The sequence below is a fragment of the Candidatus Rhabdochlamydia oedothoracis genome, assembly GCF_019453995.1.
GTDB classification, from domain to species: Bacteria; Chlamydiota; Chlamydiia; order Chlamydiales; family Rhabdochlamydiaceae; genus Rhabdochlamydia; species Rhabdochlamydia oedothoracis.
In genome coordinates, this window is the sequence record NZ_CP075587.1 from 1 (window position 1) to 115,343 (window position 115,343).

A 115,343-nucleotide genomic window follows, 5' to 3' on the forward strand; every position below is an offset into this window, starting at 1 on the left:
TTATCAGCACATCTATGCATCATGTCGTAAAGATTATTTATTAGATCTGATAGGTGCAAAGGAAATTCTTCATGCGTAAGCCCTGAGGAAAATAAGGAGACTTCGAGTGTGTTCTTTTATATCTTGTTCTTTATACTATTGTAATCGTATTTATATCGGTATTTTTAGAGCTATATGAAGATCAGAACTTTAGATGAACAAACCATTAATCAGATTGCTGCAGGGGAAGTAATAGAGAATCCGGCATCTGTAGTAAAAGAACTGGTGGAAAATGCTGTTGATGCAAGAGCATCTCAAATTAAAGTGGAAATCTTGAGTGGAGGATTTCAAAGCATTACTGTTAGTGATAATGGATCAGGTATGAGCCGAGATGACGCTCTGCTTTGTTTTACACATCATGCTACATCTAAAATCCAGAAAGTAGAAGATTTATCTTATTTATCTACAATGGGATTTAGAGGAGAGGCACTCTCTTCGATTGCTGCTATTTCTAAGGTTACATTAATTACTTCTTATGCATCGGTAGGGGTTAAGCTGGAAGTAGAAGCTGGTAGGGTTTTATCCATAGATCCTGCTCCTAGAGTGAAGGGAAGTAGTGTGGAGGTGCGTTCTTTATTTTATAACGTTCCTGCTCGCAAAAAGTTTCAAAAAAGTGTTTCAGCAAGTAGTGCAGAGATTACCAAATTAATGACTTTTTTGAGTTTAGCTTATCCAGAAACAGGGCTTTCTTTATGGCATCAGGATAAGAGAGTTTTTGATTTTTGTGCTTCTGAAAATAGGCAAGAAGAAATACTTATGCGTGCTAAGACTCTGCTTAGTAATGATTTTGTAGAGGATATTCATACAATTGCACATAAGCAAGAAAGTTTTGAGGTCATGGGATTTGTAGCCTCTCCTTTAAAAGTGCGCGTAAATCGTTCGGGGCAGTACCTATTTGTCAATCGTCGAGTTGTTGTTTGCCCTATTTTTAGTTATGCAGTGCGAGATGCTTTTTCTACGCGCATTGAAAAAGATCGTCATCCTTTATTTGTTCTACATTGTACAATTGCTCCGCATTTAATAGATGTGAATGTCCACCCACAAAAAAAAGAAATTCGTTTAAAGGAAGAAAAATATACCAAAAATTTGATTCAATTAGCTGTGGAAAAAGCGTTAGAAAAAAGAAGCGGAAATCAAACTGGACTCATGCCTATTTCATATGGGCATCAAGAAACCTCTTTTTGGATAAAAGAACCATCTGCACATATTTTATGTGAATCTTTACCTAAATTCAAACAAGAATCATTTATAGATGCAATAGAGATCATAGGGTTATTTTCTCATTATCTTTTTTTACATCCTCAATCTGCTTTATTGAAAATAATAGACACAAAAGAAACCATAGCCATGATAGGGATTGATTTATATGCAGCAGAATCAAAGATTTTATTCGATAAAATGAGGAAAAATCAAGAACCTAAGGGATCACAAGCCTTGTTATTACCCGATACTATAGTTTTTTCCAAAGCAGAAAGCGAGGGGATATTGTGCATATTAGATGAATTGCATCAGCTAGGTTTGAGAGTTTATCCCATTGGCAAGACTGCTTTTTTAGTAGAGGCTATACCTGCATTTATGAAACAAGATCAAGTAAGAGATCTCATGTTAGAGTGTTTACAAGGTAATAAAGAAGAGAGGAATAGAAGATATGCAGCCATTTTATGCAGATGGGTTCGTAAAAATAAACAGCCATTTTCACAAGATAGAGCCCTGAGGTTAGTAGAGCAATTGCTTTGTTTACCAGATCCTCTTTTTTGCCCTTTAGGCAAAAGGATTATAAGTTGTATTACAAAGGTACAAATAGATGATTGGTTTAAATGAAAAGGAAGTTTTTTTGAAAAGAATAGCTAGGTTATGGGAGCAGTTAGAGAGTTCTATAGAAGCATGTTTAATTGAAGATCCCATAGATCTCTATTACTTGACCGGTTTATCTCTATCTAAAGGATCTCTTTTGTTGACTCGAAAAAAGCAGCTTTTACTTGTAGATGATCGATATTTTCAATCAGCTATAGAAAAAGCAGTTGTAGCAGTTGAAAGAGATCAACAGGTTGCTTGGGAAGAATTTTTTGCACATAGCTTGTTTAAAAAAATAGCCTTTGATTCTGAAAAGGTCTCTTATGAGCGATATCTTGAGCTGCAGAAATATAACAAAGATTTCATTGCTCATTCTAGCTTACTTAAAAATGTAAGAGCGATTAAAGATGCGTTTGAGATTGGGAAGATTACCATGAGCGCTCAACTCTTAAGACGAGGTTTTTCTCATATTTGTTCTCTTTTAAAAGTGGGGATTACAGAAAAGGAATTGGCTAAAGAATTTGAGATTTTCTGTTTGCAGCAAGGGGCGGATAGCTTGGCTTTTGAACCCATTATTGCTTTTGGTAAAAATAGTGCAATGCCTCATTACCATAGCCAAAATGTGGCCTTACAATCAAAAGATATCGTTTTAATAGATATTGGAGTCGTTGTCGATCACTATCATTCCGATATGACACGAGTTGTTTTTTTTGAAGAACCGCACTTACAGCTTTCTTATTTATATCAGATTGTAAAGCAAGCTCAAAAAGCAGCTTTAGATCTTTGTATTCCAGGAACCATACTTGCAGAACTTGATTTAGCAGCACGAGAGGTGTTTAAAAAACATGATTTAGAGCCATTTTTTGTGCATAGTCTAGGTCATGGAATTGGTTTAAGAACGCATGAATTTCCTCGAATTTCTCACCAAGGGAAGGAAGCACAAGTGGTTTTGCAAAAAAATATGGTTGTAACAATTGAACCAGGATTATATCTACCAGATATTGGTGGAGTGCGGTATGAAGATATGATTCTTATTACAGAAGAAGGATATCGTTTCTTTTACCCCATTGACCCACACGAATAATCATAAAAAAAAGCTATAAATCATTATGAAAAACAAGCTTGGATTTCGTCAAAAAATCATACTCAGCCATATTTTTTTATTTGTGGTTTTCATTGCTTTTGCTTTTCCGTTTATTACTAAATCGGTGCAAAGAATCCTATTTAATAGTTTACATGTAAGTACTTCTTACCTTGTGAATTTATTAGAGAAAGCACGAAATGAACAGCAAATTTTAACTCTTCTGCAAGATGCAGATGACTATATCTTTTTTCATGTCTCTCTTTTTAATGATAAAGGCGAAGCATTATATGATTCTTCTTTAAAACAAGTGACTAAAAGAGAAGAGATAAATCCTTTAACACACTCAGAGGTTGTAGATGCTTTAGGGCACAAAATTGTGTATTTTATAGGTTATAATAAACAAGAAGCAGAAAAGCTGGCGTATATTACGCTTCCCTTTCATGTAAATAACCAAACATACATTTTGCGAACAGCTATTCCCTTTTCTCAAATGCATGAATTTACTCGTGAATTTGAAATGTGGTTTTTGGCTTTCTGCTTTCTGGCCATGCTATTTTTTGCTGCAATTACTTGGTTGATTTTTCATCGGATTAATTATCCTATTCAACAAATTATTCGTGCGATCAAACCCTATCAGTTAGGAGTAGAAACCGTCATTAATCCGATTGTGTTGAGCGATTCTATCGATGAAAAAGATCAGTTTTATCAATTAGCACAAACATTAAATTCTCTTTCAGAGCATTTACGTCTTCACATTAAACAAATTGTTGATGAGAGAAATGAAAAAGAAGCTATTTTAGATTCCCTAGGAGAAGGAGTTATCGCGGTAGATGCAGAGATGCATATTCGCTATATCAATTTTATGGCTAGTAAAATGCTAAGGTTATCTAAAAAAGAAGTATTAGGAAATAGGTTTACTTTTATTTTGGAAGAAACACCTGATGCCAAGTTACTCAATAAATGTAGACAATTGCTAGAAAGCTGCCAAAAAAAACGTGCTTTACTAACCGATTCTATGATCGTTATCAATGGAAAGAAGAAATATATCGATCTTATTGCAGCCCCTAAAAACCATCGAAGTGGAGCTATTGTGGTTCTGCAGGATAATACCAGTCATTACAAAGTACTGGAGATGGGGAAAGATTTTGTAGCAAATGCTTCTCATGAATTGCGCACTCCCATTACCATTATTACAGGTTTTGCGGAGACTCTGCAGGATTTGCCAGACCTGCCGCGCGATGTTGTTATAGAAATCACGGAGAAAATCGTTCGTAATTGTCAGCGTATGGATAGCTTGGTCAAAAATCTATTGACTCTAGCTGATTTAGAAAATCTTCCTCCCTCTCGATTTACAGAATGTGATGTGGTAGCTGTTGTAGAAACCTGTCGCCAAGTCGTATTGTCCATTTATGAAAAGGCTAAGATTCACATTGAGAAAAGTGAGGAATCAATTCTTGTAGCAGCTGATCCAGATATCTTAGAATTAGCAGTTATTAACCTATTGGATAATGCTGCCAAATACTCTCCTCCTCCGGCTGAAATTTTGGTGCAAATTACACAACTATCAGAAGAGGTCTCTATTACCATCCAAGACAAGGGGATAGGCATCCCAACAGCAGATCTTGAGCATATTTTTGAGAGATTTTACACCGTAGATAAAGCGCATTCAAGACGTTTAGGAGGAGCCGGCTTGGGTCTTTCCATTGTAAAGACCATTATCGAAAACCACCACGGGGTTATTTCGGTAAAATCTGAAATAGGCGTAGGGACTACCTTTACTATTTTGTTGCCTAAGTTAAAACGGATACTACCTGTTTAATCCTCTTTTCTAAAGCTGAGTCCATTTTGGGTTTTTTTAGAAACTGTCTTTTTTTGATGTAATTGTGCTCGGCAATATTTTTTGATGGTTTCATACAAAGCTGTTTCTGTTGGGTATTGTTTAATCAAAGATTCTAGTTCTTGTTTATTGAATAGTTTTGTTTTCCCGCTTTCCCACTTCTTCTTTTCACCTGCAATAATTTTATGAGTGAACTCCTCTCCAAACATTGCTTGTAAAACAAAAAAATGAGCGGAGCATAAATAACAACAAGCTCTGTTTTTATGAATCATGAAAAAATCGGCAAGCGGTGGGATTCCTTTTTTTTGTTGAATATCGTATTGGTTAGTCCCTTGAATGATTTTATAATAGCTCTCTTGTAGAAGAGGGTCTTCTGGCATAAGTTCGCTCAAAATAGGTTCGTTTAGTATTTTTGCTTTAGCAAGCAAAGCATTTAACAAAGTGCAAGCTGCTTGGTTATCGGGTAATATAGTTGGGTAGATCAGACATAAAAGCCTAGCTGTAATAGCATAAAAAGGATGGTTTTGAGGTTCTTGTTCTTGAATTAAAGGATACAGATTCAATTGCGACCCTTTGAGTGCTTGTGAAAGACGAGGAGATTTGTATTCTGTCCTGCGTTTTACCGGAGCTTTAGGCGTATTTCCTTGTTTTTGTGTTGTAAGTGACTTATAGCTAAGACCTGCTACGCCATTAAAGTGTTTTTGTTTCGACTGGTAAAAATCTTCTATCTTATGTATTAATACTCCTGTCTCTTTTATATCCTTTAATAAGGAGTTGGATAGGAAAGTAAAAATCGCAAAAATTGCAAGAATAAAGGGGATTACATTCATGATTTTACAATATAGATAATAGGATTTTTTGGTTCTGTAACAAATAACACCAGATCATAGGTATCCTGATCTATTTTTAAGTGTAGGCAAATCATTTCAGGAAGTTGTGTTTTTGTTTTTAGCCATTTAGATTCCCAAATAGCTTTTGTTGGGTCAAATACCTCAAAGGTAAAAGCTTGAATATTTTCTAATAAGACCTCATCCCTTTTACTATTTTGTTTAGAAAAAGTGCTTAAAACAAGCTGCTTATGTTCATTTACATAAAGCATAGAATGAATCGTTCCACAAAAATTTATATCTTTATCTTTATTCTTATAGTAAAAAGACAATGCGGGATGATCTTCATAGGAATCTACATAGATACCAGATTCGTTTTTAGCCAGAGAATTTATGATTTGATTCATTCTCAAACGCATCATTTCACGAGGAAAAATGGTTTGTTTTAGTTGAGTGATTTCCTGCTTTTTCTCTAACGTTTGCCTAAGCAAAGAAAATAGAAAACTCAATATGATCCCTGCTAGAATCAAGCCAATCAAAACTTCTAATAAGGTAATGGAGTGCTTTTTCTTAGGCATTTTTAAGTCATCCTTAAAGCTGATAAATCCTACATTCCTAGACCTACAGCGCGATTTTTTTGAATTAATCCATACATTCGAGTAGCTGTTTCCCCAAATAATAAAATGATTTTTCTCCGAATCTCGTTGAGATTAGTGATCACTTCTCGAATAGTGTATGAAAGCAATTCATCGTAAAAATAGACCACACCTATTCCTTCCATAACTTGGAACATCCACCTTAAAGTGTTTGCCACTTCCTTGACTCAGCTGATTTAAGTAAAGTACTTTTTTGTGCTTTCAGTTGCTCTCTTAACCTATATTGGCCAATATTATAAATCATTAAACATAAAGTCATTATCATCATCAGAGCTTCTATTCTTCTGGGTAATTTAAGAAAAATAGAGTCGACCATAAACCAAGGATCTTTTAAAAAACGAAATCCTCCCTCCACATTCTGCTGTTCTTTATATTCCTCTAGTATTTGTTTATCTTTATAGCCTTCTGAATCCAATTCGTTAGTAGCCAAAATAAATCTTCCCTTCTTATTCAAGATATTGTTAATTTTTTCTTGATTTCTTCTAAACGATGTTTCCATTTTATAGTCAACTATGACCTTTTCAGCCCCATTTTTTGGTTTGCCTCGACCTAGATACTTACTAACAGACATGCCATAATTGTACACAAAAAAGGGGTTTCTCCTTAAACGGAGTAGGTTAAACTCTCCAATATAAACGAGATTTTTTCAAATCTCAAAACTGCTCGTTAAAGAGCAAAAAAAATGAGAAGCAACCCATGAAGCATTATATTGGATTAGATGTATCAATGAAAAGAACTTTTATCTGTGTATTAAATGAACAAGGTAAGACCGATAAAAATGATGTACGAGGGATTGCAGAAGCCCTTCAATCAGAAGAAAAAAGCATTTTATATCTTTTGTGGAATTTTGTACATTTTAAAAAGTGGTTGCCAGTGGCGTATGTTACCCATAGATTATCCTAAATGGGAAGTCTTTTCAAGTTTGAAGTGCACAGAAGAATTAAAAAAAGAATAGGCAGGCGATGAAAGAATCTCTATTGTGATTTTTAACAATCAAACACAAGGAGAGACCTTGCCTAAAGGCTACCATCACCTAACCTATGACCAAAGATGTCAGATTTATATTTTAAAAGCTAGAGGAGATACATCTAGCTCAATAGCAAACATTCTAAAAGTTCATCATAGCACTATTAGTAGGGAACTTAAGAGAAATAAAGGGCAACGAGGATACCGTCATCAGCAAGCTCAAGAAAAAGCATTTCTTAGAAAAAATTCTCAGCCCAATAAAAAAATGACTCCTCAAATAGTTACCCGTATTGAAGAAAAAATCAAGTTGCAATGGAGCCCTATACAAATATCCGGATGGCTTAAAAGACATGGTAAAGAACATGTTAGTCATGAGACCATCTATAATCATATCTGGAAAGATAAACGACAGGGAGGACAGCTTTATAGAGAGCTCCGTCATCGAGGGAAAAAATATAACAAGCAGAGAAAGGGAGCTTCTGGAAGAGGGAACATGCCTGGTCGTATAGATATTAAGCAACGGCCTTGTATTGTAGAAAAAAAGACTCGTTTAGGAGACTGGGAACTAGATACAGTCATAGGGGCAGGACATAAAGGCGTAATTGTATCAATGGTAGAAAGAACTTCCAAGCTAACTAAGCTCGCCAAAGTTTCTCATAAAACTGCAGAGGAAGTAAGTCAAGCGTTAATTGAACAACTTAAACCTATCAAAGATTTTGTACACACATTAACAGCAGACAACGGAAAAGAATTTGCCTATCACCAAATGGTTAGTTTCGAGCTAGAGACAGACTTCTACTTTGCAACGCCCTACCATTCTTGGGAAAGAGGCTTAAATGAGCATACAAACGGACTAGTTAGGCAATATTTTCCTAAAACACAAAGCTTTTTAGATACGACTTCCAAGGATATAGAAAGGGTGGAAACTTTACTAAATAACAGACCTAGAAAGGCTCTCAACTTCGAAACTCCACTAGAAGTGTTTACGAGATTATCTACAAACATGCTATGCTCGGGTGCACAATAGATGTTTTTTCAAGTATTTATATGTTCTTTTTTGTGCACTTCAAGGTTGAAAGGGCCGGAATTATGTTATTATTATTTCCATCTTTGGAATAAAAAAGATGATAAAAATTCTAAGATCCTGCTAGTATATAGTGGTTCCGATTCAATCGCATAGAAAAATATAGGATAACGACAAGTTTCAAGTCGTTGACTTGAACCCCATTAAGCTAGCCGTTTGAATTGGCACTACTATATATCAAGAGGTTTTGTCTCTTCTATAGAAACAAATGGCACCAAGCCCTACTGCAAGAAGGAGGAAAACGCTTAAACTAATTGCATTAGAAAAAAAAGGATGCTCTATTGCAGGGATAATACCAAGTACCGTTAACAGTGCGATGATCACACCTGTGCAAGCATCTCCTGCTACAAGGCCAGAAGCAGCTAATATCCCTTTTTCAGAAGCCATGGTCATGTGCGTTGTTTTTTCTCTTTTTTTCACAAAAAAGGAAACAATTCCTCCTAGCATCATAGCAGTGCTCAAAGAAAGGGGTAAGTACAATCCTAGAGCAAAAGGCAAAACAGGTAAACGAAGTAGTTCCATGGATAAACCTAAAAGCACGCCTACCAAAATTAAGGTAACAGGAATATTGCCTTGAATTACTCCTTTTGCAATTAAAGCCATCATGGTACCTTGCGGAGCTGGTAGCTCCGCAGAGCCTAATCCATAGGCTTGATCTAGTAAATATAGAGTGGTTCCAATGGCAAGGGCTGGTAGAAAAATACCGATAATCTCTGCAATCTGCTGCCATCTAGGAGTTGCACCGAGTAAAAAACCTGTCTTTAGATCTTGAGAGGTAGTGCCTGCTAAAGCAATAGCAATATTGACAACCACACTCATCGTTAATGCAGCAATCAGATAGATGCGCTCTGTCCAACCAATAGCGACAAAAATTAAACATGTCAGAAGAAGAGTTGTTAAAGTCATACCAGAAACAGGATTAGAAGTGCTTCCAACTATACCAACTGTTAGGGATGTAACCGCTACAAAGAAAAATCCTAGCACAGCCAGTAGTACGATAGTCGTTAAATTCATGGCAGATCCAGGGAGAAGCCAAAGAGTGATAATAATGGCTAAAGACCCAACAATGAGCCAACGAAGAGAAATATCTCGATCCGTTCTTGGTATATTTTTTCTAGGAGTTCTTTGGAATAGTTCCGTTAAACCAACAGAGAAGGTTTTACGGATAATGGGTGTAATTTTTATTAAGCTAATCAACCCTCCAATAGCTACTGCACCAGCGCCGATGTAACGAATATAGTTTGCCCAAATCTCTTCCGCTGACATTTGTGCAACAGGTATGGTTGCTGGGAAAATAACGGTCTGGTTAGAGCCAAATAATTGGATTAAAGGAATGAGAATCCACCATCCTAAAGCCCCTCCCCATAATAGCAAGCTAGTAATACGAGAGCCCACGATGAAACCCACACCAAGTAATGCAGCAGTGCAATCCATACTAAATTCTGTTTTTTGAAAAAAAGGCAGAACCCATTTAGGAGTTTCTTTTAGCAGTTGAAAAGCTCCAGAAAAGCATTTATGAATAGCTCCTACGATAATCCCTAAAAAGGCAAAAAAAGCCATTTTCTGAGAAGAGGTTCCGGCTTGTAGAATTTGAGCACATGCGGTCCCCTCTGGAAAGGGAAACCTCTTATGTTCATGTACAATGATATAACGGCGCATGGGAATCATAAACAGCACACCCAAAATTCCACCTAATGCAGCTAATACAAAAATGCGCCAAGCAGATAAACGCTCTCCTAAAAAAAAGAGCGCAGGAACGGTAAAAATTACCCCAGCAGCTAATCCTTCTCCTACAGAGGCAATGGTTTGTACTAGGTTGTTTTCTAAAATCGATACCTTTTTACAAAAAGTGCGTAAGATAGCCATGGATAACACAGCAGCTGGAATAGAAGCAGAGACAGTTGTACCGATTTTCAAACCTAAATACGCGTTACCAACTGCAAAGACTAATCCAAGGATCATCCCTAGCAAGATGGCGCGTAGAGTGAATTCTCTAGGTGCTTTTTCCGTAATATTTTTCATAATAAAGAAGAGTTCTTTATTTTTGAAAATGCCGCGGAAAGAGATTTTTTACTATTCTTTTTTTAATTCTTCTGTGCACTTCAAACTTGAAAAGATAACCTAAAACCAATACCATGAATTTCATAGTCAAATTAAGGATAATTATTTACAGAAATAAGCCATGTAAAAAATCTATGAAGGCGCTTGTAATTCGATGGTATTTTTGCCTTACTGTATAAAATAGTGGAAAGATCTAATAAATTTACTGTCCTTAACTACAAATAATCCTATTAATACATTAGACTTCTTTCGAAATTAAATTTTTGAGAGTAGATTTCTTGCATAACCCCTTATTTTAAAGCTTTCATTTATAGATTCCTAATCTTAACAAAAGCATTTCCAGCTATATCGCTCAAACAATCATATCTCCTGGATTAAAATACTTTAAAATTTTAGATTGCTTATTGGTTATGCAAGAGATCTATTGACTAATACGGTTAGTCTAGACTTCTTCCAATCAAAATGTTCTGCTAAAATATTTTTCAGTTCGCAATTATGTTTCATAATACCTCTTAAGATTGCTTTCTAGAAGTATTATGCCAGATATCTGGTCATATTTGCGGGCTATTCTTTTTATCTGCTCCTAAAAAATTGTCTTGTACAGAGAAAAATTACTTTAAAATACTAGTTGACTTATTCTTTCAAATTATTGACACTGATTTTTCTTAAAAACGAAAAGTAGCGTGATTTGAGGTTTTTGTTAGCCATAACATCTATGATATGCAAACTTAACCCTCTTTTAATGTTCTTTAAATATTTAAGATAATGAAAGAGAAAATCTATCGTCTAGCATTCTGTTAGAAACCTGGGATTAAAATCCTAAAGTAATATTAATGAATGAACGTATATTTTCTAAGAGCCTGTTTAAAATCTTTTCAAAAGTAGAGCAATAAAAGCAAGAACCACCATATTCAGGCTTGTATGTAGTTTTCTTTCGCAATTTTTCCATAGCCTGCGACATTTTTCTATCCACGCAAAAGAACGCTCTACAACCCATCTTTTGGGAATAACTGTAAAAGTATGAAGTGTATTTCTTTTAGCTATTTCTACTATACATCCTAATATCTCCTGCACACTCTTTGCAAATTTTTCTCCAGAATATCCTCCGTCTGCTAAAACATTTTTTACACCGAACAAATTGTTTTTATGTAGTGAAAATGCTTCTATAGTGGTTCCGATTCAATCGTATAGAAAAATATTTTGTTTTGTGTTAAGCTATTGAGTATGAAAAAACTGACCCCTAGCCAGAGAGCTGACTTAGAACACAAGTTAAAGCATCCAAAAGACTATTCTGAACGGAATAGGCTTTGTGTAATTTTGGGCTATGATGAGGGTATCTCAACAAAAAATCTTGCTAAAACACTCCGGATAAGCCCTATCACTGTTCAGAAATACCTCAGAGAATATGATTCCGAAAATAAAACTGGAAGTAGCCCTCGAGGCGGTAGCAAATCAAAACTTTCACAAGACCAAACAGAGTCTCTACTAAAACACCTACATGAAAAGACCTATCTTAAAGTCAAAGGGATCATAGCTTATGTGCATGAGCAATATGGGATAAAATATTCCCGAAGTGGCATGACAGATTGGCTCATACAGCACGGATTTGTTTATAAACGTCCTAAAAAGATTCCTGGGAAATTAGCTCCTGAAAAACAACGAATTTTCATAGAACAATATAGGGCTTTAAAGGAGACCTTAAACCCTGATGAAGAGATCTATTTCATAGATGCTGTGCATCCTGAACATCAGTCCCAAGCCGTATGTGGATGGATCAAAAAAGGCGTTCAAAAGACTTTGCAGACATCCGGGAAACAATTGCGATTGCATTTTGCTGGAGCTCTTTGCCTGACAGGAATGAAGATTTTTACAGAGGAATATAAGACAGTTGATGCCGATGCAATGCTCGATTTTTTCAAGAAGCTAGAAAAACAGACAGAGGCTCGAATTATTCATGTAATTTTGGATAATGCAAGATCAAACAAAAATAAGAAACTAGAAGAGTTTCTGATGTCTTCTAGGATTAAAGTGCACTATCTCCCTCCTTATTCGCCGAATTTGAATCCTATTGAACGCTTGTGGAAGATCTTAAAGGAAAAGAAGGTATACAATCGATATTACGAAACGTCGGTGACTTTTTTTCAGGCAATTAGAGGATTCTTCTTAGAAGAGATACCGAAAATAACAGATATTTTGAAATGTAGGATAAACGACAAGTTTCAAGTCGTTGACTTAAATCCCATTAAGCTAGCCGTTTGAATCGGCACTAGTATATAGTGGTTCCGATTCAATCGTATAGAAAAATATTTTGTTTTGTGTTAAGCTATTGAGTATGAAAAAACTGATCCCTAGCCAGAGAGCTGACTTAGAACACAAGTTAAAGCATCCAAAAGACTATTCTGAACGGAATAGGCTTTGTGTAATTTTGGGCTATGATGAGGGTATCTCAACAAAAAATCTTGCTAAAACACTCCGGATAAGCCCTATCACTGTTCAGAAATACCTCAGAGAATATGATTCCGAAAATAAAACTGGAAGTAGCCCTCGAGGCGGTAGCAAATCAAAACTTTCACAAGACCAAAAAGAGTCTCTACTAAAACACCTACAGGAAAAGACCTATCTTAAAGTCAAAGGGATCATAGCTTATGTGCATGAGCAATATGGGATAAAATATTCCCGAAGTGGCATGACAGATTGGCTCATACAGCACGGATTTGTTTATAAACGTCCTAAAAAGATTCCTGGGAAATTAGATCCTGAAAAACAACGAATTTTCATAGAACAATATAGGGCTTTAAAGGAGACCTTAAACCCTGATGAAGAGATCTATTTCATAGATGCTGTGCATCCTGAACATCAGTCCCAAGCCGTATGTGGATGGATCAAAAAAGGCGTTCAAAAGACTTTGCAGACATCCGGGAAACAATTGCGATTGCATTTTGCTGGAGCTCTTTGCCTGACAGGAATGAAGATTTTTACAGAGGAATATAAGACAGTTGATGCCGATGCAATGCTCGATTTTTTCAAGAAGCTAGAAAAACAGACAGAGGCTCGAATTATTCATGTAATTTTGGATAATGCAAGATCAAACAAAAATAAGAAACTAGAAGAGTTTCTGATGTCTTCTAGGATTAAAGTGCACTATCTCCCTCCTTATTCGCCGAATTTGAATCCTATTGAACGCTTGTGGAAGATCTTAAAGGAAAAGAAGGTATACAATCGATATTACGAAACGTCGGTGACTTTTTTTCAGGCAATTAGAGGATTCTTCTTAGAAGAGATACCGAAAATAATAGATATTTTGAAATGTAGGATAAACGACAAGTTTCAAGTCGTTGACTTAAATCCCATTAAGCTAGCCGTTTGAATCGGCACTAGTATATAGTGGTTCCGATTCAATCGTATAGAAAAATATTTTGTTTTGTGTTAAGCTATTGAGTATGAAAAAACTGATCCCTAGCCAGAGAGCTGACTTAGAACACAAGTTAAAGCATCCAAAAGACTATTCTGAACGGAATAGGCTTTGTGTAATTTTGGGCTATGATGAGGGTATCTCAACAAAAAATCTTGCTAAAACACTCCGGATAAGCCCTATCACTGTTCAGAAATACCTCAGAGAATATGATTCCGAAAATAAAACTGGAAGTAGCCCTCGAGGCGGTAGCAAATCAAAACTTTCACAAGACCAAAAAGAGTCTCTACTAAAACACCTACAGGAAAAGACCTATCTTAAAGTCAAAGGGATCATAGCTTATGTGCATGAGCAATATGGGATAAAATATTCCCGAAGTGGCATGACAGATTGGCTCATACAGCACGGATTTGTTTATAAACGTCCTAAAAAGATTCCTGGGAAATTAGATCCTGAAAAACAACGAATTTTCATAGAACAATATAGGGCTTTAAAGGAGACCTTAAACCCTGATGAAGAGATCTATTTCATAGATGCTGTGCATCCTGAACATCAGTCCCAAGCCGTATGTGGATGGATCAAAAAAGGCGTTCAAAAGACTTTGCAGACATCCGGGAAACAATTGCGATTGCATTTTGCTGGAGCTCTTTGCCTGACAGGAATGAAGATTTTTACAGAGGAATATAAGACAGTTGATGCCGATGCAATGCTCGATTTTTTCAAGAAGCTAGAAAAACAGACAGAGGCTCGAATTATTCATGTAATTTTGGATAATGCAAGATCAAACAAAAATAAGAAACTAGAAGAGTTTCTGATGTCTTCTAGGATTAAAGTGCACTATCTCCCTCCTTATTCGCCGAATTTGAATCCTATTGAACGCTTGTGGAAGATCTTAAAGGAAAAGAAGGTATACAATCGATATTACGAAACGTCGGTGACTTTTTTTCAGGCAATTAGAGGATTCTTCTTAGAAGAGATACCGAAAATAACAGATATTTTGAAATGTAGGATAAACGACAAGTTTCAAGTCGTTGACTTAAATCCCATTAAGCTAGCCGTTTGAATCGGCACTAGTATAGACAATTTTTTCGTTCAACCTGAAATCAGGTTAGATCAAACAAACTCGTTCCAAGAAAAATTTAAAGAAAAAGGAGCTCAGTCTATTGACCTTTCTATAAAAGGCAAATGCTCTTCCTTTTTACGCTCTTTGGTCAATATTAAAGTCACTAAAGAATCATGTGTTGCTGGTTTTTGCTTAGTTCCTAGTGTCAATCTAGGTTGGTTGAGAACAACTTCTCTAATGCGCCTTCATTACGCTTCTAAGTTTAGAGGGGGAACATTTTGTAAATCTGATTTTACAACTTCTAGCTTTCACCAAACAATCGATCAATTGCTCGTGGGTGCGCAATTTCTTGTCTCCCGCCAAGGAGACATCCAGTTATCTATAGGATATGAAGGGGTTTTTGGAAAAAAATCAACAGTGAATGAAATGAATATAAATGCGTGTTGGAGTTTTTAACTCTTGCTTTTGACCGTCTTATGTAGATGTTTAGTCCCAAAGTGTAATGGATTGGGTTAATTCTAAAACTTTTTGGTTTTTTTTGCCAACTTTTGATAACATGGTAGTACCGATTCAAACGGCTAGCTTAATGGGGTTCAAGTCAACGACTTGAACCTTGTCGTTAATCCTATATTCTTCTATACGATTGAATCGGAACCACTATATTTACCACTAAGTGTGAATTTAAGTCTTGTCTATTACACTTTAAGCGAATTGGTAATGTGCTCATGTTCTTTGATAGACATCCTCTAGACGAACAATATCATCTTCTCCCACATATTCGCCTACTTGAACCTCTATCAATTCTAGTAACACTTTACCAGGATTTTCTAGTCGATGAATCGCTCTTTTAGGCACAAAAATGCTTTCATTTTCAGATAGAATAGTTTCTTGTTGATCGATGGTAACTTTAGCCGTTCCTTTTACCACTACCCAATGCTCACTACGATGGTAATGCATTTGCAAACTCAGTTTCTGCTTAGGTTCAACTACGATTCTTTTTAATTTATAGCGCTCTGCCTCTTCTAATACGGTAAAATGACCCCAAGGACGATGCGATGTAGGATGCAAATAAGATTCCTTAGTCTCTCGCTTTTGCAACTCTTCTACTAAAGCCTTTACCCTTTGAGATTCTCTTCTTTTTCCAATAAATAACGCATCTGCGGTTTCTACAACGATTAAATCTTCTAATCCAATAGTAGAAATTAAACGTTTGTTGCCCATGATTAAACAATTTTTTGTATCTATATCTAAAACATTTCCCATTTTTGCATTATTATGCTGATCTTTTTCTAGAAAGTCATACACACTATCCCAAGATCCTACATCTGACCAATTAAGATCTAAACGCACAACTTTTGTATTAGTGGATTTTTCCATTAAGGCATAATCAATAGAAAGATTTGGTAGTTCAGAAAATCTAGCTACAAACTCTTTGAAATCTCCCGAAATTCCTATGCCAATTTCTGGACAGTGCTTTTGAAGTTCTTTAATAAACGTTTCAATTTGAAATAAAAAAATACCAGAGTTCCATAAGTGTTGGCCTGAAAGTAAATATTTCTGCGCCAGAGCAAAATCAGGCTTTTCTACAAAACTATCTACGTGATAGATATTTTCTTGTTCTTGCAAACCCAATTTAATATAACCGTAGCCTGTTTCTGGTTTATTAGGACGCACACCAAAAATTACATTTCTTGCTTTTTGTGCGATTTTTTCTGCTTCGACTAAAGCATGGATGAATATCTCTTGAGGGCAAATCAGATGATCTGAGGAGCAAATCAAAACACACTCTTGAGAAGAAATTTTTAAGAAAGAAGTTAGATAACAAATAGCAAGCGCAATAGCAGGTGCTGTATTTTTTTGCTCTGGCTCTATTAAAATCTGATTTTCTAACAGAAGAGAAATTTCCATGGCTTGTGTTTTTACCAAATGAAAATAATCTTGACTGGTTACAACCAAAATATCCTTTGGGTCAATAATAGGAATAAATCGTTCAATGGTTTTCTGTAATAAAGAGCGTTTTTCTCCAAAATGCAAAAATTGCTTAGGCATTTCTCTACGGGAATAAGGCCATAGCCTTGTTCCACTACCGCCTGCTAAAATGATGGCTTTCATATTTTTCCTCGGTTTTTTTATCAACAAGATTGCGAAACTCCGCATGAAATCTCTTTCTGCTAAACTTTTGCGCGTGTTGATAAATTTTATTTTGATCAAACTCTTTTTTTTCAAAACGAGCAATAGCATCTAATAAACTAGCCAATTGTTGTTTTTCAAAAAAAACTCCTGTCTGGTTTTCTATAACGGTTTCCAACGTCGCTCCTTTCCCAAAGGCAATGATAGGGACCCCTGCTGCTTGCGCTTCTAAAACGCAAATACCAAAATCTTCTTCAGCAGCAAAAATGAACCCCTTGGCTTTAGCTACATAAGAATGCATGATCTCATCGGGCTGATAGCCTAAGATTTCTACATTTTTTGTGGCTAATTGTTTAATTTTTTTCATTTCAGGCCCGCTACCAATTACAAGGAGTTTATGTTGAGGTAGGTAAGAAAAAGCTTTTACTATCAAATCCACTCTTTTATAAGGCACCAAACGAGAAACCGTGATGAAATAATCTTCTTTTTTATCTTGTATACAAAAACGCTCAACATCAACCGGAGGATAAATCACAGATGATTCTCTACCATAAAGTTTACGAATGCGGCGAGCGATATAATGAGAAATTGCTACAAAATGATCAACTCGGTTAAGTGATGCAATATCCCAATTGCGTAAATAATGAAGAGCAAATCGGGCAAACCCTCTTTGCCATATTCCTGCTCTTTCTAAATAACAATGCATTAAATCCCAGGCATAACGCATAGGAGTGAAGCAATAACACAAATGCAACTGATCTGGGTGAGTCAATACCCCTTTTGCTACTGCATGTGAAAGAGAAATCACCACATGATAATCCCTTACATCAAACTGCTCGATTGCTAAGGGGAAAAAGGGAAGATAGTAACGATAGCAGCTAGATCCAAAAGGCATTTTCTGGATAAAAGAAGTATGGATTTCTTTTGTTAAAAAGGCAGATTTAAATGTCTTTTGATTATGAACAAGAGTGTAGATAGGAGAGGGGTAAAGCTCATAAATAGCCTTTAGAGCTTTTTCTCCACCCGCTGATTCCACTAGCCAGTCATAAACAATTGCTGTTGTCATATTTCAATTAACTGATCGATCTTTTCCAAATGTTTTTGCGCAGATATTTCCCAGCTTAGGGTTTTTACAAGTTGTAATCCTCTGTTAATCAATTGTTGTCTTAAATCAACATCTATCATTACTTTTTCAATAAGCTCTGCTATATGTCGATAGTTATAGGGGTTGCAGTAAAGTGTTGCTGTCTTACAAACCTCTGGCAGAGATGCCGCGTAAGAACAGATGGTGGGGCAACCGCAAGCCATTGCCTCTAAAGGTGGGAGGCCAAAACCTTCATATAAAGAAGGAAATATCATTAACACAGCTGCTCTATAAAAGTCGACGAGCTCTTCATCCGAAACATTTCCCACAAAATGCAATCGGTGCTTTAAATGCTGCAAGCTTTGTTTAAAACATGAATCATCGAGGCGTTTCATGTCTTTAGAATTGCCAACACAAACAAAATCTATTTCGGAAAACCCTCGTTTATCTAACAAATCAAAGGCTAAAAGCAAGGCTTGTATGTTTTTATGAACTTTGAGATTTCCTACATACAACAAAAATTTTTTCTTAATATTAAACTTCTCTAATATTTGATGACTTCCCTTTTTCGGTGAGAATCTATCTAAATCAACCGCCAGAGGAATCACCTCTATTTTATTTGCTATAACGTTGGTATATTTGCACAATTCGCTTTTTGAAAAATGAGAATCTGTAATGATTTGATCAGACCGATAAGCTGCCTGTTTGATCAAAAACCCTGCATAAAAACGCTCTAATCGACTCAATAATTTAGGATAGGCTAAATGAAATAAATCATGAATAGTGGTTAGTCTTTTCTTAGAAGAAACAGGGAAAATAGGAACATTAAAATGAGGAGACCAAAAAAGATCGCAAGAGGGGATTTTCCTAGCAAAGTCTATTTGTTCTACTGGTGAATAAATAGGTGTAAAAATGGGGATCACTTCCATCCCATCAAAATAAGAGTTTTTTTGATGAGGATGAATTAAAACATACCAGTGTATGGGAGCTTGTTTTAAATGCTCCAATATATTTTTTAGATAAGTACCAATGCCAGATTGAACAAGCATTCTTGCATCCACACAAACCTTCTTCAAAAACAAACCTCGGTTTCTTTTCTAACGCTTTGCTGCACTAGTTTTAGATCACTATTAATCATGAGACTAACAAGCTCTTTTAAATTGGTATGAGACTTCCATCCTATTTTTTGTATAGCTTTGGTAGGATCTCCTATGAGTAGTTCTACTTCTGAAGGGCGAAAAAATTGTGGATTAACTTCTACTAGTACACGTCCTGTTCGACAATCAATCCCTTTTTCTTCTATTCCTTGCCCTATCCATTCAATAGTAGTACCCACTTCCTGAAAAGCTAGCTCTACAAAATTTCTGACGCTTGTCATCTCTCCTGTAGCTAATACAAAATCTTCTGCAGTAGCTTGCTGCAATATACGCCACATGCCTTCTACAAAATCTTTAGCATAACCCCAATCCCTTTTTGCATCTAGATTGCCAAGCTGTAGTCTTTCCTGTTGTTTGTGCATAATTCTAGCTACTGCTAGGGTAATTTTACGAGATACAAAATTTTCTCCTCGACGTGGGCTTTCATGATTGAATAGAATCCCATTACACGCAAATAGATCCCAGGCTTCTCTGTAATTAACAACAGCCCAATAAGCATAAAGCTTTGCTACTCCATAAGGAGATCTAGGATAAAAAGGAGTTTTTTCCGTTTGAGGAGTTTCCTGTACTTTGCCAAATAACTCTGAAGTAGAAGCTTGATAAAATCTCGATTTTGAACAGATCTTACGTATTGCTTCGAGTAAACGCATTGTTCCTAGAGCATCCACATCTGCTGTATGTATAGGCATTTTAAAAGAGGTGCCAACATGACTCATCGCTGCTAAATTATAGATTTCATCTGGTAAGACGGATTGAATTATGCTTTCTACATTGCTTGAATCGGTAAGATCTCCTTCATGTAAATGTAGATCTTTATGCAGATGAGAAATTCTTCCTAGATTACAATGAGAAGATCTCCGCACCATTCCATGCACCTCATAACCTTTTCCTAGCAAGAGCTCTGCCAAATAAGATCCATCTTGTCCTGTTATTCCTGTAATAAGCACTGTTTTCATAAGCTTTTCCTTTTCAATAAAATACTAGAATCATTTTTACATATTAACAATTATATATAAAGCTTTAGAGCCTGTTTAAAATCTTTTCAGTTAAGGCATTAATGATAGTTTTCATAAAACCTTTGGAGGTAATTATGACCCGCTCTTATCCAAGCGATATCTCTCGTAAGCAATTTAGCAAAATCCATCTAATACTTGAGTCTACTGGCGTATGTTACCCATAGATTATCCTAAATGGGAATTATGTGATTATTATTTCCCTCTTTGAAATAAAAAAGATGATAAAAATTCTAAGAGTACTCTTGAAATAGTTTTAAAAAAAATGGGTTGGCGAGGTCAGAAAAAGCAGTGGTCGGAAAGAGAAAACAAGCTTTGTAATTATTGATGCTCAAAGTGTTAAAAATACTGATGCAGCGGAAAAGATAAGGATATGATGCGGGGAAAAAAATATCAGGAATAAAAAGACATATAGCAGTCGATACCCAAGGGCTTCCTCATGCGATTCACAAATGGGTGTATAGAAGCATTTTCACTACATAAAACCATTTGTTCGGTGTAAAAAATGTTTTAGCAGAGGGAGGATCTTCTGGAGAAAGATTTGCAAAAAGTGTCCAGGAAATATTAGGATGTATGTTAGAAATAGCCAAAAGAAATACACTTCATACTTTTACAGTTATTCCCAAAAGATGGGTTATAGAGCGTTCTTTTGCGTGGATAGAAAAATGTCGCAGGCTATGGAAAAATTGCGAAAGAAAACTACATACAAGCCTGAATATGGTGGTTCTCGCTTTTATTGTTCTACTTTTGAAAAGATTTTAAACAGGCTCTTAAGAGCTTGTCTGAAAGAGATACCTGTTTTATGCTTAAGTGAAAAAATAGTTATTTCAAGGAGATCCTAATTATGCTAAGATTTGTCTTTTTAACCTTTTGTCTTTTGTGTGTAAAAATATCTTTTGGCTCTGAAGTTGGGCCTAAAATGCGTCAACCTCACTGGTCTTCTAAGATTATAGAAACCTATCCCAATTCAAATCCTAAAAAAGTGGTATTCTATGATCGGGAACCGAGTCAAGTTGTTAAGCAAATTTTACTCTATCCCAATGGACAGATTAAAACAGAAACAGATCTATCTGTAATCGAGGATGGGGAGGAATTAAAAGCTGTACCTCATGGTGTGTGTTTGTTTTTTACAGCCGAAGGGAAATTAGAGAAGAAAATGATCTATGATCGTGGAGTGTTACATGGAACCATGAAGCTTTTTTTCCCAGATGGAACGCTGCAAGGAACTTGTGGGTTTAAACAGGGACAAAGAGATGGATTAATGGTTTCCTATCACCCCAATGCAGAAAAAGCAGAAGAGGTGATTTATGAAAATGGGAAGATTATCGGTGAGGTGATCAGATATCACGAGAAGGGAAAACGCGCTGCTGTCATTCCTTATGAAGAGGGTGTTCCTCATGGGTGTGCAATGGAATGGTATCCAACTGGTAGGAAAAAAACCGTTCTTCAATATAAAAATGGATCTCTTCATTCCAATGGTAGAGATCCTGCGGTTATTGCCTATACGCCCGATGAGGTGATGCAAGAGGTTCAAGATTTTTGTGAAGGAAAGCTTGTAGGATTACATGTCAAATATCATGCTAATGGACAAGAGAGCTATAAAGTAGCTTATAAAGAAGGTTTAAAAGAGGGGAAAGAGCGCTTTTTCAGTACAGAAGGTAAATTACTAGGAGAAGGTAATTACATAAAAGGTCAGCCGATTGGTAAGCATTGGCGCAAAGCAGAGAATGGCGTACAGATTTTATCTGCGCATTTTGATGAGAAGGGCAATACCATAGAACCTATCATTGAATGCAATGACAAAGGACAACTCATTGCTCATTACTCTCTACTAGATGGTAAAAATCATCAAAAATATCTGCAGTGGCATGATAATGGAAACCTTAAAGTAGAGTATAACTACGATATGGGTAAACTCAATGGGGAACAGAAAGAGTATTATCCATCGGGACAGATCAAGTTAAAAGCTATGTATGTAGAGAATGAAAAAGAAGGGCTTTACGAAGAATGGTATGAGAATGGAAATCTCGCACAAAGAGCTGTTTTTAAAAATAAAGGTTTAGATGGTCTTTATGAACAATGGTATGAAAATGGACAACTTAAAACCCAGGAACATCATGTGATGGGTAAATTAGACCAAGAACAAAAACATTGGCATGAAAACGGGGTTTTGCAATTAAGCATTCAATTTGATTTAGGAAAAAAGCAGGGCTTGTATCAAGAATGGAATAATAAAAAAGAGCAGATTGTATGCGCTAACTACGATCAAGATAGGTTAATAGGTGTTGTAAAAGCATGGTGGAGTACAGATCTTCTTAGAGAGATCACACATTATGATGAGGAAGGAAAACTCAATGGTGTGCATGAAGAATATTATCCAAATGGTCAACAAAAAGCATTTGTGAACTACTCTAATGATTTATTAGAAGGAACCATGAAAACCTGGTATGAAGATGGCGGCCCTTGTGCAATTAAAACTTTTAAACAAGGTCTCCCTGTAGGAGAACACAAAGAGTATTATTCTGCTCAACAATTACAAGAAAAAAGTGTGGTTAACGCAGACAAAAAACTTTTACAAATTGCCCAACATGTATTTTTTGATGAGAAAGGAGAAATGCACGGTAAACAAAAAGTGTACCATCAAAATGGAGCTCTTTTCTCGTGCGTGCATTATGAACATGGCCAAATGCATGGAAGTAAAGCCATTTGGTCAGCTGATGGAGTGTTAGTAGAGGAGGCTAATTACAATCATGGAAAGCTCGATGGACGGTTTTTTGAAAAGTTGCCTGATGGCAGAGAAGTTGTGTATCACTATAAGGATAATCAAAGAAACGGTATTCACGAAGTGTATTACCCGCCGAATGAATATTTTGCAAAAACCAAAGCCTTTGAGTCTTTCTTCGTAAATGACCAATTGGAAAAAGAGGTTATAGAATATAACGAAGCAGGAGTAAAAGTAGGAGTTACCCCTTATGTAAATGGGAAAAAAGAGGGAATTGCTAAAATATTTTCACCAGAGGGACAATTATTAGTGGCTATACCTTTTCATCAGGATAGTAAAGAAGGGATATGCGTACAATATTACCCCAATCAGAAACCCTTTGTAGAAACACCTTATCAGCAAGATAAGAGAAAAGGAACTGAGAAAACCTACCATTTGAATGGAGAGCTGGCCAAAAGTGTAGAGTATGACAACGATCTTATGAATGGTCTTTATCAAGAGTGGAATCAAGCAGGGATTCTTGTGTTTGAAGCGGAATATCAAGAGGGTAAACGACATGGTAAATTTAATAAATTCTACGATGATGGCTCCCCCTATATCTCTCAGACCTTTCTCGAGGATGAGCTACATGGTGTGAAGAAGAAATACGATAAAGAGGGCAAAATGGTAGAATCTTTTTATGAAAGAGGAAAAGAGGTATGACCCGCTTTTTCTTAAATCTACTAAAGACCTCGTCTTTAGTAGGTGCTTTCTCTTTGATACTGCTGCAAAAGCGTATCACTAAATTTCCGCCCATTTACAAATGTAAATGATTTAAGCTCAAACTGCGTATGAGCGGTTTCTTCAATAAAGACAATTCCATTTGGTTTGATTAAACAAGAGTTATCAAATAATGCAAAGATCTCTTGCAAAATAGTTGTTTTAAGAGAGAGTTCATAAGGAGGATCGATATAAGCGATATCGAACTGGAGCTCTTTTTTGACCAACTGTTTTAAAGCTCGTTTATAGCTACATGGCAAAATAGAGCAGTGTTTTTCTAATTGTAGTAATTGAATATTTTCTTTTAGACAGCGTGTTGCTAACTGGTTTTTATCAACAAAGGTGACATGCGAAGCCCCTCGACTCAAAGCTTCTATACCCATTGCTCCAGATCCTGCAAATAAATCAAGGAAAAGAGCATCTTTAATCTTGTCATGGAGAATATCAAATACCGCTTTGCGGAGCACCGCTAGGGTAGGACGAGTTAGTAAAGTTTTGGGGGATTTAAGCAGACGACCGCGAAAATCGCCGCCTAGAATACGTAAGCTCATTCGAATGCTGCTTCAAAGCGGGATTTTAAGACTTTTTCTGCATCGCTAAGTAAATCTCTTTTCCCTTCTTTTAAAAAACGCGCATGTGCTTTTGTCATTTTCCATTGGTTTTCTAAATAGGGAGCAGCTTCTTCTGCATCAGCAAAGCAAATGTTTTTTTTGATAGCAATCCATTGGCGATGTTGTTTACCTTGGATGGATAGTTCAAATGTACAAGGGTCATCTATATAACCTGTAATTTTATAGGGAGTCCCTTGGTAGAGAACCGATTGAGAAGAGGGGCTTAAGTCCACAAAAGAGGTAACATCGGAGGGTTTAGCTGAAAGAGTAAGATGTGTCAGAAGTGGGTCTTTTAGATCTAATACCAACTTAGCCAGTTTACGTGGAAAAGAGGCATGTGTATCGGAGTAAACCAGAAAACCCCCACCGCTCGTACTCATAAGATTGAAAAATGTCAGGTCATTTTCTCTCCCCACAGCTGCGGTATGAAGCGTTATATGGCCTTGTTTATTTTCTAGCCATTTTTTAACCGTTTGTTGCTGCAGTGTGGAGTTAAACGTGTTTTTACCAGCGGTTAACAAAATGGCATTACAAACGATCTCTTGTTGCGATAGGTCTAAAAGCAAGCTTTCCAAGCTTTTATAAATATCGGAGGAAGAAGCTTTACTACCAAATGTTTGCGCTTCTAAAAATTCTTCTGCTTGCCGAATATTTTGCTTGGAAATTTTGAGCTTAGATGCGTTAAAACAGGTTACTTTTTTATCAATGATAAAAATGTTAAAGCTATCTTCTTCTTGCATACTTGCTAATGCTTTTAGAACCGCTCTTTTAAAAACAGCAAAGCGATGTCTAGGAACGGCTCTGGAACGATCTAGAATAAAGCAGATATGTTGTTTTAAGCGATAGTGGCTTAAGTCTCGTTTAGGGAAAAGCTCGACGGAGAATACATACCCTTTATCTTGAGGAGTATAGCTTACGTGTGTTTCGAAGAGGTGATTCCAATCATTAGCAATGGCAAAAGAAGGAAAGCAGTAATTTTTCAAACGAGAAATAGGAGAAATTTCAGGTAAAAAATGACGCTGAACTTCCAAATGTTCTATTTCTGAAAAAAGAGCAGGAGGACTTTTCATTTGAGCAGCTAGTTGATCTATTTGGTGAGGATCTATAATAGGAGAAATATTTTGAATGGATAAATTTATCGCAGGAGCTGCTAGGGGAAATTTCAGATTTTCTTTGTAGATAGTGGCTCTCCTATTTTCTTTAGGTAAGGACAGTTGCTCTTTATCATTAAATGTCTCTGATGCTTGTGGTAGTAGCTGAGGAGCTAATGTCGTTTGCATTACAGGATCAATTTCCGGTTTTTTATTAACAAAAGAATCCATTGAGGTAGTAGGAGGAGTTAAAAGAGGTTCGCTTTCTAATTTGGGCAAGCAAACAGAAATTAGAGAGTAAGATTCTTCTATAGAAAAAGATAGAGGATTTCTCTTTACAAGAGATAAAGAATCAACCAATTCTAGGTCAGGAGCTAACTCAAGTGAGCGATTAGATGAGAGTAAATCATACGGGGTTTGATGATTGGAAGGAACCACCACAATTTGTTCAAAAACCTCTTGCAAAGTATGTTGTTTGTTCTCTTCATCTATTTGTAAAAGATGAGGATTTGATGATGAAAACCAAAAAAGTGCAGAGAGATTGTGCTGTTTATGCAAAGAAAGAGAATAAAGGATACATATACAAGCTACATGCATAGCAAGAGAGAAAACAAGGCATGAGAGAAAAATGAAACGATTTTTTAAGGATGCTGTCATAAAATATCTTGTAGAGTCTCCTTGCTCAATTGTACTCTCATTTGTAATGAGTCATGTAGGCCTTTTGCTTCTAATTCATCGAGTCTGGCAAGAGCATTTTTTTTCAATTTCTGATAAATGTTTTTACGTTGATTTTTTTTAGCTAATTGAGCCTTTATAGAGATTATCTCTAAATCAATAAAGCTTAAATAATCTTGATACAATTGCATTTTATCTGGAAAAAGATCTTGTGTCGAGAGGTAGTATTGAACAGAGGGATCCTCTGTTAAAGAAAAAGCATCTCTCATCTGCAGAAGTAATTCTAATTTCCTTTCTAAAGGGCTAGAAGATATACAAGTTTTTACTTCGATGTATTCCAAGGCAGCTTCCAAATGAAGTGGTTCTGATAAAAGTTTTTTTCTAATCTGTACTTCTTTTAACGCATCGCAAATAGCTATAATGGTTTTAGAGCCCTCTTGCCTTTCTTGTTCAGAGAGTAGAGAAAATTGTAAACGCGCTTTTTCTAGAAGAGCAGCACTTCCGTAGTAAGATAATACATGTTTAGAAGAATCAATGAGATTGTCATATACTTTGATTGCTTCCTTATAACGCTTTTGCTCTTGATAGGAAAGGGCTAATTCAAAGAGCACTCTTCTTTGCCACTTCCATTCTATAGAGAAAAACTCTTTTTGCTGCTTTGCTAGCATTTCTAAGAGAGGCGTTTTTTTTGCTTTTTCTCTAAGAGAATCATATAAAGCGCAAAGTTTTAATACTTCTAATTCTAACCAAGATTCAACAGGCAAGCTACGGTGATCAAGAAGTTTTTCAAAAGAGATTTTGGCTCGCTTAGCATAAAAATTTTTGTTTTCTTTTTCTGCAATTTCAAATTGCTGATAGTAAAAGTGAGCCAGCCAATCGAGGTTATTTAACTCCACTGACTCATCTATATTGGCAAAAAGGCAGTTTGCTGCTTTTAAGAAAAGAGCCTCGCTTAAATTTTCGGGCATTTCTTGTGCAGCAGATAGATACAAGTTGTAAAGCTTACGATTGCAAATGCGTCCATGTGTGGATTTTGGATCAGCTAATGCCTTTTCGAAGTTCCCTGCTATTTGAAGAGCTTCTACGCCGAGGTGTTCTTGACACAGAGCTGTGAAAAGATACGTATCAGCTGAACATCCATATTGCTCTACATATTTTTCAGATGCATCTAGAGATTTTTGATACTGCTTTTGTTCAAATAGGGATTGAATGAGCAACCAGTGCATTTTTTGTTTTTCTTCCTCGGAAAAAAGCTCTGGTTGTTCCAAAGCTTTTGTTGTATGGGTGATGAATACAGCTTGTTTTTCAGAATATAGATCTAGAGGAGACTGTTTTAGATCCTGCATGCAACAATTTAAAAGATGGCGCCATGCTGGTTTTGCATAAGCAGAATGAGGAAAGTTTTCTAAAAATGCTAAAATCTTCTGAATGGCTTGCTCTAGATTTTGTTCATGAATAGAGCAAAGACCTTGTTCGTAAATCAAGGTTTCTTTTTTAGGATGATCGGGGGATAATTCTAATAGTTTTTGCGAGTATTCTGCCATTTTCCCCCAGTTTTTCTCCTGTTTACATAACTGGGTGTACATCAAAATCAGATCTAATGTTTGTGTATCTTGAGGGAAAGAATGTATTAAGTATTCAAGATTTTCTTCTAAAAGAGACCAATTTTTAGTCATTTTTGCACAAGAAATCAAAGTGATTATGGCGCTTTTTTCGTAAGAGGCGTCGTTGGGACTTTCGAGAAACTGCATGAGAAAAAAAATCGCTTGATCGGGATTATTGATTTGATACAGGCTTTTGCCTGTATAATAGGAAATCAAAGGATCTGAAACGATGAGATCGCTTAGTTTCTCGCGCATGATAAGGATTTTGCTATACTCTCTTTGCTGAAAAAGTATTTGCAATAATAGATGAGCTGCTTGAGATCCTTTTTCTTTTTTTAAAGAACAAACCTTTTCCAAGTTTTCTATAGCTTTATTCGGATCTATTTTCATTTGTAAATAACCTGCTTGGAACAAGTACTGCTCTTTATTTTCAGAGTCTTTTTCAGCTAGCGTGAGATAGAGATGAGCTGCTTGCATAGGGTTCTCTAAAAGGACATTGATATGAGCTAAAGAATAGAGGGAATCACAAGCATAGCGGGTGCTAAGCAGTCTTTTATACTCAGATTCAGCTTGTAAAAGCACCTCTTTTTTATGAGAGGAATCTTCGATCTTTAGTGCGGTTTGCATCAGAGCTTCTGCAAAAGAAAAACGTACTATGTCTAATTGTTCTTTAGTTGTGCTAGCGTGTTTCATTACATGTGGAGCTTGGGTAATTACCTCTTCCCATAGACCTAATTGATAGAGACAATAGACATTGTGAAATAAGCTGGTTTGCGATTTTTTTTCAAAAGGGATTTTTTGATAAAAATCTATAGCTGCTAGGTAATTTTTCTCTTTTACAAAAAGATCAGCTAGCATGGCATATAATTGTTCTTTAAAAACAGTCGTTGGGTAGGTTTCTAAGAATTGGTAGATGCGCTCTTTAGCTAAGGCGTACTCTTGTTCTTTCCAATAATCGGCAATTTGCCTGAGCTCAATACTTTCTCTAAAAACAGGATCATCTGGATCTGCGTGTAGATAACCTGAGGTCAGTAAAACGATCAATAGTAAAAAAGTATTTCTTTTCACGCGGTTTTCTCCCACTTGAATTTTTTTAAATTATATTCACGATACAATATTGTTCAAATGTTGAGCAAAAAAACATTTTTTCTTACGCTGATCCATCATATGGAGAAATATGGGAATACAATTGATGTTACTAGCCTCATTTTTTGTAGCTATTAGTAATTTTTGTATGCGTCGTAGCATTGACTCAGGAGGCTCTACAAGAGGATTTCTGATGATTATGCTAAGTGTAATTGCTCTCATTGCTGTTTTTCTCAATCCTATTCGCCTGGCAGATTTTTCTTGGAGCTACTCCATGGCTTTATTTGCTGTAGTTGCAGGGATCATTCTCTCTGTTATGCTTACATCCCTTGGCAAAACATTAGAATCAGGTCCTCCTGGGCTCACTTTTGCCGCTTTAAATGCTTCTACGGTCTTACCCATGTTAGCAATGGTGCTTTTATTTGGAAGTAAATTTGGTTATTTTTACACAATGTGGAATGCTTTTGGCTCTATTCTCATGGTAATTGGGCTGTTTTGGGCAGGTTGTAGCGCAATGAGATCCTTCCATTTTCAAAAATGGCTCCTTTTTATGACAGCCACTTTTTTCTTGCATATTTTATTTTTGCTATTTTTTCAATGGCGCGCTCTTTGCATTAATTTCCCTGAGGCAAGAGGACTTTTTTTCCCTTTTGAAAATAGTGAAGCATGCTGCCAGTGGTTTATGCCCATCATGTATGCTACAGCGGCTCTTCTTCAAACTTTTTTTTATTTTAAGACAAGAGTAAAAGCTCTCAATCCACTAGAATTACAATATGGCATTTATGGAGGACTTACCAATGGAGTGGGTACGTTTTTTATGCTTTTATCAACAGAGGCTTCTACTTCTTTAGAACACGCGGCTATTTTTCCTGTGTTTGCAATTACAGTGATTATTTTTTGTAATTTATGGGGTAGATGGTTTTATCGAGAAAAAATCAATTGGGCGGCTAACGGGCTATGTTTATTGGGTATTCTAATTGGCTCATTGGATTGGAAAACGCTATTAGCTACAAGCTAAAAGAGCCATATTGAGAGAGAAGTTCAGCAGCTGCTTGTTCGCTGATCTCTTTAAGATTTTCATAAAGCTGTAGTCCTTTAGCGCTTGCACCATTTTGAAAATAGAGAGTTCCCAAACGAAGAAGAATTTGCTCTTCTTTCTCTACAACAGCTAGTACTTTTTCATAGTGTTCAATCTCTTTTAAAGGTTCATCTAAACTGTGATAAATCCCTGCTAATTGCATATGCACCCAAGGATCTTTTGGGGAATAAGCATCGAGAATATGAAACTCTTCAATAGCGCAATAACAAGATTTAATGAACTTGGTTTGTAGCTCTTCAGAATCGTATTCAGGAGAGATCCAAGGTAATTTCTTTTCGTAAATTTTATCAGGATGACAATACAAGTTTGCTAGTTCAAAATAGGCTTTGCCAAGACCTGCATGCGCTTGTAGATCTGTTGGGTAGAGTTTTACGTATTCTATATGTTGTTGTATAATTGAGAGCAAGATCTTTTCTTTCATCAAATAGAGATCTTTCCAGTGCATCCACACACTAAATTTCTCAAGTAAAGAAGTAATAGCCTTTGATTGCAAGGGTAGAGAGTAATATTGAGATTCTTGGTAGGAAAAAGTATTTAAGAAAATATGCAAGGCTTGAGAGAGAAAGAGGTGGTACTCTGCTAAGCCATGAGAAGAAGAGATATGATGAATACAATCTTGGATGAATTGATTATGCATATCTTGCATTTGTTGTGGTTTCTTAGCTTGAAAATAAAAATGCAGCATGAAATAAGAAAAGGTAGTTAGAAAAATTCCCGCTAAGGTGAATGCAATGACAGCGGGTTTTGTAAGAAATGTAAAAAAGAGCACTAAAATAGACAACTCTATAAGAGCAATCAGAAAAAAAATAATATGAAAAAAAGCATATTGACAGGTTATGGTTTTAAAACTCTCTTGATACTCTGAGCACAGTTTTGCTATTTCTGTATGTAATTCGTAATCAGAATGTATATTTTGCGTAGTTGTCATACATGAACCTATCTTGAATTAAATTTACTGTTTTAAAGATACTTGCCGACTTAAGAAATTCATCCAATATCCCAGTAGTCCAAACATTAATAGTCCGTTCCAATATATTGCCTTTCTTTCCCAGCGCACTGTAAGACGACGGAAGCATGTCTTTAACCAAGAAATCGTTCTCTCAACGACCCAACGTTGCTTTTCAAGGTAGCAAATGCCTTTTATCTTATATCCCTTAGTGTTTCTTTTCCGAGCTATCAGAGGAAAAACCTCATGGGAAAGAACATCGATACGTGTTTGCTCTGAGTCATAACCTTTATCTGCTTCAAGTATGGGTACTTTTCCCTGATTCCATGCTTTTTTAATGAAGGGAATGACTTTCCTAAGCAGAGGGATCACTTGTTTTTTCTCATCCCCGGATGCTGATGTAAAAGTGATTGCAAGAGGCTTTCCTGATTTTTCTACCAGTAAATGCGATGTCACGCCTTTACCTTTGTAGCCATAATCAACTTGCTCTCCTCCTCCGCGTCCGCTGGAAAAAAAAACCATCTACAGAGAGTCTCTGGGCATCAATACACCCCAGCTGTTCGGCAAGCTTAAGCAGCTCTTCTAAAAATTGATCTAAAAATCCAGCAGATTGCATTCTTCCAAGCCATGCGTGTGCTGTTGAGGGATGAGAAAACTCCTTGTTTCTAGGTGCATCTTTCCAAGGAGCTCCTGTCCGAAGCACCCAGAAAATAGTATTCACTACAGGTCTCCATGGCGCTAATTTTCTTCCATAATGGTTACGATTTACCCATTTTTCCATTTGAGGTTCGAGTATTTTAAACTGTTCTTCATTTAATCCTTGCTTGCTCATGTCATCTGTCTTTAGTTAAAAAATAAAAAGATCTGGTATCATAGCGAAAATTTATATTCAATTCAAGATAGGTTCATATTTTAAAGTAAGTACATAGCAATATTTAAATGAATATATGGTTTTTCTCAAGGTTTTTCCTTTACGGACGACAAAAACTAACTTAGTAACTCACCTTAACATAGAAATGTTAGCACGAGAAAAATTCTAACAACAAATCGACTTTTTGAAGATTTGCTGTTAACTTTCTTGAGTAAAAGTTCTAACAACAAATCGCTAAAAGGCTTTTTATTGATTGATTTTATGTGTCTCTCAAGTTGTATAATACATGGAAAAATGAGGAGATAAGCAGTGGTACTTTCCAAATTTATAGGGAGAAAAACCGAGATGGCTAGGCTTAAAGGGCTGTTAGATGCTAGATGTGCAAGCCTGGTCGTTGTTATAGCCTGTTTAAAATCTTTTCAGTAAGGTATAATGATAGTTTTCATAAAACCTTTGGAGGTAGTTATGACCCGCTCTTATCCAAGCGATATTTCTCGTAAACAATTTAGCAAAATCCATCTAATACTTGAGTCTACACGCAAAAAAACACGTCCACGAAGAGTTGATCTATATGATATTTTTTGTGGAATTTTGTACATTTTAAAAAGTGGTTGCCAGTGGCGTATGTTACCCGTAGAATATCCTAAATGGGAATTATGTGATTATTATTTCCCTTTTTGGAATAAAAAAGATGATAAAAATTCTAAGAGTATTCTTGAAATAGTTTTAAAAAAAATTGGTTGGCGAGGTCAGAAAAAGCAGTGGTCGGAAAGAGAAAACAAGCTTTGTAATTATTGATGCTCAAAGTGTTAAAAATACTGATACAGCGGAGAAGAAAGGATATGATGCAGGGAAAAAAATATCAGGAATAAAAAGACATATAGCAGTCGATACCCAAGGGCTTCCTCATGCGATTCACATTACCACCGCTAATATCACTGACAGAAATGGGTGTATAGAAGCATTTTCACTACATAAAAACCATTTGTTCGGTGTAAAAAATGTTTTAGCAGATGGAGGATATTCTGGAGAAAAATTTGCAAAGAGTGTGCAGGAGATATTAGGATGTATAGTAGAAATAGCCAAAAGAAATACACTTCATACTTTTACAGTTATTCCCAAAAGATGGGTTGTAGAGCGTTCTTTTGCTTGGATAGAAAAATGTCGCAGGCTATGGAAAAATTGCGAAAGAAAACTACATACAAGCCTGAATATGGTGGTTCTTGCTTTTATTGCTCTACTTTTGAAAAGATTTTAAACAGGCTCTAAGGAGTATTTTGACAAAGTGATTGATTTTGGTTTGCTATTAGCATAAGACCACTATAGTATCATTTTTGATCCCTCTTCTTTTATATCCATAAGTGAGTATATAGTAGTGCCGATTCAAACGGCTAGCTTAATGGGGTTCAAGTCAACGAATTGAAACTTGTCGTTAATCCTATATTTTTCTATACGATTGAATCGGAACCACTATATTTATATCAGACTTGAATAGTCTTTAAGATTTTTCTAAAAAAGAGACTCTATGTTGAGTTATTCGGAAATGCTTTCTCTTCTTCTTGAAATTAAAAAAGGGATCTTAGGTAAAAACCTCGTAAGGTTTATGCAAATTAACCCTACAAGCTATGTATTTGTGTTTAGTAATATCCAGCTATTGCTCTGTGTGCAAAAATCATTTAGTCGCTTTCACATCACAAATAAAAAACATCAAGCGCATCCTTCTGTTTTTGCAGATCAAGTAAACAAAATCTTAAGAGAAAGAATATGTATGGAAATTTTTCTGTTCTCAGAGGATCGCATTCTTTGTTTAAGATTTGAAGAATACTATTTTATCGCAGAGCTCATGTACCATCATCCGATTCTAGCTGTTACAGATCCCCTATTCGCTATTATACTTAGCAATAAATCCACTTCTTCTCATTATAAAAAACCCCTTGTAAAACCTGCTACCCATCATTTTTCTACTTTTGTCACAAGTGAGGAAATAGAAGAGCGTTATCAGTTATTAGAGAAACAAGCTCTATTCGCATTACATTGCAAAAAAATATCTAATCAACTGCTTAAACTAGAAAAACAACGTAAAAAGTATGAAGAAGAATATAATCGAGCTAAAAACTGGCAGGTTTTACAAAACGAAACAGAATTATTAAAAAGCCATCTGCAACAAATAGCACCTGGGATGAAAAGCGTACGAGTCATGAATTGGGCGAGTCAATCTTTTCTAGAAATAGCTTTAGATCCAAAAGTTCCTATCCAAAAGCAATTACAGGCGCGTTTTAAAGAAGTGCGCAAAAGGAAAAAAAGGTTAGATCTCTATCCCGTATTTATGAAAGAGATCGATCAGAAAATGCATGCGCTTCAGAAAGAATTATCCAATCCAAGCATAGAACTACCTCATCAAAAACCTCCTCTAAAAAAAGAGCGTAATAAAGCGCGTGATTTTCACACTTTTATAGATAAGGAATACACCATTTTAGTCGGTAAAAATGCTAAAGGGAATGAGAAATTAACTTTTACGATAGCAAAGGGTAATGATACCTGGTTACATGTAACCCCCATGGCAGGCTCTCATGTGGTTGTTAAAGCCAAGCTAATCAATGAAGGTATTTTGCAAGATGCTATGCAACTAGCACTGTATTTTAGTCAAGCCCGCAAACAAAACCAAGCAGAGGTTCTGATCACAAAGGTTAAATATGTGAGTCGTACTAAAACAACAGGAAAAGTACTTGTCAGTAAGCATAGAACAAAAAAAGTACAATTAGATCTGAATAGAGTCAAAGAGTTGTTAAAAAAACAAACAGCAAAAAATCTCTAGAAAAGTATCTCTAAGAGCCTGTTTAAAATCTTTCTTTGTGTGCAATTATGGCATGTATATTTACTAAATAATGCGGCCTATTCATATCGATTTAGCATAGAGAAAAAAGGAATTTTACTACTATAGTTAAAAGATATGTATAAAAAACCCTCTTTAGTCATTTTAGGGATCGATCCAGGAATTAAGAAATCTGGTTATGGGATCATTAAAGTAGAGCATCCTCGTCTAGAACCTTTAGACTTTGGAGTGATTACTCCTCCCTTTCATACAGATAGCAACCATTGCTATTTAGTGTTATTCAATAGCTTTGAAAAGTTATTAAAAGCTTACAAACCTGATGCGGTTTCTATTGAGACACAATTTGTAGATAAGAATGTAAAAAGTGCATTCAAAGTTGCTATGGCACGTAGTATGGCTATCATTACAGCTGCTCGTCAGAACATCCCTGTATTTGAATACGCGCCAAAAAAAGCAAAATTAGCTGTTGTTGGGAATGGATCTGCAAGCAAGAACCAAGTGCAAAAAATGGTCCAACTCATTCTACAACTATCCTCTATTCCTGAACCAGAAGATGCCTCAGATGCTTTAGCACTTGCTATTTGCCATGCAAATACCCTACACTTTAATTTAAAAACTCATGTTTGATTATATTAAAGCCACTCTTATAGAATCGAGACCCTTAAAAGTTACTGTGGAAGTACACGGCATAGGATATCGAATTTGGGTCCCTATTCATATAAAGCTTCCTCAAGAAGGTTGTCTAATTACTCTCTATATTTCCCCTATTATTCGAGAAGATTCTCATCAGTTATTCGGTTTTTTAACACGCTTGGAGAGAGATTTTTTTGAGCTTCTCATCACTATTTCTGGAGTAGGACCTAAAATAGCACTTTGTTTAATGGGGCATCTTGAGCTACCAGATCTTCATGCAGCCATATTACAAGGAAACATCCAAGTTCTTTCCAAAACACCAGGTATTGGTAAAAAAACAGCTGAAAGATTAATTATCGAACTACGCGATAAGATAAAAACCTTAAACCTGCCCATCTCTTCTACACAAAACAACAACAATCAAATGCAAAATGATGCTCTAAGCGCACTGATCCATTTAGGCTACCCTTCTATCCAAGCTCAAAAAGCCATCAAAACAGTTCTCAATCAATCGGAAAAAGAGCCCGATCTTGGGCAGTTAATTACAGCAGCTCTCAAGCAAGTTTAATTTATCTATTAAGAACCTGTTTAAAATCTTTTCAAAAGTAGAGCAATAAAAGCAAGAACCACCATATTCAGGCTTGTATGTAGTTTTCTTTCGCAATTTTTCCATAGCCTGCGACATTTTTCTATCCATGCAAAAGAACGCTCTACAACCCATCTTTTGGGAATAACTGTAAAAGTATGAAGTGTATTTCTTTTGGCTATTTCTACTATACATCCTAATATCTCCTGCACACTCTTTGCAAATTTTTCTCCAGAAAATCCTCCATATCATTGCAAATTACATTAATAAATATGGAGCAATTGAAGTAGGTCATAAGTAATTACTTAATACCTATTAGTAATGCTATAGGCATTGCCAGTAGCACACGGGAGCAAGTGAATTCATTTGTCTAGAAAAAATTTAGGACACAGTATGAGATGTAACTCTCAGGCTTTTTTACGTATTAAAATCCCATTCTTTTTTTACTTTTTTACTGACGGATTTTTAGGTTTTTGCTTTATACGAGAATGTTTGTTCTCTTTTTGCACTTCTTTTTGTTCTGGAGACAGTGGAAATAGTAACCTGTCTCCCCATAGAGAGACATTAAATTCTAGTTCTGGATTCATAAGATATACATAATTTCTGTGATATAACGGAATAACTGGCATATCGTCGATCAGTACTTTTTCGGCTTGCTCTAGAGTTAATAAGCGCTTATCTCCTTCCTCATAGTTAGAGCGATCAAGTAACTCGATAAACTTTGGATGTTCCCAGCCGGTACGATTTTTTGTATAATTTTTATATTTAAACCTTTGAAGGACGTTCATGGGGTCGTCATAAAAAGCAAGCCAACTGCAAAGACACATAGAATAATCCATATTATTTAGCTTATCTAAAGCAATGCTAAAATCTAGCTTTTCTAGTTTAATAAAGATTCCAAATGCTTTTGCCCATTGCTGTTGAATAACTTGCACTATCTCATCTGCTGTATAAACCCGGGAGTAATAAAAGAAATTCAAATCTTTAAAAGCCTCTTTGGTAATACCTAGCTCAGCCATTCCTTCATTGAGCAAAATACTAGCTTGAATTACATTGTTATCTTTGAAAAACTCGGGGCATCGATTTCCTTTTAAGCAAGGCGCTACTAGATTTGTTGCAGACAAGCCGGCTTTGTAAGCAGGACTGATTGAATCCGTTTGAATGTTTTTTTTACAACCCTTTCCTAACATTCCAATCAATTCTTGGCGATTAATTGCCATGGCAAATGCTCTTCGAATCTTAACATTATTAAAAGGTTGTTTAGTTGTATTGAGGCAAATAAATACAGAATAAGGTTGTACTTCTGAGTTAAAGGTCCATTTTTTTTCTAGCTCAGCTATCTCCTCTAAAGGAATGTCTGTTAAAGAATCTCCAACCATATCAACTGTTCCTTGTTTAAACATTTCTAATGTTACGTGATCGTTTTCGACAATATTGAATGTAATTTTTGGTGGATGTTTATCTTTTATTTTTCGATAATATGGATTGCTAGTTAAAACGATTTGATCGCCTTGCTTAAAGCTTTCCAATATGAAAGGTCCATTGCACACAAATTGATTTCCTGTTTGGCATACCCAATCAAGGTTCTTTCGATCTTGTTCTATGTTTAAAGGATAAAAATAAGGTAAGCAAAGTAATTTAAGCAAATAAGGCGTAGGGTATTCTAGGATAATCTCAATTGTTTTTTCATCGAGAGCTTTGATACCCACCTGGTCTGGAGAAACGAGTCCTTCTTTAGCTTCTTTAGCGTTTTTAATAGGCTCAAATTGATGATACCCTATTGAGGGGAAATTTGGGTCTAGGCTATCTTTCCAAGACTGTTCAAAATCGTAAGCAGTAACAGGCTTGCCATTGGACCATAGGTTATCTCCTAAAGTAAATGTATAGGTGAGCTTATCATCTGATACTGTATACGACTTAGCTTGGGCAAGTTTAATGGATCCATCGGGATATCGTTTGACAAGACCTTCAAACAGTAAGAAAATCATTTGAGCAGAAAAAACATCGCCGGCTTTACGAGGATCAAATGTTTTAGGTTGTGTTTTCATATTTAAGTTAAGCATAGGTAAACCATTTTTTAACAGAGCTGAAGAGGTGCAAATAAATATACATGTAGTAACAAACACAACTACCATTGTTGGTTTTTGGATAAAAGGTTTCCTTAATTTTTTAATGATAAGTCTTTTCAAGTTTGAAGTGCACAGAAGAATTAAAAAAAGAATAGGCAGGCGATGAAAGAATCTCTATTGTGATTTTTAACAATCAAACACAAGGAGAGACCTTGCCTAAAGGCTACCATCACCTAACCTATGACCAAAGATGTCAGATTTATATTTTAAAAGCTAGAGGAGATACATCTAGCTCAATAGCAAACATTCTAAAAGTTCATCATAGCACTATTAGTAGGGAACTTAAGAGAAATAAAGGGCAACGAGGATACCGTCATCAGCAAGCTCAAGAAAAAGCATTTCTTAGAAAAAATTCTCAGCCCAATAAAAAAATGACTCCTCAAATAGTTACCCGTATTGAAGAAAAAATCAAGTTGCAATGGAGCCCTATACAAATATCCGGATGGCTTAAAAGACATGGTAAAGAACATGTTAGTCATGAGACCATCTATAATCATATCTGGAAAGATAAACGACAGGGAGGACAGCTTTATAGAGAGCTCCGTCATCGAGGGAAAAAATATAACAAGCAGAGAAAGGGAGCTTCTGGAAGAGGGAACATGCCTGGTCGTATAGATATTAAGCAACGGCCTTGTATTGTAGAAAAAAAGACTCGTTTAGGAGACTGGGAACTAGATACAGTCATAGGGGCAGGACATAAAGGCGTAATTGTATCAATGGTAGAAAGAACTTCCAAGCTAACTAAGCTCGCCAAAGTTTCTCATAAAACTGCAGAGGAAGTAAGTCAAGCGTTAATTGAACAACTTAAACCTATCAAAGATTTTGTACACACATTAACAGCAGACAACGGAAAAGAATTTGCCTATCACCAAATGGTTAGTTTCGAGCTAGAGACAGACTTCTACTTTGCAACGCCCTACCATTCTTGGGAAAGAGGCTTAAATGAGCATACAAACGGACTAGTTAGGCAATATTTTCCTAAAACACAAAGCTTTTTAGATACGACTTCCAAGGATATAGAAAGGGTGGAAACTTTACTAAATAACAGACCTAGAAAGGCTCTCAACTTCGAAACTCCACTAGAAGTGTTTACGAGATTATCTACAAACATGCTATGCTCGGGTGCACAATAGATGTTTTTTCAAGTATTTATATGTTCTTTTTTGTGCACTTCAAGGTTGAAAGGGCCATACAAGAGAAAAAAGCTAAAATTCCGATTAAATTCTTGCATATCATTGTAAAAAGACCTTAAAGAGCGATTATAAATTTTATAAAGATGCATTTTCTGATAAAACAGCATATTCTACAACAACAAAAGAAAAATTTATTTCACTTTATATTGCTAGAAGCTGTGATGTGAATGTTATTTTGATCTCCTCTTAGCTCTATAACAGTTAGAGGGATTTCCAGAACTATAAAGGTAATGGCTGAAACCCTAACAGTTGCTCATTGTTTATTCGACTAGCCATGTCCCATAATTTCCATGCTACAATTCCTCTTGGAAATACAATTCCATGAGGAACTGTTTTATTAGAGCTCTTGCATAACCTCAAATTTTAAAGCTCCCAATTATAGATCCCGGCTATACTAGTTTGATTTCAAATTAAGAATTGCATAGCTAGCTTTTTTTGAAAAAGCTGCTCTATCTTGAAAGAAGATGTTATCTTTTGCATAAAAATGTTTATATATACTAGTGCCGATTCAAACGGCTAGCTTAATGGGATTTAAGTCAACGACTTGAAACTTGTCGTTTATCCTACATTTCAAAATATCTGTTATTTTCGGTATCTCTTCTAAGAAGAATCCTCTAATTGCCTGAAAAAAAGTCACCGACGTTTCGTAATATCGATTGTATACCGTCTTTTCCTTTAAGATCTTCCACAAGCGTTCAATAGGATTCAAATTCGGCGAATAAGGAGGGAGATAGTGCACTTTAATCCTAGAAGACATCAGAAACTCTTCTAGTTTCTTATTTTTGTTTGATCTTGCATTATCCAAAATTACATGAATAATTCGAGCCTCTGTCTGTTTTTCTAGCTTCTTGAAAAAATCGAGGTTTTTCAGGATCTAATTTCCCAGGAATCTTTTTAGGACGTTTATAAACAAATCCGTGCTGTATGAGCCAATCTGTCATGCCACTTCGGGAATATTTTATCCCATATTGCTCATGCACATAAGCTATGATCCCTTTGACTTTAAGATAGGTCTTTTCCTGTAGGTGTTTTAGTAGAGACTCTTTTTGGTCTTGTGAAAGTTTTGATTTGCTACCGCCTCGAGGGCTACTTCCAGTTTTATTTTCGGAATCATATTCTCTGAGGTATTTCTGAACAGTGATAGGGCTTATCCGGAGTGTTTTAGCAAGATTTTTTGTTGAGATACCCTCATCATAGCCCAAAATTACACAAAGCCTATTCCGTTCAGAATAGTCTTTTGGATGCTTTAACTTGTGTTCTAAGTCAGCTCTCTGGCTAGGGATCAGTTTTTTCATACTCAATAGCTTAACACAAAACAAAATATTTTTCTATACGATTGAATCGGAACCACTATATTCAAAATCTTAATAAGACCATCTAAAACATGCAGAAGAATCGAGGTTAATTTGCACCCCTTCGATATCGGGCTTAAGCAAACGAGTAGATCTGTGCATTTGATCTTTATGAGAAACAAGAATAATGGCTTGAATGCAGACTTGTTTCTTCTCTAACGTCTCTTGATTTAGAGGTTTGTTCAAATGGAAGCAATTCTTCTTCTATAGAAGAGCTCTCTTTGATCAGACTAAAACCAGGATCTCCTACTTGTTGAAATAAAGGATCAAGAACCACTATCTCTGAAGTTGTCTGGTCTGCAAAAATCAAAAAAGAATAAATCATATTTTAGATTATTTAGACAAAAGACTTTTTTTCAAAATATAATTTACAAAAAATGATCTTTATAGAGGAATATATTGGTTCCGATTCAATCGTATAGAAAAATATAGGATTAACGACAAGTTTCAAGTCGTTGACTTGAAACTTGTCGTTTATCCTACATTTCAAAAGGCCCTTTCAACCTTGAAGTGCACAAAAAAGAACATATAAATACTTGAAAAAACATCTATTGTGCACCCGAGCATAGCATGTTTGTAGATAATCTCGTAAACACTTCTAGTGGAGTTTCGAAGTTGAGAGCCTTTCTAGGTCTGTTATTTAGTAAAGTTTCCACCCTTTCTATATCCTTGGAAGTCGTATCTAAAAAGCTTTGTGTTTTAGGAAAATATTGCCTAACTAGTCCGTTTGTATGCTCATTTAAGCCTCTTTCCCAAGAATGGTAGGGCGTTGCAAAGTAGAAGTCTGTCTCTAGCTCGAAACTAACCATTTGGTGATAGGCAAATTCTTTTCCGTTGTCTGCTGTTAATGTGTGTACAAAATCTTTGATAGGTTTAAGTTGTTCAATTAACGCTTGACTTACTTCCTCTGCAGTTTTATGAGAAACTTTGGCGAGCTTAGTTAGCTTGGAAGTTCTTTCTACCATTGATACAATTACGCCTTTATGTCCTGCCCCTATGACTGTATCTAGTTCCCAGTCTCCTAAACGAGTCTTTTTTTCTACAATACAAGGCCGTTGCTTAATATCTATACGACCAGGCATGTTCCCTCTTCCAGAAGCTCCCTTTCTCTGCTTGTTATATTTTTTCCCTCGATGACGGAGCTCTCTATAAAGCTGTCCTCCCTGTCGTTTATCTTTCCAGATATGATTATAGATGGTCTCATGACTAACATGTTCTTTACCATGTCTTTTAAGCCATCCGGATATTTGTATAGGGCTCCATTGCAACTTGATTTTTTCTTCAATACGGGTAACTATTTGAGGAGTCATTTTTTTATTGGGCTGAGAATTTTTTCTAAGAAATGCTTTTTCTTGAGCTTGCTGATGACGGTATCCTCGTTGCCCTTTATTTCTCTTAAGTTCCCTACTAATAGTGCTATGATGAACTTTTAGAATGTTTGCTATTGAGCTAGATGTATCTCCTCTAGCTTTTAAAATATAAATCTGACATCTTTGGTCATAGGTTAGGTGATGGTAGCCTTTAGGCAAGGTCTCTCCTTGTGTTTGATTGTTAAAAATCACAATAGAGATTCTTTCATCGCCTGCCTATTCTTTTTTTAATTCTTCTGTGCACTTCAAACTTGAAAAGACTAAATATAAGAATTGCATAACTAGTTTTTTTTGAAAAAACTGCTCTATTTTGCAAGAAGATGTTATCTTTTGTATAAAAATGTTTATACACTCAAACTCTTAATTTGAATGCAAATAAGTATATCTCTTCTAAGAAGAATCCTCTAATTGCCTGAAAAAAAGTCACCGACGTTTCGTAATATCGATTGTATACCGTCTTTTCCTTTAAGATCTTCCACAAGCGTTCAATAGGATTCAAATTCGGCGAATAAGGAGGGAGATAGTGCACTTTAATCCTAGAAGACATCAGAAACTCTTCTAGTTTCTTATTTTTGTTTGATCTCGCATCATCCAAAATTACATGAATAATTCGAGCCTCTGTCTGTTTTTCTAGCTTCTTGAAAAAATCGAGCATTGCATCGGCATCAACTGTCTTATATTCCTCTGTAACAATCTTCATTCCTGTCAGGCAAAGAGCTGCAGCAAAATGCAATCGCAATTGTTTCCCGGATGTCTGCAAAGTCTTTTGAACGCCTTTTTTGATCCATCCACATACGGCTTGGGACTGATGTTCAGGATGCACAGCATCTATGAAATAGATCTCTTCATCAGGGTTTAAGGTCTCCTTTAAAGCCCTATATTGTTCTATGAAAATTCGTTGTTTTTCAGGATCTAATTTCCCAGGAATCTTTTTAGGACGTTTATAAGCAAATCCGTGCTGTATGAGCCAATCTGTCATGCCACTTTGGGAATATTTTATCCCATATTGCTCATGCACATAAGCTATGATCCCTTTGACTTTAAGATAGGTCTTTTCCTGTAGGTGTTAGAGACTCTGTTTGGTCTTGTGAAAGTTTTGATTTGCTACCGCCTCGAGGGCTACTTCCAGTTTTATTTTCGGAATCATATTCTCTGAGGTATTCCTGAACAGTGATAGGGCTTATCCGGAGTGTTTTAGCAAGATTTTTTGTTGAGATACCCTCATCATAGCCCAAAATTACACAAAGCCTATTCCGTTCAGAATAGTCTTTTGGATGCTTTAACTTGTGTTCTAAGTCAGCTCTCTGGCTAGGGGTCAGTTTTTTCATACTCAATAGCTTAACACAAAACAAAATATTTTTCTATACGATTGAATCGGAACCACTATAGTCTAGAAATTACACCTTGTCATTTCCAAAAAAATGCTCTATTATTTTTGTTTTTATTATGTATACACAGTATCAAATTGATCAAACCATTGCTGCCATCGCTACTGCCCCAGGAGAGGGAGGGGTTGCGGTTATCCGTGTAGCTGGCAAACAATCGATAGAAATTGTAGCTAAGGTTTTCTCAGGTCCTATTCACTCTTATCCCTCACACACCGTTCATTTAGGTAAGATTGTAAATGCAGATCAAGTAATTATTGACGAAGTTCTGCTGCTCGTCATGCGCGCTCCCAAGTCTTATACAGGAGAGGATGTTGTAGAGATTCACTGTCATGGAGGATCTTTAATTTCACGAAGAGTATTAGAAACTATTTTAGCAGCAGGCGCTAAAGCGGCAGGTCCTGGTGAATTCACTTTTCGCGCTTTTATACACGGGAAAATAGATCTTGTACAAGCAGAGGCCGTACAAAATCTCATTGCAGCTAAAAATGACCTTGCCCTGCAGGCAGCTGAACAACAACTGCAAGGGCAACTTTCTTCTCGCATCCTCTCCTTTCAAAAGCAGCTGGTCGATATTGCAGCTATGTTAGAAGCCTGGGTTGACTTTCCCGAAGAGGATTTGGAATTTGCAAGTATTGAAAACGTAATTGCTCGATTAAAAAACTTAAGAAAACAAATTTGCTATTTGGCAGCTACTTTTCAAGAAGGAAAACTGCTGCAGTTTGGGCCTACTTTATGTTTAATAGGGCCACCCAATGCAGGTAAATCCTCTTTGATGAATGTTTTATTAGGTAAAGAGCGTGCCATTGTTACCTCTATTGCTGGAACCACACGTGATACTTTAGAAGAAGAACTCCTTATAGGAAATTTGCATTTTCGCTTAATCGACACAGCGGGAATTCGAGAAACAAAAGAGATCATTGAACAAGAAGGAATTCGCAGATCAAAAGAAGCCATGCAAAAAGCCGATCTTGTTTTGCTGATCTTAGATGCTTCTTTGCCTCTTTGTCCTTATGCAAATCAGCTACTCTCTATTGTAGATGCTAAAAAAACCCTTCTCATATGGAATAAAAGTGATATTGCATCTGTTATACCTGATAGAGAAAACAGCTTGCTTATCTCCGCTAAAAACCAAACAGGAATTGAAGAACTTAAGCAAAAAATCTCTCAAATGATCTGGCAGAAAGCTCCTTCTTCTAAAGAAGAAGTACTTATTACCAATATTCGTCATGAAAAAAATTTGCTAAACGCTGCCATTTCGCTCAAAAGAGTCATCGATGGTCTTCATACTAACCTATCTCCTGAGTTTCTCTCTTTCGATCTAAAAATCTGCCTAAAAGAGCTGGGAGAAATTATTGGTCACGATATAACAGAAGATATCTTAACCGCTATCTTCTCCAAGTTTTGTGTGGGGAAATGAACAAAAAAAAACACGCACAACGCATTCAAGATATTTTACATCATTTATTTCCCGATCCTGAGATTCCCTTGCAGTATCGAGATCCTTATACTTTATTAATTGCAGTTGTCTTATCTGCACAAAATACAGATAAAAAAGTAAATCAAGTAACTCCTGCTTTATTTGCAAAAGCCTCTACCCCTCAACAAATGCTTAACTTAAGCATAGAAGAAATTGCTAGCATAATTAAACCATGTGGCTTAAGTAATATAAAAGCAAGATCTATCTGGAATCTCTCTAAAATCCTTGTTGAGCAACATAAAGGTAGAGTCCCAAACTCTTTATTGGCTTTAGAAAAACTCCCTGGGGTGGGGCATAAAACCGCATCAGTTGTCGTATCACAAGGATTTGGCAAGCCCGCTTTCCCTGTAGATACACATATTCATCGCTGTGCAAAAAGGTGGCTTTTAAGTCGGGGAAAAACCGTGGAGGAAACAGAAAAAGACCTCAAACATCTTTTTCCTAAAAAAAGCTGGAATAAACTCCATTTGCAAATGATCTATTTTGCAAGAGAGTATTGTCCTGCTCGCGGTCATAAAAAAGAGGCATGTCCCATCTGTCAATGGATCGATGAGCCTAGCGATTGCCCCATGAGTCCGCGCACCTCTTGATTTTGTGCGCTACTTTTTATTAGGTCCTGATCAAAATGAATCCGATTAGGTTCAAATAATAAAATCAGACAAGATCCTCCAAAAGAAAAATATCCTTTTTCATCCCCTTTTTCATACGTCTTATCAACTTGAAATGTTTGATGAATACTCCCCACGTGCGTTGCTCCTATCTCTAGATATAATAGATTCCCAAAACGCAAAGTAGCAAGCATCGTAATCACCCTTTTATTTTCACTTAGAATTTTTATATTGCTTTTAAGCGCTAATGGATTCACAGAAAAAAGAGCTCCGTTAATTAATCGAGGTTGCCCAGGAGTTGCCTTACAAGGAAAATGAAATCTATGGTAGTCAACAGGACAAAGCCTTGCAATAACCATCGACCCAGCTTTGTACTTATCCACTAATTCTTCATTTTTAAGCAGCTCTTTTAAAGAGAATTTTTTTCCTTTAATAAAAAAATGAGGAAATTCTCTTACATCTGGAAAAACTAAATACCGTGCATCGGCTGGTAAAATAGCCCTATTTTCTTCTTGAACAATAGGTCTTGCTTCAGGTTTTAACCGGCGAATAAAAAAATCATTAAAAGAGCAGAAATGACTAACAGGTTCCAAAAATTCAGACGTATCGACATCAAATTTTTTGATAAAAGGAATAATTTTATAACGACTCATAGAACTTTTTTTAAAAAAGCCATACAGTTTAGAAAAGAAAGAAAACCTAGCGGCTAGCGGTAAAATAAAGAAAGAGATTACACGTGATGAAAAAGTATCTTCATATAAAAGATCTATAAAAAAATTACCATATACCTTTTCTTGTTTTTTTTCCTTAGTCAGCCGATCCAAATAAATAATCTTAGGCATATTTCCTTTAAGAAAAGATTGTAAAAAGTTTTCTTGTTTTTTTATCGCTAAGGGTTGCCCTTATAAAAATTGAGTTAAAGCTAACTGTAAAAAATAATTTAATAAAGAACATTAGCGTAGAGTCTTGCAAGAAAACCTCTAATATCCTAGCCTCAATAGGTAATTTAAGACTAGGAAAACCAAGATGCTGAGCGTTTTTAAAAAAATTTTTGGTACATCTCAAAGCCGTTTATTAAAGAGATATCAAAAAACAGTTGTAGAAGTTAATCGACTAGAAAAGAACTTTCAACAGCTCTCTCATGAAGAAGTGCGTCAAAAAACAGCCGAGTTTAAGGCGCGCTATCTAAAAGGAGAAACATTAGAAGACCTTATTCCAGAAGCTTATGCAGTTGTCAAAAACGCCTGTCGTCGTTTATGCGGAACAGATATCCATGTATCCGGTTACGATCAAAAATGGGATATGATTCCCTATGATGTACAAATCCTAGCTGGTATTGCTATGCACCATGGTGCTATTGCAGAAATGCAAACCGGCGAAGGGAAAACACTAACAGCATCTATGCCTTTATATTTAAACGCTTGCACAGGCAAACCAGTGCATTTAGTGACGGTAAATGATTACTTAGCAGAAAGGGATTGTCAATGGATTGGCACGATTTTTAGATGGCTGGGATTAAATGTAACCGCATTAACAGGCAATACCCCTCATCACATCCGCAATCAGATATACGCTGCAGATATTGTTTATGGGACAGCTTCTGAATTTGGTTTTGATTATTTACGTGACAACTCGATGGCACAATCAAAAGAAGATCAAGTACAAAGAGGATACTTCTTTGCTATTGTTGATGAAATCGACTCCATTTTAATTGACGAAGCCAGAACTCCTCTTATTATTTCAGGTCCTGCTAGTCATTCACGGCAAATGTACGATGATTTAAAAGACGATGTGTATGTACTTGTAAAGCATCAAAGAGATTCCTGTAACCATTTAGCTCTAGAAGCGCGTAAAATTTTAGAAAAATTACACCTCATTGAAGAAAAAACAGAAAAACTTAAAGTATTAAAAACCCAAGAAGCCGAGTGTGAAAAAGCTTTTCGAAATCTATGGCTTGTTAGCAAAGGGATGCCTCAAAATAGAATTCTTAAAAAACTACGCGAAAACCCTAAGTTAAGAGCTGAAATTGAAAAGTGGGATACCTATTTTTATGCTGAACCCAACAAAGAAGAGCGTCATCAGGCCTTAGCAGAACTTTTAATTATTGTTGATGAACGCGCTAATGAGTTTGAATTAACCGATAAAGGAATTCAACAATGGATTGAAGGTTCGAAGAATCAGGTCTCTTCAGATGACTTTGTCATGTTAGACTTAGGCCATGAATACGCTAATATCGATCAACATCCCGAATGGGATGAACAAGAAAAACGCAATCAAAAAATTCTATTAAGAGAAGAAGATGCGCGCCGTAAAGAACGCTCTCATAATTTAAGGCAACTCCTACGCGCTCACTTACTGATGGAAAATGATGTCGATTACATCATTGAAAATCGAAAAATTGTGATCATTGATGAAAATACAGGTCGCCCTCAACCAGGTAGACGATTCGCAGATGGATTGCATCAAGCAATCGAGGCCAAAGAAGGTGTTACTATTCAGGGAGAAACACAAACCTATGCAACTGTTACTCTGCAAAACTACTTTAGATTGTACACAAAACTTGCAGGTATGACGGGTACTGCAATGACAGAGGCTAATGAATTCAAAGAAATTTATAAGTTAGATGTATTAGCAATCCCCACTCACCATCCTTGTATCCGCAAAGATTACGACGATGAAATTTATATGACCGAGCGAGAAAAATATCACGCTCTTGTAAAAGATATTCAATCGGTTCATTCGCAATCTCGTCCCATTTTAATCGGAACAGAATCTGTAGAAGCCTCGGAAAAACTCTCTCGTATTTTGAAACAACACCAATTAGAACACACCATTCTCAATGCAAAAAACCATGCCAGGGAAGCAGAGATCATTGCAGAAGCGGGCTCAAAAGGAGCTATTACCGTTGCAACAAATATGGCAGGTAGAGGAACGGATATTAAACTAAAAGAAGGTGTAGCCGAGATTGGCGGATTATATGTCGTTGCAACTACACGCCATCAGTCTAGACGCATTGATAGGCAGCTAAGAGGTAGAGGAGCGCGGCAAGGTGATCCCGGTAGCTCTAAATTCTATGTTTCTTTTGAAGATTCTTTAATGCGACTATTTACCTCTCCTAGAATTACTATCTTTTTACAAAGATTCCGTCCCCCAGAAGGGGAAGCAATTACTGCAAAAGTATTAAACAAGTCCATTGAAACCGCTCAAAAACGCGTAGAACAGCGCAATTACAATATGCGTAAGCATACCCTAGAATACGATGATGTGATGAATAAGCAACGAGAAGAGATTTATTCCTTTCGTAATGAAGTGCTACATATCGATAATTCTCTCTCTCTTGCACGTGAAATTTTAGAAAGTATTTGCATACAAATGTGTCATCGGTTTTTCTCTTCTCGTAATAGAGAAGACGGTTGGGATCCGCAAGGATATACACAATGGTTACACACCCATTTTCCTTTAACCTTTGATATTAAAGAATTCGATGACGATTATTTGCAATTAGAAGACATTGAACAATTAGCTACGCAAAAAATACTTGGGGCATTTGAACAAAAAATTGAGCATGAATCTCAAAAAATTCAACAAACACAGTCTTTATTTGCTTCTACCAATTTAACTTCTGCTGAAAAAGTTTTATGCCAAGTTGTACGTGGGTTATTGATTCGTACCATCGATCGCCTCTGGCAAGAACATTTATTGCATATAGATCACTTGCGCTCTGAAGTACATTTACGCGCAGTAGGTCAGAAAGATCCTTTGATGGAATTTAAACATGAAGCTTTTGCTTTATTTGATCTTTTAAGTTTAGAAATCAAACAAGAAATCGCGCATGCTTTGTTTAAATTTACTATGGTTATGCCAGAGAATTTTGTGGAACCTAATATAACGAATAAAAGGCCACCTCTCATTGATTTATCTCAAATCAATCCCTCTAGGAGAGTAAACCCTATTTAAAGTGATCTACTTTTTTATACCCTAAAAAGAATAGGGGAAAAGAAGCTAGACAATAAAAAAACCAATAGTGGCTATTCCACTCTAGCCGTAAATAGCCTTCATCAGAAAAAAGCAGTTGCAGTATTCCAACGATAAACAAGTTAGCGCCAATCGATAATAATAAAATAGGCCAAAAACTATTCTTATCCTCTTGATATTCTTTCTCTGTTTTTTCCTCTATTTTAGGAAAAACACAACTGCTAGATGCAGAAACAAATTTTTTTTCCAAGATAGGTTCCTCCTTAGGGGCTTTAAGTAAAAACGTAGCGCTCTTTTGTTCGTTTATTTTTTGTTCATCCTGCTTAGTAGGATGATTTTTTCTTAACGAATAAGGAGGCGGATAGAAAGAGAGCAAGCTATCTTGAAGAGCTTTTTGTTGCAAATAATTTTTTTCAAAAGCATTGCTACTTTGTTCTGTTGCACAATAAGGACAATGTAGAGATTCGACAGGAATACGCCCATCACAGCTACTACACATTTTTTGTCGCTCTTTATCCATCATAAAATAATCAAGCTTAATATAAAATATTCTAACTTCATTTTCACACACATAAGACAAAATTTCTAGCTTTTTTCTTTTTCTAATCAGATATATCTAATTATCAACCAATTTGGTTCGAATTAATTTTAAATAAAAAGAATTAAGAGCAGCATTTTTAGATTTGCCATTGCATCATATTTTTGAGCGTTTTAACATATTAGCAATCACAAAGAGAGTTTTCATGGATCAAAAAAAATATGATATTGCAATCATCGGGACAGGACCTGGAGGATATGTAGCTGCTATTAAACTTTCACAAGAGGGTAAAAAAATATGCCTTATAGAAAAACAATTCCTTGGAGGAACTTGCCTTAATGTGGGCTGTATTCCCACAAAAACCCTCTTGTCCCATGCAGATCTTTTACATAGAATGACCCATGCTGCCGAATTTGGTATAGAATTAGGTTCTGTTCGTCTTAATTACACAAAAATGAAGCAGCGTAAAGACAGCGTTGTGGAAAAAATGCGTAAAGGGTTGCAAGGATTATTACAATCTAATCACATTACAGTTATACAAGGTCAGGCAGAGTTTATATCGCCCAAAGAGCTCAAAATCACAGGTAAGGAAGATTGCAAGATTGAAGCAGAACAAATCATTATTGCAACTGGTTCTGAGCCTTTGGATATCCCTTCAATACCATGCGATCATCAACTAGTCTGCAACTCTACTTCTGTTTTAGAACTGACAGAGCTACCTAAAACGTTAGTTATTGTAGGAGGAGGATATATCGGTTGTGAGTTTGCTTCTTTATTTGCCGATCTAAAAGTAAAAGTGATTATCTTAGAAGCTCTTGACTCTATTGTAATCAATCAGGGAAAAAGTATTTCAGATGCTTTAACGCTTGCTTTTCATAAAAAAGGCATTGAGATACAAACCAATGTGAAAGTAGTAGGGATTGATAAACAAGAATCTGGTTTACGCATCCGTTTAGAAGATGGTAAAGAGCTATTTGGTGATAAGGCGCTCATCGCAATAGGACGCAAACTGGTGTCTAATGGATTAGGACTGGAAAAGATAGGAGTGGTTCTTGATCAAAAAGGAGCTATCGTCGTAAATGAAAAAATGCAAACGAATGTAGATGGAATTTATGCTATTGGTGATGTAACAGGTAAAAATCTTTTAGCTCACGTAGCTTCTCATCAAGGGATAATAGCCGCAGATAATATACTAGGAAAGACCACTGAAATGCACTACAATGCAATTCCGGCCGTTATTTTCACCAATCCGGAAATTGCTATGGTAGGTATGACATTTGAAGAAGCTGAAAAAGCAGGGTTTGCCCCTATTATTGGTAAATTTCCTTTTCAAGCGCTTGGTAAAGCGGTTGCCTCTGCAGAAACAGACGGATTTACGCAAATCATCATAGATAAATCCACCGGACAAATTTTGGGAGCTCAGGTTGTGGGAAGTGAAGCATCTGCTTTAATTGCTGAAATGGGTTTAGCGATTGCACAAGAATTAACCCTTGATTGTATTATTGATACTATCCATGCTCATCCCACCCTGCCAGAGGCTTGGCATGAAGCTGCTTTATTAGCAAATGAAACACCTCTTCACCTACCGCCAAAGAGAAAATCATGAGTCAAAATAAGCGAAATAGGCTACCAATCAATCCTGAATCTTATTCTTTTTCACAAACGTTAGGACGCTTTCCCTCTTGGTTACATCGAAAACTGCCAAGAGGCTCATCCCTATCCCACACACAAAAGATCTTAACCAGACATCGTTTAAATACGGTATGCGAAGAAGCCAAATGCCCCAATCGTTTTGAATGTTATTCCAATCACACAGCTACCTTCTTAGCATTAGGTAAACAATGCACTCGTAATTGTGGATTTTGTGACATCGACTTTTCTAAAAACCCTAAACAACCTGAAGTTGATGAACCAAGCCGCATTGCTCTATGTGCACAAGAATTAGGGCTAAAGCATGTGGTTATCACTATGGTTGCACGAGATGATCTGATCGATAAAGGCGCCTCTCACATGGCAGCAATTATCCGCCAGATACGCACAGAACGCAAAGAAGTAACCGTGGAAGTATTAACCTCCGATTTTTCAGAAGATTACGCCGCCATTGACCTTCTTCTCCAAGAACAACCTGACATTTTTAATCATAATTTAGAAACCGTTGAAGCATTAACCCCTAGGGTTAGACATAAAGCAACCTATCTTCGTTCTTTAAATATCTTGTCTTATGTAAAACAATCTGATAAAGCGCAATTTATCAAATCTGGTTTAATGGTGGGTTTAGGAGAAACACCTGAGCAAGTTAAAAGAGCGATTGATGATCTTAAAGCAGCAGGCTGTAATATCATTACCATTGGACAATACTTGCAAGCAAATAGAAAAAAACTTCTTGTTAAAGAGTTCATTACACCTGAGCAGTTTAAAAAATATGCAGATTATGGCCGAGAGATAGGAATCAAACAAATGTTCTGCGGTCCCTTTGTCCGATCCAGTTACCATGCGCACGAGGTCAAAAATCTAATGACAGAAGTCTCTTTCTAAAATATTTCCGATTGCCTTATACAAAGAATATCCAATTTTAAAAAAATTGTATATTATGTCTTCCAAAGTTGGCGTTGTTATTTTACATTATGGATCTGTATCGAACACGATTGAATGTCTCCAATCGGTTTTTGCTTTAGATTACCCTCTCTTTGAAATAATTGTTGTCGACAATAGCCTGCACCCTGCTGATCGGACAGCTCTGAAAGAGCTTTTTCCTGGGGTTACTCTCTTATCTACGCTAGAAAACTTAGGATACGCGGAAGGAAATAACCAGGGTATAGCTTATGCAATCAAGCATGACTGCGCATACGTACTCTTACTTAATAATGATACGGTTATTGCAAAAGACCTACTTATCCACTTTGTGCAAACCGCTCAAACCCATCCAAATGTTGGTTGTTTAGGTGCCAAAATTTTTTACTACGATGAACCTATAACGCTTTGGCATGCAGGTGGATTTCTTCATTCTAAAACCCTTCGGCTCTATCACAAGGGCTATAAAGAAATTGATCTAGCCAACGAATATAATCACATTACAGAAATTGAATATGCCTGTGGTTGTGCTATTTTTGTAACAAAAGAAGTGATAGAAACAGTAGGCACTCTATCCAAAGAATTCTTCCTTATTTGGGAAGAAGTAGATTGGTGTTGGCGTATCAGAAAGGCTGGCTATAGTTGTCTTTTTGTACCTCAAGCAAAAGTTTGGCATAAGATTTCTTGTGGTTTTCAAGGAGGGAATAGAGGTTCTCTATGGCACTATTTTTATTCTCGCAATCGCTTAATTTTTTTAAACCAGCACCTTTCCAAAAAACAAAAGCGTGCTTTCTATTGTTTCCAATTCCCCAAAGAGCTCTTTTCTCTTTTTTTCTATGCCTTTCATCCTCGGATTACTAAAACAACACGCCTTTTACATCGTGCAGCTCTAACGGGCATTTTTGATTACTATCGAGGGCTTTTAGGCCCTTGTCCTCATAAAAACTTTCGTTAAAGCTCATTTAAATCATGCTATCTATGCAAGAAACCGTCCATTTTAAGCTACCTACACTTGCAACAAAGATTATGATAGATCTTATTTATTTTATAAATCATATAAATAAAATAACCTATCTTGTCTACTAATTCATTAGTTGTTAAAAGACGATTAAATAGATTTATTAAAATCTGATCCTATAAATAATTTTAATGCAATTTTAGATACTACATGGATATGTTCGCTTTCGCGCAAAAGACCGACTGCATTATTCTAGCAGGAGGACAAGGGACTCGTTTGTTTCCTCTTACCCAAACCCGCTGTAAACCAGCGGTTTGCTTTGGTGGAGCCTATCGCTTAATCGATATTCCTCTTTCTCATTGTTTACACGCTAAATTAGACTCGATCTTTGTGATTACTCAATACTTAGCCTCCTCTTTGCAACAACACATCTATGAAACCTATCATTTCGATCAATTTCATAAGAACAATATTCAACTGCTTTCCCCTGAAGAAACACCTACGCGCAAAGTTTGGTTTAAAGGAACCGCTGATTCCATTAGACAAAATCTTGAGTATTTCGAAGCCTCCTCTGCAGAGTACTTTTTAATTCTGTCAGCAGATCAACTCTACAACATGGATTTCAATAAGCTATTTGCCTTTGCAGAGGAGAGTAATGCCGATTTTATCATTGCTGCTTTAAACGTTAAAGAGCAAGAAGCAAAGCGTATGGGGGTACTCAATATTTCTGCTAAAAAGCAAGTTTTGGACTTTTTTGAAAAACCTTCTGATACAATAACTCTCAAACGATTTAGCCAATCAAATTTAAACTCCAAATACTTAGGATCCATGGGTATTTATTTATGCAAAAGAAAAACCTTATTTAATTTGCTAAAAGAAGAAGGGGATGATTTTGGTAGGCATCTTATTCCTTTACAGGTAAATAAGGGAGGCACCTATTGCTATCAACATGAGGAATATTGGGAAGATATTGGTACTGTTCTTTCCTATTACAAAGCAAATTTAGCTCTAACTCAAAAAAACCATCTTGATACCAAACCTATTTTTACTACCGCGCAACAACTAACTAGCACTTTAATTAGAGATACAAAAGTAATAAATTCTATTATTGCTCAAGGATCCATTAGCGAAGCTTCTCAAATTACCAATAGTGTCATTGGTATGCGCATTAAAATAGACTCTGGTAGTATTATTGAAAGCTGCATTTTAGTGGGCAATCTTAGTGCATTCCCTTCTTCTAGTACCCTACCGCAATATTGTTCTATCGGTAGAAATTGCATTTTGAAAAAAGTGATTGTCGATGAACATACTATTATCGGCAATAACGTAACATTGACCAATCCAAATGCTATAAATCACCTAGATACCTTTAAAGATCATGGTATTTATATTCGAGATGGGATTATCATCGTAACATCTGGAACAAAAATTCCTAATGGGTTTACTATCTAATGAAAATTTGGGCTCTTTCAGATCCGCATCTTTGTTTTGGTGCACCTAAAAAATCTATGGAGGTTTTTGGTCCCCCTTGGAAAAATTACATAGATAAAATCTATGCTAATTGGCTAGAGTGTATTGAAAAAGAAGATTTGGTATTGATTCCAGGGGATATCTCTTGGGCCATGCATCTAAAGGAAGCTCTTATTGACTTAGCATGGTTAGATGCGCTACCTGGGCATAAAATTATCTTACGAGGAAATCATGACTATTGGTGGAGCTCAAAAGCAAAACTTGTCCAAGCCATGCCCTCTTCCATTCAATGGATTCATAATGATGCTATTTTATGGCAATATATAGCCATCGGCGGCAGTAGATTATGGGATACCTACGAATATCAATTTACTAACTACATCGAATTCAAAGAAAATCCCCTACAAAAAAAACTCTCAGAAAAGAATGCTGAAAAACAAGAGGCTATTTTTTCAAGAGAGCTTGAGCGCTTGAAATTAAGCTTAAAACAGTTATCTCCTCTTGCACGTGTTCGTATTGCGCTAACTCACTATCCTCCTATTGGTCCTCATTTAAATCCTTCTCGCACTTCGGAAATTTTAGAACAATTTCAGATTCAATACTGTGTGTTTGGGCATTTACACAATGTGAGAAGAAAAGCACTTCCTTTTGGTACAGCTCGCGGAGTTCAGTATATCTTAACCTCTTGTGACTATTTAGATTTCAAACCTTTACGTATTCTCTAATACTGCTTTGACTATATCCAAGTAAATAGGATCTCTCTTGTTTAATGGGACATCTACAGGACAATTTTTCCGAGTATTACTAATTTGAGAAATATGTCTTTCTTCTTCTTCTAGGTCCATGTAATGATAATATTCAGCCATCATTTCAAGCACATCCTGAAATTGCTCTTCTGTTTTCATAGAAAGAAGCGCTTGTTTGACTACCTTAAAGAAAAACTCTCGATTCCCTCGATAGACTAAATAATCCATCAAAATCAAAAGAGACTCAAAATCCGGCTCTTCTTGTAAATACTCTAGAAATCGATCGAACATCAAAGAGGCAGATGGGGTGTCTGTTGATAGAAATAAGCAGATTCTTAATGCCTCAAACCGTTTTTTATGAATCACATAGGGAGAAAATCCATCTAAAAACTTAGAAGCACCAACGTAATTTTCCTCTATCATTTGATTAGCAATATAATCGAGGATAAATCCTTCTAAATCATGAGCAGAGTAGCTACATGCATAGAGAAAAACCTCTTCTGCAGACCCTTCTTTATCCGCTGCATTGTCGAGAATATCTTCCAATGATTCTAAGGCTTCTTGTAGTTGATCAACTTCTACCAAAGACCCTCTATCATATGCATCTATTAAACAATCCAATTGATCGCAAAACAAAGAAATAGGTAGATTTTCCGGCAGAAGTCTACGCCACAGCTCAAACAGCAAAAGATAACATTTAGCTTGACCTTCTTCTTCCTTTGGCCATATATGTTTGGTTAGTTCCTCTGGATTATCAAATTGCTGAGCTTGTTCTACAAAACTCACTTCATTAAAAAAAATACCAATTTTACCCAGACGTGTAAATAAAGTAGCAAGTTTCAATTCTCGTAAATCCTCTATCTGCCAGGGAGCAACTCGAGTCTTAGGATTATTGTTGTGTTTTACTCGCAATAAATTATAGAGGGACTTTCCACGTAATTGCATATTACCATATCTGTTAAGAAAATATTAAGACTACTATGCGTAAAGATATTTTGTCAAATCTATACAAAAAAAAGCGTTCACGGGTAGATTAGAAAGCATTATGAAACGTATCATCGAGAAACGCCCTTTCTTACTACTAGAGCTATTGGTCGCCTTATTTTTGCTTATCACTATGATCCTACCCTTTGCTTATTTGCCTATAAAAGCTTTGCAAAAAGAATATCTCTCTCTACAAGAGCTGCAGCTACGTAGGTTAGCTGATATCCAATTTTCTGTTATTAAAAAAGATCTGTATTCCCAGGAAAAAAAATTTCTAGCTGTTTTATCAGCAAAGGGTCCAAAAGAGAAAATCGAACTTTCAGCACCTGAATCGTTTATTCTAAAATTAGGTTCTTCTTCTAAGAAACTAATCATAAAAAAGTATGGATATATACATTTACAAGAAAACAACCATTATTTGATTCGTATTCTCATCGAAATATATCCAGAAAATGCAAAAGTTAAAAAAAGATATTTCATTTACCAACTCTTCATAAAAACCCGTACTATTTAAGTCTTGTCTATTAGACCTCTTGCGTAGTTAAATAAAAATTTCATAATTGTAGATTCCAGCAATAAGATTGAACCGTAAACCAAACCTTTCTATATCTTTTGTTTTGCTCTTCCAATAAAATTAAGACCATTTCTTCAAAAGTTTTTCGTTTCACTCCTGTCTGTCTTCTAAATTGCTCGGGTGGGATAGATTGAAGTTCTAAGTAATTTTTCCTTTCCCTCCATTTAGGAAAGAAGTATAGCGAAAATCTAATTACGCAAGAAGTCTAGTAAAAAACTCGATAGATTTTTAAAAATTTTTGTTATTTTTAATAAAAATGTTATATGCATATATCTTTAAAGAATAAAGTTAACTATTTATAACATTTGAGTACATATGGATTCTAAGCACTTTCTTATCTTAACTAGCATAATTTTTTTTTCAGCTCCTTTGTGGGGCGATACCTATACAGTTTCAAGTGAAGCCGATGCAGGCCCAGGCAGCCTTAGACAAGCTATTTTAGATCTGAATGAGACAGGGAATACAGCTACTAATACTATAACTATAAATAGCGGATTGCCTCCTATTCTGCTTACTAGCAAATTACCTGTTATCCAAAGAACGGCAAAGATTACTACGTCTGGAACAGTTCCTCAAATAATTGATGGGAACCAAAATCGTTTATTCGTTGCAAATGCTAATCTAACTATCGAAAATTGCAATATACAAAATGGTGCAGCTATTGGGGGAAATGGAATCTCAAATCGAAGTAGTGGAGGAGGAGGAGGATTAGGAGCAGGGGGTGGAGTGTATGTAGCTCCTAATACTGTTGTTACTTTGAATAACACCTCTCTTAAGAATAATCTTGCACAAGGAGGAAAAGGTGCAGGTGGTTTTCAAAATTTGAAAGGAGGAGGTTTCAGTGGATCAGGAGGAGGTGCTAGTTTTTCATCAGCTGACCCAAATGCTAGTCCGACACAAGGAGGAGGGGATAATCCAGGTCAACATGGAGCGAACGGAAACCCATTAGCAGGAGGAGGAAATGGAGGAGGAAATGGAGGAAGGGTAACAGCTGAGGTTTTGTACAACGGCATCCCTTATAAAATATTTTACCTAGGTTCTAAATTCCCAGTCAATAAAATTGGTCCTGCTTTTCAAGTTGGTAAAGCCATTTATGACCTTTTTTTTAAGGATCCTTTAGAACCCAAATTCGAGATAACAAATGGTGATTTAGGTAGTAGTTCTAGAGACTTAAGCAATGGTGGTGGTGGAAAAGGTGGCTCTACTACAGGTAGTATTTATGAGTTTTTGACAAGTGATCAAGTTGTAGATGGAGGAACGGGAGGAAAAGGAGGAGCCGGTGGAGGCGGGGGTGGAGGTGCGTATGTTGCACAACCTCCAACACTATTTCAGCAAAAAGCAAATGTCCTATTCGGGGAAAAAATAGTCTATGTAAAAATACAACTTGTATCTCAACCTGGTAATGGTGGTGATAAGGGCGGTGGCGGTGGTGCTGCAAGTGTCCTAAGAAACGGTGGTGGTGGTGGTGGTTATGGCAGCGGTGGTGGTGGGGGATCCTCATCTGTGATTGACCTTTCAACTCCACAAAAAGGACGGGGAGAGGTTCCAGGCCCCATTTCCAGAACTCCTAATCAGGCAATAGCACAACTAGTACCTATAACGGGTTTTGGTAGTGGTGGTGGTGGTGGTGGGTTTGGCGGTGGTGGCGGTGGTGGTGGTGGAGATTTAACGACCCTCCCAGGAGCAACAGTCAAATATACAACGGGAGGAGGAGGAGGATTCAAAGCTCTTAGGCTTAACCCGATAGTAATTTCTGTTGGGAGAAACATTCCTTTCCAGGGAGGAGGGGGAGGAGGCGGAGGTGGTTTTGGAGGCGGCGGAGGTGGCAACGATGCTTTTCTTCAGGAAACGCCTTCTGAAAACAACGAAAAGTATTATCATGTTTTTAAGGCTGGTGAGGTCAGCCAAGGAGGGAGCTTTGGGGGAAATGGCGGTGGTCAGGCTCAACAAATAAAACCTTATGCAGGAAGTGGTGGTGGTGGAGCTGGAATTGGAGGAGCTGTTTTTGTTGGTAACAACGCGCAGTTAGTTATCCAAGACTCGGTTTCTTTACGTGGGAATCAAACCCAAGGAGGCGAGGCTGGAACAGATTCTGTCGGATCTGATATTGCTCTACCCGCTGGGCCTGGGCTTGGATTTGCTGACGATATTTTTTTATATAGTGACGCTAAGTTAGTATTTCAAAATGAGAACTCTTTACTAGCAGATTTTAGTATCCAATCAGATCCAGGAAGTTTTCAAGATATAGGGGTTAGAAAAGAAGGTAGTGGCACGGTTACTATGACCTCACAAAAAAACAACTATCGAGGACCTACTGTAATCAAAGAGGGAACTATTGTTATAGCAAGTGATGTGCTGGGATTTCGTTCTTCAGAGCTCGTTTTTGCAGGAGGAACCCTTGAAGCAACGGATACTTTTTCCTTAGAAAGGGATATTATTTTAAATTTAGAGGGAACTATTGCTGTAAATCCTTCTCGTACTTTATTTATTGGAGGCCCTATCCGGGGTGAGGGTTCTCTCACAAAAACAGACGCGGGGACCTTGGTTTTAACAGAAACAGTTCCTATGGGAAATTTGATCATAAAAGACGGAACTGTGCAAGGAAACGCATCTTATATACAAAACGATGTTCTTATTAACAGCTTCGGAACTCTAATTTTTGACCAAAACTTTTCAGGAGCCTACGAAGGTCAAATATCAGGTAATGGTACTCTAGTTAAAGATGGAACTGAAAGATTATCTTTTATTGGAGTTGATGATTTTGCAGGTAATACTATTATTCAAAACGGGACTCTTGTCATTCCTGTCAAAGAAAAATTTGCCAGCAATTCTGTTAATGTAATGCGTGGCACACTGCAAAATAATGGAACAATCAATGCAGGCGTTGTTACCAACTATGGCTATATTTTTGGCTCTGGAACATTCAATATAAGCATTATGAAGAACTTCGGTTTTGTAGAACCAGGGAATTCTATTGGAACCCTTACAATCAACGGGAATTATACGCAAGACCCATCTGGTAGATTAGGTATAGAAATTGATGTTATAGGAGGAAGCGATCTACTAGAAGTGACAGGGATGGCCTCGTTGAACGGGGAGCTTCTCATCAAGCCTACACCCGGAGTTTATTTAGAAGGAACAACCTATACTTTTCTTACTGCAGAATCTGTCACAGGACAATTTAGCCGTACTGTTATTAGTAGGCCCTTTGATTACACCATCAATTATTTGCCTAACCAAGTTCAACTCTTTTAAAATCCCCTTCTGTAGTTGTAGGTATGCCTGATTCTAACTTGACCGGTAATCCGAAATCTGTTGCAGATTGTCTATTTTGTAATAACTTTGATTTTGCAAATACAGATCTAGTTTTAGTGGCTAATGCGTTACTCCAGCTACCGATGGATGAATATGCAAAAGCACTTAAAAGCTTAACCCCTGCTGCATTTGGATCTCTGCCCTTAGTTGAACTCGAGAACAATTTTAATTTTGCCAATACCTTTTTTTTAACAGGAGTTGGTCAAAGGTCTTATTGTTACGCAGATATCGATGAACCTACAAATATTTGGTTTAACCCTTTAGGGTTTATTTATTCACAAGAAGAGCGTCAAGGAGCTCCTGGCTTTACGGCTCGCACCTGGGGAGTTGCAGTGGGGGCAGACCGCCTATTTCTCGATGAGTGGAGCCTAGGCATAGGATTTGAATACTCTCATGCCCAACTTGATTGGAAACATCAGGTGGGCCATGCTCATGCTGATTCCATATACTTAGGTCCTTATGTTAAGTACGACTGTGAAAATTTCTATTTCGATTTTCTGCTTTTAGGAGTAGGTAATTTCTATGATGTGGATCGAAAAATTGTATTTCCAGGGCTTTCTAGAAAAGCGCATAGCGATCCTACTACTTGGAACCTTTCAGAGATTCTCCTAGCAGGGTTTAGATTAGAGCCTTTCCATATAGACAATTTTTTCGTTCAACCTGAAATCAGATTAGATCAAACCAACTCGTTCCAAGGGAAATTTAAAGAAAAAGGAGCTCAGTCTATTGACCTTTCTATAAAAGGCAAATGCTCTTCCTTTTTACGTTCTTTGGTCAATATTAAAGTCACTAAAGAATCATGTGTTGCTGGTTTTTGCTTAGTTCCTAGTGTCAATCTAGGTTGGTTGAGAACAACTCCTCTAACGCGCGGTCATTACACTTCTGGATTTAGAGGGGGAACATTTTTTAGACCTGATTTTACAACTTCTAACTTTCACCAAACAATCGATCAATTGCTCGTGGGTGCGCAATTTCTTGTCTCCCGCCAAGGAGACATCCAGTTATCTATAGGATATGAAGGGGTTTTTGGAAAAAGATCAACAGTGAATGAAATGAATATAAATGCGTCTTGGAATTTTTAACTCTTACTTTTAATCCTTTTTATACGGTTCAAAGTAAGTGTTTCTCTTGCATAGCTTAAGGAAACAGCTATATGCTAAAACGTTTTTTACACCGAACAAATGGTTTTTATGTAGTGAATCGGAAAGAGAAAACAAGCTTTGTAATTATTGATGCTCAAAAAGTAAGTGTTTCTCTTGCATAGCTTAAGGAAACAGCTATATGCTAAAACGTTTTTTACACCGAACAAATGGTTTTTATGTAGTGAATCGGAAAGAGAAAACAAGCTTTGTAATTATTGATGCTCAAAGTGTTAAAAATACTGATACATCAGAGAAGAAAGGATATGATGCAGAGAAAAAAATATCAGGAATAAAAAGACATATAGCATTCGATACCCAAGGACTTCCTCATGCTATTCACATTACCACCGCTAATATACTGAAACGCATTAGAAAAAAGACTTTTCAAACACTAAATTCATTGAATTTTTCTCATTGATTAAGTTATAAACCTTACATCTATGCAACCTGAAGCGAACTTTTTAACAAGAAACCAAAAAGACATTCTCAAGGCTCGTCATCGCCATGAACGGGATAAAAGGCTATGCGATAGAATCAAATCTATTTTATTGTTAGAGCCTGTTTAAAATCTTTTCAAAAGTAGAGCAATAAAAGCAAGAACCACCATATTCAGGCTTGTATGTAGTTTTCTTTCGCAATTTTTCCATAGCCTGCGACATTTTTCTATCCACGCAAAAGAACGCTCTACAACCCATCTTTTGGGATAACTGTAAAAGTATGAAGTGTATTTCTTTTGGCTATTTCTACTATACATCCCAGTCTTTTCAAGTTTGAAGTGCACAGAAGAATTAAAAAAAGAATAGGCAGGCGATGAAAGAATCTCTATTGTGATTTTTAACAATCAAACACAAGGAGAGACCTTGCCTAAAGGCTACCATCACCTAACCTATGACCAAAGATGTCAGATTTATATTTTAAAAGCTAGAGGAGATACATCTAGCTCAATAGCAAACATTCTAAAAGTTCATCATAGCACTATTAGTAGGGAACTTAAGAGAAATAAAGGGCAACGAGGATACCGTCATCAGCAAGCTCAAGAAAAAGCATTTCTTAGAAAAAATTCTCAGCCCAATAAAAAAATGACTCCTCAAATAGTTACCCGTATTGAAGAAAAAATCAAGTTGCAATGGAGCCCTATACAAATATCCGGATGGCTTAAAAGACATGGTAAAGAACATGTTAGTCATGAGACCATCTATAATCATATCTGGAAAGATAAACGACAGGGAGGACAGCTTTATAGAGAGCTCCGTCATCGAGGGAAAAAATATAACAAGCAGAGAAAGGGAGCTTCTGGAAGAGGGAACATGCCTGGTCGTATAGATATTAAGCAACGGCCTTGTATTGTAGAAAAAAAGACTCGTTTAGGAGACTGGGAACTAGATACAGTCATAGGGGCAGGACATAAAGGCGTAATTGTATCAATGGTAGAAAGAACTTCCAAGCTAACTAAGCTCGCCAAAGTTTCTCATAAAACTGCAGAGGAAGTAAGTCAAGCGTTAATTGAACAACTTAAACCTATCAAAGATTTTGTACACACATTAACAGCAGACAACGGAAAAGAATTTGCCTATCACCAAATGGTTAGTTTCGAGCTAGAGACAGACTTCTACTTTGCAACGCCCTACCATTCTTGGGAAAGAGGCTTAAATGAGCATACAAACGGACTAGTTAGGCAATATTTTCCTAAAACACAAAGCTTTTTAGATACGACTTCCAAGGATATAGAAAGGGTGGAAACTTTACTAAATAACAGACCTAGAAAGGCTCTCAACTTCGAAACTCCACTAGAAGTGTTTACGAGATTATCTACAAACATGCTATGCTCGGGTGCACAATAGATGTTTTTTCAAGTATTTATATGTTCTTTTTTGTGCACTTCAAGGTTGAAAGGGCCAAGGCAATTTGTGCTTTTTTTGAAAATATTCCTAAATATCGGGAAGAACTGCAGCCTCTTTTATCTAAGAAATTTTACTTAGTTAAATCTTAATTTAAAGATAAACGAGTATATACTAGTGCCGATTCAAACGGCTAGCTTAATGGGATTTAAGTCAACGACTTGAAACTTGTCGTTTATCCTACATTTCAAAATATCTGTTATTTTCGGTATCTCTTCTAAGAAGAATCCTCTAATTGCCTGAAAAAAAGTCACCGACGTTTCGTAATATCGATTGTATACCTTCTTTTCCTTTAAGATCTTCCACAAGCGTTCAATAGGATTCAAATTCGGCGAATAAGGAGGGAGATAGTGCACTTTAATCCTAGAAGACATCAGAAACTCTTCTAGTTTCTTATTTTTGTTTGATCTTGCATTATCCAAAATTACATGAATAATTCGAGCCTCTGTCTGTTTTTCTAGCTTCTTGAAAAAATCGAGCATTGCATCGGCATCAACTGTCTTATATTCCTCTGTAAAAATCTTCATTCCTGTCAGGCAAAGAGCTCCAGCAAAATGCAATCGCAATTGTTTCCCGGATGTCTGCAAAGTCTTTTGAACGCCTTTTTTGATCCATCCACATACGGCTTGGGACTGATGTTCAGGATGCACAGCATCTATGAAATAGATCTCTTCATCAGGGTTTAAGGTCTCCTTTAAAGCCCTATATTGTTCTATGAAAATTCGTTGTTTTTCAGGAGCTAATTTCCCAGGAATCTTTTTAGGACGTTTATAAACAAATCCGTGCTGTATGAGCCAATCTGTCATGCCACTTCGGGAATATTTTATCCCATATTGCTCATGCACATAAGCTATGATCCCTTTGACTTTAAGATAGGTCTTTTCATGTAGGTGTTTTAGTAGAGACTCTTTTTGGTCTTGTGAAAGTTTTGATTTGCTACCGCCTCGAGGGCTACTTCCAGTTTTATTTTCGGAATCATATTCTCTGAGGTATTTCTGAACAGTGATAGGGCTTATCCGGAGTGTTTTAGCAAGATTTTTTGTTGAGATACCCTCATCATAGCCCAAAATTACACAAAGCCTATTCCGTTCAGAATAGTCTTTTGGATGCTTTAACTTGTGTTCTAAGTCAGCTCTCTGGCTAGGGATCAGTTTTTTCATACTCAATAGCTTAACACAAAACAAAATATTTTTCTATACGATTGAATCGGAACCACTATATCACTGACAGAAATGGGTGTATAGAAGCATTTTCAATACATAAAAACCATTGTTCGGTGTAAAAAACGTTTTAGCATATAGCTGTTTCCTTAAGCTATGCAAGAGAAACACTTACTTTGAACCGTATAAAAAGGATTAAAAGTAAGAGTTAAAAATTCCAAGACGCATTTATATTCATTTCATTCACTGTTGATCTTTTTCCAAAAACCCCTTCATATCCTATAGATAACTGGATGTCTCCTTGGCGGGAGACAAGAAATTGCGCACCCACGAGCAATTGATCGATTGTTTGGTGAAAGTTAGAAGTTGTAAAATCAGGTCTAAAAAATGTTCCCCCTCTAAATCCAGAAGTGTAATGACCGCGCGTTAGAGGAGTTGTTCTCAACCAACCTAGATTGACACTAGGAACTAAGCAAAAACCAGCAACACATGATTCTTTAGTGACTTTAATATTGACCAAAGAACGTAAAAAGGAAGAGCATTTGCCTTTTATAGAAAGGTCAATAGACTGAGCTCCTTTTTCTTTAAATTTCCCTTGGAACGAGTTGGTTTGATCTAATCTGATTTCAGGTTGAACGAAAAAATTGTCTATATGGAAAGGCTCTAATCTAAACCCTGCTAGGAGAATCTCTGAAAGGTTCCAAGTAGTAGGATCGCTATGCGCTTTTCTAGAAAGCCCTGGAAATACAATTTTTCGATCCACATCATAGAAATTACCTACTCCTAAAAGCAGAAAATCGAAATAGAAATTTTCACAGTCGTACTTAACATAAGGACCTAAGTATATGGAATCAGCATGAGCATGGCCCACCTGATGTTTCCAATCAAGTTGGGCATGAGAGTATCCAAATCCTATGCCTAGGCTCCACTCATCGAGAAATAGGCGGTCTGCCCCCACTGCAACTCCCCAGGTGCGAGCCGTAAAGCCAGGAGCTCCTTGACGCTCTTCTTGTGAATAAATAAACCCTAAAGGGTTAAACCAAATATTTGTAGGTTCATCGATATCTGCGTAACAATAAGACCTTTGACCAACTCCTGTTAAAAAAAAGGTATTGGCAAAATTAAAATTGTTCTCGAGTTCAACTAAGGGCAGAGATCCAAATGCAGCAGGGGTTAAGCTTTTAAGTGCTTTTGCATATTCATCCATCGGTAGCTGGAGTAACGCATTAGCCACTAAAACTAGATCTGTATTTGCAAAATCAAAGTTATTACAAAATAGACAATCTGCAACAGATTTCGGATTACCGGTCAAGTTAGAATCAGGCATACCTACAACTACAGAAGGGGATTTTAAAAAGAGTTGAACTTGGTTAGGCAAATAATTGATGGTGTAATCAAAGGGCCTACTAATAACAGTACGGCTAAATTGTCCTGTGACAGATTCTGCAGTAAGAAAAGTATAGGTTGTTCCTTCTAAATAAACTCCGGGTGTAGGCTTGATGAGAAGCTCCCCGTTCAACGAGGCCATCCCTGTCACTTCTAGTAGATCGCTTCCTCCTATAACATCAATTTCTATACCTAATCTACCAGATGGGTCTTGCGTATAATTCCCGTTGATTGTAAGGGTTCCAATAGAATTCCCTGGTTCTACAAAACCGAAGTTCTTCATAATGCTTATATTGAATGTTCCAGAGCCAAAAATATAGCCATAGTTGGTAACAACGCCTGCATTGATTGTTCCATTATTTTGCAGTGTGCCACGCATTACATTAACAGAATTGCTGGCAAATTTTTCTTTGACAGGAATGACAAGAGTCCCGTTTTGAATAATAGTATTACCTGCAAAATCATCAACTCCAATAAAAGATAATCTTTCAGTTCCATCTTTAACTAGAGTACCATTACCTGATATTTGACCTTCGTAGGCTCCTGAAAAGTTTTGGTCAAAAATTAGAGTTCCGAAGCTGTTAATAAGAACATCGTTTTGTATATAAGATGCGTTTCCTTGCACAGTTCCGTCTTTTATGATCAAATTTCCCATAGGAACTGTTTCTGTTAAAACCAAGGTCCCCGCGTCTGTTTTTGTGAGAGAACCCTCACCCCGGATAGGGCCTCCAATAAATAAAGTACGAGAAGGATTTACAGCAATAGTTCCCTCTAAATTTAAAATAATATCCCTTTCTAAGGAAAAAGTATCCGTTGCTTCAAGGGTTCCTCCTGCAAAAACGAGCTCTGAAGAACGAAATCCCAGCACATCACTTGCTATAACAATAGTTCCCTCTTTGATTACAGTAGGTCCTCGATAGTTGTTTTTTTGTGAGGTCATAGTAACCGTGCCACTACCTTCTTTTCTAACCCCTATATCTTGAAAACTTCCTGGATCTGATTGGATACTAAAATCTGCTAGTAAAGAGTTCTCATTTTGAAATACTAACTTAGCGTCACTATATAAAAAAATATCGTCAGCAAATCCAAGCCCAGGCCCAGCGGGTAGAGCAATATCAGATCCGACAGAATCTGTTCCAGCCTCGCCTCCTTGGGTTTGATTCCCACGTAAAGAAACCGAGTCTTGGATAATTAACTGGGCGTTGTTACCAACAAAAACAGCTCCTCCAATTCCAGCTCCACCACCACCACTTCCTGCATAAGGTTTTATTTGTTGAGCCTGACCACCGCCATTTCCCCCAAAGTTCCCTCCTTGGCTAACCATACCTTCCTTAAAAATATAATATTTAGGCTTTTTAGCAAGGTTGTTTTCCTCCTCCTGAAGAAAAGCATCGTTGCCACCTCCGCCTCCTCCAAAACCACCTCCGCCTCCTCCTCCTCCTCCCTGGTAAGGGATGTTTCTCCCAACAGAAATTGTTAGAATCCCACTTCTACCGAATTTGGATCTTCCTCCGGATGTATATTTGACTGTTGCTCCCGGGAGGGTCGTTAAATCTCCACCACCACCACCACCGCCACCGCCAAAACCACCACCACCGCCACTACCAAAACCCGTTATAGGTACTAGTTGTGCTATTGCCTGATTAGGAGTTCTGGAAGTAGCGCCTGGAGTATCTCCCCGTTTTGGTTTTGGAGTTGAAATGTCGAGAGTGACTGAGGACCCCCCTCCACCACCGCTGCCATAGCCACCACCACCACCACCGTTTCTTAGGTTAGCCGCACCACCACCACCACCACCCTTATCACCACCATTACCAGGTTGAGAGACAAGTTGTATTTTTGCGTAGACTACGCGTTCGTTGAATTCTATGTTTGCTACTTGCTCAAATAGTGTTGGGGGTTGTGCAACATACGCACCTCCACCTCCACCTCCACCGGCTCCTCCTTTTCCTCCCGTTCCTCCATCTACAACTTGATCACTTGTCAAAAACTCATAAATACTACCTGTAGTAGAGCCACCTTTTCCTCCACCATCATTATTGCTTAAGTTTTCAGAACTACTGCCTGACTCACCATCTGTTATGTCAAATTGGGGCGTTAAATCGACTTTAGTGAATTTTTTAGCTATAGAAAAAAAACCTCCAATCCCTGGGAATTTAGAACCGATAAAGAGAACTTTATATATGTCGTTGTCGTAAAGAGCCTGAGCTGTTACCGTTCCTCCATTTCCTCCTTCATTTCCTCCTATTGCTACTGGATTTCCCATAGATCCATGTTGACCTGGATTATCCCCTCCTCCTTGTGTCCGACTAGCATTTGGGTCAGCTGATGAAAAACTAGCCCCTCCTCCTGATCCACTGAAACCTCCTCCTTTCAAATTTTGAAAACCACTTGCACCTTTTCCTCCTTGTGCAAGATTATTCTTAAGAGAGGTGTTATTCAAAGTAACAACAGTATTAGGAGCTACATACACTCCACCCCCTGCTCCTAATCCTCCTCCTCCTCCACTACCTTGATTTGAGATTCCATTTCCCCCAATAGCTGCACCATTTTGTATATTGCAATTTTCGATAGTTAGATTAGCATTTGCAACGAATAAACGATTTTGGTTCCCATCAATTATTTGAGGAACTGTTCCAGACGTAGTAATCTTTGCCGTTCTTTGGATAACAGGTAATTTGCTATTAAGCAGAATAGGAGGCAATCCGCTATTTATAGTTATAGTATTAGTAGCTGTATTCCCTGTCTCATTCAGATCTAAAATAGCTTGTCTAAGGCTGCCTGGGCCTGCATCGGCCTCACTTGAAACTGTATAGGTATCGCCCCACAAAGGAGCTGAAAAAAAAATTATGCTAGTTAAGATAAGAAAGTGCTTAGAATCCATACATACTCAAATGTTATAAATAGTTAACTTTATTCTTTAAAGATATATGCATATAACATTTTTATTAAAAATGACAATAATTTTTTTAAAAATTATTGAATAACCTACATTCCTAGACCTAAAAGATAAAAATTTTGAATTAGCCAAATAATCTGCTATCGTTTTTTGAGTCTGTAAAAATTTCTTTGTAAATAAAAAATTTGAGGAGCGATAAATTGATTATCTTACACTTCAAGGAAAATAGATTTCTTGCATATATAGTGGTTCCGATTCAATCGTATAGAAAAATATTTGTTTTGTGTTAAGCTATTGAGCATGAAAAAACTGACCCCTAGCCAGATAGCTGACTTAGAACACAAGTTAAAGCATCCAAAAGACTATTCTGAACGGAATAGGCTTTGTGTAATTTTGGGCTATGATGAGGGTATCTCAACAAAAAATCTTGCTAAAACACTCCGGATAAGTCCTATCACTGTTCAGGAATACCTCAGAGAATATGATTCCGAAAATAAAACTGGAAGTAGCCCTCGAGGCGGTAACAAATCAAAACTTTCACAAGACCAAACAGAGTCTCTACTAAAACACCTACAGGAAAAGACCTATCTTAAAGTCAAAGGGATCATAGCTTATGTGCATGAGCAATATGGGATAAAATATTCCCGAAGTGGCATGACAGATTGGCTAATACAGCACGGATTTGCTTATAAACGTCCTAAAAAGATTCCTGGGAAATTAGATCTTGAAAAACAACGAATTTTCATAGAACAATATATGGCTTTAAAGGAGACCTTAAACCCTGATGAAGAGATTTATTTCATAGATGCTGTGCATCCTGAACATCAGTCCCAAGCCGTATGTGGATGGATCAAAAAAGGCGTTCAAAAGACTTTGCAGACATCCGGGAAACAATTGCGATTGCATTTTGCTGGAGCTCTTTGCCTGACAGGAATGAAGATTTTTACAGAGGAATATAAGACAGTTGATGCCGATGCAATGCTCGATTTTTTCAAGAAGCTAGAAAAACAGACAGAGGCTCGAATTATTCATGTAATTTTGGATAATGCGAGATCAAACAAAAATAAGAAACTAGAAGAGTTTCTGATGTCTTCTAGGATTAAAGTGCACTATCTCCCTCCTTATTCACCGAATTTGAATCCTATTGAACGCTTGTGGAAGATCTTAAGGGAAAAGACGGTATATAGTTATTTAAAATATTATTGATAAAGTTGTATATTTTTCTCCAACAAAATATATGGAGGTAGAGAAATGCCTAAACCTTATTCAATGGATCTAAGAGCCTGTTTAAAATCTTCTCATTAAGGTATAATGATAGTTTTCATAAAACCTTTGGAGGTAATTATGACCCGCTCTTATCCAAGCGATATCTCTCGTAAACAATTTAGCAAAATCCATCTAATACTTGAGTCTACACGCAAAAAAACACGTCCACGAAGAGTTGATCTATATGATATTTTTTGTGGAATTTTGTACATTTTAAAAAGTGGTTGCCAGTGGCGTATGTTACCCATAGAATATCCTAAATGGGAATTGTGTTATTATTATTTCCATCTTTGGAATAAAAAAGAGGATAAAAATTCTAAGAGTATTCTTGAAATAGTTTTAAAAAAAATTGGTTGGCGAGGCCAGAAAAAGCAGTGGTCGGAAAGAGAAAACAAGCTTTGTAATTATTGATGCGCAAAGTGTTAAAAATACTGATACAGCGGAGAAGACAGGATATGATGCAGGGAAAAAAATATCAGGAATAAAAAGACATATAGCAGTCGATAGCCAAGGGCTTCCTCATGCGATTCACATTACCACCGCTAATATCACTGACAGAAATGGGTGTATAGAAGCATTTTCACTACATAAAAACCATTTATTCGGTGTAAAAAATGTTTTAGCAGATGGAGGATATTCTGGAGAAAAATTTGCAAAGAGTGTGCAGGAGATATTAGGATGTATAGTAGAAATAGCCAAAAGAAATACACTTCATACTTTTACAGTTATTTCCAAAAGATGGGTTGTAGAGCGTTCTTTTGCGTGGATAGAAAAATGTCGCAGGCTATGGAAAAATTGCGAAAGAAAACTATATACAAGCCTGAATATGGTGGTTCTTGCTTTTATTGCTCTACTTTTGAAAAGATTTTAAACAGGCTCTAAGAAAACGAGTGCTTCAATACCTAGAAGAAAATAACGACAAAATGAAGGCCAGCCAGCTATTTCAAGTTGGGATTGCAACTGTCTACCGATGGGTAAAGCGTAAGAAACAAAGAGGAAACGTAGAACCTCTAAAAAAGAAAAGCACTTATAAGAAAATTGATGATCAGAGATTAATCGCTTATGTAGAAAAAAACCCCGATCATTTTTTATCAGAGATTGCAAAGCATTTTGGTTTGACTTTGCAAGCAATCTTTTACGCTTTGAAAAGACTCAAGATCACAAGAAAAAAAAGATTGCGTTTTATAAGGAAAGGAATGCGGAAGCAAGAGCGGAATATCTAAAAAAGATAGAAGCAATTTCTCCTGAAAAAAGGGTCTATTTGGATCAGAGCGGAATCAGTCAATATGTGCATAGGCAATATGCGAGGAGCGCGAGGGGAAAACAAATATTTGGAGGAATTTCAGGAAAACGATTTGGTAGACAGAGTGTAATTTCGGCACTACAAGGGAAGAAATTGCTGGCACCGATGTGTTTTGAAGGAACTTGCAATACGGATCTATTTAATGTATGGCTAAAACAGGAATTGATTCCAAATTTGACTCATGGCCAAGTTTTGATTCTCGATAACGCGAGCTTTCATAAATCAAAGACAACTAGAACATTGATAGAGGAAAGTGGATACGAAATGCTCTTTCTCCCGCCTTATTCACCGGACTTAAATCCTATCGAAAAATATTGGGCCAATATGAAAACGAAAATCCGAGAACTTTTACCTACTGTAGCTAATTTATCCGAAGCCTTAGATCAAGCTGTTTTATCAATGTCGATTTAAATAACTATACAATCGATATTACGAAACGTCGGTGACTTTTTTTCAGGCAATTAGAGGATTCTTCTTAGAAGAGATACCGAAACTAACAGATGTTTTGCAATGTAGGATTAACGACAAGTTTCAAGTCGTTGACTTGAACCCCATTAAGCTAGCCGTTTGAATCGGCACTACTATATACTAGTTTAATTTCAAATTAAGGATTACATCTTGGTATTTTGAAAAAAATCTCTTTACCTTCATAGAAGGTATTGTTCTTTGCTTAAAGATTTTTATATAGTTCAAATTCTTAATTTGAAGCCAAACTAGTATACTCGTTTACATTCAAATTAAGAGTTTGAATGTATAAATATTTTTATATAAAAAGATAACATCTCCTTGCAAGATAGCGCAGTTTTTTCAAAAAAACCTAGTTATGCAATTCTTAATTTGAAATCAAACTAGTATAACCCCTTATTTTAAAGCTTTGATTTATAGATTCCTTTCTTAACAAAAGCATTTCCAGCTATATCGCTCAAACAATCATATCTCATGGATTAAAATACTTTAAAATTTTAGATTGCTTATTGGTTATGCAAGAGATCTAATGAAGTTGCAACGGCTAAAAAAAAATTTACATAAATGACTAAACCGGATTTACACAGAAAAATTGACATACCCTATTTTCGATGATCGCTTTCATATACTACTCGAGAAGTTATTACTAATCTCAAAAAGACTGAAACGTAATCCAAATCTTTTTCTCCTATATCGATCGCCTGTAATAACAACGTTTTGAGTGCCTTGGTAGAGAAGGCAAGTACAAGCATCGGCTTTTAGTGAAAAGATCATAAAAAGCAGAGTTACGTTTTAAAGGGTTTTTTTAAGATCATGACTTTTTCTTTAAGGGTGACCATTAAAAAAAACAATAAAATAGTTTCTATTAAAAAGCAGGAAAAAATCTGGATGAGAGGATTCGAACCTCCGACCCCTAGCACCCCATGCTAGTGCGCTAGCCAAGCTGCGCCACACCCAGATAAAGATTTAAATAGAAGTGAGTCCTTCAAATTGAAATTCCGCCCGCTTAAATTCTTTGACGCCAATTCTAGCGCATTCTTCGATGATTTTTTCTAAAACATCGCCAGCATGCACTTCTGCTGCGGATATATCCACAGAAATAGAAGCAGAAAAATTCACTCCTGATCTTACACCCGTTACTTTGAAATTTGCGTAAATAGCTTCTTTTTTCTTAGAAATATTTTTAAAACGCACAAGGTTGTTTTCTGCTAGATCTTTCATTTTAAATACCGCGTGTTCTTGAACATAAAGCCATAGATCCTAAGTCTTAGATTGTCCTTTTGTCAATCAAAAACACTGGACCAATCAGATCAAAAAATGCTATTTTCAATCACAAGAGTAATAAATTAAGTAACAAAATGGCAAAAATGACCCATGAAAAATTAACATACCCGATCCGCGCTTGGACTATTTGGCTTCTTAGCGCAATTTTTATGTTTTACAAATATGCTATTGAAGTATCTCCAAGTGTGATGACAGGAACTCTAATGAAGGCTTTTGACATTAGTGGTGTAGAACTGGGGAATTTAGCAGCGAGTTATTTCTATGCTTATTTACTTTTACAAATTCCAGCGGGTTTGCTTTTAGATAAATTCGGACCTAGAAAAACTACAACAATTGCCATTTTTTTATGTGCGGTAGGAAATCTTATTTTTGCTAGAGCAGATTCTTTGATTTGGGCAGGAACAGGGCGTTTTCTAACTGGTATTGGCGCAGCTTTTGCTGTTGTTAACTGCTTAAAACTGATTGCAAACTGGTTTCCTTTTAGACAGTTTGCTTTTATGGCAGGCCTCATGATGACTGTAGCGATGTTAGGAGCTGTAGGAGGACAGGCCCCTTTAGCCGTTTTTATTCAAAAAGTAGAATGGCGTTATGCTATAGAATTAATTGGAATAGCAGGCCTTATTTTAGCCGTTGTTTTTTGGATTGTTGTACAGGATAAAGCACCCGATCATAAAAGAGAAAAACATATCGTCCCCTCTAGACCTTCTTTTTTTGATAACATCAAACAGATTTTTCAAAATCCTCAATCTTGGTGGCTCTCTATCTACAGCGGCTTTGCTTTTGCTCCTGTAATGGTATTTGGAGGGTTATGGGGTGTTTCTTTTATCATGGAAGCGTTTGAGCTAACACATCAAAGTTCGGCACAAATGGTATCGCTGATTTTTATTGGTTTTTCTATTGGAGCTCCTTTTTTTGGATGGTTTTCCGATTGGCTTGGTCGTAGACGCATTGTTATGCTATGGGGAACTGCGTTGGCGCTTATTGCAATATCTACAGTGATTTATGTTTCTGGTTCTTCTGTATGTCTACTTGGTTTTTTATTGTTTGTTTTTGGTTTTTCCATCAGCAGTTTCTTGCTTTGTTTTACCATGATTCGAGAAGTTAATTTACCCATTCTTGCTGCAACAGCCATCGGATTTATGAACGCTTTTGATGCGCTTCTTGGAGCTCTTTCCGATCCATTAACCGGTAAGTTTCTCGATTTGCACTGGGATGGAAAATTAGTGGAAGGAGCAAGGGTTTTTTCGATAGATGCTTATCAAACAGTTTTTTTAACCCTTCCTATTTATTTGCTGATTTCACTTTTTACCCTTTTGAAGATTAAAGAAACACATTGCAAACCCTCATATATAGTTATTTAAAATATTATTGATAAAGTTGTATATTTTTCTCCAACAAAATATATGGAGGTAGAGAAATGCCTAAACCTTATTCAATGGATCTAAGAAAACGAGTGCTTCAATACCTAGAAGAAAATAACGACAAAATGAAGGCCAGCCAGCTATTTCAAGTTGGGATTGCAACTGTCTACCGATGGGTAAAGCGTAAGAAACAAAGAGGAAACGTAGAACCTCTAAAAAAGAAAAGCACTTATAAGAAAATTGATGATCAGAGATTAATCGCTTATGTAGAAAAAAACCCCGATCATTTTTTATCAGAGATTGCAAAGCATTTTGGTTTGACTTTGCAAGCAATCTTTTACGCTTTGAAAAGACTCAAGATCACAAGAAAAAAAAGATTGCGTTTTATAAGGAAAGGAATGCGGAAGCAAGAGCGGAATATCTAAAAAAGATAGAAGCAATTTCTCCTGAAAAAAGGGTCTATTTGGATCAGAGCGGAATCAGTCAATATGTGCATAGGCAATATGCGAGGAGCGCGAGGGGAAAACAAATATTTGGAGGAATTTCAGGAAAACGATTTGGTAGACAGAGTGTAATTTCGGCACTACAAGGGAAGAAATTGCTGGCACCGATGTGTTTTGAAGGAACTTGCAATACGGATCTATTTAATGTATGGCTAAAACAGGAATTGATTCCAAATTTGACTCATGGCCAAGTTTTGATTCTCGATAACGCGAGCTTTCATAAATCAAAGACAACTAGAACATTGATAGAGGAAAGTGGATACGAAATGCTCTTTCTCCCGCCTTATTCACCGGACTTAAATCCTATCGAAAAATATTGGGCCAATATGAAAACGAAAATCCGAGAACTTTTACCTACTGTAGCTAATTTATCCGAAGCCTTAGATCAAGCTGTTTTATCAATGTCGATTTAAATAACTATACAATTCCGTTGCCTTAAGATAAGACTATTTTTTTTGCTTTCTTTTCTTTTTTTGAGTAAAATCTATTCTTTTTCGCCATTGGGTGGTCTTATGGGTATGAAATTAGCAGCTAGTTGGCATGAAGTGTTAAAGGAAGAACTTGCTAAGCCTTATATTGCAGAGCTTAAAAGATTTTTAGCACAAGAAAAGGCTGAGAATAAAACTATCTACCCTCCTGAAGAAATGATATTCAATGCTTTTTTACACACCCCATTTGATAAGGTAAAAGTGGTAATCATGGGGCAAGATCCCTATCACGGGCCAGGACAGGCACATGGCTTGAGCTTTAGTGTTCCTTGTGGTATACCCCAACCCCCTTCTTTAAAAAATATATTTAAAGAGCAAAACCAAGATTTAAGTATCAACTTACCTAAAGAAGGTTGTTTATCTTCGTGGGCTAAACAGGGAGTGTTATTGCTCAACGCAACGCTTACTGTACGCGCGGGTGAACCAAAATCGCATTATGGACGTGGATGGGAAATCTTTACCGACGCGGTAATTGCTAAATTGGTGGAAAGAAAAGATCCTTTGGTATTTGTTCTTTGGGGAAAATCCGCCAAGGAAAAGATAGGTGCTGTTTTAGAAGAAAAAACAACCTCCCATGTTGTACTGACAGCTGCGCACCCTTCCCCTTATTCCGCTCAAGGGTTTTTTGGTTGTTGTCATTTTTCTCAAATCAATGAAGCTTTAAAAAAATGGGGTAAAGAACCTATCAATTGGCAATTAGCTTAAAAAATGTTATCTTTGCTAGAATCTAAAATTCAATCTTTAATCCAAGGAACTTCTCTAAAAAAATGGGCAAAACAGGCGCAGAGCTTAACTTCCACCTATCGTCAGAAAAAAGATCAAACAGAACCGCTTTCTTCAGATTCTCTTAGAATAGCTTATTTGTGTTCCCGTCTTCCGGCTACCTATGCTGCGATCTCTTATGTCTTCAAGGAGCTACAAAAACACTTTGATCTTTCTTTAGTTCGTTCTCTTCTGGACTGCGGGGCAGGTCCGGCAAGTGTTCTTTTAGCAGCCGAGTCTTTTTTTTCGCTACAACAAGCAACCCTTATAGAAAGAGACCCTGGTTTTATTAAACTAGGAAAGCTATTGTCTCATCCAACAGATGTAGAAGTTACCTGGATGTTGCAAGATATCACAAAGGGGATCCCTTCTTCTGCTAAAGATCTGGTTGTAGCCTCTTATTCTTTATGTGAGGTTGGCAAAGAGAATCAACTGCAAATAATAGAAACCCTCTGGAACAAAACAGAGCAGATTTTCATTTTGCTCGAACCTGGCACCTCTAAAGGGTTTCATTTTATCCGGAAAACAAGAGAGAGGTTGCTTGGCTTAGGGGCCTTTTTAGTAGCTCCTTGTCCGCATAGAGAAAACTGTCCTATAGCCAAAGGCGATTGGTGTCATTTTTCTGTGCGATTGCCTAGGTCTTCTGTCCACCGCCAGTTAAAAGAAGGATCTTTAAACTATGAGGATGAAAAATTCTCCTATCTGATCTTCTCTCGCACACCTGTTTCTACTAGCTTCTCTCGTGTGATTCGCTACCCTTTCAAAGGATCGGGATTTGTAAAGCTGAAACTCTGTACAGAATCAGGCCTTGTAGAAAAGACGATCAGTCGAAAGGATAAAGAGCTCTACTCTATTGCTAAAAAAACTGAGTGGGGAGATGAGTTGAAATAAAACTCGTTTTCTTATGGAATTTAACATAGAAAATTTTGACAGTTATGTTTTTCTATGTTAATTTCTATGTTAATTCATGGAGATCATCTTATGATGCTAGAACAGCTTCTGTCAAGAAATGAAGGAAAAACACTTGAGTTTAAAGAAAATAGCCAATCTTTGCAAAAAATTGTACAAACTGTAATTGCTTTTGCTAACACAGCTGGAGGTGTGTTACTTATTGGCATCAAGAATGAGACAAAAGAAGTGATTGGTTTGTCAGATATCTTGAAGGAAGAGGAAAAAATTGCTAATGCTATTGCTGACTCGGTTTCTCCTTTACTTATTCCAAATTTACAATTTTGCTCTTGGCGAGAACGTGATATTTTAATCGTCACTGTCCCCTATATCCCAGGTCTTTTTCACCTAAAATCTAAAGGAGAAGTTGAGGGAACGTTCATACGTCTTGGATCGACCAATCGTTTAGCGGATGCACATATTATTGCTGAGATACGTCGTTTAAAAGAACACACATCTTTTGATCAGCTTCCTGATTGCAGATTTTCTTTTGATGATTTTGATTTTGAGCTAGCTAAACAATTGTTTTTGACCGTAGGAAAAACATTTACGCAGGCAAAGGCTAAAGCTTTAGAATTATTTACTACCTATCAATCAGAAACCTATCCAACAAAAGGAGGCCTTTTACTTTTCGGAAAAAATCGAGATAGGATTTTCATTGATCCAATTGTTAGAATGGCTCGTTTTGAAGGAATTTTAAAAAATGCAGCTATTGATGAACAAGAAATTAAAAGCCCTCTTCCACAAGCATTGGAAGAGGTTCTTTCTTTTATCCGTCGCCACACTTCTATGAGTTTTTCCATAAAAGGAATTAGGCGTGAAGAAACGCCACAATACGCTCCCATGCTTCTTCGTGAAGCTATTATGAATGCTTTAATCCACGCTGACTATGCTAATCATCGTTCTCCCATTCAAATTGCTATTTTTGATGATCGATTAGAGGTTACTAATCCTGGATCTTTGCCATTTGGACTAAGTCTTGATAGCGCCCTTTCTGGAGTTTCTCAGCTTCGTAATAAAGTATTAGGAAGAACATTCCGAGAGCTAAAATTGACCGAACACTGGGGTTCTGGACTCAAAAGAATGCTAGATGTTTGTCAACATCAGCATATTCCTCTACCAAAATTTGAAGAGTTAGGCCATTTTTTTCGTTTGACACTCTATCCAAAGTCAATAAAGAACATTCCTTCTGCTTTTTGGCAAGAACCTATTTTTCATTACTTAAAAAAGCATGACAAAATCCATGCTAAGATGGCTCAAGAGATTTGGAAAGTTACACGCCGTACAACTACAACCCGCCTTAAGGAGATGTGCCAAGAGGGATCGCTTGTGGAAATATCAACAAGTTTCAAGGATCCTCAAAAATTTTTTGTTTTACCTAAACATGGAAAATAATATAGATCTCAAAATACCTCTGTCTATTCTACCGAAAAAGAATTTAGTCCAAATTGTCGTATTTCAAATCACTGATACGACAATTTGGGTTGATTTCTTTTGAAAAATGATAAATCTCGATTTTATGATTAAGCCTTGTTTTTCTATTCTTATTTTTAAAGGATATCTTTAATGCCGAAACAGATTCAAAAAATACTTTTTCCCTATGCGTTAGTCGTCTTATTTGCCTATATTGGCTTTTCTTTGCCTCTTCCGATCTTGCCTAAGATGTTTTTAGATTCTCAAACTTCGATTGCACCGCATCTTTCTTACCAGATAAGAATGGTTCTATTAGGAACTGTTATGGCTGCTTTTCCTTTGGGGCAGTTTTTGGGGTCTCCTGTTTTAGGATCTCTTTCTGATCGACACGGAAGAAAAAAAGTCGTTCTTTTTTCTTTGATGGGAACTACGATTGGATATTTAATGATTGCTTTTTCTCTATACCATTATTCAATTACTGGAATGGTAATTGGTTTGATTGTATGTGGTTTTTGCGAAGGAAATGTGACAATAGCTCAATCCGTGATTGCTGATGTGACAGGATTGGATGAGCACAAGCATCGAAAACCTGTGTATTTCGGTTGGTTGAATATTTGTATTTCTCTAGGATTTATCATTGGTCCTTTGATGGGAGGAGTATTGGCAGATTCAAACCTGGTTCCTTGGTTTACCTTTGCCACTCCTTTTTGGATAGCTGCATTGATGACTTTAACGGGAATTTTAGTGATTGCTTGGTATGCAAAAGAAACATTGCAGCTACGCAGAGTAGAGAAAATCGTTATTTTTCCTTCTTTGTTTGGAAAACTCAAAGCGCCTAAAATTAGGCTGTTTTATTTATGTAATTTGTTACTGGCTATAGGATATTTTTCCTTTTTTCGCTTCTTGCCTGTCTTCTTAGAAAGGCAGTTTCATTTTTCTCCAGCTGTTTTGTCTTATGAAATGGTTTACACTTCTTTCTCTTTGATGTTAGGTGTGCTTTTTTTGATTCCTTGGCTTTCTCGTCGTTTGAAACCTATTCAAGTGCTTTGTCTATTTTCCTTTCTGTTGTCCCTAAGTTTTGTAGCTGTTGTTTTACCAACAAATGTATATGTTTTGCTTCTTACTATCCCTTTAGTGGGCTTATGTTTAGGAGTTGTCATTACACACGGTTCGTTATTGATTTCTAATGCAGCGGAAAGCCATATACAAGGACAGGCTTTGGGGGTATTGACCTCTGTACAAACCCTGGCAGAAATTATAACCGGAATCTTTGGAAGTATTCTAGCAGTGGGTATTTTTACTATGCCGATTTATATCGGTGCTGCAATGGTATTTTTGTGTGGAATCTTATTATGGTTGCAAATGAAAAGAGAGGCGAAATGTTAACAGGATCTATCGTTGCTTTAATCACTCCGTTTACACAAGAGGGAGCTATTGATTATTTAGCGCTGGACACTTTAATCGAATGGCATATTGCACAAGGCTCTCAAGGGATTGTTCTATGTGGTTCTACAGGAGAGGGTACAAGTTTATCCTTGCAAGAGAAGTTACACATTTTCAAGCAGGGGGTTCAAATTGCAAATGGACGTATTCCTATCATTGCAGGGACAGGCACTAGCAGCACGTCTACTACAGTTGAGCTTACTCAAGCAGCAAAAGATATCGGTGTTCATGCTTGTCTTGTGATTGTACCTTACTATACCAAGCCCAGTGTTCAAGGGTGTATTGCCCATTATAAAGAGGTGTGTTCTGTAAACATTCCCATTTTTGTTTATCATCATCCAGGAAGAACAGGCATTAAGCTTCCTATGGAGGCCTTAGTAGAGATTGCAAAAGATCCTTATGTATGCGGAATTAAAGAGAGTACAGCGGATATTGAGTATGTGGTTAGACTTTCCCAAGAGATAAAGAAGCCTCTTTTTTGCGGTGATGATCATTTGGTAGTTCCTTTGATGGCATTAAAATTTAAAGGATGTATCTCTGTAATAGCAAACCTCATTCCTAAACAGTGGCAGCAATTGCTTTGTATGCTATCCGATCAAAACTTTGAAGAAGCTGGAAAGCTGTATGAAAAATATCACTCTTTATGCGCGAGTTTATTTCTCGAGAGCAATCCGCAATGTGTAAAATATGCTCTCTATCAAATGGGTTATTGCCTCTCCCTCTTACGCCTTCCTTTAATGCAACCGAGTAGGGACGTAAAAGAGAGAATTAGAGAGGAAATGCAAGCATTGGGTTTAAGCTCAAATCTCGATCTTAGCGGAGTAAGTAGCTAGATTGTGATATTTAGCCAAAATAAGCTTTACCTCGGTTAAGAATTCTTGTGTTTGCTCTTTGGCGCAGCCTACTAAATGTTTTGCTGCAGTCATTTTTTTGAGTTCATCTAAAGAGAGACCTATTTCTGGATCGCTAGCAATTTTATGTAAAAGATCACAGGTTTTGCCTTCTTCTTTGATTTCGCGGCTAGCTAAAAGACTGTGTCCTCTTAATCGCTCGTGCATTTTTTGGCGATCTTTTCCCCGTTTGGCCAACTGCATTAAAATATGCTCTGTTGCTAAAAAAGGCATTTCTTCTGCTAAATGTTTTTCAATCATTTTAGGATAGATCACCAAATCAGAAGTGATAAAACATAAAAGATCTAAGATAGCGTCAGCGCATAAAAAAGCCTCTGGGACACACAAACGCCTATTTGCAGAATCATCTAAGCTACGCTCTAACCATTGTGTAGCTGCTGTATAAAGAGGATTTTCGTTTAAAGAAAATAAGAAACGGGAAAGCCCACAAATACGCTCGCTGCGCATGGGATTTCGTTTATAGGGCATTGCGGATGAGCCTACTTGAGTGGAAGAAAAAGGTTCTTCTATTTCCTTAAGATGTGCTAACAAGCGCAAATCGGTTGCAAACTTATGAGCAGAAACAGCTATTTGACTTAAAAAAGTGATGATCGAAATATCTTGCTTACGAGGATATGTTTGAGAAGAGATGAGAAGCAGATGATGAAAGCCTAGTTCTTTGGCAACTAATTGATCTAAGGCTTGTACTTTTTCTCTGCTTCCCAGCAGGTTTAAAAAAGAGGCTTGTGTCCCTGTGGCTCCTTTAGCTCCTAAAAAACGAAGTTCTTTAATCACAGAGCCGCATTGTTCTAAATCAAACTTCAAATCTTGTAGCCAAAGACAGGCTCTTTTTCCCACAGTTGTGGGTTGAGCTGGCTGAAAATGCGTATAGCTTAAACAAACAAGACCCACGTGCTTTTCAGCAAAAACACACAACTGACGAATGACTTGAATCAATTTTTTTTCTAATAATTGTAGTGCTTTTCTCATGAGAATCAGATCGGCATTATCAGTAACAAAACAAGAAGTAGCTCCTAGGTGGATAATAGGGCCAGCTTTAGGACATTGATCTGCAAAGGTGTAAATGTGTGCCATGACATCATGGCCGAATTTTTTTTCATAAATAGCTGCTTTTGCGAAGTTGATCGAATGAGAGGCCTCTTGCATCTCTTCTATCTGCTCTTGTGAAATAGTAAGCCCTAGTTGTTTTTGCGCTTTGGCAAGAGCGATCCATAGCTGTCTCCACGTGGCATATCTGGAATGGGGAGAGAAAATAGCAGACATTTCTGCACTGGCATAGCGAGAAGCTAATAGGGAAGTATAATGATCAGTCATGAAGAGATTCAACCGAGGTTTTAAGTTCTTTGAGCAAGCTAAAGAGTTGCTGTTTTTGTTTATCTGTAGGATAAAAAGTAGAGGTTTTTATTTTAGCTAGGGTTTTTCTTAAATTTAAGATAGTAATATTTGCTACATCTTGGGCTCTTTTATCTTTAATTGATAAAGGGAAGGTGATGCGGATGAGCTCTAATAATTCTTGTTTAGATTGCCCTTGATAGGTTTTTATAATGTGCTGTTTTTGCGCAAGAGGTCCTTGGCGACTGGCTAAGCTATAAGCCGCTTGACGTGGGATAAGATCTAATTGAGCTTGCAGGGCAGCAGGAATGGCACTGTGTAGCTCATAATACTGCAGAAAATTATAAGGGGTTTGTCTATTTCCATAGGTGCAAATGAGCCAAGCGCTAAAAGCTCCTTCTTGATAACTGGTTAAAATCTGCTGTGCTTTTTGTATTCTCTCTCCATGCAAAATGATGGCTTGGCTATTGATCGCTTTTACTTCTGCTGTAAGAGCGGATAGGTATTCTAGATCTGGGATGACTTCTTGGTTTTTATTTTTGTATTGATCGAGAATGTTTTTTAACGTTTGTTTTTCCGTTTCATTAAGAACAGTTACGCGAAACACCCCAGCAAAGCTGGAGAGATTTCCACTAGAGGATAATTCCACTAAATTAGTCATTTTCGAAAGCTTCTCAGAAGCTGTTTTTAAACGCTGCGAGAGAAGAGTATTTATTTTGGCCATGGATGTCCAGCTGTTTTACATACGGGTTAAGAGCTCTTTAGTGAGCGAAATATAATCTTCAGAAGCTCTGCTTTTAGGAGCTATTTCAAAGAGAGGTTTACCAAAGATGGAAGCTTCTGAAACGCTGATATCGCGACGCACTTTTGTCTGCAGCATTTTTCCAGGAAAAGTGCTTTCTATGATTTCTAAAAAAGCTTGATTGCTTTTTCCACGAGGATTCCAAAAGGAAAGAGCTACACCTAAGACCTGTAGTGAGTGACGATCTGCAATACTTTGCATAAATTCAGATAAACGCTGTAATCCTTTGATGCTATAGAATTCAGGTGCTACGCAAACAAGGGAATAATCCGCTGCGATCAAAGCCGATTCTGTTAGCCAACATAAAGAAGGAGGGGTATCTATAATAATGGTATCGTATTGCAAAAGATTTAAAATTTGTTTAAGACGCTCATGGGAATAACGATCAGCTGCCAGAGCTCCTCTTACTTCAACTCTTTCTAGATAGGTATCGGCGGGGATTAGGTCAAGATTAGCAATTCCACTAGGCAGAATTACTTCATGGATGTTTTTTGTTCCTTGCAGAACAGAGGCAATGCTATCTTGAGCGTCAGGATCGTAACCCATTCCTGCTGTTAAATTCGCTTGTGCATCAAAATCGATCAAGAGCACTTTCTGTTGATGAAATTTAGCAAGAGCTGCTCCCAAATGCAAGGAGGTAGATGTTTTAGCTGTCCCTCCTTTAAAACTACTAACTGCAATTCTAGGCATTCACTTCCTCTGCAAAATAAGATGTTAAAGAGTAATCACTCCTCTCTTGCTCAATCTTATGCAAAAAAACATTCAACGCAAGCTCTCCATGCACAACATTATCGCGAGTGCGCAAATTAATCGATTGATTCTCTAGTTCTTTATCGCCTAAAATCAGAATATAATTGTATTGCATGAGTTGTGCATTTCTCACTTTTTTATTCACTGATTCATGAGAAGCATCTACATCGCTTTGAAATCCTGTCTGTTTAATGACCGAACACACTTCATTGGCATAAGGTTCATGTCTATCTGCTATAGGTATAATTCTTAATTGGGAAGGGCTTAGCCATAGAGGGAATTTACCTACAAAATGTTCGATCAAAATTCCCATAAAGCGCTCAACTGAGCCAAACAAGGCGCGATGGATCATAATCGGGCGTTTCAATTGACCATCTTTATCCATATATTCCAATTCAAACTTCTCAGGCAAAGCCATATCGAGTTGAATGGTTCCACATTGCCAGCTGCGAGATAGCGCATCTGTAATGTGGATATCAATTTTAGGACCATAAAAAGCTCCATCTGCCTCATTGATCCGATAAGGTTTTCCCCAAGTATCAAGGGCTTCTTTTAATCCGTTTGTTGCAATTTCCCAATCTTCATCAGAGCCAATGCTATTCTCTGGTTTAGTGGAAAGTTCTAAACGATAAGATAAGCCGAATTTGCTATAGGTTTCTTCAATCAGTGCAATCACACTCAAAATTTCTTGTTTAATATCAGACTTTTGCATGAAAAGATGCGCATCATCTTGATGAAAACTGCGTACACGAAATAGTCCACTTAATGCTCCTGATGCTTCGTGTCTGTGTACGTGACCTAGTTCTGAAATGCGCAAAGGAAGTTCTCTGTAGCTATGAGATTTAGATTTATAATAGAGCATACAGCCAGGGCAGTTCATAGGCTTAATCGCAAAATGACGCTCTTCAATGGAAAAAGTGTACATATTTTCACGATAATGTTCCCAGTGACCAGAGGTTTCCCAAAGTTCTTGGCTCATAATTTGAGGGGTTTTAATCTCTTCGTAACCAGCTTTTTTATGCATGATCTTCCAAAGGTGGATTAATTGATTCCAAACGATCATTCCTTTGGGATGAATAAAAGGCATACCAGGTGCTTCTTCTCTAATGGAAAATAAATCAAGCTTGGGACCTAAAATTTTGTGATCTCGTTTTTTAGCTTCTTCCAGAAAGGTTATATATTCTTTGAGCATTTTTCGATCGGGAAAGGAAATCGCATAAATTCGAGTCAACATTTCGCGTTTAGAATCTCCGCGCCAGTAAGCTCCTGCTGTTTTTAAAATTTTAAAAGCTTTAATTTTGCCTAGATTAGGTAAATGAGGCCCCCTGCAAAGATCAAAAAACTCTGCTTGCTCATAAGCGGTAATGATTCCCTCTTCTGAAAATCCTTCTATGAGTTCCCCTTTGTAAGGATTATTTTTAAAAACTAAAAGAGCTTCTTTTTTATCAGCTAGCACATGTCTTATAGGTTCATGATTTTCGCTGATGATTTTATAAACCTCTTTCTCTATGTTTTCGAAATCGGTATCAGATATTTTTAAGTTCGCAAAATCGTAGTAAAATCCTTGTTCAATAGGAGGACCGATTGTTGGTTTTGCCTCTGGAAATAATCGCAAAACCGCTTGAGCTAGAACATGTGCAGAGGTATGCCAAAAAATTTCTTTTCCTTCTTTGCTAGCAAAGTCGATCAAACTTAATTGATCCCCCTCATGTAAAATACTAGAGAGATCGCAGATAGCTCCATTGAGTTTAACAGCTAGGGATTGCTCTGGGGCTACTTTGTGCAATTTTTCTGCTACATCTTTTGCGCTGCTACCCGGTGGCATCTCATATTCTTTTTTATCGATACAGACTAACATAAGTAATAAACCTTGATTTTTGGATTTTTTGAATTGGCCCTTTCAACCTTGAAGTGCACAAAAAAGAACATATAAATACTTGAAAAAACATCTATTGTGCACCCGAGCATAGCATGTTTGTAGATAATCTCGTAAACACTTCTAGTGGAGTTTCGAAGTTGAGAGCCTTTCTAGGTCTGTTATTTAGTAAAGTTTCCACCCTTTCTATATCCTTGGAAGTCGTATCTAAAAAGCTTTGTGTTTTAGGAAAATATTGCCTAACTAGTCCGTTTGTATGCTCATTTAAGCCTCTTTCCCAAGAATGGTAGGGCGTTGCAAAGTAGAAGTCTGTCTCTAGCTCGAAACTAACCATTTGGTGATAGGCAAATTCTTTTCCGTTGTCTGCTGTTAATGTGTGTACAAAATCTTTGATAGGTTTAAGTTGTTCAATTAACGCTTGACTTACTTCCTCTGCAGTTTTATGAGAAACTTTGGCGAGCTTAGTTAGCTTGGAAGTTCTTTCTACCATTGATACAATTACGCCTTTATGTCCTGCCCCTATGACTGTATCTAGTTCCCAGTCTCCTAAACGAGTCTTTTTTTCTACAATACAAGGCCGTTGCTTAATATCTATACGACCAGGCATGTTCCCTCTTCCAGAAGCTCCCTTTCTCTGCTTGTTATATTTTTTCCCTCGATGACGGAGCTCTCTATAAAGCTGTCCTCCCTGTCGTTTATCTTTCCAGATATGATTATAGATGGTCTCATGACTAACATGTTCTTTACCATGTCTTTTAAGCCATCCGGATATTTGTATAGGGCTCCATTGCAACTTGATTTTTTCTTCAATACGGGTAACTATTTGAGGAGTCATTTTTTTATTGGGCTGAGAATTTTTTCTAAGAAATGCTTTTTCTTGAGCTTGCTGATGACGGTATCCTCGTTGCCCTTTATTTCTCTTAAGTTCCCTACTAATAGTGCTATGATGAACTTTTAGAATGTTTGCTATTGAGCTAGATGTATCTCCTCTAGCTTTTAAAATATAAATCTGACATCTTTGGTCATAGGTTAGGTGATGGTAGCCTTTAGGCAAGGTCTCTCCTTGTGTTTGATTGTTAAAAATCACAATAGAGATTCTTTCATCGCCTGCCTATTCTTTTTTTAATTCTTCTGTGCACTTCAAACTTGAAAAGACTAGTGATTTTAAATCACAACAAGAGAAAATAGAAAGTTGAAAAAAAACTTGAGAGGAGATCTCTTTTGCCAAGCCAAATCGTATTTGCTTTAGATAATAAAGAGATTTTGCAACAAACTTATGATTTGCTACTGTCTCATTCTAAAAAGTCTTTATTTGATCTTGAGGAGGAAAGGGTATTTTCTCATTTAATTGATCACTCTTTTTTACAGATGAGTTTTTCTTTTCGCTCTCTTTTCCGCGCTCGTCAATTAGCTAACTTATTAATTGATAGACAAGGAGAATTAGACCAAAAAATCCTGGAAAAAACTATTGATTTTTTAGAAAATAAGGGGTTTATTTGTTACCCCAATGGGTATAGCGACTCTGTGATAACAGAACATCAGCTTATAATCTTAAAGCAATTTACCTCTCAAAAAATTATAAAACTTCTCTATCGATTTTCACCCCCTGTTTGTCATAAAGCAGCAGAGAATCTTCTGTTTGATTCTTTAGGAATTTCTGCAGGTAAACCACATACATCTGATATACGTCGCGGCGTTCTTTGTGCTAGCTTAACTCCCTTGCGTCAAAACATCGGCTCTTGTTTTGCTACAGCACCAGGGATTCTTGTACAGAAAGAACAACTAGCTCTATTTTTAGTCGACCTCTATCAACTTTTAAGCACAGGTCAGCTAAAAAGAACCCATAATGGCAATGAATACATTGCTATCTTGAACACAACGTATACAAGCATTTATTGTAAACAAAGTCTGCATGAAAGAGCTTTACTATCCCCTGGGATTTTACAAGCCTTAAAAGTCTGTGGGGTAATCGATCAAAAACGATCCTTGGAAAAGCAAATCCAGCAGATGCAAAACATCTGCTCGCTCCTACTCTCTTCTTGCTCAACCGTAACAGACCTTTTGCAAAAAGTGCTTGAAAAGTCCACAAATCAGCCTGTTCAAAAGATGCAATCCGCATTCACAGGTTTGACGGAGAATGCTTTATTAAAAGCATGGGAGTTTACGCTAGCTTCTTTTTCCGAGGCTGATCCGCAACTAATCCGTTGGCATCTATATACAGCACTTGGGTTTTCTCCAGAAGAATCGGAGGGTTTGGGTTCTGTTATCTACAGCTGTCTTCAAGAGAAGTTAGAAATCTATCATCAAGAGATAGGGATATTGCAGAAAGAAATTGAGGTTACAGCAGATCAATTACGAGCTGTACAAGGAGTATTACATCGCGCTGATGCGACAAGCCGTATACGAAGTTTTCAAGCAGAATATCAAAGCCTCTCTCACCATTTACAATCTTGCATAGATCGTCGAGACCAACTGATCAGCGAAGCTAATGATTTAAACTCTTTATTTTCGATGATTGTCCAGTATTACCTAGATCAATTTTCTAGCTATTTTCAGGAAGTATACGATCCACAGCTAGTGAGTATAAGCGATGAAGATGCTTCTGCTGGTTTTCGCCTCTTTTACAAACATGGAAGAACAGATGCTTCTCTTTGGACAGCTATTGAAACAGAAAAAGAGTTTAACCAATTCTTACGCGACTTCTTTTTAGCTACAGAGTCTTTGCTCTTTATCCAAGCCAAAGAGCAAAAAGTCATTACAGAAATGGTAGCTGCTATTGTATTGCACCTTCATCAGAATGCTTTTTTCTTAAACGTCCAAAAACGCATGAAGAGCAAAGAACCCTGGTGTTACATCTCAGGAGGAACGATGAAAACCCTGGTTCAAAATTATTTCTGCACAGATAAAGTCACATTGGAACAAAGGGTAGTGGAGAGCCCGCTTGAGCTGTTAATCTTTTTACTAGATACGTTAAAAGAGATGCCGCCAGCTCATCTCACACAAACACTATTGATGAACTCGCCGGTACACGCTTTTCTTCTTCTTACATCAGAGCCTTTGTTTAAACAAGGATGGCAGGATAACGGTTTTACTTATACTTGGGTGCGTGATGCATTTATCCATCCTGGTGTCCAGTTTTATCAACAGATGCTTTTAAGCCCACAAATGCAGCAATATCTCTTGCAGCAGATCTCTTCAGATAAAATAAACTATCCTCTACAAACACCCAAAGAATTCAGAGAGCAAACTCTAGATGCATTTCCCAAAATAGCTCCTGATGACATAGATGCTTTTCTCTATCAGCAATTGCCCCTAACTCCAGCTGCAAACTGCAAAAAGGATTTACAGAAGCTCCTCTCTTCTGTCTTGAATCCCAAAATGCAAGAAATCATAGAGCAATTTTCTCTGCCAAAAGCAGCTTTTATCTCCGCAGCTCAAATGAAAAAAATAGCCAAATCTTGTTTATTGCTTGCTCAAAACTCCATCGGTTTTTCTTTTGATATACATAGCTTCATCACCCATGCTGCTTATAAAATAGGGCTTTCTCCTCGATGCCTAATTTTTGCAGATACCAATTGGTCGGGTTTCTATTTTGGTTTTGTGATCAATCCAGGGACTCAAGATTTAGAGCTTTGGAGATTTGATGCAAGTCAATCAATGGGGTTTCCCATGAGTTCTTGGAAAAAATGGCTCGAGTCTGAAAATAAACCTTGGATAGTGTATGTAAAGCCCTCGGAGTATCGCTTTCCCTTGCATTCTTATGGCATGTAAATGGGTTGAAAAAGCTATTATGCTTGTTTGCATTCAAATTAAGAGTTTGAATACATAAACATTTTTAGGCCCTTTCAACCTTGAAGTGCACAAAAAAGAACATATAAATACTTGAAAAAACATCTATTGTGCACCCGAGCATAGCATGTTTGTAGATAATCTCGTAAACACTTCTAGTGGAGTTTCGAAGTTGAGAGCCTTTCTAGGTCTGTTATTTAGTAAAGTTTCCACCCTTTCTATATCCTTGGAAGTCGTATCTAAAAAGCTTTGTGTTTTAGGAAAATATTGCCTAACTAGTCCGTTTGTATGCTCATTTAAGCCTCTTTCCCAAGAATGGTAGGGCGTTGCAAAGTAGAAGTCTGTCTCTAGCTCGAAACTAACCATTTGGTGATAGGCAAATTCTTTTCCGTTGTCTGCTGTTAATGTGTGTACAAAATCTTTGATAGGTTTAAGTTGTTCAATTAACGCTTGACTTACTTCCTCTGCAGTTTTATGAGAAACTTTGGCGAGCTTAGTTAGCTTGGAAGTTCTTTCTACCATTGATACAATTACGCCTTTATGTCCTGCCCCTATGACTGTATCTAGTTCCCAGTCTCCTAAACGAGTCTTTTTTTCTACAATACAAGGCCGTTGCTTAATATCTATACGACCAGGCATGTTCCCTCTTCCAGAAGCTCCCTTTCTCTGCTTGTTATATTTTTTCCCTCGATGACGGAGCTCTCTATAAAGCTGTCCTCCCTGTCGTTTATCTTTCCAGATATGATTATAGATGGTCTCATGACTAACATGTTCTTTACCATGTCTTTTAAGCCATCCGGATATTTGTATAGGGCTCCATTGCAACTTGATTTTTTCTTCAATACGGGTAACTATTTGAGGAGTCATTTTTTTATTGGGCTGAGAATTTTTTCTAAGAAATGCTTTTTCTTGAGCTTGCTGATGACGGTATCCTCGTTGCCCTTTATTTCTCTTAAGTTCCCTACTAATAGTGCTATGATGAACTTTTAGAATGTTTGCTATTGAGCTAGATGTATCTCCTCTAGCTTTTAAAATATAAATCTGACATCTTTGGTCATAGGTTAGGTGATGGTAGCCTTTAGGCAAGGTCTCTCCTTGTGTTTGATTGTTAAAAATCACAATAGAGATTCTTTCATCGCCTGCCTATTCTTTTTTTAATTCTTCTGTGCACTTCAAACTTGAAAAGACTTTATATAAAAGATATAGTGGTTTAAATTTATTTTTTCTTTTAAGTATATATTTCTAAAAACGCTTTATCAATAGCTTCTGAGAGCCTGTTTAAAATCTTTTCAAAAGTAGAGCAATAAAAAGAACCACCATATTCAGGCTTGTATGTAGTTTTCTTTCGCAATTTTTCCATAGCCTGCAGCATTTTTCTATCCACGCAAAAGAACGCTCTACAACCCATCTTCTAAGGCGGGCCATAATTTACTTCCAAAGGTTTTATGAAAACTATCATTATGCCTTACTGAGAAGATTTTAAACAGGCTCTGAGAGAGTAGAAAATGTGTTATAGTTATTTAAAATTTTATTGATAAATTTGTATATTTTTCTCCAACAAAATATATGGAGGTAGAGAAATGCCTAAACCTTATTCAATGGATCTAAGAGCCTGTTTAAAATCTTTTCAGTAAGGCATATAGAAGCATTTTCACTACATAAAAACCATTTGTTCGTTGTAAAAAGTGTTTTAGCAGATGGAGGATATTCTGGAGAAAGATTTGCAAAGAGTGTGCAGGAAATATTAGGATGTATATTAAAAATAGCCAAAAGAAATGCACTTCATACTTTTACAGTTATTCCCAAAAGATGGGTTGTAGAGCGTTCTTTTGCGTGGATAGAAAAATGTCGCAGGCTATGGAAAAATTGCGAAAGAAAACTACATACAAGCCTGAGTATGGTGGTTCTCGCTTTTATTGCTCTACTTTTGAAAAGATTTTAAACAGGCTCTAAGAAAACGAGTGCTTCAATACCTAGAAGAAAATAACGACAAAATGAAGGCCAGCCAGCTATTTCAAGTTGGGATTGCAACTGTCTCTACCGATGGGTAAAGCGTAAGAAACAAAGAGGAAACGTAGAACCTCTAAAAAAGAAAAGCACTTATAGTTATTTAAATCTACATTGATAAAACAGCTTGATCTAAGGCTTCGGATAAATTAGCTACAGTAGGTAAAAGTTCTCGGATTTTCGTTTTCATATTGGCCCAATATTTTTCGATAGGATTTAAGTCCGGTGAATAAGGCGGGAGAAAGAGCATTTCGTATCCACTTTCCTCTATCAATGTTCTAGTTGTCTTTGATTTATGAAAGCTCGCGTTATCGAGAATCAAAACTTGGCCATAAGTCAAATTTGGAATCAATTCCTGTTTTAGCCATACATTAAATAGATCCGTATGGCAAGTTCCTTCAAAACAACATCGGTGCCAGCAATTTCTTCCCTTGTAGTGCCGAAATTACACTCTGTCTACCAAATCGTTTTCCTGAAATTCCTCCAAATATTTGTTTTCCCCTCGCGCTCCTCGCATATTGCCTATGCACATATTGACTGATTCCGCTCTGATCCAAATAGACCCTTTTTTCAGGAGAAATTGCTTCTATCTTTTTTAGATATTCCGCTCTTGCTTCCGCATTCCTTTCCTTATAAAACGCAATCTTTTTTTTCTTGTGATCTTGAGTCTTTTCAAAGCGTAAAAGATTGCTTGCAAAGTCAAACCAAAATGCTTTGCAATCTCTGATAAAAAATGACCGGGGTTTTTTTCTACATAAGCGATTAATCTCTGATCATCAATTTTCTTATAAGTGCTTTTCTTTTTTAGAGGTTCTACGTTTCCTCTTTGTTTCTTACGCTTTACCCATCGGTAGACAGTTGCAATCCCAACTTGAAATAGCTGGCTGGCCTTCATTTTGTCGTTATTTTCTTCTAGGTATTGAAGCACTCGTTTTCTTAGATCCATTGAATAAGGTTTAGGCATTTCTCTACCTCCATATATTTTGTTGGAGAAAAATATACAACTTTATCAATAAAATTTTAAATAACTATATATGATATTTTTTGTGGAATTTTGTACATTTTAAAAAGTGGTTGCCAGTGGCGTATGTTACCCATAGAATATCCTAAATGGGAATGATGTTATTATTATTTCCCTCTTTGGAATAAAAAAGATGATAAAAATTCTAAGAGTATTCTTGAAATAGTTTTAAAAAAAATGGGTTGGCGAGGTCAGAAAAAGCAGTGGTCGGAAAGAGAAAACAAGCTTTGTAATTATTGATGCTCAAAGTGTTAAAAATACTGATACAGCGGAGAAGAAAGGATATGATGCAGGGGAAAAAATATCAGGAATAAAAAGACATATAGCAGTCGATACCCAAGGGCTTCCTCATGCGATTCACATTACCACCGCTAATATCACTGACAGAAATGGGTGTATAGAAGCATTTTCACTACATAAAAATCATTTGTTCGGTGTAAAAAATGTTTTAGCAGATGGAGGATATTCTGGAGAAAAATTTGCAAAGAGTGTGCAGGAAATATTAGGATGTATAGTAGAAATAGCTAAAAGAAATACACTTCATACTTTTACAGTTATTCCCAAAAGATGGGTTGTAGAGCGTTCTTTTGCGTGGATAGAAAAATGTCGCAGGCTATGGAAAAATTGCGAAAGAAAACTACATACAAGCCTGAATATGGTGGTTCTTGCTTTTATTGCTCTACTTTTGAAAAGATTTTAAACAGGCTCTTAGGCATTTCTCTACCTCCATATATTTTGTTGGAGAAAAATATACTAGTGCCGATTCAAACGGCTAGCTTAATGGGATTTAAGTCAACGACTTGAAACTTGTCGTTTATCCTACATTTCAAAATATCTGTTATTTTCGGTATCTCTTCTAAGAAGAATCCTCTAATTGCCTGAAAAAAAGTCACCGACGTTTCGTAATATCGATTGTATACCTTCTTTTCCTTTAAGATCTTCCACAAGCGTTCAATAGGATTCAAATTCGGCGAATAAGGAGGGAGATAGTGCACTTTAATCCTAGAAGACATCAGAAACTCTTCTAGTTTCTTATTTTTGTTTGATCTTGCATTATCCAAAATTACATGAATAATTCGAGCCTCTGTCTGTTTTTCTAGCTTCTTGAAAAAATCGAGCATTGCATCGGCATCAACTGTCTTATATTCCTCTGTAAAAATCTTCATTCCTGTCAGGCAAAGAGCTCCAGCAAAATGCAATCGCAATTGTTTCCCGGATGTCTGCAAAGTCTTTTGAACGCCTTTTTTGATCCATCCACATACGGCTTGGGACTGATGTTCAGGATGCACAGCATCTATGAAATAGATCTCTTCATCAGGGTTTAAGGTCTCCTTTAAAGCCCTATATTGTTCTATGAAAATTCGTTGTTTTTCAGGATCTAATTTCCCAGGAATCTTTTTAGGACGTTTATAAACAAATCCGTGCTGTATGAGCCAATCTGTCATGCCACTTCGGGAATATTTTATCCCATATTGCTCATGCACATAAGCTATGATCCCTTTGACTTTAAGATAGGTCTTTTCCTGTAGGTGTTTTAGTAGAGACTCTTTTTGGTCTTGTGAAAGTTTTGATTTGCTACCGCCTCGAGGGCTACTTCCAGTTTTATTTTCGGAATCATATTCTCTGAGGTATTTCTGAACAGTGATAGGGCTTATCCGGAGTGTTTTAGCAAGATTTTTTGTTGAGATACCCTCATCATAGCCCAAAATTACACAAAGCCTATTCCGTTCAGAATAGTCTTTTGGATGCTTTAACTTGTGTTCTAAGTCAGCTCTCTGGCTAAGGATCAGTTTTTTCATACTCAATAGCTTAACACAAAACAAAATATTTTTCTATACGATTGAATCGGAACCACTATATACAACTTTATCAATAAAATTTTAAATAACTATATAAGAAAATTGATGATCAGAGATTAATCGCTTATGTAGAAAAAAACCCCGATCATTTTTTATCAGAGATTGCAAAGCATTTTGGTTTGACTTTGCAAGCGATTTTTTACGCTTTGAAAAGACTCAAGATTACAAGAAAAAAAAGATTGCGTTTTATAAGGAAAGGAACGCGGAAGCAAGAGCGGAATATCTAAAAAAGATAGAGGCAATTTCTCCTGAAAAAAGGGTCTATTTGGATCAGAGCGGAATCAGTCAATATGTGCATAGGCAATATGCGAGGAGCGCGAGGGGAAAACAAATATTTGGAGGAATTTCAGGAAAACGATTTGGTAGACAGAGTGTAATTTCGGCACTACAAGGGAAGAAATTGCTGGCACCGATGTGTTTTGAAGGAACTTGCCATACGGATCTATTTAATGTATGGCTAAAACAGGAATTGATTCCAAATTTGACTCATGGCCAAGTTTTGATTCTCGATAACGCGAGCTTTCATAAATCAAAGACAACTAGAACATTGATAGAGGAAAGTGGATACGAAATGCTCTTTCTCCCGCCTTATTCACCGGACTTAAATCCTATCGAAAAATATTGGGCCAATATGAAAACGAAAATCCGAGAACTTTTACCTACTGTAGCTAATTTATCCGAAGCCTTAGATCAAGCTGTTTTATCAATTTCAATTTAAATAACTATAACAGCAGACAACAGACCTAGAAAGGCTCTCAACTTCGAAACTCCAATAGAAGCGTTTAGGAGATTATCTACAAACATGCTATGCTCGGGTGCACAATAGATGTTTTTTTAATTATTTATATGTTCTTTTTTGTACACTTCGAGGTTGAAAGGGCCCTGTCTAAAAAAAGGTGACAAGATCACTTTTTTCTAATGCATTTCAGTATATAGTGGTTCCGATTCAATCGTATAGAAAAATATTTTGTTTTGTGTTAAGCTATTGAGCATGAAAAAACTGATCCCTAGCCAGAGAGCTGTCTTAGAACACAAGTTAAAGCATCCAAAAGACTATTCTGAACGGAATAGGCTTTGTGTAATTTTGGGCTATGATGAGGGTATCTCAACAAAAAATCTTGCTAAAGCACTCCGGATAAGCCCTATCACTGTTCAGGAATACCTCAGAGAATATGATTCCGAAAATAAAACTGGAAGTAGCCCTCGAGGCGGTAGCAAATCAAAACTTTCACAAGACCAAACAGAGTCTCTACTAAAACACCTACAGGAAAAGACCTATCTTAAAGTCAAAGGGATCATAGCTTATGTGCATGAGCAATATGGGATAAAATATTCCCAAAGTGGCATGACAGATTGGCTCATACAGCACGGATTTGTTTATAAACGTCCTAAAAAGATTCCTGGGAAATTAGATCCTGAAAAACAACGAATTTTCATAGAACAATATATGGCTTTAAAGGAGACATTAAACCCTGATGAAGAGATCTATTTCATAGATGCTGTGCATCCTGAACATCAGTCCCAAGCCGTATGTGGATGGATCAAAAAAGGCGTTCAAAAGACTTTGCAGACATCCGGGAAACAATTGCGATTGCATTTTGCTGGAGCTCTTTGCCTGACAGGAATGAAGATTTTTACAGAGGAATATAAGACAGTTGATGCCGATGCAATGCTCGATTTTTTCAAGAAGCTAGAAAAACAGACAGAGGCTCGAATTATTCATGTAATTTTGGATAATGCGAGATCAAACAAAAATAAGAAACTAGAAGAGTTTCTGATGTCTTCTAGGATTAAAGTGCACTATCTCCCTCCTTATTCGCCGAATTTGAATCCTATTGAACGCTTGTGGAAGATCTTAAAGGAAAAGACGGTATACAATCGATATTACGAAACGTCGGTGACTTTTTTTCAGGCAATTAGAGGATTCTTCTTAGAAGAGATACCGAAAATAACAGATATTTTGAAATGTAGGATAAACGACAAGTTTCAAGTCGTTGACTTAAATCCCATTAAGCTAGCCGTTTGAATCGGCACTAGTATAGAACATTTTTTTGATCTTGCATTCTTTGCATCATACACTAGATAATTTAAGATTATGCAAAAAAATTATCTATTTTTAAGTGCACTACTCATTTGTAATAGTGGCTTTGGTCTGTATACATTCAACCCCGGCTCACCTGGTATTCCTGAAGAAGGACTTTTTTTATCGAAACAGTCTTGGCTTAGGATCAAGATGGGTTATGAGTATGATCATGTTCAGAATCGTAAGCTTAAGGTTCTGCGTCAAAATGCTCTGCAGGTTAAAAACATGCCTAAGGCAAAGCTAACCAGTAATTTTGGGACATTTACAGCATCTATCAATCAGCGTTTGGATCTTTATTTTGAACTGGGAAAAATGCATGCAGAGTTTACGCAGCGCCTTTATCCTCAAGGTCCTGATATCTCTTATAAGTCCCATAGCTATTTTGCATGGGGCGGTGGTGGAAGAGCTATTCTAGTTTATTGGGGAGACACGCAAGTGGGACTTGCCGCAAGCTATAGAGCTGTGCGTCCTGATCTTTATGCCATTTTAGTAGATCAAGAATCGCATCTTCCGCAAAAAACAACAATGTTTTGTTACGAATGGCAGGTGAGTATGGGACTCTATCATCGCTTTTCTTACTTGATCCCTTATATCGCTCTACAATGTGCAGATTTTCAAGGAAAAATCAGGCATCTTCCCTCAATTCCTGTCTTTCCCAGAGGGTATTTTTCTTTTAAAAGTCAGCACCTATTTGGCTTGGTTTTAGGTTGTGGTCTCACAAATCAACGTGGGTTTGATTGTAATTTTGAAGCACGTTTCTTTAATGAAAAAGCATTTACGCTAAGTGCAGATTTGAGTTTTTAATAGAAAGACTTTGCCTGCAGGATATTTTTTAAAGAAAATACTATTCAAAAATACTTTTGAGCGATATCATTTTTTCTTAAATCTCATGAGTGATCTCTTATCATTCATGAACTTCTCAGCAATAGAAATTTTTAACGGTGTTGCTTCTATTTTCTTTGAAATAAAGAAAGATTTCCTTTATAAAATCTTGAGATTGTTTTTAATTTTTTCTATTAATCAGTTGATCTTAGTGTTGGGTATTTTTGAGATCTTCTCTAGTAATTTCTTAAATATTTTGCCCCCGTATAAAAAATTAATCTGGAGCTAATAATGAAAGTAGATTTGAAACGCTGCTTATTCCTTTTAAGCACCGTATTTGTTGCTTCTTCTGCAATGGCAGCAACAATTGACGAAGCAGATGATCTTGATCAAAGAGACATTGGTGCATTGCGTGATTGGATTAATACAAAACGCCAAGTGACTATTAAAGAGTCAGGTGGATCTTTATCCATTAGTGGAGAGGTTCGTACAGAATTTCAACATACTCATGAAACTGCAAATGGTGTGAATCAAAGAGGACCTAATGGAGTAGTATTTGGTAGCGATGGTCTACCTATTCCCTCTAATGGTTTTGATATTGAAGTGAATTTGATGTTTGACTATCGAACAGATCGTTCATGGGCAGCCGTTAAGTTAGAATTCGACAACGAAGCAGGAATTATAAGCGGAACTTTAAATAAGCTAAAGTTAGAAAGAGCTATCTGGGGTTATCGTATTTTTGATCGAAGCAATTGGGGTTTAGATGTCGAGTTAGGACGCCGCCGTATGTCTTCTATGCTTGATTCAAAGGTAGAGTTTAACTCGTTTTTTGATGGTGTGTGTTTTAAGTATGGTCATAATATCGATCCCATTGGAAGCGCTTACTTACATGCAGGTATTTTTCTTGTTAATGAATGGAAAGAACAGTTTGGTTATGTAGGAGAAATTGGTCTTCTCAATCTTTTTAAAACCGGTTTTTATACCAAATATTCCGTTATTGATTGGGATACAAAGAAATTTACCGACTCTATTGATAAACAACGTTTTGATTTTATTGTTTCTCAATTAATTCTTGGGTATCGCTTTAATGCCTTTTGTTCGAAGAAACCAGTACAAATCTATTTAGCTGGTTTATACAATCACAAAGCACGAAAATTGCCGATTACAGATAATCAAAAAGCGAATTGGGGTGCTTACTTAGGGGTTTCCATGGGAGAGCTTAAGAAAAAAGGCGACTGGGCTTTTGATATTAATGGACAGCTTCTTGCTGCACAATGCGTACCTGATTTTGATGTATCGGGAATTGGTACAGGAAATGCATCTTCTATTGGATTTTATACTGTAAAACTAGATGGCAAAGGTGGTCTTAACACTATAAAGACAGCAGGCGGTAATGTAAATTATCAAGGATATCAAATAACCTTTGATTACTTATTTACCAATCAGATTGATATTCAGCTTAGCTGGATGCAGTCCATTAAGTTGAATAAGCATATCGGTCCCTATTGTCGTTTTAGGCAAGTAGAAGTAGAAGTAATCTACGGTTTTTAAATCTTTAAAAGCCCTGTTAACTGCAGGGCTTTTTTCTTCATCAAAAAAATCTTCCTATTTAATTTCGTTTCATCTTTCATTTGTGCTAAGATGAGTCTTTTCAAGTTTGAAGTGCACAGAAGAATTAAAAAAAGAATAGGCAGGCGATGAAAGAATCTCTATTGTGATTTTTAACAATCAAACACAAGGAGAGACCTTGCCTAAAGGCTACCATCACCTAACCTATGACCAAAGATGTCAGATTTATATTTTAAAAGCTAGAGGAGATACATCTAGCTCAATAGCAAACATTCTAAAAGTTCATCATAGCACTATTAGTAGGGAACTTAAGAGAAATAAAGGGCAACGAGGATACCGTCATCAGCAAGCTCAAGAAAAAGCATTTCTTAGAAAAAATTCTCAGCCCAATAAAAAAATGACTCCTCAAATAGTTACCCGTATTGAAGAAAAAATCAAGTTGCAATGGAGCCCTATACAAATATCCGGATGGCTTAAAAGACATGGTAAAGAACATGTTAGTCATGAGACCATCTATAATCATATCTGGAAAGATAAACGACAGGGAGGACAGCTTTATAGAGAGCTCCGTCATCGAGGGAAAAAATATAACAAGCAGAGAAAGGGAGCTTCTGGAAGAGGGAACATGCCTGGTCGTATAGATATTAAGCAACGGCCTTGTATTGTAGAAAAAAAGACTCGTTTAGGAGACTGGGAACTAGATACAGTCATAGGGGCAGGACATAAAGGCGTAATTGTATCAATGGTAGAAAGAACTTCCAAGCTAACTAAGCTCGCCAAAGTTTCTCATAAAACTGCAGAGGAAGTAAGTCAAGCGTTAATTGAACAACTTAAACCTATCAAAGATTTTGTACACACATTAACAGCAGACAACGGAAAAGAATTTGCCTATCACCAAATGGTTAGTTTCGAGCTAGAGACAGACTTCTACTTTGCAACGCCCTACCATTCTTGGGAAAGAGGCTTAAATGAGCATACAAACGGACTAGTTAGGCAATATTTTCCTAAAACACAAAGCTTTTTAGATACGACTTCCAAGGATATAGAAAGGGTGGAAACTTTACTAAATAACAGACCTAGAAAGGCTCTCAACTTCGAAACTCCACTAGAAGTGTTTACGAGATTATCTACAAACATGCTATGCTCGGGTGCACAATAGATGTTTTTTCAAGTATTTATATGTTCTTTTTTGTGCACTTCAAGGTTGAAAGGGCCATGAATAAAACTCTTTAAAAAGAAAAAATATGCATCAAGATCTATTTGAGGAATTCCCAAGGGTTTTTTATGATGGTAATTGTGGTTTATGTCATTTTTTTGTGCGCTTCACCCTTTTAAGGATGCAAACACCTTTCGTTTTTTCTCCCATAGAAGGAAAAACCTTTTGCCATCTTGTTCAGACTAAAAACATAAAAACTACACCAGATAGTATCATGGTGTATGAGAAGAAACAGGATAGAATCTATTTCAAAACAGAGGCGATCTTATATATTTTACACTCTTTAGGAAAAGGTTGGAAGTGTTTAGCGTATTTAATTCGTTGTATACCTCTTTGTATAACTAACGCTTTCTATGATTTTATTGCTAAAATAAGAGGCAAGATTTTCAAAAAGCCAAAAACGGCTTGTCCAGTTCTCCCAGAGAACTTAAGAAAATTTTTTAGAGAGTGAACCTTATTAAGCATATTAGACATGCCATAATTGCACACAAAGAAGGGGTTACTCCTTAAACGGAGTAGGTTAAACTCTCCAATATAAAGAGATTTTTTTAAAATCTCAAAACCGCTCATTAAAGAGCAAAAAAAATGAGGAGCAACGATCAGCATCTTGTGCATGATCACGGATAACTTTCTACCCACTGCTAAAGCGGCTTTCTTCATCCCTTTTTTTCGCATAATTTTTAATCCCCAAGCTTTCACTTTACTCCATTTCTTACTTCGTGTGAGCATTACCATTCCGGCCTCAACTAACAAAGACCTAAGTTCATTGGATCCACATTTCGAAATTCTTCCCTGTCTTTGCACCTCTCCAGAGGCATATTGTTTGGGAGTCATACCAAGATAAGCTCCTACTGATTTAGAAGCTTTGAAGCGGGCTGAATCAAAAATTTCTGTTTTAGCTGAATCAAAAATTTCTGTTTTATAGGTTAATGCTGTTACAGGTCCTATGCCAGGAATTGTCATAAGCTGCTTTACTTCTTTATCTTGACTGACTAGTTTAAGCATTTCTTTATCCAGTTTTTCTACTTGCTCGACTATTTTGTCAAAGGTGCTTAATAGAGATGTTATAATTAAGATAATCACTTCTTCCTGCTTTTCTATCTGTTTCATAACAGCAGAGGAAAATCTTTTTGCCCCTACAGCTCCCAATCGAATTCCATAACTTTTAAGTATAGTTATTTAAATCGAAATTGATACAACAGCTTGATCTAAGAGCCTGTTTAAAATCTTTTCAAAAGTAGAGCAATAAAAGCAAGAACCACCATATTCAGGCTTGTAGTAGTTTTCTTTCGCAATTTTCCATAGCCTGCGACATTTTTCTATCCACACAAAAGAACGCTCTACAACCCATCTTTTGGGAATAACTGTAAAAGTATGAAGTGTATTTCTTTTGGCTATTTCTACTATACATCCTAATATCTCCTGCACGCTCTTTGCAAATTTCTCTCCAGAATATCCTCCATCTGCTAAAACATTTTTTACACCAAACAAATGGTTTTTATGTAGTGAAAATGCTTCTATACACCCATTTCTGTCAGTGATATTAGCGGTGGTAATGTGAATCGCATGAGGAAGCCCTTGGGTATCGACTGCTATATGTCTTTTTATTCCTGATATTTTTTTCCCTGCATCATATCCTTATCTTCTCCGCTGTATCAGTATTTTTAACACTTTGAGCATCAATAATTACAAAGCTTATTTTTTCTTTCCGACCACTGCTTTTTCTGACCTCGCCAACCAATTTTTTTTAAAACTATTTCAAGAATACTCTTAGAATTTTTATCATCTTTTTTATTCCAAAGAGGGAAATAATAATAACATAATTCCCATTTAGGATATTCTATAGTTATTTAAAATTTTATTGATAAAGTTGTATATAGTGGTTCCGATTCAATCGTATAGAAAAATATTTTGTTTTGTGTTAAGCTATTGAGTATGAAAAAACTGATCCCTAGCCAGAGAGCTGACTTAGAACACAAGTTAAAGCATCCAAAAGACTATTCTGAACGGAATAGGCTTTGTGTAATTTTGGGCTATGATGAGGGTATCTCAACAAAAAATCTTGCTAAAACACTCCGGATAAGCCCTATCACTGTTCAGAAATACCTCAGAGAATATGATTCCGAAAATAAAACTGGAAGTAGCCCTCGAGGCGGTAGCAAATCAAAACTTTCACAAGACCAAAAAGAGTCTCTACTAAAACACCTACAGGAAAAGACCTATCTTAAAGTCAAAGGGATCATAGCTTATGTGCATGAGCAATATGGGATAAAATATTCCCGAAGTGGCATGACAGATTGGCTCATACAGCACGGATTTGTTTATAAACGTCCTAAAAAGATTCCTGGGAAATTAGATCCTGAAAAACAACGAATTTTCATAGAACAATATAGGGCTTTAAAGGAGACCTTAAACCCTGATGAAGAGATCTATTTCATAGATGCTGTGCATCCTGAACATCAGTCCCAAGCCGTATGTGGATGGATCAAAAAAGGCGTTCAAAAGACTTTGCAGACATCCGGGAAACAATTGCGATTGCATTTTGCTGGAGCTCTTTGCCTGACAGGAATGAAGATTTTTACAGAGGAATATAAGACAGTTGATGCCGATGCAATGCTCGATTTTTTCAAGAAGCTAGAAAAACAGACAGAGGCTCGAATTATTCATGTAATTTTGGATAATGCAAGATCAAACAAAAATAAGAAACTAGAAGAGTTACTGATTCCGCTCTGATCCAAATAGACCCTTTTTTCAGGAGAAATTGCTTCTATCTTTTTTAGATATTCCGCTCTTGCTTCCGCATTCCTTTCCTTATAAAACGCAATCTTTTTTTTCTTGTGATCTTGAGTCTTTTCAAAGCGTAAAAGATTGCTTGCAAAGTCAAACCAAAATGCTTTGCAATCTCTGATAAAAAATGATCGGGGTTTTTTTCTACATAAGCGATTAATCTCTGATCATCAATTTTCTTATAAGTGCTTTTCTTTTTTAGAGGTTCTACGTCTCCTCTTTGTTTCTTACGCTTTACCCATCGGTAGACAGTTGCAATCTCAACTTGAAATAGCTGGCTGGCCTTCATTTTGTCGTTATTTTCTTCTAGGTATTGAAGCACTCGTTTTCTTAGAGCCTGTTTAAAATCTTCTCATTAAGGTATTAATGATAGTTTTCATAAAACCGTTGGAGGTAGTTATGACCCGCTCTTATCCAAGCGATATTTCTCGTAAACAATTTAGCAAAATCCATCTAATACTTGAGTCTACACGCAAAAAAACACGTCCACGAAGAGTTGATCTATATGATATTTTTTGTGGAATTTTGTACATTTTAAAAAGTGGTTGCCAGTGGCGTATGCTACCCATAGAATATCCTAAATGGGAATTATGTTATTATTATTTCCATCTTTGGAATAAAAAAGATGATAAAAATTCTAAGAGTATTCTTGAAATAGTTTTAAAAAAAATTGGTTGGCGAGGTCAGAAAAAGCAGTGGTCGGAAAGAGAAAACAAGCTTTGTAATTATTGATGCTCAAAGTGTTAAAAATACTGATACAGCGGAGAAGAAAGGATATGATGCAGGGAAAAAAATATCAGGAATAAAAAGACATATAGCAGTCGATACCCAAGGGCTTCCTCATGCGATTCACATTACCACCGCTAATATCACTGACAGAAATGGGTGTATAGAAGCATTTTCACTACATAAAAATCATTTGTTCGGTGTAAAAAATGTTTTAGCAGATGGAGGATATTCTGGAGAAAAATTTGCAAAGAGTGTGCAGAAGATATTAGGATGTATAGTACAAATAGCCAAAAGAAATACACTTCATACTTTTACAGTTATTCCCAAAAGATGGGTTGTAGAGCGTTCTTTTGCGTGGATAGAAAAATGTCGCATGCTATGGAAAAATTGCGAAAGAAAACTACATACAAGCCTGAATATGGTGGTTCTTGCTTTTATTGCTCTACTTTTGAAAAGATTTTAAACAGGCTCTTAGATCCATTGAATAAGGTTTAGGCATTTCTCTACCTCCATATATTTTGTTGGAGAAAAATATACAACTTTATCAATAAAATTTTAAATAACTATAAGCCTCTCACTGTATTTTTTAACTGCGTTTGCTGATTGAGGAGAGTTCTTCTCGAACCTAATAAAATGCTTTTTTCTACAGACTCTTGTGGCTTAACAGTGTACTCTTGTATATAGATCTGATCGAAGTGCTTCTGCAATCCCTCGTGCATCATTTTTATCGGTCTTATTTATTTTTAGAGCAAGAATCGGTCTTAGTTTTCTTGCATCCATACAGATGGGATCTATAGCTCTTTCCCTAAATCCAGTGACCAGATAATGAGACAAGGATCCACTTTCAAAACCAACTAGGATTTCTTGAAAATCCCTTTTTGAAAAATAATCTGCTAGTAAATAAGGATCTGTTTTTTCTGAACCTTCATGGACAATCTTACCTTGTTCATTTAATACACAGATAAAAGTTCTTTTCATTGATACATCTAGTCCAATATAACACTTCATGGGTTGCTCCTCATTTTTTTTGCTCTTTAATGAGCGGTTTTGAGATTTTAAAAAAATCTCTTTATATTGGAGAGTTTAACCTACTCCGTTTAAGGAGTAACCCCTTCTTTGTGTGCAATTATGGCATGTCTAATGTTTGGACTACTGGGATATTGGATGAATTTCTTAATTCGGTAAGTATCTTTAAAACAGTAAATTTAATTCAAGATAGTTTCATGTATAGTCTTTTCAAGTTTGAAGTGCACAGAAGAATTAAAAAAAGAATAGGCAGGCGATGAAAGAATCTCTATTGTGATTTTTAACAATCAAACACAAGGAGAGACCTTGCCTAAAGGCTACCATCACCTAACCTATGACCAAAGATGTCAGATTTATATTTTAAAAGCTAGAGGAGATACATCTAGCTCAATAGCAAACATTCTAAAAGTTCATCATAGCACTATTAGTAGGGAACTTAAGAGAAATAAAGGGCAACGAGGATACCGTCATCAGCAAGCTCAAGAAAAAGCATTTCTTAGAAAAAATTCTCAGCCCAATAAAAAAATGACTCCTCAAATAGTTACCCGTATTGAAGAAAAAATCAAGTTGCAATGGAGCCCTATACAAATATCCGGATGGCTTAAAAGACATGGTAAAGAACATGTTAGTCATGAGACCATCTATAATCATATCTGGAAAGATAAACGACAGGGAGGACAGCTTTATAGAGAGCTCCGTCATCGAGGGAAAAAATATAACAAGCAGAGAAAGGGAGCTTCTGGAAGAGGGAACATGCCTGGTCGTATAGATATTAAGCAACGGCCTTGTATTGTAGAAAAAAAGACTCGTTTAGGAGACTGGGAACTAGATACAGTCATAGGGGCAGGACATAAAGGCGTAATTGTATCAATGGTAGAAAGAACTTCCAAGCTAACTAAGCTCGCCAAAGTTTCTCATAAAACTGCAGAGGAAGTAAGTCAAGCGTTAATTGAACAACTTAAACCTATCAAAGATTTTGTACACACATTAACAGCAGACAACGGAAAAGAATTTGCCTATCACCAAATGGTTAGTTTCGAGCTAGAGACAGACTTCTACTTTGCAATGCCCTACCATTCTTGGGAAAGAGGCTTAAATGAGCATACAAACGGACTAGTTAGGCAATATTTTCCTAAAACACAAAGCTTTTTAGATACGACTTCCAAGGATATAGAAAGGGTGGAAACTTTACTAAATAACAGACCTAGAAAGGCTCTCAACTTCGAAACTCCACTAGAAGTGTTTACGAGATTATCTACAAACATGCTATGCTCGGGTGCACAATAGATGTTTTTTCAAGTATTTATATGTTCTTTTTTGTGCACTTCAAGGTTGAAAGGGCCTATTAATAAAAGACTTGATTTCTTATTTTTAATTAAAGTATAAATAAGTTATAAAAAACTTTTAATTAAGATGATTATGAACCTATCTTGAATTGAATATAAATTTTCGCTATGATACCAGATCTTTTTATTTTTTAACTAAAGACAGATGACATGAGCAAGCAAGGATTAAATGAAGAACAGTTTAAAATACTCGAACCTCAAATGGAAAAATGGGTAAATCGTAACCATTATGGAAGAAAATTAGCGCCATGGAGACCTGTAGTGAATACTATTTTCTGGGTGCTTCGGACAGGAGCTCCTTGGAAAGATGCACCTAGAAACAAGGAGTTTTCTCATCCCTCAACAGCACACGCATGGCTTGGAAGAATGCAATCTGCTGGATTTTTAGATCAATTTTTAGAAGAGCTGCTTAAGCTTGCCGAACAACTGGAGTGTATTAATGAATATGACAAGTATAACAAATGTTATTACAATTCAATCAACTACGGTAGAACCTTTCCTAAACACAACCCCTGGAGCTTTCTGCAATAAGAAGTATAAATTTATCCGAGTTGCTGCAGAGCACATAAGTAAATTATGTCTAGCTCTTTTTTATCAAGTAATTTCTTCTTGCTGTAGGATTGTGCACTCTCCTGGTGCCCAGCATTATAAATGTCTGGCTCATTATTCGCTTCAAAAAGCAACAAATTTATTTATCTATATAAAATTTGGAAATGAAATCCTTGATTTCTCTTTGAATACCCCAAATAAAATCAAAGATTTCCGGGAGATTGACGAAATAAAGGCACTAAAAAATTTATATGGCGATACAATTATTAATCAAAGGATAAAAAAAGCACAAGATACTTGCGCCATAAGCAAACTTCGTAGATTAGAAATGGGAAAAGATGGATGCTGTGTAGGCATGAGCTATGATTTTATTTCTAGCTACCTTATGAATGTAAAATTAGCAAAGTCCCCATTAGAAGCTGTTTTCGGTCGTTACAAAGATGGAGCTCCAGATAAGGCTGTGCTTGAACAGATCTTCTATGATGCTAAGAATAAGCTTACCTTTGAAGAATATACAAATAAATACTTCAGTGAAATAGAAGAAGAGATCAAAAGTGAAATAAAAGAAGAGATCAAAAGAAAGTGGGAATCTTTGAAAAAAATGATAGCTAAAGAAAAAATTGCTGCATTAAAACAGATTGAGATAGATCTAGACATTCGGTTAAATAAAGCAGCAGAAGAAATATTATTAAAATACTGTTTAGAAGCAGAAAAGGATATAACAAGCTCTTATGGGCTTACCATAAATATAAATGAAAGTGCTGTTTATACATTCAAAAAAAGGAAAGAAGAACCTTCTTTTGAAAATTTTACAAAAAATTTAATAGCAGGAGTTTATCATATAGGAATTTTACCAGAGAAAGATACGGGACATGCAATGGTCTATATTAAAACAAAGGAAGGGAAACATATTATTTACGATCCTAATTTAGGAATTCTAGCAGTTGCTCCGTCTGTATCCGCAACAAAATTATACGAAATAGTAAAGAGTTATACAAAAGAAGAAAATTTCTATGTTACCTTTTTCCCATGTGAACCTATCTTGAATTGAATATAAATTTTTGTTAAGATGCATGGTTTTTTTATTATTTAACCAAAGAATAACATCTTCTTGCAAGATAGAGCAGTTTTTTCAAAAAAATCTAGTTATGCAATTCTTAATTTGAAATTAAACTAGTATAAATTTATACTTTTAAAATTTCATTGCCCTTATTCGGCTTTTTAAACCAGAGACCTTATAGGAGCTATGGTTTAATGTTTCCGTGAGTGTCTGCATAGAGGTAATCAAACACACTTCTTTTCTAGCGCGTGTAACTGCTGTGTAAAGAACTTCTCTGCCAAAGACAGAAGAGCCTGTTGGAAGCACAATCACAATTTCATCGCATTCACTGCCCTGGCTTTTATGCACAGAGAGGCAATAACCTGCTTCAAAAGCTGGTAGAGCTAAAGCGTCTATTTTGCGATACTCTTGTTTGTTTTGGCGATTATAAAAAATAGCATAATCGGTGGTTTTAAGTTGTTTATCGATTACAGAAGTGGTTTTTTGTCGAACTAGAATTCCAGAGTCTCCATTGTAGAGATCTTGATCTGGACTATTGCGTTGAATGAGAATGGGAAAAACCCATAGGTTTTGTAAAGGAGTGTTTTCAAAAGTTTTTTTTAGTAAAAATTGATTAAGAGCATCTACGCCAAGTGGACCTTGGCGCATACAAGAGAGCAGACGAAAGCAATCAATGTAAGGGATCAATTGCTGTGGATTAGGAGAGATGCTAAAACTATAAGGAGGGATTTTTTTCTGACAGAGATCCCAGATTTTTTCATGGGACAGCCCCTCGCTTAAGTCGATCCATTTGATCTTCTGTTCTTGTAGTAATTGTGTGGCTTTCTTTGTATCTGATCTACAAATAGACTGAGAGAATTCTAAAATAGCAGCAGAGTCTGAACGTAAGACTTTTTTTAGTTGTGTTAAGGGAATTTGTAAGAAAGGGGCTATTTCCACCAGATCTGCAAAAATGCTGCCTGATTCCACAGGGGGTAATTGATTTTGATCTCCAATGAGAATTACATGAGAATCTGTTCGTATGAGAGGGAACAATTTTGCAAATGAAGAAGCATCGATCATAGAGCTTTCATCGATTAAAATGACATCTGCAAGTAAAGGAGTGTTTTGTTTTTGAGCTTTATGAAAAATGGCGTGTAGGGTACCAGATTGCCAAGATAGGGAAGGCAGGATTTTTTGTAGGCTATTTTCTAGCTGGGCAACGGCTTTACCCGTGGGGGCTGTAAGTAGAATACGACTCTCTTTCTGCATACACGCCTGTAAGATAATTTGCGCTGCTGTAAATGTTTTTCCTGTTCCTGGCCCTCCGGTAATTAGAGAAAAGGAATGGGTAAGAGCTAAGAGAACTGCTTGTTTCTGCTCGGAGTTTAATCCATTGGTTAATTGTTTAGGGGCTTCATAAAGGGATTTTTTGTTTTCTAATAAGTTAAGTAAAGAAGAAAGAATTTGATTTTCTTGTATTCGATACTTCTGTAAGTAGAGAAGATTCTTATCTAGGCAGATTAATTTATCCATCTCTTGTGCATTTCGATCAATAAGTGTATCTGGAAGAGTGGTTAAAGCAGAAGAAATGAGTTCATGAGGTATATCTACAAGGCCAATTGCACGGAGTTGTTTTTGCAAAGAGGTATTTTCTAGATGTAAGCTAAGGTGACCTTGACGAGAGATAGAAAAGAGAATAGCAAGTAAAAGAGCTTGATTTTCAGGTCCAAATGGAAGCATTTTTTTTGCAAAGTATAGATCTAAATAACAGAAAATACCTTGTTCTAAAAGAGATTTAAGAAGAGGCCAATGGGAAAAATGATTTTTGGAGGGTAACATGGTTATTCCATAAAGGTGGGGTAAAAGTGATAGAATCTTTTGCCTCGAATGAAGTAATAAATAGCTCCTCCAAATAGATCTGCAAAAGGACGAGAATCAAAGAGTTGTATATGCTTTTTAAGAGCCGTAGCATAAATAGATGCTTGCAGAAGATAATTACAGCGATCCATTTCTATGATTAGAGTTTCTTCAGAATAATCGATCTCGTTAGGACCTAGATAATTGGTTTTCCAATCGAGTAAATAATATTTTCCTTGGTATTCAAAACACAGGTCGATAAAGCCTTTCATCATTCCCTGTTTGACAGGAAAGACAAACTCCATTTCTTGTTGCATTTGATCAGAGGTTAGATCAGAAAGGGAAAGAGAAACCTGATCGATGAGAAGAGGTTCTTCTAAAATGAATAGGATTGTTTGTTCAATCACTTGTTGCCAATCTTTTAATAGAGTATTTTGTAGAAGGGAATGAATCAACAAAGAAATTTTATGGAAATCTATCGGACAGTGATAGCATAGTTTAAAGCATTGCTCTAAAATATGGTGAATGATGTTTCCTGTTTCAGGTCCAAGCGGCATACTGCAAAGTGTATTTTTTTCTATAAAGAGGTGGGTTTGTTTTTCTTGTTTTTTTTCTAATTGGGCTATGGCAGTGAACGAGAGCCAATGTTCAGAAGAGATGTTCAGTAGAGTCTCTTCTGGTTTTATGAGAACAGGATCTACTGTTTTTGAAAAATTCGATAGAGGCTCTATCTGCGTGCAGATGGAATAGGTGACATTGGGTTGCAATTCAGAAACAATGGATGCGATAGAGTCTTGTGTTATTGTAGGGATCAGAGCATAAGTTTTTTGCCAACTTGTCTCTTGAAATAGCCAATTACTCAGGAACAATTCGATAGGAGATGCTTCTGCTAATGGTGTTGGTGTTTGCAACTGGTCTAAAATAACAGGGATATACAAATGGTATTTTGCACGTGTGAGGGCAACATATAATTGTCGCATTTTTTCTGCATCGGCTTCTTCTAAGGCAAGTTGGCATTTAGGATCTTCTAGATCACAAGGAATCAATCGATCTTTAATCGTGATATATTCGGGTATTTTTTGACGAGAGGCTAAAGAAAGAGCAAATACTGCATCAAATTCTAAACCTTTACTCATAAAAACAGTCATTACATGCACACTATCTTCTTCTTGTTGAAAAGGGGTTGCAAAACGGCTTTCTTCTAAGGTATCTTGCATATCGTTTAAAGCTCTGAGCAGAGAAATTTCCCGGTAGCCTTGCATTTCTTTTTCAATGAGCATTTCTGCTAGTATGGTTAAATCTAAATAAAGATCTGTTTGCTTAGAAGAGAGAAGTTTTTGTAAAAGAGAGATATCTGGATCAAAACAGGTATGCAATAGAGAATGAAAAAAACAACTAAATCCCTTTTCTTCCCAAATTGTTTTAAGGATTTGGAAGTTTAGCTGTGCTTGGACAAAACAGAGGTGTTTCCAATCTTGAATCAATTGTTGTTTTGTCCATCCAATGATCGCTGTTCCCAGAGCGGTTTTTATTTTACTTGAATCTGTTGGATCTAATATAGCTGTTAAAATTTCTCTAAAGCCAAAGTAAGCATTTGACTGAGTAAGGGCTACACCTCGTTTAAAGTTGGAAGCAATCCCTTGGCTACTCAGAAAAGAAACTACCCTAGCTGCTTGGTAACGATCTTTAACTAAGATAGCGATTTTAGATTTTGGAGTGTGATAATGGGTTTGTAATTGCTTAATTTCTTGAGCAATGAAGACAAATAGCTGTTGATTTTCTGTGAAGATCGTTGGCCACTTGGCCCTTTTACGATAAGTGGCTTTTGCTATGAATAGATGCATAGGAGCTGTTACATAGGGGATGTTTAAACTGATGGGATGAACAGAATGCACATCTAAATAAGAGCGCAGCGCAGGGATAGGCATCCAATTTTTGGTTTTTGTTAAGAACTTATTTAATACTTCAATGAGAGAAGAAGAGCTTCGATAATTTGTATTCAAGTAACGCAAGTGATCTTTGCCTATTATTTTAGCTGCGGATAAATACGTATATAGATCTGCTTTTCTAAAAGCATAGATGGATTGCTTGGGGTCTCCTACAAGACAAAAAGTTTGCGTTTTTGGTGTGAATAGTTGGTGAAATAGTTGCCACTGAATTTTATCTGTATCTTGGAATTCATCGATGATAATTGCTTGAAATTTATTCTGTATCTGTTCTTTTAGTTCAGGATGCTCAATGAGTGCTTGATGAATTCTTCTAACGATTGTATCAGGGAAATACAGATCTGCTTTTTGTAAAAGCAGTTGGAATTTTTTTTGGCATAAAGCGCAAAGTCTTAGGAAATTTTTTTTGGGATCTTTGGCTTGCTGTAAAAGAGGCAAGAGATGGTTTTGCAGTTCTTTAAATAGATCTGTATAGGAAAAGACAATTGCTTTGGCTCGTATTTTACGATTTGATTCGGTAATTTTTTCCAGAAAAGAATTCTTCATAAGCAGCGTATCAAATTCTTCTAGGGTACAGGTTTTCGCTTCCAGAATTCTTCCCCAAATTTCAGCTTCTTTTATATAGTTTTTATCGGTCATCTGTTTGTAGACAGCGGATAACTGTTGAACTTCTTTTACAAGCTTAGAGCTACACACAGAAGGTAATGTAGGGAGCACGCAGAGAAATTGTTGGTGCAAATCTAAGAAGGAAGGAAACGAATCTAGTTTTTTATCCTCTTTGGTCACTTGCATTAAATGATTTATTAGTTGTTCAAGATTAGACTTGTATTGAGAGAGTAAAAAATGCACTTGGTTGGAGCTATATAGAGGGCTTTTCATTTCTGTGCGTAGAACTTGTTTCACAGCATATTGCAAAGTGGATAAATAAGCGTGTTCATCAGGATCATTAAGATTAAATCCATTTTGGGTTTCAAAGGCAAACTCCTGAATCAACTTATAGCAAAAGCTATGCAATGTATAAATAGAAGTATTGTCAAAAAAGATCAAAGCGGACTCAATTCTTTCTTGCGCTTGTAAAAGCTCAGCATTGCCTTTTTCTAGAATAGCTTTTAAATAATCGGGATCGGCGTTTTTCTCTCGGATATTCTTATAGAGACGTTGTAGATTCTGGCGGATGCGCCGCTTTAATTCACGGGTTGCTTCTCTAGTAAAAGTGACTACTAAAATTTGCTCCATAGCAAGGGGATCTTTTGCTTCAAGAATGAGTCTGGCAACTAGGTGCTCAATGGCAAATGTTTTTCCTGTACCAGCAGAGGCTTCTAAAAAATGCGGGCCAAATATAGGGAGATTGCGATCGAGGATATTAAATTCTTTCATAGAGAACCAATGAGTTCAGAAAATACACTTTGGAATATAGGAGTCCAATAGTTCCAGGTTTCTTGGGCGTCAAAACAAAATCCACGACGCTCTAACCATTTTTCATACGCGTCTTGTATTCTTGTGGAAAGTTGATTCTCATCTAGGAGAATTTTTTCGAAATCGCTTTTAGTCCCTAAAAGCAGAGCTTTAGCCCAATTGGTTTTAAGAGGAGAGATAGTTTGACGAGCGTAAAAAAAATAACTAAGATATTTTTGCATAGATGAAATAGGGTCCTTAATTTCCAGAGGTAAACAAGAGTCGTCTTTCAAAGAAAACAAGGAGGCTTTCATATTCATTTCCGATTGTAGAACCAAATAAATCAGATAAATAGGCCATATTTGAATCAAACCTTCTAAATGATTAGATTCTTTAGAAATAAGTCCTTTTATTGATAGATCTGTTAATGTTCCAATGATATGAATCTTTTGATTTTCAAAAGGGATTTCAATAGCAGGAACTATCCAATTACCACACTTAAGCTGCTCTATTTTTCTACATTCTTTAGATAGGCTAACAGAAAAAAGAGAATTTAGTTGTAGGTCAAAATGTAGAAGGGTTTTTTGCATTTGAGCTACTTCTGACTGTAATTTTTTCAGAGCAAGGTCTTTGAACAATCCAATAGGAAGTTTGCCTTGAGCTTCTAATTGCGCAAGTAGTTCATGTAAAGGTCTTGTACGCACTTCTTTAGTGAAAATAGCTTTTTGATAGTTAGAAAATAAAAAATCACCAGCAGGCTCTTCTTTTTCTAAGAATATCTGAAAGACATCCTGGCAGAAAAACCGAATGGGATTTTTGGCTAGCTTGTACAGCTGTTTTACATCAATTATTGGAATCGTTACAGGTTGTGTCTGATCTTGTGCAAGAAAAGGTTTATTTTGTGAGTTAGGAAAATAATAAGATTTAGCTGCTTGATAATCGATTTGTGATTTTTTTATCTGAGAATGATCTTGAAAGTAGATAGAGTCAAAAGGCAGATTTGGATGGTCGATGATTTGCAGCGCTACACAGGCTTGCAGCTCTTCTATGAGAAAAGAACACCCTTTGGGTTTTTGATCTTTAGAATCTATTCTCTCATAGCTGAATAAAAGATGCTTTTGAGCAGAAAAGAGCGCTTCTAATAATAGATAACGATCTTGCTCTGCGCATGTAGGGATATAATCCAATCCTGGGTTTTGGGATAGTTCTGATAAAGAAGAGCTTTGGAGCATTCGAGGAATGAGCTCTTCGTTCATCCCTAACATCCAAATCACTTGGGAAGGATAGATACAGCCTTCTTGTAAAGAACGGAAATGGATTTGTCTTAAATGTTGTGTTTTTTGGAATTTGGTTTTTTTACGAAGTAGCCGATCCATAATGCGTTCTATGCTCTCGTAATTATGCAAAAGAGAGAGGTTTTGAGATCTTTTTTGCAGCTGTTTGATTTCTCGTAAAAACTCATTATTTTCTACATCAAAATACTTTAATAAAAGGGCTTCTATATATAATAGCCACGATCCAATAGTCATTTTTTCAGATCGCAAGGGCGATAAATCCTGTTGTAAAGACGTAAATACGCACAAAAAGTCGGAAAAAAGCTCTATATCTGTAAGAGCAATCACATCTATAGGCCAGTGAGACTCTAAAGGTTCTAGAGTAACAATGCCTAGTAAAAGACGAGAAATACCAGCATCCCAATTACAAGCCTCTTCTTCTTGACGAATAGAAGCTGTTTTTAACCACTGTTTAATTTGTTTAGACCGATCAAGACTCCATCCTTGTTTTGCACAAAAGATCGTTTCTTCTAACAAGGCATAAATAGAATTTAGAGAAAAGCTTTCATCTAGTACTTTCTTTAGTAAAAGAAAACCGTGAGCTGTGCTATTAGAAAAAATAGGTACATTTTCTATGGTATAAGGTAGTGGATGATTTGCAAAAATCATTTCGATATAAGAGGCGTACAATGTTATATCAGGAGCTAATACGATGATTTGATCAAGAGAAATAGAATTTTTTTGTATAAGAGTTGTAAGAATATCAAAAAGGACTTCTACTTCGCGAAGTTTTGTAGGAGCGCTATGTAATTGTAGGGAAGAATCGGCTTGGGAGATGGGTTTTGTGCGCTCAAAGCAAAGAATCTGTTCTTGCAATTTTTGTAGGTTGTTACTTTCTTTTTTTAACTCGTAGATTTCTGTGCTTGTTAAGGAAAAGAGGTCGAGGTTTTTTAAAAGAGCTCTTCCTAGCTTTCCCCAATTAGCTAGGAGAGGATGCGCTGCTGCATCATAATGATTTAGTTCTTCTCTTTTCTCAATGCTGATTCCTCTTTGAGCTAGTTTTTTTCGTAAGTAGGACCTTTCGCGATCTGTATGAACATCTTCCCAAAAGAGCTCACAAGGAGAGAAGAAATAAAAAAGAGACCCGACTTGTTTGAGTATTTTTAAATAAGAAAGAGGGAGAAAAGAAAACCCAAATACAAAAATGGATCTAGTCTGTGTTTGCAAAAATTGAGTAGCTTCTAGAGGATAGGTCCAGTTAGG

Annotated in this window: 94 protein-coding genes, 1 tRNA gene and 14 pseudogenes (1 of these 109 running past the window's edge); 60 read left to right on the top strand and 49 right to left on the bottom strand. The window is 36.6% G+C overall.

Going from position 1 to position 115,343, the window contains the following annotated elements; genetic code table 11:
* Positions 1-174: 174 nt before the first annotated feature.
* The 3 genes from mutL to RHABOEDO_RS00015 are packed head-to-tail and all read left to right on the top strand — an operon-like array spanning position 175 to position 4,736.
* Positions 175-1,860 carry a DNA mismatch repair endonuclease MutL gene (mutL, locus tag RHABOEDO_RS00005; RefSeq protein ID WP_215217315.1) on the top strand — a complete coding sequence of 562 codons (1,686 nt, stop codon included), beginning with the start codon at positions 175-177 and terminating at the stop codon, positions 1,858-1,860.
* Entirely contained in the window at positions 1,844-2,917 is a 1,074-nt protein-coding gene (locus RHABOEDO_RS00010) for a M24 family metallopeptidase (protein WP_215217314.1), read from the top strand. The genes mutL and RHABOEDO_RS00010 overlap by 17 nt, the downstream gene beginning before the upstream one ends.
* A gap of 25 nt (positions 2,918-2,942) precedes the next feature.
* Positions 2,943-4,736 (top strand): sensor histidine kinase, encoded by a 1,794-nt coding sequence (locus tag RHABOEDO_RS00015; RefSeq protein WP_215217313.1) that lies wholly within the window; start codon positions 2,943-2,945, stop codon positions 4,734-4,736.
* Here RHABOEDO_RS00015 and RHABOEDO_RS00020 read toward each other — a convergent pair.
* From RHABOEDO_RS00020 to RHABOEDO_RS00030, 3 genes are all read right to left on the bottom strand, one after another.
* Entirely contained in the window at positions 4,733-5,317 is a 585-nt protein-coding gene (locus RHABOEDO_RS00020; RefSeq protein ID WP_220017616.1) for a hypothetical protein, read from the bottom strand. The two genes, RHABOEDO_RS00015 and RHABOEDO_RS00020, sit on opposite strands and share 4 nt — an antisense overlap.
* 263 nt (positions 5,318-5,580) lie before the next feature.
* Positions 5,581-6,111 carry a hypothetical protein gene (locus RHABOEDO_RS00025; protein ID WP_220017617.1) on the bottom strand — a complete coding sequence of 177 codons (531 nt, stop codon included), beginning with the start codon at positions 6,109-6,111 and terminating at the stop codon, positions 5,581-5,583.
* Positions 6,112-6,379: 268 nt separating this feature from the next.
* Entirely contained in the window at positions 6,380-6,823 is a 444-nt protein-coding gene (locus RHABOEDO_RS00030; RefSeq protein WP_220017618.1) for an IS1634 family transposase, read from the bottom strand.
* 243 nt (positions 6,824-7,066) lie between these two features.
* On the opposite strand from RHABOEDO_RS00030, the pseudogene RHABOEDO_RS11260 reads away from it, so the two are divergent.
* Together RHABOEDO_RS11260 and RHABOEDO_RS00040 are read left to right on the top strand one after the other, a co-directional pair.
* Positions 7,067-7,144 (top strand): annotated as a pseudogene (locus RHABOEDO_RS11260) (transposase); the annotation flags it as partial.
* A gap of 72 nt (positions 7,145-7,216) precedes the next feature.
* Positions 7,217-8,230 carry an IS30 family transposase gene (locus RHABOEDO_RS00040; protein WP_215216525.1) on the top strand — a complete coding sequence of 338 codons (1,014 nt, stop codon included), beginning with the start codon at positions 7,217-7,219 and terminating at the stop codon, positions 8,228-8,230.
* Positions 8,231-8,464: 234 nt separating this feature from the next.
* Here RHABOEDO_RS00040 and RHABOEDO_RS00045 read toward each other — a convergent pair whose 3' ends face one another.
* Together RHABOEDO_RS00045 and RHABOEDO_RS00050 are read right to left on the bottom strand one after the other, a co-directional pair.
* A complete protein-coding gene (locus tag RHABOEDO_RS00045) occupies positions 8,465-10,309 on the bottom strand; it encodes an OPT family oligopeptide transporter (RefSeq protein ID WP_215217734.1) in 1,845 nt (614 codons plus the stop codon).
* Between the two features lie 903 nt (positions 10,310-11,212).
* Positions 11,213-11,488 (bottom strand): annotated as a pseudogene (locus RHABOEDO_RS00050) (transposase); the annotation flags it as partial.
* A gap of 84 nt (positions 11,489-11,572) precedes the next feature.
* Here RHABOEDO_RS00050 and RHABOEDO_RS00055 point away from each other — a divergent pair.
* The 4 genes from RHABOEDO_RS00055 to RHABOEDO_RS11230 all read left to right on the top strand — a co-directional run bounded on the left by RHABOEDO_RS00055 (position 11,573) and on the right by RHABOEDO_RS11230 (position 15,279).
* Positions 11,573-12,607 carry an IS630 family transposase gene (locus RHABOEDO_RS00055; RefSeq protein WP_220017620.1) on the top strand — a complete coding sequence of 345 codons (1,035 nt, stop codon included), beginning with the start codon at positions 11,573-11,575 and terminating at the stop codon, positions 12,605-12,607.
* Between the two features lie 73 nt (positions 12,608-12,680).
* Positions 12,681-13,715, top strand: coding sequence for an IS630 family transposase (locus tag RHABOEDO_RS00060; RefSeq protein WP_220017621.1), 1,035 nt, complete (start codon positions 12,681-12,683; stop codon positions 13,713-13,715).
* A 73-nt stretch (positions 13,716-13,788) separates the two neighbouring features.
* Complete coding sequence (locus RHABOEDO_RS00065) at positions 13,789-14,823, top strand: IS630 family transposase (protein ID WP_215216421.1); 1,035 nt, start codon at positions 13,789-13,791, stop codon at positions 14,821-14,823.
* A gap of 12 nt (positions 14,824-14,835) precedes the next feature.
* Positions 14,836-15,279 carry an autotransporter domain-containing protein gene (locus RHABOEDO_RS11230; protein WP_256439924.1) on the top strand — a complete coding sequence of 148 codons (444 nt, stop codon included), beginning with the start codon at positions 14,836-14,838 and terminating at the stop codon, positions 15,277-15,279.
* A gap of 267 nt (positions 15,280-15,546) precedes the next feature.
* Here the strand turns inward: RHABOEDO_RS11230 and RHABOEDO_RS00075 are convergent, their stop codons facing one another.
* The 4 genes from RHABOEDO_RS00075 to gmd are packed head-to-tail and all read right to left on the bottom strand — an operon-like array spanning position 15,547 to position 20,150.
* A complete protein-coding gene (locus tag RHABOEDO_RS00075) occupies positions 15,547-16,935 on the bottom strand; it encodes a mannose-1-phosphate guanylyltransferase/mannose-6-phosphate isomerase (RefSeq protein WP_215217514.1) in 1,389 nt (462 codons plus the stop codon).
* The gene (locus RHABOEDO_RS00080; protein ID WP_215217515.1) at positions 16,907-18,019 is read right to left on the bottom strand and encodes a glycosyltransferase; all 1,113 of its coding nucleotides are present in this window, start codon (positions 18,017-18,019) and stop codon (positions 16,907-16,909) included. Before RHABOEDO_RS00080 ends, RHABOEDO_RS00075 begins: the two co-directional genes overlap by 29 nt.
* Positions 18,016-19,098: a glycosyltransferase family 4 protein gene (locus tag RHABOEDO_RS00085; RefSeq protein WP_220017622.1), complete on the bottom strand. Its 1,083-nt coding sequence runs from the start codon at positions 19,096-19,098 to the stop codon at positions 18,016-18,018. Before RHABOEDO_RS00085 ends, RHABOEDO_RS00080 begins: the two co-directional genes overlap by 4 nt.
* Before the next feature lie 11 nt (positions 19,099-19,109).
* On the bottom strand, positions 19,110-20,150 hold the full coding sequence (gene gmd, locus RHABOEDO_RS00090) for a GDP-mannose 4,6-dehydratase (RefSeq protein WP_215217517.1): 1,041 nt from the start codon (positions 20,148-20,150) through the stop codon (positions 19,110-19,112).
* Positions 20,151-20,284: 134 nt separating this feature from the next.
* Between gmd and RHABOEDO_RS00095 the strand changes: the two are divergent.
* Both RHABOEDO_RS00095 and RHABOEDO_RS00100 read left to right on the top strand, forming a co-directional pair.
* Positions 20,285-20,969: pseudogene (locus RHABOEDO_RS00095) on the top strand (transposase).
* An 82-nt stretch (positions 20,970-21,051) separates the two neighbouring features.
* The gene (locus RHABOEDO_RS00100) at positions 21,052-23,631 is read left to right on the top strand and encodes a toxin-antitoxin system YwqK family antitoxin (RefSeq protein ID WP_215217174.1); all 2,580 of its coding nucleotides are present in this window, start codon (positions 21,052-21,054) and stop codon (positions 23,629-23,631) included.
* Positions 23,632-23,666: 35 nt separating this feature from the next.
* Here the strand turns inward: RHABOEDO_RS00100 and rsmD are convergent, their stop codons facing one another.
* The 3 genes from rsmD to RHABOEDO_RS00115 are packed head-to-tail and all read right to left on the bottom strand — an operon-like array spanning position 23,667 to position 28,713.
* The gene (rsmD, locus tag RHABOEDO_RS00105) at positions 23,667-24,239 is read right to left on the bottom strand and encodes a 16S rRNA (guanine(966)-N(2))-methyltransferase RsmD (protein WP_215217173.1); all 573 of its coding nucleotides are present in this window, start codon (positions 24,237-24,239) and stop codon (positions 23,667-23,669) included.
* Positions 24,236-26,047 carry a vWA domain-containing protein gene (locus RHABOEDO_RS00110; RefSeq protein WP_215217172.1) on the bottom strand — a complete coding sequence of 604 codons (1,812 nt, stop codon included), beginning with the start codon at positions 26,045-26,047 and terminating at the stop codon, positions 24,236-24,238. Before RHABOEDO_RS00110 ends, rsmD begins: the two co-directional genes overlap by 4 nt.
* Positions 26,044-28,713, bottom strand: coding sequence for a tetratricopeptide repeat protein (locus RHABOEDO_RS00115; RefSeq protein WP_220017623.1), 2,670 nt, complete (start codon positions 28,711-28,713; stop codon positions 26,044-26,046). Before RHABOEDO_RS00115 ends, RHABOEDO_RS00110 begins: the two co-directional genes overlap by 4 nt.
* 133 nt (positions 28,714-28,846) lie before the next feature.
* Here RHABOEDO_RS00115 and RHABOEDO_RS00120 point away from each other — a divergent pair, with 133 nt between their 5' ends.
* Positions 28,847-29,773 carry a hypothetical protein gene (locus RHABOEDO_RS00120; protein WP_215217170.1) on the top strand — a complete coding sequence of 309 codons (927 nt, stop codon included), beginning with the start codon at positions 28,847-28,849 and terminating at the stop codon, positions 29,771-29,773.
* Here the strand turns inward: RHABOEDO_RS00120 and RHABOEDO_RS00125 are convergent.
* From RHABOEDO_RS00125 to RHABOEDO_RS00135, 3 genes are read right to left on the bottom strand one after another with little or no spacing between them, the layout of a single operon-like run.
* Complete coding sequence (locus RHABOEDO_RS00125) at positions 29,763-30,782, bottom strand: tetratricopeptide repeat protein (protein ID WP_215217169.1); 1,020 nt, start codon at positions 30,780-30,782, stop codon at positions 29,763-29,765. The two genes, RHABOEDO_RS00120 and RHABOEDO_RS00125, sit on opposite strands and share 11 nt — an antisense overlap.
* A 24-nt stretch (positions 30,783-30,806) precedes the next feature.
* Positions 30,807-31,322, bottom strand: a complete 516-nt coding sequence (locus RHABOEDO_RS00130; protein ID WP_215216393.1) for a transposase — start codon at positions 31,320-31,322, stop codon at positions 30,807-30,809.
* Positions 31,279-31,632 carry a transposase gene (locus RHABOEDO_RS00135; protein ID WP_215217041.1) on the bottom strand — a complete coding sequence of 118 codons (354 nt, stop codon included), beginning with the start codon at positions 31,630-31,632 and terminating at the stop codon, positions 31,279-31,281. Before RHABOEDO_RS00135 ends, RHABOEDO_RS00130 begins: the two co-directional genes overlap by 44 nt.
* A 504-nt stretch (positions 31,633-32,136) precedes the next feature.
* On the opposite strand from RHABOEDO_RS00135, the gene RHABOEDO_RS00140 reads away from it, so the two are divergent.
* From RHABOEDO_RS00140 to ruvA, 4 genes are all read left to right on the top strand, one after another.
* Positions 32,137-32,929, top strand: a protein-coding gene (locus RHABOEDO_RS00140; protein WP_220017846.1) for an IS5 family transposase whose coding sequence is annotated in 2 segments (ribosomal slippage) — positions 32,137-32,400 and positions 32,402-32,929 — 792 coding nt in all. Because the reading frame shifts where the segments join, the coding sequence is not laid out codon by codon here.
* Positions 32,930-33,274: 345 nt separating this feature from the next.
* Positions 33,275-34,486 carry an NFACT RNA binding domain-containing protein gene (locus RHABOEDO_RS00145; RefSeq protein ID WP_220017624.1) on the top strand — a complete coding sequence of 404 codons (1,212 nt, stop codon included), beginning with the start codon at positions 33,275-33,277 and terminating at the stop codon, positions 34,484-34,486.
* A 135-nt stretch (positions 34,487-34,621) separates the two neighbouring features.
* Positions 34,622-35,131 carry a crossover junction endodeoxyribonuclease RuvC gene (ruvC, locus tag RHABOEDO_RS00150; protein ID WP_215217126.1) on the top strand — a complete coding sequence of 170 codons (510 nt, stop codon included), beginning with the start codon at positions 34,622-34,624 and terminating at the stop codon, positions 35,129-35,131.
* Positions 35,124-35,705: a Holliday junction branch migration protein RuvA gene (gene ruvA / locus RHABOEDO_RS00155; protein ID WP_215217125.1), complete on the top strand. Its 582-nt coding sequence runs from the start codon at positions 35,124-35,126 to the stop codon at positions 35,703-35,705. Before ruvC ends, ruvA begins: the two co-directional genes overlap by 8 nt.
* Before the next feature lie 20 nt (positions 35,706-35,725).
* Here ruvA and RHABOEDO_RS00160 read toward each other — a convergent pair.
* Positions 35,726-35,965: pseudogene (locus RHABOEDO_RS00160) on the bottom strand (transposase); the annotation flags it as partial.
* A gap of 201 nt (positions 35,966-36,166) precedes the next feature.
* A complete protein-coding gene (locus tag RHABOEDO_RS00165; RefSeq protein WP_220017625.1) occupies positions 36,167-37,912 on the bottom strand; it encodes a peptide ABC transporter substrate-binding protein in 1,746 nt (581 codons plus the stop codon).
* A gap of 59 nt (positions 37,913-37,971) precedes the next feature.
* On the opposite strand from RHABOEDO_RS00165, the gene RHABOEDO_RS00170 reads away from it, so the two are divergent.
* The gene (locus RHABOEDO_RS00170) at positions 37,972-38,985 is read left to right on the top strand and encodes an IS30 family transposase (protein WP_215216525.1); all 1,014 of its coding nucleotides are present in this window, start codon (positions 37,972-37,974) and stop codon (positions 38,983-38,985) included.
* A 568-nt stretch (positions 38,986-39,553) separates the two neighbouring features.
* On the opposite strand, the gene RHABOEDO_RS00175 is transcribed toward RHABOEDO_RS00170, so the two are convergent.
* From RHABOEDO_RS00175 to RHABOEDO_RS00200, 6 genes are all read right to left on the bottom strand, one after another.
* Positions 39,554-39,850 (bottom strand): transposase, encoded by a 297-nt coding sequence (locus tag RHABOEDO_RS00175; RefSeq protein ID WP_245397523.1) that lies wholly within the window; start codon positions 39,848-39,850, stop codon positions 39,554-39,556.
* On the bottom strand, positions 39,843-40,340 hold the full coding sequence (locus RHABOEDO_RS00180) for a helix-turn-helix domain-containing protein (protein WP_220017626.1): 498 nt from the start codon (positions 40,338-40,340) through the stop codon (positions 39,843-39,845). Before RHABOEDO_RS00180 ends, RHABOEDO_RS00175 begins: the two co-directional genes overlap by 8 nt.
* 166 nt (positions 40,341-40,506) lie before the next feature.
* Positions 40,507-40,722 (bottom strand): hypothetical protein, encoded by a 216-nt coding sequence (locus tag RHABOEDO_RS00185; protein ID WP_220017627.1) that lies wholly within the window; start codon positions 40,720-40,722, stop codon positions 40,507-40,509.
* A 223-nt stretch (positions 40,723-40,945) separates the two neighbouring features.
* The gene (locus RHABOEDO_RS00190) at positions 40,946-41,959 is read right to left on the bottom strand and encodes an IS30 family transposase (protein WP_215216525.1); all 1,014 of its coding nucleotides are present in this window, start codon (positions 41,957-41,959) and stop codon (positions 40,946-40,948) included.
* A 160-nt stretch (positions 41,960-42,119) separates the two neighbouring features.
* Entirely contained in the window at positions 42,120-42,785 is a 666-nt protein-coding gene (locus tag RHABOEDO_RS00195) for an IS630 family transposase (RefSeq protein WP_220017628.1), read from the bottom strand.
* A gap of 22 nt (positions 42,786-42,807) precedes the next feature.
* Complete coding sequence (locus RHABOEDO_RS00200; protein ID WP_220017444.1) at positions 42,808-43,095, bottom strand: helix-turn-helix domain-containing protein; 288 nt, start codon at positions 43,093-43,095, stop codon at positions 42,808-42,810.
* 118 nt (positions 43,096-43,213) lie between these two features.
* Here RHABOEDO_RS00200 and mnmE point away from each other — a divergent pair, with 118 nt between their 5' ends.
* Both mnmE and nth read left to right on the top strand, forming a co-directional pair.
* On the top strand, positions 43,214-44,572 hold the full coding sequence (gene mnmE, locus RHABOEDO_RS00205) for a tRNA uridine-5-carboxymethylaminomethyl(34) synthesis GTPase MnmE (protein WP_215216735.1): 1,359 nt from the start codon (positions 43,214-43,216) through the stop codon (positions 44,570-44,572).
* Positions 44,569-45,222 (top strand): endonuclease III, encoded by a 654-nt coding sequence (nth, locus tag RHABOEDO_RS00210; RefSeq protein WP_215216734.1) that lies wholly within the window; start codon positions 44,569-44,571, stop codon positions 45,220-45,222. Before mnmE ends, nth begins: the two co-directional genes overlap by 4 nt.
* Here the strand turns inward: nth and asd are convergent.
* Positions 45,171-45,893: an archaetidylserine decarboxylase gene (gene asd, locus RHABOEDO_RS00215; RefSeq protein ID WP_245397524.1), complete on the bottom strand. Its 723-nt coding sequence runs from the start codon at positions 45,891-45,893 to the stop codon at positions 45,171-45,173. The two genes, nth and asd, sit on opposite strands and share 52 nt — an antisense overlap.
* 373 nt (positions 45,894-46,266) lie before the next feature.
* Between asd and secA the strand changes: the two genes are divergently transcribed.
* Positions 46,267-49,197 carry a preprotein translocase subunit SecA gene (secA, locus tag RHABOEDO_RS00220; protein WP_215216732.1) on the top strand — a complete coding sequence of 977 codons (2,931 nt, stop codon included), beginning with the start codon at positions 46,267-46,269 and terminating at the stop codon, positions 49,195-49,197.
* On the opposite strand, the gene RHABOEDO_RS00225 is transcribed toward secA, so the two are convergent.
* Entirely contained in the window at positions 49,190-49,714 is a 525-nt protein-coding gene (locus tag RHABOEDO_RS00225) for a hypothetical protein (protein ID WP_220017629.1), read from the bottom strand. The genes secA and RHABOEDO_RS00225 overlap by 8 nt on opposite strands.
* Positions 49,715-49,958: 244 nt before the next feature.
* Here RHABOEDO_RS00225 and lpdA point away from each other — a divergent pair, with 244 nt between their 5' ends.
* The 5 genes from lpdA to RHABOEDO_RS00250 all read left to right on the top strand — a co-directional run bounded on the left by lpdA (position 49,959) and on the right by RHABOEDO_RS00250 (position 55,477).
* Complete coding sequence (gene lpdA, locus RHABOEDO_RS00230; protein ID WP_215216730.1) at positions 49,959-51,359, top strand: dihydrolipoyl dehydrogenase; 1,401 nt, start codon at positions 49,959-49,961, stop codon at positions 51,357-51,359.
* Positions 51,356-52,288, top strand: a complete 933-nt coding sequence (gene lipA, locus RHABOEDO_RS00235) for a lipoyl synthase (RefSeq protein ID WP_215216729.1) — start codon at positions 51,356-51,358, stop codon at positions 52,286-52,288. Before lpdA ends, lipA begins: the two co-directional genes overlap by 4 nt.
* A gap of 55 nt (positions 52,289-52,343) precedes the next feature.
* Positions 52,344-53,279, top strand: coding sequence for a glycosyltransferase family 2 protein (locus RHABOEDO_RS00240; RefSeq protein ID WP_215216728.1), 936 nt, complete (start codon positions 52,344-52,346; stop codon positions 53,277-53,279).
* A gap of 219 nt (positions 53,280-53,498) precedes the next feature.
* Positions 53,499-54,734, top strand: coding sequence for a sugar phosphate nucleotidyltransferase (locus RHABOEDO_RS00245; protein WP_245397525.1), 1,236 nt, complete (start codon positions 53,499-53,501; stop codon positions 54,732-54,734).
* Positions 54,734-55,477 (top strand): metallophosphoesterase, encoded by a 744-nt coding sequence (locus RHABOEDO_RS00250; protein WP_215216726.1) that lies wholly within the window; start codon positions 54,734-54,736, stop codon positions 55,475-55,477. The genes RHABOEDO_RS00245 and RHABOEDO_RS00250 overlap by 1 nt, the downstream gene beginning before the upstream one ends.
* Here the strand turns inward: RHABOEDO_RS00250 and RHABOEDO_RS00255 are convergent.
* A complete protein-coding gene (locus RHABOEDO_RS00255; protein ID WP_215216725.1) occupies positions 55,463-56,443 on the bottom strand; it encodes a hypothetical protein in 981 nt (326 codons plus the stop codon). The two genes, RHABOEDO_RS00250 and RHABOEDO_RS00255, sit on opposite strands and share 15 nt — an antisense overlap.
* A gap of 100 nt (positions 56,444-56,543) precedes the next feature.
* Between RHABOEDO_RS00255 and RHABOEDO_RS00260 the strand changes: the two genes are divergently transcribed.
* From RHABOEDO_RS00260 to RHABOEDO_RS11280, 5 genes and pseudogenes are all read left to right on the top strand, one after another.
* On the top strand, positions 56,544-56,996 hold the full coding sequence (locus RHABOEDO_RS00260) for a hypothetical protein (RefSeq protein ID WP_215216724.1): 453 nt from the start codon (positions 56,544-56,546) through the stop codon (positions 56,994-56,996).
* Between the two features lie 375 nt (positions 56,997-57,371).
* The gene (locus tag RHABOEDO_RS11265) at positions 57,372-60,311 is read left to right on the top strand and encodes an autotransporter-associated beta strand repeat-containing protein (RefSeq protein ID WP_220017630.1); all 2,940 of its coding nucleotides are present in this window, start codon (positions 57,372-57,374) and stop codon (positions 60,309-60,311) included.
* A gap of 38 nt (positions 60,312-60,349) precedes the next feature.
* A complete protein-coding gene (locus RHABOEDO_RS11270) occupies positions 60,350-61,453 on the top strand; it encodes an autotransporter outer membrane beta-barrel domain-containing protein (RefSeq protein ID WP_220017631.1) in 1,104 nt (367 codons plus the stop codon).
* A 256-nt stretch (positions 61,454-61,709) separates the two neighbouring features.
* A pseudogene (locus RHABOEDO_RS11275) lies at positions 61,710-61,880 on the top strand (transposase); the annotation flags it as partial.
* A gap of 73 nt (positions 61,881-61,953) precedes the next feature.
* The gene (locus RHABOEDO_RS11280; protein WP_256439899.1) at positions 61,954-62,079 is read left to right on the top strand and encodes a hypothetical protein; all 126 of its coding nucleotides are present in this window, start codon (positions 61,954-61,956) and stop codon (positions 62,077-62,079) included.
* Here the strand turns inward: RHABOEDO_RS11280 and RHABOEDO_RS11285 are convergent.
* A pseudogene (locus RHABOEDO_RS11285) lies at positions 62,076-62,260 on the bottom strand (transposase); the annotation flags it as partial. The gene RHABOEDO_RS11280 and the pseudogene RHABOEDO_RS11285 overlap by 4 nt on opposite strands.
* Positions 62,261-62,340: 80 nt before the next feature.
* Between RHABOEDO_RS11285 and RHABOEDO_RS11290 the strand changes: the two are divergent.
* The gene (locus RHABOEDO_RS11290; RefSeq protein ID WP_215216525.1) at positions 62,341-63,354 is read left to right on the top strand and encodes an IS30 family transposase; all 1,014 of its coding nucleotides are present in this window, start codon (positions 62,341-62,343) and stop codon (positions 63,352-63,354) included.
* Between the two features lie 182 nt (positions 63,355-63,536).
* Here RHABOEDO_RS11290 and RHABOEDO_RS11295 read toward each other — a convergent pair whose 3' ends face one another.
* Positions 63,537-64,571, bottom strand: coding sequence for an IS630 family transposase (locus RHABOEDO_RS11295; protein WP_220017632.1), 1,035 nt, complete (start codon positions 64,569-64,571; stop codon positions 63,537-63,539).
* Positions 64,572-64,779: 208 nt separating this feature from the next.
* Positions 64,780-68,841, bottom strand: a complete 4,062-nt coding sequence (locus RHABOEDO_RS11300; RefSeq protein ID WP_281069553.1) for an autotransporter outer membrane beta-barrel domain-containing protein — start codon at positions 68,839-68,841, stop codon at positions 64,780-64,782.
* A 315-nt stretch (positions 68,842-69,156) separates the two neighbouring features.
* Between RHABOEDO_RS11300 and RHABOEDO_RS11305 the strand changes: the two genes are divergently transcribed.
* From RHABOEDO_RS11305 to RHABOEDO_RS11060, 5 genes and pseudogenes are all read left to right on the top strand, one after another.
* Positions 69,157-70,062 (top strand): IS630 family transposase, encoded by a 906-nt coding sequence (locus RHABOEDO_RS11305; RefSeq protein ID WP_220017634.1) that lies wholly within the window; start codon positions 69,157-69,159, stop codon positions 70,060-70,062.
* Positions 70,063-70,200: 138 nt separating this feature from the next.
* Positions 70,201-70,993 (top strand): IS5 family transposase gene (locus RHABOEDO_RS11310; protein ID WP_220017848.1). Its coding sequence is split into 2 segments (ribosomal slippage): positions 70,201-70,464 and positions 70,466-70,993, totalling 792 coding nucleotides; the frame shifts between segments, so codons are not numbered across the junction.
* 10 nt (positions 70,994-71,003) lie between these two features.
* A pseudogene (locus RHABOEDO_RS11315) lies at positions 71,004-71,345 on the top strand (IS630 transposase-related protein); the annotation flags it as partial.
* Between the two features lie 5 nt (positions 71,346-71,350).
* Positions 71,351-71,836 (top strand): IS630 family transposase, encoded by a 486-nt coding sequence (locus RHABOEDO_RS11320; protein WP_245397582.1) that lies wholly within the window; start codon positions 71,351-71,353, stop codon positions 71,834-71,836.
* Between the two features lie 31 nt (positions 71,837-71,867).
* Positions 71,868-71,996, top strand: a complete 129-nt coding sequence (locus RHABOEDO_RS11060) for a hypothetical protein (RefSeq protein ID WP_256439939.1) — start codon at positions 71,868-71,870, stop codon at positions 71,994-71,996.
* A gap of 777 nt (positions 71,997-72,773) precedes the next feature.
* Here RHABOEDO_RS11060 and RHABOEDO_RS00330 read toward each other — a convergent pair.
* Together RHABOEDO_RS00330 and RHABOEDO_RS00335 are read right to left on the bottom strand one after the other, a co-directional pair.
* A tRNA-Pro gene (locus tag RHABOEDO_RS00330) sits at positions 72,774-72,848 on the bottom strand.
* An 8-nt stretch (positions 72,849-72,856) separates the two neighbouring features.
* Entirely contained in the window at positions 72,857-73,111 is a 255-nt protein-coding gene (locus RHABOEDO_RS00335) for a hypothetical protein (protein WP_194845843.1), read from the bottom strand.
* Positions 73,112-73,248: 137 nt separating this feature from the next.
* On the opposite strand from RHABOEDO_RS00335, the gene RHABOEDO_RS00340 reads away from it, so the two are divergent.
* From RHABOEDO_RS00340 to dapA, 8 genes are all read left to right on the top strand, one after another.
* Positions 73,249-74,535, top strand: coding sequence for an MFS transporter (locus RHABOEDO_RS00340; protein WP_215217714.1), 1,287 nt, complete (start codon positions 73,249-73,251; stop codon positions 74,533-74,535).
* 56 nt (positions 74,536-74,591) lie between these two features.
* Entirely contained in the window at positions 74,592-74,960 is a 369-nt protein-coding gene (locus RHABOEDO_RS00345) for an IS630 transposase-related protein (RefSeq protein ID WP_215216866.1), read from the top strand.
* A 5-nt stretch (positions 74,961-74,965) separates the two neighbouring features.
* A complete protein-coding gene (locus tag RHABOEDO_RS00350; protein ID WP_245397582.1) occupies positions 74,966-75,451 on the top strand; it encodes an IS630 family transposase in 486 nt (161 codons plus the stop codon).
* A gap of 99 nt (positions 75,452-75,550) precedes the next feature.
* Positions 75,551-76,231, top strand: coding sequence for a uracil-DNA glycosylase (ung, locus tag RHABOEDO_RS00355; protein ID WP_215217137.1), 681 nt, complete (start codon positions 75,551-75,553; stop codon positions 76,229-76,231).
* A gap of 12 nt (positions 76,232-76,243) precedes the next feature.
* A complete protein-coding gene (locus tag RHABOEDO_RS00360) occupies positions 76,244-77,179 on the top strand; it encodes a small ribosomal subunit Rsm22 family protein (RefSeq protein ID WP_220017636.1) in 936 nt (311 codons plus the stop codon).
* A 90-nt stretch (positions 77,180-77,269) separates the two neighbouring features.
* Positions 77,270-78,631 (top strand): ATP-binding protein, encoded by a 1,362-nt coding sequence (locus tag RHABOEDO_RS00365; protein ID WP_220017637.1) that lies wholly within the window; start codon positions 77,270-77,272, stop codon positions 78,629-78,631.
* Between the two features lie 171 nt (positions 78,632-78,802).
* Entirely contained in the window at positions 78,803-80,035 is a 1,233-nt protein-coding gene (locus tag RHABOEDO_RS00370) for an MFS transporter (RefSeq protein ID WP_215217134.1), read from the top strand.
* A complete protein-coding gene (dapA, locus tag RHABOEDO_RS00375; protein ID WP_215217133.1) occupies positions 80,029-80,925 on the top strand; it encodes a 4-hydroxy-tetrahydrodipicolinate synthase in 897 nt (298 codons plus the stop codon). Before RHABOEDO_RS00370 ends, dapA begins: the two co-directional genes overlap by 7 nt.
* Here dapA and purB read toward each other — a convergent pair.
* The 5 genes from purB to RHABOEDO_RS00400 all read right to left on the bottom strand — a co-directional run bounded on the left by purB (position 80,893) and on the right by RHABOEDO_RS00400 (position 86,850).
* Complete coding sequence (purB, locus tag RHABOEDO_RS00380) at positions 80,893-82,317, bottom strand: adenylosuccinate lyase (RefSeq protein WP_245397526.1); 1,425 nt, start codon at positions 82,315-82,317, stop codon at positions 80,893-80,895. The genes dapA and purB overlap by 33 nt on opposite strands.
* Positions 82,310-83,059 (bottom strand): CT583 family protein, encoded by a 750-nt coding sequence (locus tag RHABOEDO_RS00385; RefSeq protein WP_215217131.1) that lies wholly within the window; start codon positions 83,057-83,059, stop codon positions 82,310-82,312. The genes purB and RHABOEDO_RS00385 overlap by 8 nt, the downstream gene beginning before the upstream one ends.
* Positions 83,060-83,074: 15 nt before the next feature.
* Positions 83,075-83,827 (bottom strand): ParA family protein, encoded by a 753-nt coding sequence (locus RHABOEDO_RS00390; protein WP_215217130.1) that lies wholly within the window; start codon positions 83,825-83,827, stop codon positions 83,075-83,077.
* Positions 83,820-85,745 (bottom strand): threonine--tRNA ligase, encoded by a 1,926-nt coding sequence (thrS, locus tag RHABOEDO_RS00395; protein ID WP_215217129.1) that lies wholly within the window; start codon positions 85,743-85,745, stop codon positions 83,820-83,822. The genes RHABOEDO_RS00390 and thrS overlap by 8 nt, the downstream gene beginning before the upstream one ends.
* A gap of 91 nt (positions 85,746-85,836) precedes the next feature.
* On the bottom strand, positions 85,837-86,850 hold the full coding sequence (locus RHABOEDO_RS00400) for an IS30 family transposase (RefSeq protein ID WP_215216525.1): 1,014 nt from the start codon (positions 86,848-86,850) through the stop codon (positions 85,837-85,839).
* 134 nt (positions 86,851-86,984) lie between these two features.
* Here RHABOEDO_RS00400 and RHABOEDO_RS00405 point away from each other — a divergent pair, with 134 nt between their 5' ends.
* On the top strand, positions 86,985-89,534 hold the full coding sequence (locus tag RHABOEDO_RS00405; RefSeq protein WP_215217697.1) for a hypothetical protein: 2,550 nt from the start codon (positions 86,985-86,987) through the stop codon (positions 89,532-89,534).
* 123 nt (positions 89,535-89,657) lie between these two features.
* Here RHABOEDO_RS00405 and RHABOEDO_RS00410 read toward each other — a convergent pair whose 3' ends face one another.
* Both RHABOEDO_RS00410 and RHABOEDO_RS00415 read right to left on the bottom strand, forming a co-directional pair.
* Positions 89,658-90,671: an IS30 family transposase gene (locus RHABOEDO_RS00410; RefSeq protein ID WP_215216525.1), complete on the bottom strand. Its 1,014-nt coding sequence runs from the start codon at positions 90,669-90,671 to the stop codon at positions 89,658-89,660.
* 159 nt (positions 90,672-90,830) lie between these two features.
* Positions 90,831-90,965 (bottom strand): annotated as a pseudogene (locus RHABOEDO_RS00415) (transposase); the annotation flags it as partial.
* A gap of 256 nt (positions 90,966-91,221) precedes the next feature.
* Here RHABOEDO_RS00415 and RHABOEDO_RS00420 point away from each other — a divergent pair.
* Together RHABOEDO_RS00420 and RHABOEDO_RS00425 are read left to right on the top strand one after the other, a co-directional pair.
* Positions 91,222-91,494, top strand: a pseudogene (locus RHABOEDO_RS00420) (transposase); the annotation flags it as partial.
* A 10-nt stretch (positions 91,495-91,504) separates the two neighbouring features.
* Positions 91,505-91,603, top strand: a pseudogene (locus RHABOEDO_RS00425) (hypothetical protein); the annotation flags it as partial.
* 65 nt (positions 91,604-91,668) lie between these two features.
* Here RHABOEDO_RS00425 and RHABOEDO_RS00430 read toward each other — a convergent pair.
* From RHABOEDO_RS00430 to RHABOEDO_RS00440, 3 genes and pseudogenes are all read right to left on the bottom strand, one after another.
* Positions 91,669-91,914 (bottom strand): annotated as a pseudogene (locus RHABOEDO_RS00430) (transposase); the annotation flags it as partial.
* A gap of 43 nt (positions 91,915-91,957) precedes the next feature.
* Positions 91,958-92,116: a hypothetical protein gene (locus RHABOEDO_RS00435; RefSeq protein WP_220017640.1), complete on the bottom strand. Its 159-nt coding sequence runs from the start codon at positions 92,114-92,116 to the stop codon at positions 91,958-91,960.
* 38 nt (positions 92,117-92,154) lie between these two features.
* Positions 92,155-92,523, bottom strand: coding sequence for an IS630 transposase-related protein (locus tag RHABOEDO_RS00440; RefSeq protein ID WP_220017641.1), 369 nt, complete (start codon positions 92,521-92,523; stop codon positions 92,155-92,157).
* 60 nt (positions 92,524-92,583) lie between these two features.
* Here RHABOEDO_RS00440 and RHABOEDO_RS00450 point away from each other — a divergent pair.
* Positions 92,584-93,280: pseudogene (locus RHABOEDO_RS00450) on the top strand (IS5 family transposase); the annotation flags it as partial.
* A gap of 64 nt (positions 93,281-93,344) precedes the next feature.
* Here the strand turns inward: RHABOEDO_RS00450 and RHABOEDO_RS00455 are convergent.
* Positions 93,345-94,379, bottom strand: coding sequence for an IS630 family transposase (locus tag RHABOEDO_RS00455; RefSeq protein ID WP_220017642.1), 1,035 nt, complete (start codon positions 94,377-94,379; stop codon positions 93,345-93,347).
* Between the two features lie 101 nt (positions 94,380-94,480).
* Here RHABOEDO_RS00455 and RHABOEDO_RS10635 point away from each other — a divergent pair, with 101 nt between their 5' ends.
* The 7 genes from RHABOEDO_RS10635 to RHABOEDO_RS11325 all read left to right on the top strand — a co-directional run bounded on the left by RHABOEDO_RS10635 (position 94,481) and on the right by RHABOEDO_RS11325 (position 100,580).
* On the top strand, positions 94,481-94,666 hold the full coding sequence (locus RHABOEDO_RS10635) for an IS630 transposase-related protein (RefSeq protein ID WP_281069586.1): 186 nt from the start codon (positions 94,481-94,483) through the stop codon (positions 94,664-94,666).
* Positions 94,618-95,157, top strand: a complete 540-nt coding sequence (locus tag RHABOEDO_RS00460) for an IS630 family transposase (RefSeq protein ID WP_245397620.1) — start codon at positions 94,618-94,620, stop codon at positions 95,155-95,157. The genes RHABOEDO_RS10635 and RHABOEDO_RS00460 overlap by 49 nt, the downstream gene beginning before the upstream one ends.
* A 273-nt stretch (positions 95,158-95,430) precedes the next feature.
* Positions 95,431-96,465, top strand: coding sequence for an IS630 family transposase (locus RHABOEDO_RS00465; RefSeq protein ID WP_220017643.1), 1,035 nt, complete (start codon positions 95,431-95,433; stop codon positions 96,463-96,465).
* Positions 96,466-96,534: 69 nt separating this feature from the next.
* Positions 96,535-97,326, top strand: a complete 792-nt coding sequence (locus RHABOEDO_RS00470) for a hypothetical protein (RefSeq protein ID WP_215217718.1) — start codon at positions 96,535-96,537, stop codon at positions 97,324-97,326.
* A gap of 309 nt (positions 97,327-97,635) precedes the next feature.
* Entirely contained in the window at positions 97,636-98,895 is a 1,260-nt protein-coding gene (locus RHABOEDO_RS00475; RefSeq protein ID WP_215217717.1) for a hypothetical protein, read from the top strand.
* A gap of 163 nt (positions 98,896-99,058) precedes the next feature.
* Positions 99,059-100,072, top strand: coding sequence for an IS30 family transposase (locus RHABOEDO_RS00480; protein WP_215216525.1), 1,014 nt, complete (start codon positions 99,059-99,061; stop codon positions 100,070-100,072).
* Between the two features lie 178 nt (positions 100,073-100,250).
* Positions 100,251-100,580: a DCC1-like thiol-disulfide oxidoreductase family protein gene (locus tag RHABOEDO_RS11325; RefSeq protein WP_350339720.1), complete on the top strand. Its 330-nt coding sequence runs from the start codon at positions 100,251-100,253 to the stop codon at positions 100,578-100,580.
* On the opposite strand, the gene RHABOEDO_RS00490 is transcribed toward RHABOEDO_RS11325, so the two are convergent.
* Both RHABOEDO_RS00490 and RHABOEDO_RS10640 read right to left on the bottom strand, forming a co-directional pair.
* Positions 100,481-101,278 (bottom strand): transposase, encoded by a 798-nt coding sequence (locus RHABOEDO_RS00490; protein ID WP_220017644.1) that lies wholly within the window; start codon positions 101,276-101,278, stop codon positions 100,481-100,483. The two genes, RHABOEDO_RS11325 and RHABOEDO_RS00490, sit on opposite strands and share 100 nt — an antisense overlap.
* A 71-nt stretch (positions 101,279-101,349) precedes the next feature.
* A pseudogene (locus RHABOEDO_RS10640) lies at positions 101,350-101,970 on the bottom strand (IS5 family transposase); the annotation flags it as partial.
* 94 nt (positions 101,971-102,064) lie between these two features.
* On the opposite strand from RHABOEDO_RS10640, the gene RHABOEDO_RS00500 reads away from it, so the two are divergent.
* The gene (locus tag RHABOEDO_RS00500) at positions 102,065-102,862 is read left to right on the top strand and encodes an IS630 family transposase (RefSeq protein WP_220017645.1); all 798 of its coding nucleotides are present in this window, start codon (positions 102,065-102,067) and stop codon (positions 102,860-102,862) included.
* A gap of 43 nt (positions 102,863-102,905) precedes the next feature.
* Here the strand turns inward: RHABOEDO_RS00500 and RHABOEDO_RS00505 are convergent.
* A pseudogene (locus RHABOEDO_RS00505) lies at positions 102,906-103,247 on the bottom strand (IS630 transposase-related protein); the annotation flags it as partial.
* A gap of 68 nt (positions 103,248-103,315) precedes the next feature.
* Here RHABOEDO_RS00505 and RHABOEDO_RS00510 point away from each other — a divergent pair.
* A protein-coding gene (locus RHABOEDO_RS00510; RefSeq protein WP_220017852.1) for an IS5 family transposase occupies positions 103,316-104,108 on the top strand; the annotation gives its coding sequence in 2 pieces (ribosomal slippage) (positions 103,316-103,579 and positions 103,581-104,108; 792 coding nt in all).
* Between the two features lie 197 nt (positions 104,109-104,305).
* Here RHABOEDO_RS00510 and RHABOEDO_RS00515 read toward each other — a convergent pair.
* Positions 104,306-104,653: an IS110 family transposase gene (locus RHABOEDO_RS00515; protein WP_215217486.1), complete on the bottom strand. Its 348-nt coding sequence runs from the start codon at positions 104,651-104,653 to the stop codon at positions 104,306-104,308.
* Positions 104,654-104,944: 291 nt separating this feature from the next.
* Here RHABOEDO_RS00515 and RHABOEDO_RS00520 point away from each other — a divergent pair, with 291 nt between their 5' ends.
* The 3 genes from RHABOEDO_RS00520 to RHABOEDO_RS00530 all read left to right on the top strand — a co-directional run bounded on the left by RHABOEDO_RS00520 (position 104,945) and on the right by RHABOEDO_RS00530 (position 107,617).
* A complete protein-coding gene (locus tag RHABOEDO_RS00520) occupies positions 104,945-105,958 on the top strand; it encodes an IS30 family transposase (RefSeq protein ID WP_220017647.1) in 1,014 nt (337 codons plus the stop codon).
* A gap of 209 nt (positions 105,959-106,167) precedes the next feature.
* Positions 106,168-106,548, top strand: coding sequence for a transposase (locus RHABOEDO_RS00525; protein WP_220017648.1), 381 nt, complete (start codon positions 106,168-106,170; stop codon positions 106,546-106,548).
* 91 nt (positions 106,549-106,639) lie between these two features.
* On the top strand, positions 106,640-107,617 hold the full coding sequence (locus RHABOEDO_RS00530; RefSeq protein ID WP_220017649.1) for a hypothetical protein: 978 nt from the start codon (positions 106,640-106,642) through the stop codon (positions 107,615-107,617).
* A gap of 141 nt (positions 107,618-107,758) precedes the next feature.
* Here the strand turns inward: RHABOEDO_RS00530 and recD are convergent, their stop codons facing one another.
* The 3 genes in view from recD to RHABOEDO_RS00545 are tightly spaced (at most 2 nt apart) and all read right to left on the bottom strand, a layout consistent with a single transcriptional unit that may run on beyond the window.
* Complete coding sequence (recD, locus tag RHABOEDO_RS00535; protein ID WP_215216704.1) at positions 107,759-109,447, bottom strand: exodeoxyribonuclease V subunit alpha; 1,689 nt, start codon at positions 109,445-109,447, stop codon at positions 107,759-107,761.
* Positions 109,448-109,449: 2 nt separating this feature from the next.
* Positions 109,450-112,788, bottom strand: a complete 3,339-nt coding sequence (locus tag RHABOEDO_RS00540; protein WP_215216703.1) for a UvrD-helicase domain-containing protein — start codon at positions 112,786-112,788, stop codon at positions 109,450-109,452.
* A protein-coding gene (locus RHABOEDO_RS00545; RefSeq protein WP_215216702.1) for an exodeoxyribonuclease V subunit gamma crosses the window boundary here: on the bottom strand, positions 112,785-115,343 show its 3' portion. Its footprint extends 531 nt past the window's final position; 2,559 of the gene's 3,090 nt are visible here — the last part of the coding sequence; its start codon lies beyond the right edge, outside the window — the gene reads right to left on this strand; its stop codon occupies positions 112,785-112,787. The genes RHABOEDO_RS00540 and RHABOEDO_RS00545 overlap by 4 nt, the downstream gene beginning before the upstream one ends.

Coding starts and splice junctions, on each gene's coding strand:
- RHABOEDO_RS11305 (WP_220017634.1), top strand. CDS start 69,157: ATGAAAAAACTGACCCCTAGCCAGATAGCTGACTTAGAACACAAGTTA.
- RHABOEDO_RS00060 (WP_220017621.1), top strand. CDS start 12,681: ATGAAAAAACTGATCCCTAGCCAGAGAGCTGACTTAGAACACAAGTTA.
- RHABOEDO_RS00130 (WP_215216393.1), bottom strand. CDS start 31,322: ATGGTTTTTTTTTCCAGCGGACGCGGAGGAGGAGAGCAAGTTGATTAT.
- RHABOEDO_RS00345 (WP_215216866.1), top strand. CDS start 74,592: ATGCCTAAACCTTATTCAATGGATCTAAGAAAACGAGTGCTTCAATAC.
- RHABOEDO_RS00185 (WP_220017627.1), bottom strand. CDS start 40,722: ATGATTTATTCTTTTTTGATTTTTGCAGACCAGACAACTTCAGAGATA.
- RHABOEDO_RS00365 (WP_220017637.1), top strand. CDS start 77,270: ATGATGCTAGAACAGCTTCTGTCAAGAAATGAAGGAAAAACACTTGAG.
- nth (WP_215216734.1), top strand. CDS start 44,569: ATGAACAAAAAAAAACACGCACAACGCATTCAAGATATTTTACATCAT.
- RHABOEDO_RS00100 (WP_215217174.1), top strand. CDS start 21,052: ATGCTAAGATTTGTCTTTTTAACCTTTTGTCTTTTGTGTGTAAAAATA.
- rsmD (WP_215217173.1), bottom strand. CDS start 24,239: ATGAGCTTACGTATTCTAGGCGGCGATTTTCGCGGTCGTCTGCTTAAA.
- RHABOEDO_RS00540 (WP_215216703.1), bottom strand. CDS start 112,788: ATGAAAGAATTTAATATCCTCGATCGCAATCTCCCTATATTTGGCCCG.
- RHABOEDO_RS00065 (WP_215216421.1), top strand. CDS start 13,789: ATGAAAAAACTGATCCCTAGCCAGAGAGCTGACTTAGAACACAAGTTA.
- RHABOEDO_RS00340 (WP_215217714.1), top strand. CDS start 73,249: ATGGCAAAAATGACCCATGAAAAATTAACATACCCGATCCGCGCTTGG.
- ung (WP_215217137.1), top strand. CDS start 75,551: ATGGGTATGAAATTAGCAGCTAGTTGGCATGAAGTGTTAAAGGAAGAA.
- RHABOEDO_RS00465 (WP_220017643.1), top strand. CDS start 95,431: ATGAAAAAACTGATCCCTAGCCAGAGAGCTGTCTTAGAACACAAGTTA.
- purB (WP_245397526.1), bottom strand. CDS start 82,317: ATGACTGATCATTATACTTCCCTATTAGCTTCTCGCTATGCCAGTGCA.
- RHABOEDO_RS00255 (WP_215216725.1), bottom strand. CDS start 56,443: ATGCAATTACGTGGAAAGTCCCTCTATAATTTATTGCGAGTAAAACAC.
- RHABOEDO_RS00455 (WP_220017642.1), bottom strand. CDS start 94,379: ATGAAAAAACTGATCCTTAGCCAGAGAGCTGACTTAGAACACAAGTTA.
- lpdA (WP_215216730.1), top strand. CDS start 49,959: ATGGATCAAAAAAAATATGATATTGCAATCATCGGGACAGGACCTGGA.
- mutL (WP_215217315.1), top strand. CDS start 175: ATGAAGATCAGAACTTTAGATGAACAAACCATTAATCAGATTGCTGCA.
- dapA (WP_215217133.1), top strand. CDS start 80,029: ATGTTAACAGGATCTATCGTTGCTTTAATCACTCCGTTTACACAAGAG.
- RHABOEDO_RS11295 (WP_220017632.1), bottom strand. CDS start 64,571: ATGAAAAAACTGATCCCTAGCCAGAGAGCTGACTTAGAACACAAGTTA.
- ruvC (WP_215217126.1), top strand. CDS start 34,622: ATGTATAAAAAACCCTCTTTAGTCATTTTAGGGATCGATCCAGGAATT.
- RHABOEDO_RS11280 (WP_256439899.1), top strand. CDS start 61,954: ATGCAACCTGAAGCGAACTTTTTAACAAGAAACCAAAAAGACATTCTC.
- RHABOEDO_RS00180 (WP_220017626.1), bottom strand. CDS start 40,340: ATGAAAAAACTGATCCCTAGCCAGAGAGCTGACTTAGAACACAAGTTA.
- RHABOEDO_RS00500 (WP_220017645.1), top strand. CDS start 102,065: ATGAAAAAACTGATCCCTAGCCAGAGAGCTGACTTAGAACACAAGTTA.
- RHABOEDO_RS00125 (WP_215217169.1), bottom strand. CDS start 30,782: ATGACAACTACGCAAAATATACATTCTGATTACGAATTACATACAGAA.
- RHABOEDO_RS00250 (WP_215216726.1), top strand. CDS start 54,734: ATGAAAATTTGGGCTCTTTCAGATCCGCATCTTTGTTTTGGTGCACCT.
- RHABOEDO_RS00010 (WP_215217314.1), top strand. CDS start 1,844: ATGATTGGTTTAAATGAAAAGGAAGTTTTTTTGAAAAGAATAGCTAGG.
- RHABOEDO_RS00390 (WP_215217130.1), bottom strand. CDS start 83,827: ATGCCTAGAATTGCAGTTAGTAGTTTTAAAGGAGGGACAGCTAAAACA.
- recD (WP_215216704.1), bottom strand. CDS start 109,447: ATGTTACCCTCCAAAAATCATTTTTCCCATTGGCCTCTTCTTAAATCT.
- lipA (WP_215216729.1), top strand. CDS start 51,356: ATGAGTCAAAATAAGCGAAATAGGCTACCAATCAATCCTGAATCTTAT.
- RHABOEDO_RS00470 (WP_215217718.1), top strand. CDS start 96,535: ATGCAAAAAAATTATCTATTTTTAAGTGCACTACTCATTTGTAATAGT.
- RHABOEDO_RS00120 (WP_215217170.1), top strand. CDS start 28,847: ATGGGAATACAATTGATGTTACTAGCCTCATTTTTTGTAGCTATTAGT.
- RHABOEDO_RS00055 (WP_220017620.1), top strand. CDS start 11,573: ATGAAAAAACTGACCCCTAGCCAGAGAGCTGACTTAGAACACAAGTTA.
- thrS (WP_215217129.1), bottom strand. CDS start 85,745: ATGTTAGTCTGTATCGATAAAAAAGAATATGAGATGCCACCGGGTAGC.
- RHABOEDO_RS00335 (WP_194845843.1), bottom strand. CDS start 73,111: ATGAAAGATCTAGCAGAAAACAACCTTGTGCGTTTTAAAAATATTTCT.
- RHABOEDO_RS00475 (WP_215217717.1), top strand. CDS start 97,636: ATGAAAGTAGATTTGAAACGCTGCTTATTCCTTTTAAGCACCGTATTT.
- RHABOEDO_RS00200 (WP_220017444.1), bottom strand. CDS start 43,095: ATGAAAAAACTGACCCCTAGCCAGAGAGCTGACTTAGAACACAAGTTA.
- mnmE (WP_215216735.1), top strand. CDS start 43,214: ATGTATACACAGTATCAAATTGATCAAACCATTGCTGCCATCGCTACT.
- RHABOEDO_RS00260 (WP_215216724.1), top strand. CDS start 56,544: ATGAAACGTATCATCGAGAAACGCCCTTTCTTACTACTAGAGCTATTG.
- RHABOEDO_RS11265 (WP_220017630.1), top strand. CDS start 57,372: ATGGATTCTAAGCACTTTCTTATCTTAACTAGCATAATTTTTTTTTCA.
- RHABOEDO_RS00370 (WP_215217134.1), top strand. CDS start 78,803: ATGCCGAAACAGATTCAAAAAATACTTTTTCCCTATGCGTTAGTCGTC.
- RHABOEDO_RS00145 (WP_220017624.1), top strand. CDS start 33,275: ATGCAAATTAACCCTACAAGCTATGTATTTGTGTTTAGTAATATCCAG.
- RHABOEDO_RS00075 (WP_215217514.1), bottom strand. CDS start 16,935: ATGAAAGCCATCATTTTAGCAGGCGGTAGTGGAACAAGGCTATGGCCT.
- secA (WP_215216732.1), top strand. CDS start 46,267: ATGCTGAGCGTTTTTAAAAAAATTTTTGGTACATCTCAAAGCCGTTTA.
- RHABOEDO_RS00525 (WP_220017648.1), top strand. CDS start 106,168: ATGAGCAAGCAAGGATTAAATGAAGAACAGTTTAAAATACTCGAACCT.
- RHABOEDO_RS00135 (WP_215217041.1), bottom strand. CDS start 31,632: ATGAGCAAGCAAGGATTAAATGAAGAACAGTTTAAAATACTCGAACCT.
- RHABOEDO_RS11300 (WP_281069553.1), bottom strand. CDS start 68,841: ATGGATTCTAAGCACTTTCTTATCTTAACTAGCATAATTTTTTTTTCA.
- RHABOEDO_RS00045 (WP_215217734.1), bottom strand. CDS start 10,309: ATGAAAAATATTACGGAAAAAGCACCTAGAGAATTCACTCTACGCGCC.
- RHABOEDO_RS00240 (WP_215216728.1), top strand. CDS start 52,344: ATGTCTTCCAAAGTTGGCGTTGTTATTTTACATTATGGATCTGTATCG.
- ruvA (WP_215217125.1), top strand. CDS start 35,124: ATGTTTGATTATATTAAAGCCACTCTTATAGAATCGAGACCCTTAAAA.
- RHABOEDO_RS00015 (WP_215217313.1), top strand. CDS start 2,943: ATGAAAAACAAGCTTGGATTTCGTCAAAAAATCATACTCAGCCATATT.
- RHABOEDO_RS11325 (WP_350339720.1), top strand. CDS start 100,251: ATGCAAACACCTTTCGTTTTTTCTCCCATAGAAGGAAAAACCTTTTGC.
- RHABOEDO_RS00245 (WP_245397525.1), top strand. CDS start 53,499: ATGTTCGCTTTCGCGCAAAAGACCGACTGCATTATTCTAGCAGGAGGA.
- RHABOEDO_RS00110 (WP_215217172.1), bottom strand. CDS start 26,047: ATGACAGCATCCTTAAAAAATCGTTTCATTTTTCTCTCATGCCTTGTT.
- RHABOEDO_RS00385 (WP_215217131.1), bottom strand. CDS start 83,059: ATGGCCAAAATAAATACTCTTCTCTCGCAGCGTTTAAAAACAGCTTCT.
- asd (WP_245397524.1), bottom strand. CDS start 45,893: ATGAGTCGTTATAAAATTATTCCTTTTATCAAAAAATTTGATGTCGAT.
- RHABOEDO_RS00440 (WP_220017641.1), bottom strand. CDS start 92,523: ATGCCTAAACCTTATTCAATGGATCTAAGAAAACGAGTGCTTCAATAC.
- RHABOEDO_RS00225 (WP_220017629.1), bottom strand. CDS start 49,714: ATGTGTAGTAGCTGTGATGGGCGTATTCCTGTCGAATCTCTACATTGT.
- gmd (WP_215217517.1), bottom strand. CDS start 20,150: ATGAAAACAGTGCTTATTACAGGAATAACAGGACAAGATGGATCTTAT.
- RHABOEDO_RS00080 (WP_215217515.1), bottom strand. CDS start 18,019: ATGACAACAGCAATTGTTTATGACTGGCTAGTGGAATCAGCGGGTGGA.
- RHABOEDO_RS00515 (WP_215217486.1), bottom strand. CDS start 104,653: ATGAAGTGTTATATTGGACTAGATGTATCAATGAAAAGAACTTTTATC.